The following is a 115,343-nucleotide window of genomic DNA, read 5'->3' on the forward strand; positions in this document are numbered from 1 at the left end:
ACTCCTGAAACTGCTGAAATGGCTGGACCTGAAGCTGGAGCAATACCGGCTGCGGTTGCTGCAGGTGACGAGGCTGTTGATAATGTAGCTTACGGTATATGGGCAAAACCTTTCTATACTGATGCACATCAAAGTAAGCAAGGTGGTTTAGCTGGTTATAAAGCTAAAACCACCGGTGTCGTAATCGGTTTAGATACGCTAGCTAACGATAACTTAATGATCGGTGCTGCTATTGGTATCACTAAAACTGATATAAAACACCAAGATTATAAGAAAGGTGATAAAACCGACGTTAACGGTTTCTCATTCTCTCTATATGGTGCCCAGCAGCTTGTTAAGAACTTCTTTGCTCAAGGTAGTGCAATATTTAGCTTAAACCAAGTGAAGAACAAAAGTCAGCGTTACTTCTTCGATGCTAACGGTAATATGAGCAAGCAAATTGCTGCCGGTCATTACGATAACATGACATTCGGTGGTAACTTAACAGTCGGTTATGATTACAATGCAATGCAAGGTGTGTTAGTAACTCCAATGGCAGGACTTAGCTACTTAAAGTCTTCTGACGAAAACTACAAAGAAACCGGTACAACAGTTGCAAACAAGCAAGTTAACAGCAAATTTAGCGATAGAACCGATTTAATAGTAGGTGCTAAAGTAGCCGGCAGTACTATGAACATAACTGATCTTGCGGTATATCCGGAAGTTCACGCTTTTGTGGTTCACAAAGTAACCGGTAGATTATCTAAAACTCAGTCTGTATTAGACGGACAAGTTACTCCGTGTATCAGCCAGCCTGACAGAACCGCTAAAACATCTTATAATTTAGGTTTAAGTGCAAGCATAAGATCTGATGCTAAGATGGAGTACGGAATTGGTTACGATGCTCAGATTTCAAGTAAATATACTGCACATCAAGGTACTCTAAAAGTCCGTGTAAACTTCTAATCGCTCCCGATTAGCTGGTTTATAAGTTCCTCAAGAAAAAAGCCCTCTTTGAAAAAAGGGGGGCTTTGTTTGTTCTCTCTTCCCGCCTACATGCCTTGTTGCATGGCTCAAAACCTATTACATTCCCGCGTAGGCAGGGATCCAGAAAAAAACGAGATAAATCAAGCTTTTAATTTTACAAACTTATTGTGTATAATCTTTAAATTACTGGAGTCCCGCTTTCGCGGGAAGGACATAAACGAGCCATACAACAACCCTCCGCCTATGCGAGAATGACATCACCTACTTTTCCACCCCGTGCAATACCTTCACTAACCTCAAATTTTATTGACTTCTAGTCGAAAAGATATAAATTTTTACAGCTAAGAATTTAAAATTAATAAATATTATGAAAAAAATATATATTAGTGATTATTATGCTTCTAATAAGCGGCAGTATATTTGCTCAAAGTCAAATATCCAATTTAGTTGTATCGGTTAGCTATTTTATAAATCATGTATCCCAATTGGAAAAACTAAAGGAAAATCTTAATAAATATAAGCAATCTAGTGTAGTAGGGGTAAGCGGTATGGGTAAAACGCAGCTTGCTAGAATGTACGCTTATGAAAATAAAGATAACTATAACATAATTTGGTTGATTGATTGTAATCTAAATATAGAGCCGCAATTACTCAAATTATCTAAAACTATTAATACCGAGGTAAAATCATCGGTGATTTCAGAAGATATGGCAGTGATGAAGAAAGATTTAATGGTTTATCTAGTAAGTAAGGATAAATGGTTATTGGTGTTTGATAATTTAGAAATAGGCGAGAATAAGAAAATAGAGGATTTTATTAATTGGGAGTATAAAGGTAATATTATATTTTGTATCCAAGACGATGAATTATTATCTAACATAATCAAAGCAAACGCTTTCACTAAGCCGGAAGCTGCATTACTTGCAACAAATATATTGGAAAATAAAAATCTGGAATTAATAAATTGTTTGACTCAAGCATTTGGAGGTTATCCGATTCTCATAGTTCAAGGAGCACAAATATTAAATCCAATACAAGGTTTTAACTTAGAGAAATACAAGAAAAAGATAAAAGCCTCTAAGGATAAAATTGAGCTAAATATAAAACTTGTTAGCAATGAATTAAAGCCTAGTGCCAAGAGATTACTAGATGGGATAGCATTGCTTAATAATCAAAGTGTTTCAAAAGAATTATTAAATTCTATGCCTAAAAGTTTAGTAAAGGGGCGTATTTTTAGAAATGCTAAAACTATATCGGATTAATTACAAAAAATGCAGAAAAATACGATATATCAATATATAAAATTTTAGAGTTATAAATTTATTAATACAATATGCTAATTCTTCCGATTTATATAACTCAAAAAAAGTAGTAAATTGGTTTGATAAAAACGATCAAAAAGGTAAATTTAAATTATGGACAATGAATAATGAAGAAAAATTTGCTTATGCTGCATATTTAGGACGCATAGGGTGGTATTATAGAACCTGGTCAGATCCTAAAAAGCAATTGAATAGATACGAAAGCTAAGCAGGTATTTGATGAAGTGAAAGTATATGATTCCATAAAATGTAATGTAGTTTTCGGGTCGGCTATATCCAATATTCAGCTAGGAAATCTAGAAGAAGCAGAAAAAAATATCCAAATGATGGAATTTATTTCTTACCGGTTCATATCTCATTAAATGAGATGTATTAAATAATCTTAAGAAACATCAGGAAGCTCTTTCTTTATTAGAATAAGTATATGATATGAATAAGTCGAGTAAAAAAAAAGAGGAAAATCAAGTATTTGGACGAATTTTTACCCAAAAATCAAGAGCAAAACTAGGTTTAGGTGATGTTACCGAAGCTCTAGAATAAAAAAGCTAAAGCAATTTTTCTTAATGATCCAACTAGACCTAACAAAGAGATTATTATATCACCGGATATAGATTTGGCAAAAACGTTTGTTGCTGAAGGGGATGCACTAGTGTTACTTAATCAAAATGAGGAGGCGGTAGATACTTATGCTACTGCTGAAAATATATATTGGAATAATTATAAAGAAAAATATGAAAAATGTGTATGAAATAAGTAATATGTATTTTGCAGCCGCTAAAGCTAGTTGTACTTTACCTAAGAAATTTTGGTATGAAAAATTCCGTAATAATCAGATAGAACAATTCGGTGCTGATCATCCGAATAGTATTAAAATTTTAAACCTTAAATGTGATGGTTCAAATTAGCTAGAATTTTTTCTGATTAGTGCAATAAAAAAACCGGACGCGGTAAGAATAATTCCAAGCCAAATAAAGCTTATCGTTGGCTTGTAATATATTTTAGCATGGATTATATCGCCGTCTATATTACTTAAAACTGCGTAAAGATCATATAATAAGTAAGAGTATATATCACTTTCTTGCGATAAACTCTTTTCAACTATATAAAGTCTATTTTCCGGCTTTAATATAGTTATATTACGGCTATTATCCTCAAGCCAAAATTCAGCGATTTGTCTATAATAATTTTTACCTTGAGCAAACTTAATATTTTGCAATGTTACTTTAAATTCGTTAAATGTTTTACTTGTTCCTACTCTGCCGGTAAAATCCATTTCACTTTGTAATAATGTATTCATAGTAATACTAAAACTAATTAGTGCAAAACCGAAATGCCCAAGGATCATACTAGCGTTACTTGCTTTAAGTCTATTTCTACAATAATTAGTTTTAACCAAAAGATAATGAATATTATGAAGCATAAGAAATATAGATGCGATTATAGTTAAAATCGATATAACACTAAATGTTACTTTTAATGATATTAAATAAGTAATTATTAGAGATAATATTAGAATTATAATATGTTTTTTAATAGAGCTTCTGGTAGTAAATAATCCTATGGTACCAAGAATAGGGATAACGAATATAATAAAATTATTAATAAAAAATGTTTCACTAATAATAATAGATTTATCGTCGAATAAAGAGTAAATTGGTGGATAAAGTGTGGCAGCTATTAGCACAATAAGGCTAAGAAGGAGGAATATATTACCGAGGAGTATGGAGTTTCCACAATGCGTCATTGCGAAGCCACGAAAGTGGCTGTGGCAATCTCGGTTAGCTTCCTGAGATTGCTTCGTCAATGTTAATGCATTTCCTCGCAATGATGTGGTAGTATACCACCCAATACTACCAATCCCCATAATCAAAAATATTCCAAGCAAGTATATTCCTCTCTCAGGTGAGAATGCAAAAGAGTGAATTGAGGTAATAAAACCGGAACGTACTAAAAAAGCACTAAATATTACTAATAAAAAAGTAATGATGGATAAAATTACTGTCCAGTTTTGCATACGTCTGGTTTTTGTTGTTACAATTATAGAATGATGGAGCATAATTCCGGATAACCAAGGAAATAGTGAAATATTTTCTACCGGATCAAAAAACCAAAATCCGCCCCAGCCGAGTTCTCTATATGCCCACCAAGAACCAAGGCTAATTCCTATGGTAGTAAATAAGATACCGATATTGGAAAATGTTTTGAGCAGTCTTATGTCATTAATGGATTCCCGCTTTCGCGGGAATGACATAAGTGGGTATGAGAATGACATAGAGGCACAAACAATAGTAAACGGTACTACATAGCTAACATAGCCTAAATAAAGCAGAGGAGGATGGATGCTCAAAGCAATATCTTGTAGCATCGGGTTTAAGCCTAACCCTTCTTTAGGAACGAAAGAAAACACGTTAAAAGGATTGGAGGTAAAGTAAATAAAGCTGCTAAAAAATAATTGTATGGCTGATAGAATAATAATAGATAAAAATTTAAGACGGTTATCTTCAAGTAAAAATATATAACAGCAACTAACGATTTGTAATAAACAAAACCATAATAACATTGAGCCTTCGTGGCTCGACCAACTACCGGCTATTTTATATATTAAAGGTTTTAAAGTACTGGAATTTAAGAAAACATTTTGTAGTGAAAAGTCAGAGATAATAAAAGCATAGACTAGGGTAAAAAAGGCAAGTATAGTACATGAGGCAGCTATGTAGAAGGGGCAAGTAATGAGGTAGTTGTCATTCCCGCGAAAGCGGCAATCCAGTCTATAAAGTAGAGATTTTTTATGGATTCCCGCTTTCGCAGGAATGACATAAAAGACAAAAGACAAACCGATAACCGACAAGTACATCGTTGTTAGTAGTAAAAAATTACCGATTTCACTCACTGCTTATTGTTGCCTCGGTAGTAGGTAATACGGTAATTTTTACGCTATCAATCTTATTGGCAATTTTCTTTAAAATAATTACCTTTAAATTAAATATTTCAATTACTTCCCCTTGATTTGGAATTCTAGCAATTTTATGGATTATTAATCCTGCTATAGTGTTTGCATCTTCATCCGATAAATTCCAATCAAGTTCTCGGTTAATATCTCTAATAGTCGTAGTTCCTTTTATAATGAACTCGGTATTAGACTTCTTGATAATTTCATTATTAAGTCTATCATGTTCATCAGTAATGGGTCCTACGATTTCTTCTATAACATCTTCAAGAGTAATAATACCTAGTAGAGTACCATACTCATCTACAACACAAGCAAAATGATTATTACGTTCTCTAAATGCATGTAGCTGGTCTACTACAAGTGCATTCTCAGGGATAAACCAAGGTGGGGTTAGAAGTTTATTAATATCAACTTTTTTTGCATCATTATTATTTTCGTATAATGCTTTAAGCAAATCTTTTAGATTGAGAATCCCTATTATATTATCTCTATTATCTTGCCACAAAGGTATACGTGTATGAGCACCCGATAATAAAGTTTTAATTATCACTTCATGAGGTAGGTCGATATTAAGGGCTATAATACTACTTCTGTGAGTCATAATTTCCGATACCGTCATATTACGTATATCTAATATCCCGCCGAGCATATTACGATCAGATTTATAAACTCCGCCTTCTTGATGGTAATGCTCAATCACGCCTCTTACTTCTTCCGTTCCTGATATTTGAGGATTTAAATTAATACGAAATATGAAGCAAAATATTTTTGTAATGTAATCAAGAGCAATATTAATAGGTTTGAAAAGCTTTAAAAATATTACAATAGTTGAAGCCATTTTTAATGCTAATTGTTCAGGTTTAGCAACGGCTATTGCTTTCGGTACTACTTCGGCAAAAACAATAATTATAAAAGCCATAACGCCGGAAGCAACAATGGGTCCATTATCTCCAAGAAAGCTAATAAAGAGAGTAGTAGCAATAGTGGTACAAACAGTATTGATTAAACTATTACCTATTAATAAAGTTCCTATGACCTTTTCTTTTTTTTTAAGAACCTCTAAAATTGTTTTAGCACGCTTATTACCGGCGATTTTAAGCTTATGAATCTTCCCTGGGGAAGAAGCGGTAATAGCAGTTTCGGTAGCGGCAAATAAAGCAGATAAGGCGATCATTATTATAATAACGATCACAAGTATGGTAGTCATTCTTTGTTAAAATATAAATTAACTATAAGTAATTATATTAGTAATTATAGATTTTGCCTAATGTTTTTTTGTTATCAACGACTCCTTTCAGTATCTTGTGTTTTTCGGCTGTTAATAAGATTGTGAAATTTGTTATTTGTAGATGATGTCTTGCGTGATTCGTGTCCAATCGCTATTGCTTGTTGCTGTATTAATAATGTATTAGCTTGAGCTTTCCTTAAATTTATACCTTGGTCTTTAGATTCTTCAGTAGTTAGAATTTTTTGCCCTTTAGAGAGTTTGATCGCACTATCGCATACGAACACTCCGCAATCATATACATTTTCTTGTTGCTTGGTATTTAGGTCTGTTATTTTTGCATCGGGATAAATTTCGGTAATATATTCTGTTACTTTTGGTCGAGATTCCAATGGCTCACCATAGGGATCATTATACATAAAGTTTATATTACCTTTATCATCTTTACTAGCCATTAAGAGTAACCAATGTTTATGTCCTGTATTTAGTGGTATAATTGCAGGCTTATTATCTAGTATTAAATCCTCTACTGTAACACGAAGAGTATCTTTTAGTATTTCCGGCTCTTCTAAAGAGGCATGATGAAATATAGAGAACATATTCTTATCTATATTTGCTTCCAATATATTTTTTATATCATCTTCAGTGTATAAATAAGTAGGTTGTTTTATATTTCCTGTATTATAAACACCAACTTGATCTTCAGTATTTATAACCAGTGATGATTTTTTTTCAGGTATCTGCTGTTTTGGCTCTATTACTGGTGTGGCTAATTGTTGTCCTGCTTTTAGAGATTCCTTATACATTTCCTGTGGAATTCCTAATTTTTCCCATGGTTTTTGATTATTAGCGGGAGCTTGCTGTTGCGGTGGATTTATAGAAGATGCAACAGTGGTTAGTGGTTCTTCTGTTATTGTCGGCTTTGCTTCCGTAGTTGGAGTTGTTGATTCGTGAGTTTTAGGTTCTTCTTTTTTGCCGAATATTGCTTCTTTAAAACTAGTGATTATATCTTTAAAATAGTTAAAAATTCTTTTAAAAAAACCTTGCGGTTGTGGTTGGTTTGCTTTTGGAGGTTCATATGATATTGTTTGTTCTACTTGTATATCCTTAGGTCTATCATTCATAACTTTCTTTGTATTAATAAACTTAAAGTCAATAGGATTTACCTCAGTTTTACTTAAATCTTTTTGAAATTGCCTAGATATTTGTGATACATATTTTTTTAAGTTTTCAGCAGCATTATTTGCATCTTTTAAGATTTCATTAATTTCGAGTTTCAATCCGTAAATTTGATCTTCAGAGGTAATACCGAATTTAGCAGTGATAAGATTTGTTGCTTCGTCTGCAGAAAGAGGCCAAGTTTCTATAATCACTCTACCGCCTTGATTTTTAGCGTTTTTTATTATTTTATCTAGCTTTTCTTTATCAGGTATTGTACCGGAAAGTAATTGATCAATTTTACGATCAGATACAAGATTGTTAAAAACAGATGTTACTAAACTTATATCCGTAATTGTAATGGCTTTATCTTTTGGTACTATACCATCGGCTATAGATAAATTTTGATCTGCTTCATTTGTAAAAAAAACATGATCAACTTTTTTCATAATTTGCTTCCAATAAGCTTCTAGTTCAGAATTTTGGGGTAATGAATTATATTGATCAAAAGTAATAGTAGTTTTTATATTTAAATTTTGTAAATTAATTAAATCTTGTACCGTAAAAATGGGTTGTATATTATTGTTATTAAGTTGAATATTAAAAATCGGTGTTTTGCCCTTTTTGTGGGATTCTTGTAAGATCTCCGAAAAAATACGTTCTTTATCGGATATATGTGATGCTTTATTAACTTCTAGCCGGATAATAGGCAGTTTATTTTGAGTTTCCTGCTTGTTTATTGTCTCTAATATCCGATCTTCATCTCCAAGTAAAAGAGTAAATATAATAGGCTCAGCCATTACTAACCTTTATTAAAAGAATATTGGGTTCTGTGAAAATTTCTAATTGATTTGCTATTTTAAGATATTTTTTAGCAAAAATTGTAAGGTTTTTGAAGGAATAGTTATTCATATTTCAAAAAAATCTTATAATTTGCAGCAAAAAAGAGCCAAAATTAAATCTTTTTAGAAATCTTCACAGAACCTACATATAATTATTAGAATTTTTGAGCTTTAAATCAAGCTATATTTAATAATCTGTGCTTTAGCTTATATAATTTATCCATTTTATGTGCTAATTCATGGTTATGTGTTACCATAATAATTGCGGTATTTTGTGCTCTTGCTACTTTTAAAAATAAATTAAATACTTCATTTGTAGTTTTGGGATCTAAATTACCTGTCGGTTCATCTGCTAAAATAATTTTCGGCTTATTAATTAAGCTCCGAGCTATAGCGACCCGTTGTTTTTCTCCTCCCGATAATTCTCCAGGCATATTATAGAGTTTTTTCCCAAGCCCTAAATCATCTAATATCTTTGTTGCATCTTCTATTGCTTCTTTTTGATCAAGACCACTAATAAGCCTTGGCATAATAACATTTTCAAGAGCGGTAAAATCTTTAAGTAAGTGATGTTGTTGATAGATAAAACCTAAATAATGAAGACGAATGAGATGATATTTTTGATACTTGCTATTTGGTATGATGACTTGACCTTTTGTAGGTTTATCAAGCAAGCCGGCAATATGTAGTAAAGTTGATTTGCCGCTACCTGAAGAACCTATTATAGCGATTAATTCACCTTCATTAACCGTTAGATTAAGATCATCTAGTACTCTAACAATAATTTTGCCTTGGCTGTAATGTTTTGAGATATTTTTTAAAATGAGGACTGTATTATTCATATCTTAGGGCATCCACGGGATTTAATTTTGAGGCTCTATAAGAAGGATAAATTGTCGCAAGAAAACACAATATTATAGATAAAGAGGTAATTAAAATAATATCCTCAGCTCTTACTTTTGAAGGTAAACTATAAAGAAAATAAATAGCTGCCTCGAAAATTTTAGTACCGGTTATACGCTCCAAATAATTCTTGATAGTTTGAATATTATAAGAAAAGGTAACACCAAGGATTACACCTAGTGTTGTGCCAAGTAATCCTATAAACATTCCGTTATAGATAAAAATAAGCATTATTTGCTTAGTGCTTGCTCCCATAGTTCTAAGAATTGCAATATCTGAAGTTTTATCTTTAACAAGCATAAATAAGCTTGAAATAATATTAAATGCGGCAACCGTAATAATTAAAGATAGAATAGTAAACATAGCTGTACGCTCAACAGCAAGAGCACTTAAAAATTGTGAATTTAAGGTTTGCCAATTAAATACATATAGGGTTGGACCTAAGAGTGATTGTATTTTATGTGAATATGTGAGAGCTTTATCGGGATCTAGACTATTAATTTCGATTAAATTAATATCGTTGCCGAGAGATAAGAAATTTTGTGCTGCGGTAAGCGGCATTAATATCGTTGTCAAATCATAATCATACATACCGCTATTGAAAATTGCTATAACTTTAAATTCTTTTGATCTTGGCATACTGCCAAAGGTGGTAGAAACTGAATTATTCGGTGAAATTAATCTAATCTTATCCCCAACGGTTACGCCTAAATTGCTTGCTAATTGTTCTCCGAGTGCTATTACGTTTTTGCCGTGAAAATTATCAAAACTACCAAAATTTACATTTTTAAAAATTTCATTTCTTACACTTAGATCCTTTAATTTCATACCTTTAACAAGCACACCGCTATTATTACTTTTACCAAGAGCCAAAGCTTGACCGTGAGCAATGAATGTTACATGTTTTACATAATCTTGTTTTAGGAGTTTGGCTTTAATCTCTTCATAGTTATCAATACTACCACCTTGCCGATTTATCACTATATCCCCATTTAAGCCGATAATATTTTTAGTAAGCTCTATATGAAAACCGTTCATAACGGACATGACTACTATCAATGCTGCAACGCCGATCATGACGCCCACTAAAGAAAAGGCAGAAATAATAGAAACAAACTTTTCGTTTTTCTTAGCTCTAAAATATCTGAAAGCTATCTTGAAGATAAAATTGTTATTGATCATTTGTTTATTTTTTCTTACATCCATTTCTAGGTTATTCCTGTGTGAATCAGCTTTTTTGTCATTGTGAACAGCCGTAGGCTGCGTGGCAGTCTTATGAAATAATAACAAATTCCTGAGATTGTTTCGTCAACACTTACAGTTTTTCCTCGCAATGACGACACAATTGATGACATAAAGACATCTACACGTTACTAGAAATCTCAAAGACTTTATCATACTTAAATAATTTAGGTAATGTTACTAACCCAAATAGTGTAACACTGGATATAGTAATGCCAAGAGGAGTAAAAGTACCATTATATAAAAATCCTACTAATTGCAGCCCAAATGCCGTTAAAATCAACCTAGCCACAGTGAAAATAGCCATCATACGAGCTTTACCGTCCGGAATAGCTTCTAAAAGCAATGGCCATAATATGTTAATCGGATATATCACGCCAAGAGATAATAATAAAGTAACTATTGTTATGGTTAAAGGATTATTAATATTATATACAACTAATATGCTATTGCCTAGTAGGAATAGTATTATAAATATAACTCCAAAATAGAAGCAATTTTTAATACCGAATTTTTTAAAGCAATAACCGCTTGAAAAGCTCATAATTGAGAATAGAGCTGCCATTGCTCCTTGATAAAGTCCAAAATATTCTAAAGTTACACCTAAATCTTGCATATATAAAATAGGAGCAATCCCAATAAATATCCAATATCCTTGTGCAAGAAATATCATTGTAAGTATATAATATATAGCTTTTGGCGATTTGAAGATAGGTATATATTCTTTTAAAGAAATACGTATTTTTTTATTAACTTCTCTTTTTGGAATAAATAATATACCAAGAATTAGGCTGATCAAACCTATTATAAGCAACAAAACAAAATTGCCACGCCAGCCCCAAAATAAATTGACGTAGCTACCTATAACCGGTGCTATTGCCATAGAAAGGGCAATAGTGCCGTTTAAAATGCCCATGAATCTTTGCTGTTCTTGTACCGAATAAATATCGGCAAGAACAATATATACTAGCACTGCAACCGATGATATCCCGCATCCTTGCAAAAATCTTCCAAATAATATAGTTGCATAATTATTTGCAAATACACAAAATAAACTACCAAGATTAAAAATCAGTAAACCGAGTATAATAATCGGTCTGCGTCCGTACCTATCTCCTAAATTACCGACTATAAGCGAAGTAATACAATAAGCAGTTAGATTAACACCAAGTAGTAACTCTGTCATAAAAGTTGAAAGGTTGAATGTATCTTGTATTTCAGGAAAACTTGGAATGAATAAATCTATTTCCGCTCCAGCGAGTATTTCCATGATGATTACGGTAATAATTAATTTCATAATTAATTGTTAGTTTGAGGTTATTTTAGCAAAGTATTATTGAAGCCGAAAGCCTTGCGCGATGTCATCCCTGCAAGGCATTGTTGCATAGATACCAAGTCGTCATTGCGAGCGAACGTTAGTGAGCATGGCAATCTCAGGAATTCTTCCCAAGATTGCTTCATCAATTTACTATTGTAAATTTTCTCGCAATGATGGAAAAACCGATCCACGCAACAACATTTTTGCGGGAATGACATAAATAAGGATGCAGGAATGGCAGCAAAGCCACACAACAAATTAGCCTTCTATATTCTTATAGCTTACAATAATTAGTGTATTGTTTTACTAAAGAAAGAATAAATGAATACTTATGCTCGTCTAGCAATTTTTATTTATCAGGAGTATATACATGACACGGTAACAGGAAGACTGAAAGGAAGTACAAGCAGAAACTTTTAGTAATATATGTTAATAATAATGATTCCTAACATTTGGGACTATTAACAGAATAAATTTTAAAGCTAATTAAATTTATTTTTACTGCAAATTATAATGCTTTTTTAAAATAGGATTCACACTATTCCTTCAAAACTCTTATTAATTTTCGCTAAAAATTCTTTTTAATTATCAATTAAAATTATTTTGTTAACAGTCCCCTATCAATTTTAAAAATTAGTTAAAATATTACTGATTAATTCCTAAAGCTTGTTTTTGAGTATCGGTAGTATTCTCCATTACCCACTTTTGGACATCAGGACTTAACATATTATACTGATCTGCTGTTAAACTAGCAACCCAAGCTTGTTGATCGTCAGTACTCATAGCTTGTATTTGGGTTGTTGTAACTGAAGCTGGGGCAGGCATTTGCATTGATGAAGCAAATACTGAGCTCGCGAAAGTTAGAATTAATAAAATCTTTAATAAATTTTTCATTTTGTAAACCTTTTTTGTTTTGTAATTGCGATTATAACAAAGCTACGGCAGCTTTCAAGCTAAATTATATTAAACATTTAAATTTTTTATACTAAGGAACTTTTATTGTAACAAATATATCAATTATATACTTTATTGTCATTCCCGCGAAAGCGGGAATCCAGTAAAAAGCGTTCAGTATCATACCGTGGCTTGACCACGGGATCTTGTGTCACAGATTATGCCCTAAGATACCACGCTCAAGTCGTGGTATGACATTAAGGTTGACTGGATTCCTGCTTTCGCAGGAATGACATACCCCTTTATATTGTTAACTGCTCTCTGCAAATATTTCGATAAATTTCTGAGTTTTTAGATAAATCATTATGTGATCCTTCAGCGACTACTCCTCCTTTATCTATGACTAAAATATAATCAGCTGATTCTATACTACTAATTCGATGGGCAATTGATATAATAATGTTCCCTCTCATTATTTTTTTTATAGATTCTAGTAATTTCTGTTCGCTCATCGTATCTAAAGCACTCATTGCCTCATCAAGAAGCAAAATTTGCGGCATGCGTAGTAATGCTCTAGCAATAGCTATTCTTTGTTTTTGTCCTCCTGATAATCTAACCCCTCTTTCACCGATTTTAGCATTTATACCGTCATGAAGTTTAGCAGCAAATTCTTCTATTCCTGTAATTTTTATTATCTCATTTATTTCGTCGTCGCTTGCTTCATTATTACCGAATATAATATTTGATTTTATAGTGCCGGAAAAAATGCTAGCCTCTTGAGGAACATAGGCAATTAATTTACGAATTTCAGCAGGATTTAAAAGAGTTATATCTTGATTGTTAATAAGGATAGTGCCGTTTTCTTGCCGGTAAAAACGCAGCAGTAACTGTATCACAGTACTTTTTCCTGCACCTGATCTACCTACAATACCAAGAAACTTATTGGCATTTATCTTCAAAGACATATTATTAATAATCCTTAAATTAGGTCTTGAATGATAGGTAAAATCAACATTTTTGAATTCTATCGAGATTGGATCGGAATTATTTAATTCTAAATAATTATTATGTGCTATAGGTGTCTTATCTATAATTGTAATTATTCTCTCAAGGGCTGTAACAGGTAAATGCATTTCGCTTAGTAGCTCAAAAATACCGCCACAGCTAACTCCGGCGATAATCGCATAATAAATAAACGAGATAATTTGTCCCGCAGATAAATGACCTTTCACTATATCTGAAGCTCCGATCCAAACGACTAAAGTAATCGCAAGAAATATAATGGCTATTGAAATCGCAAAGAATAAAGCACGAATTTTTAAACGGGTTTTGCAGTATATTAAATAGTTTTGTAATTTAGTGTCAAAATCGGCAATTTTGTTTATTTGATGGTTAAAAGCATAAATAGCTCTAATATTATTAAAAGTTTCATCAATATCCGATGCTAAAAGTGACTTAGATTCTAGAGCTTTTTTAGATAAAACCTTAACATACTTGCCGAATTTAATTAAAGGAATTAATAAGATAGGAATGGTAATAATTACTATAGAAGCGAGTTTAAAGCTTTCAAAAAACATTAATGTAATGCTGCCAATTAGCATCACCGAATTGCGAATAAAAAAAGATAAGAAATTAACGATGAGAGTAGATATTTGATCTATATCATTTGTTAGGCGTGAAATTATATCGCCGATTTTTAGTTCTTCAAACTCTTCAATTTCATAATTAATTAAATTACTATAAGCTTCTTTTCTTATTTGATTAACTGCCTTTTCAGCAACATTATTGATAAAATATGAACGAAAAAAACTAGCAATACTTAAGATGATAATTAATAAACAAATATATAATATAGATTTATCAACCGATGAAATATGGTCTTTGCTCAAGCCTTTATCAACTAAATTTCTAAAAACACTACCGATTAGTAATAATGAAGCTGATACGCTAAGTAAAGAGATCATAACGATGATCAAATCTTTTTTATAGAACCTTAGATATTTAGCTAGTCTATATAAAAGTTTGATATCCATAAGAAAAAAATGTCATTGCGAGCGACTCTAGGCGTTGTTGCATGGATGTCAAATCGTCATTGCAAGGAGCGAAGCGACGTGGCAATCCAGAAAAATAACAGAAAAGTACTAATTTTAGCATTTTTTACTGGATTGCTTCGTCAATTACTTTGTAATTTTCTTCGCAATGATGATTTGGTAACCACACAACAATTCCAAAATATGGGGCGAGTGACGGGATTCGAACCCGTGACCCTCAGAACCACAACCTGATGCTCTAACCAACTGAGCTACACCCGCCATAAATTAACAACATAAATTTAGATTATCAGAAGGAGTTAGTCAAGAATATTTATTGTATGAACATATATTATTTGACTTATATATTATAACTATATATAGTTACAACATGAATCAGTATATAAAACTTATAAATAAAGAAAGCTAAACAAAATCCTAAAGGATTCAGTTTCTCTGATTCATACTTTAATGACTAAGTGCGGTTGGGTTAAAGATAGACAAAAAGGTAGCCATCAGATTTGGTACTTGCCCAAAGGAAATAGGTTATCTATTCACACTTTTGGAAATATGGAAAAAGAATATCAAGTTCGACCATTTTTAAACTTTGCAAAAGGAAATGAAGATGAAAACAAATGATACATTTGATGGGTTTACTATAGAACTTTTTAAAGATACGGATGGAGATTGGCTAGCAAGGTTTGAAGAGCTACCGAATGTATCAGCTTTTGGCAATTCGCCTGAAAAAGCACTGCAAGAATTACAACAAGCTTGGACTTTAATGAAAGAACGTTATATAAGTCATAATCAATCTATCCCCTTAGCTCCGTCTAGGAAAGAGTATAGCGGACAGTTTAATGTTAGAGTAGATAAACGTGTGCATCGAGCTTTAGTACTTGAAGCACTTAGAGCAAAAATTAGTTTAAATGCTTTAGTATCTCAAAAATTAACTTTATCGGTAAAACAATGAAAAAAAAAGCAGTTATTTTATTAAGCGGTGGACCTGATTCTACTACGGTTCTTGAGATAGTGAGCAAAACAGATTATGAAATTTATGCTCTAAGTTTTAATTATCATAGACGCAATAGTCTGGAGGTCCAAAAAATCCAAGGATTAATTAAAGATTATAATGTAAAACAACATAGGGTTATTAATATTGATTTGCGGTCATTTATCGGTTCTGCATTGACTGATGATAATATAGATGTACCAAAATTTAAAAACACAGATCAATTACCAAGTGACATACCGGTTACTTATGTACCGGCACGTAATACAATATTTTTAAGCTACGCACTAGGAGTTGCTGAGGTTATAGGAGCTAGAGATATTTTTATTGGGGTACACACTAATGATTATACTAACTATCCTGATTGTCGTCCTGAATATATAAAATCTTTTGAAGCAATGGCAAATTTAGCAACTAGGGTAGGAGTAAATGGAGAAAAAATTACTATCCATGCTCCTTTAATAAATATGACCAAAGAGCAAATAATTAAAAAAGGGCTTGAGCTTGGAGTAGATTATAGTAAAACAATATCATGTTATGATCCAACAGAAGACGGTTTATCTTGTGGTCAATGTCTATCATGCATTGCACGACTTGATGCTTTTAAAAAGAATAATGTACAAGACCCGATTAAGTATGTATAATTATAGATATATACTCATAAAATTAATAATAAAATAATATGAAGTAAATTTGTATACAAGGTGGAAACCATTGTTCACCTTGTATACTCATTATTTAAAAATCTTCTGTATAATATGAATATGCAATATTTATATTATACAGAAAAATAGTTAGTATATATGATAAATAGAGGACATTTATATGCCCCTTTTCCTGTGCTTGATTTAAACGATATAGTTTTACGAGAGTTAGCCGCGGAGGATGCACAAGATTATTTTAATTATATGAGTAAGCCGGAAATGGCTATTTATATAACTGATAGCAATAGGCCTAAAGACTTAGAAGACGCTGGAGAGGAAATACGTTATTGGTCTAGTTTATATAAAAATCATAGAAGTTTTTATTGGGGAATTGCCATTAAAGACGATAATAAATTAATAGGTACTGCCGGTTTTAATATAATAAATCTAGAGCATCATAGAGCAGAAATAAGTTATGATCTAGATCCTAATTTTTGGGGTCAAGGTATGATGTTAAAATCTATAAAGAATATTTTAAAATTTGCTGATTATATTGGTATTATAAGAGTACAAGCAACAGTAATTACTGATAATTTTCGTTCAATTAATCTTCTTGAGAGGTGCGGTTTTGCTAGGGAAGGAATTCTTAAAAAATACGAAATAGTTGCAAATGAGCATAAAGATTATTATATATACGCAAGAGTACTATAGTAAGAATTGTTAAAATAAACATAAAAAAGAAAGTTAATGGTAGTAGAAGCTGATAAAAAAGCATTGATTTGTTCGTTTTGTAGTAAAAAACAACATGAAGTAAAAAAACTGATAGCAGGTCCTGCAGTATTTATTTGTGATGAATGTATAGATTTATGTACAGATATTATGAAAGAAGAAAATAAAGTTGCTTTAAAGCAAATTACTTCTTCAATTCCAACGCCGCAAAAAATATGTGGCATTCTAAATGATTATGTAGTTGGGCAAGATCAAGCGAAAAAGATTTTAGCAGTAGCTGTTTATAACCATTATAAGAGGCTTGAATATTTACAATCCGGCAATAATGACGTTGAGCTTAATAAGTCGAATATCTTACTGATCGGTCCTACCGGTTCAGGAAAAACTTTACTTGCTCAAACGCTTGCTAAAATTTTAGACGTACCTTTTACTATGGCGGATGCTACTTCTTTAACGGAAGCCGGGTATGTCGGTGAAGATGTTGAGAATATATTACTACGTTTATTGATAGCATCTGAGTTTAATATAGCAAAAGCACAAAAAGGTATAATTTATATTGACGAGGTTGATAAAATTGCCCGTAAATCGGAGAATCCTTCTATTACACGGGATGTATCGGGTGAAGGAGTACAGCAGGCATTACTTAAAATTATGGAAGGAACAGTTGCTTCCGTGCCTCCTCAAGGCGGTAGGAAACACCCACAACAAGATTTCGTACAGTTAGATACTTCAAATATCTTATTTATTTGTGGTGGTGCTTTTATGGGGATTGATAGCATTATAACCTCAAGAACTAATCATAGTTCTATAGGCTTTACAGCTAACGTAAATATAGATAAAGAGAAAAATAATAGTGAGATTCTTAAATCCCTAGAGATTGAGGATTTAACTAAATTCGGTTTAATTCCTGAATTTATCGGTAGATTACCTATCGTTACTACTTTAGATGAGTTAGACAAAGAAGCTTTAATTACAATTTTAACTAAGCCTAAGAACGCCATAGTAAAGCAATATCAGAAACAATTTGAGCTTGATGATGCTGAGCTTGTAATTGATTATTCAGCCTTAGAAACTATTGCCGAAAAAGCTCTAGCTAAAAAGACGGGAGCAAGAGGACTTCGTTCAATACTTGAGCATCTTTTGCTTGATAGTATGTATAAAGTTGCTGAGCTAAAAAAACAGCGTGTTACTATTACAAAAGAGGTAGTTAACGGCTTAGTCAAACCGATAATGACCTCTCTCATTTCTACAAAATCAAACAAAAAACAACCAATTATTGCAGATATACCGGCGTAAATATTATTGCTTCTCTATGTCATTCCCGCGTAGGCGGGAATCCAGAAAAATAACTTCAATATTGATGTAAGAAGTTACACATGTGATAAAGTAAACATATACAACACAAGTTTTTTATATGTTTACTGGATTCCCGCCTACGCGGGAATGACATAAACAAGCATGCAACAAGACCTACGACTGCTCGCAATGATGGGTGGGTATCCACACAACAACGCCGGCTTGACCACGGGACAATACTAATTTAGTATAAAATTTATCCTAAACTAGTATTATAGCGGTTTAAATACCATTAAGAAAAAAATAATACTCAAACTGATAAATACCGGCCAGCCTAGGTAGAATCATAATTTAAATAATTTATAATATTTTTCCGGTAGGGGAATTCGCGGTTTTAATGCTTCAAGTGCCATATTTCGTAGTGGAATTTGAATCCATACCACCAGAAGCCAACAACTACCGGCGATTATGTATCCGATATAAGTTAAAGTAAGCCATAAATCAAAATAATTATAGCCAAGCATATTTACTAATATTATGCCGCTAACCGGTTGAATTATCACAGTTGGAGTAGTAAAAAGAAGATCAGCTATTGTAGTGCGAGTTGCATATGCCGTTGCATTCAAATCACCGGTTTTATTTGCCCACCACATAAAAAAAAGCAGTACCAAATAAAGTGGTAGAGCTAATAATATGCATAGTTTTTATAAAAAGATAATCCATTATTTATCTCGTTCTATTGCCATGAATACTAAAGTAAGTAATATTACTGGAATATTTTTAAATATCGGACCAAGCGGATCTAGCCACAATATTGGCTTAAGATATGTTAATAGTAGAGTATAAGCTAGTATTAATAAAATTTGTAAACTACATATCCTATTTATTTTATTTTTGATAATTAGTAGAATTCTAAGAATAATATCTGTAAAGCAGCTTCCATATAATATGTAAGGTGCTATTTGTTTATCAAATCCTAGTGATATTATAATTTGCATACTAGCATCATAAACAAAAATGCTTGAAATAATTCCTATCATTATCCAAAATAGTCCTAAGACAATTTTTAGTATAGGTTTTAAAAAATAAAGCCTAGCGTGCCATATGGATTGTACGGTTAAAGGTTCGGTTGCAAAACCTTGTTGCAAGTTTCTAGGGATTATAGAAGTAAAATCGATAAAATCTTTTTTATCAGCAATATTAGGTTGAAGTAACATATTATACGCAGTAGAATTAATGGGTCCTATTTTTAGACAATCCCCTAATTTAGCTGCTATTTTAATGAATATTAAAGGAATTTTTATTAGTCTTCCATGACTCCAAGCCATCTTCTGAATCCAAGCAAGATATCCTTCATGTTCACTATGTCTGGTCCGACTATTTTTAATAATGTGTGGATTTTTCCTTCCCTTTCTATACAGTGAATAATTACTTTCGTTAAATCATCAATATGAATAGGTTGAAATTGTTGTAAACCATCACCTATTAAAGGAATAAAATACGGTAATGTTGCAAGAGCTTTAAATAGCGAGGTACCACCATAACAACCGCTTGCGTAAACAAGAGACGGTTGTAAAATTATCCAGTCTATATTCCTAATTTTTGTACATATTCTTCAGCTGCTTTTTTAGTTAAAGCATAAGCAGTGTTTTTTTCATTATCTATTCCAAGAGCTGAAATATGAATAATTCTTTGTACGTTAGTAAGGGTGCAAGCCTTAAATAGAGCCTTTGGATCATTGACATGAACATTGCCAATATTATTGCATGACTAGACGTTAACACACCTGATACATTAATAACTATATCTATGTTATTTAATCTATTTATCCAGCTTTGTGGTGTTAGGTCTATATTAAAATCACAGTATATCACTTCTGCAGTAGGGAATTTTTCCTGGTCGATTGTAATATATAATCCAATAAAGCCGTTAGCTCCTGTTACTAGTATTCTCATTATAATATAAACTATTCAGGTACTGATATTTTTTATATCATTAATCAGATCCTGTTGCCAATAGAAGATAAAAAAGGATATGTTATGTCCACAACTATTGTTTTTTTGGTTAAAAACTTTTATAACCCAATCCTCTTCTCTCTTATCATAAACTGGGGTTGCTCGTGTGTGACTTTAATGTTAAAATAATTAAAGATTATAAATGATTATATATAAAAGATTTGAATAAATATTAAGAGATGTTTATATTTTTAATATTTATTTAATTAAAATTATGAGTAATAAACTAGAAGTAATAATACAATATTATAATGATATATCAAATTTAGGCGTAAGATTATGGAAAACTACTACAGCACTTGCTAGTTTTAATTTAGGTGAGGTATGGAAAATATGGTTCTGTGATAAAAATTTTCAAGATCTACTGACACTAGATCAAAGTTTAATTTATACTCAATCTTTAGAAACAATGTTAAGTAAAGTAGCTGCTACCGGAAAGTATCAAGATAATAATATTGATCATTCTCAATGGAGCCATTGTTTTGAAGAGCTAAATAATTGAGATCATTTTTCTACAGAAGTTAATAGGAGTAGAAAACAAGAATATCATTGATGCTATGCTAGATGATATAGGGGATATAAATTCATTAGATTTTAGTACCCTAATTACTAAAGTCCAAGTGTTTTTAAAAAATAATTTAGATCAATCTGAACACTTGATTAAAGCAGCCAAAGAAATCGATGCTATGGCATATCCTCTGACGAGAGAATATTTTTTATATCGCTATATAGCTAAAGCAATATTACTTACAAATAATTTAAATGCGCCTTCCTCGTATGAAAACGAGTTTAATATAGTAAAAAAAGCTCATTTAAATTTTGCAAATTATCTTAATTCATTAGAGCAAAGTCTTACTAGAATAGAAAAAGCTAGTGATAAGTATAATGAAGATCACAAAATTGCTTTTTGGTTAACCGAAAAATTAGCTTTAGTTAGTAATCATTCAGGTAAAATAGCAATTACTTATGTTTCTCTTATAGTGGGTGTAATTGCTTTACGTTCATATGTAATTGACGAAAAGGATCCTTGGTATGAATTATGTGCTTTACCGACCACTAACCTTGCGATGTTACAAATTTTATTATCTTTCCCGGTACGGTCTTATCAAATAGACAAACTAAAGAGATGAATAATAATATGTTTCAAGCATTAGAAAATAACAATGACAATGCTGAAGATGTTAAATTTTTATTTGATCATACTCCAAGCTTTGCTAATGATGCCGTAAATACCACTGCGATTTGTTTTAGATATGCTGCTAATTTAGGGTTGCAGCCTATTGATTTATTAAATAATAATACTATTAATCGTATAATTGTATATACGGGCTTTACGATGGTATACAGTTGCAGGAGTAGTAGCAGAACAAAGTAAAGTTACAAATTTTATGCAAAATAAATTAATTAAATTTTTGCATGATAAAATTGTACCGGCTTTAATTGAGCATAAGCAATTTACAGCTGAAGAAATTAAACCATATTTTCAGTTACTATATAAACATTCCAAAACAGATAAGAATACGCAAATAAAACTTCAGGCAATATATAATAAACTTACCAATCAAGATATAGATTTTAACAATATTGAATCAGAAATTAGTATCTATCATGGATGGAAGAGTACTGCTATATGTTCGGCAATAGCCACACTGATTTTGGATTATATCTGTTTTTATTTTCGTAATCCAGCATTAGAATTTTATGAAGATCCAATGTTTTATGCATCAACTTCTGTTAAATTCATGCGTCTTGCTTCTTTATATTAGTATCAACATATTATGGCAATAAAGTTATAGAAAATATCACCAACAAAACATTAACTAATGATGTGTTTTTTCAAAAGTTTTACTATAATGATACGGCAAGATTGCCCCTAGCGATAGTACCTTTAATAATGTTTGAGTCTATTAAAGATTTAAAATTCTTAAGTCTTGCAACTTTAATAGATGTTTTAACAACTGTTATATCGGGTTTCAATGTCGGCAAGGCAATTAGTAGTGCAGGCAAGAATATTGCCAAGAAAACCGCTACTACCCTTACTTGGCTTAATAAGGTTACCTCAGGCACAAACGATGATACAGTTATTGATATTGATCCTACAGAAGAAGTACCATGCTTAGAGGTTGATTTGCTATTTTGCAGCAAAAAATAGCCAAAATTAAATCTTTTTAGAAATGTCCACAAAACCTCTATTAAGGTTGTAAAATTTACGTTATTTAATGTGCTCTTCCCATTTCAAATATAATTGAATCTTCAGAATTAAGTGTTGCATATATTAAAAAAGGCGAGGTGACATAGGACTGCACTTCGCTATGCATAAAAGCTTGGTACATTATCAATCTCTAAAGTAAAGTTTTTGCTATATTCAAGAAGTTTTTGAGCAGCTTTTAAGTGTATCAAATAACCTGTAGTTGTATTAAAGTAACCACCATGACCTATCTTCTTTAAATACGGATTATTGTAAATATTATAAAATATTTTGTTTTTAGAATGTGACAAGGACAAATAAATTAAATCCCAGTCGGTAGGTAAATGCTTAAGCATTGTTAAAAATTTATTACGGAAATCGTCATTTAGTATAGCATCATCTTCTATTATTAGGGCATAAGGTATATTGTCTTTAACCATTTTAAGCCAAATTTCTCTATGGTTACAATAACAACCGAGTTCACCTGCCGTTAAAGTATGATTTAATATTTTGCTATCGGAATAATAATTTATATTTTCCGAAGGACAAAGTACAGTATAACCGTTATTAAAGGATAAAAGAGCAGGGTTATTTTTTACATCTAATCCGGTAAATCTTTTTCCCCCTGAATCTGTTATAGATAAATTATAACCGTTTCTTCAAGTGGAGCAAGAACCTATTTGATAAGTTTTTAAAAATATAAAAAGCAATGATAAACAAATAATTATAATTGATATTATAAAAATAGTTTTTAATTTGTATTTAATAGAGGTAATTATTTTCTGAAGCCGGTACAATCTTATTATTATATATCTTATAATATTTTTCATCATCTTTATCAACAGAAATAATATAATTATATAAATCTTCTTCTGAATAATCTTTAGCAAATATTACTGAATTAGGGTTTACATCTTTTATATAACTTTTATCTGCATAATATATAATAGGTACTGCTCCTGCTAAATAAGCTTGAAAAGGTTTTGCAGTAACATACCCCTCAGATGTTTTATTTTCAAAAGCAATAACAAATTTACATTTAGATAACCATTCACGAGTTTTTTCTTTTGGTATAATTGTAGATTCAGTATTTAAATATTTACTGCCGCTTACTACTTTTTTATACAGCGACAATTTATGAAAAAATCGATTTCTTGCTATGCAGCTGTCGTTCTCAGGATCTTCTATACCGTTAGAGACTAAGAAACAAGCAAAATACGTTTTGTTCGGATTGTATTTTGAGCGTTTATATTCAAGTACTGATGTCATTAGTACAATACATATAATATAAAGGTATTCTTATATAATTTGGATGATCTATATAATCAAAACCTATAGATATATCATAATTTTCTAGCTTTGGTCTAACCGATTCACCGGTAAAAAATATCTTTATACTATCGTTATTACTAATAGTTCTTTGACCAAAAACACTATCAATAATAAGGTCATAATTGTTATGATCTATAACAATTGTTTGTCCGTTTTCTTCAATGATTTCTTTTATCATCGGTAGCTCGTCTATTGTAAAGCTCGGCCAAATATTAATAAAACTCACTCTTATAGCATGTTTGTTTTCTTTTTTAGGAGCTCTAATCTTATATGCTTACACATAGTAACAATATGGCTATACAGATTATGGAAAGTTTTTTTAACATTTAAATTACCTATTACGAGAAAAATTTATTTATAATTTTTCTGCTATTTGTGGTGGATTTTCTGCTTCCACTTCAATAATCTCAGATTTAGAGGAAACGATTTGATAACGCTCTAAGGTAGCCGGCATGGCTTTATTCCCTGAATCAATACCGAGTTTTTGAATATTCTTTACTCTTGACATAAAATTACGATTAAACGAGGCAGCAAATTTATCGTAATTAGTAACCATATTATGCAGGTTATTACCGATCTTTTGAGAATAATCTGCCATAGTACCGATGGAGTTTAATAGCTTTCTCACTTCTTCAATGATTACCTTATAATTTTCTGAGCGGCGATGATCGGTAATTTGAAATTTTGCAAATGATAGCATATTCATAAGGCCGCTAGGTCCTACCGGAAAGATATTACAGCCCCAAGCTTTTTGTAAAAATTCAGGGTCGGCTGCAATAACTTTCTCAACCGCTTGTTCAGTCGGCAAAAACATTAAAGTAATAACATTGTTAAAGCTCTGATCCTTTTTGTTTAGATTAGTTAAAATATTTGTGGCATATTCTTTATGCGCCAAAGATTTTAAATGGTAATTCATAGTTTTATTAAGACTCATGTTATTATCTTGCTCGTCTACAAGAAACTTTGAAGCTTTAGAATCAATAACCATTAAATTACCGGAAGGAAGAAAAATGAGCGCATCAGGTCTTAGCTTTCCGCTATCTAATGTAGTTAGACCGTATTGCATAATGAAATCTAAATTAGGACGTAAGCCCGAAGATTTTAAGATATTCTCAAGGGTAATCTCAGCAAGTAGCCCCGCCCCGATCGGAGAAAGCAGAGACTGTTTTATCAAATCAACCGTACCTTTTGATTGCTCTATATCTTTATTTAATGCTCCCACCATCGTAATTAACCGTTCAAACTCACTATTAAATTTTCCTGAAGCAGTAGCGATATTTTTCTCGGCTAGCTCTCTTGCCGCCGTGTTTTCCATTTTATGTATCTCTATTAATTGTTTAGACAAATCTTGACCTAAATCAAATAACGCAGCTTTAGCCGATGAAAATGACTCTTCTCTTATTTTTTCTGAATCCTTAATAGTCTGTGCTTGATATTCTATTTTACACTGCAATTGCTCAATTTTCTGTAAATATCCTATCTTTTCTTGATTTAATAATTGGTTGTTATTGCTAATTTCTAGATTCTGTTCTGATAAAAATTGTAGCTGTGTCCTTAAGGTTTGAGTTTTTACATAAAACCAAATTATTAGCGCTAATAAAATAAGTAGAGTAGTTATAATAGTGGGTAATAAATAAGGCATAGAATGAAGCAAAGTTTAATGTTAAATAATACTAAAGTACCGCATAATTTGCACTAATTATTTTGGCATTGCCTAGAAAAGGTTGATATAGTCATTGTGAGTTACTGCAGGTGTTGTTGCATGGCTCGTTTTATGTCATGCCTGTGCAGGTCTTGTTGTGTGGACCGAAAAACCCGTTCGGTGTTATGCAGTGGCTTGACCACGATATCCAAAAACACAACTTAAAATACTAAAATTTTAATGTTTTAAACTGGATCCCGCGATCAAGTCGCGGGATGACAATTAGGAAACTGGTCCACGCAACAAAGCATTCTCGCTTTCGTGGGAATGACATCGGAAGGCTAAACTATAAAACAACTTTTTCTAGGCAATGCTCAATTTCAAGACTACAAGTAAGACTATTTCGATATTAGCCTATAATATTTTTATAAACTTATAGAAATATTATAATGGATAGGTTATATAAAAAGCAAGTTGAAGAATATCTAACAAATTACGGTAAGCTTGTATTTATAAGCGGAGCAAGGCAAGTAGGAAAAACTACAATATCAAAACAAGTAATTAAGCCTAATCCTAATTCAATTTACCTAAATTGGGATTATCTAGAAGATAGAAATAAAATCTTAAACAAACACACCGAACTTTTTAAAAATCTACTTTCTACTATATCCGATAAGAAACTGTGCTTAATATTAGATGAAATTCATAAATATAAAGATTGGAAAAATCTTGTAAAAGGATTTTATGATAAATTCGGAGAAAATATTGAATTTATTATAACAGGTAGTGCCAAATTAAATATATATAAAAAAGGCGGTGATAGCCTAATGGGACGTTATATAAGTTTAACCGTGCATCCGTTATCGGTATCTGAAATAGCTAAAAATTTTGATAATGACATTGATTATATAAAAAGCCCCAAAAATATCACTATAGATGAATGTGAAGCTTTAATAAATTTTGGAGGATTTGCAGAAAGTTATTTAAAAGCAACTGCTAAATTGCATAGAATATGGAGTAATCAAAGATTCGAGCAATTATTTAGAGAAGATGTAAGAAATACTGAAGATATCAACAATATTTGTGCGTTAGAATTACTTGCTAGCATTATAAATGAGCAAGCAGGCTCATTTATAAGCTATACAAACCTTGCTAACAAAGTTAGAGTTTCAGACCAAACAATAAGAAGATGGCTCTCTTTGCTAGAAAAGCATTATTATTGTTTTGCTATCAAACCTTGGTCTAAAAATGTTGTAAAAAGTTTGATAAAAGAGCCCCAAATTTACCTTTGGGATTGATCGCAAATAAAAGATATAGGAACGATATTTGAAAATCTTGTAGCTTCTCACCTTTTAAAAGCCGTATATTTTTGGAACGAAACAGGGCTTGGTGCTTTTGGTTTATACTATCTGCGTGATAAACAAAAACGTGAAGTCGATTTAGTAATAACAAAAGATAACCAACCGTGGATTTTAGTGGAAGCAAAAGTAAGTGACTCAACCGTTTCTTCAAGCTTAAAATATTTTCATGAATTACTTAACCCTGAGTTTAGTGTTCAAGTAATTCAAAATAAACAAGCTATTTCGGACTCTTGCTTTGATAAACCGGGTTTATGGATAGTACCGGCTATTACTTTCTTATCTCAACTTGTTTGATATGAATTTTTGCAAAAAAGGTAATCTAGGCAAATGTAAATCATATGACTATTTCGTTGCTTATATCGAAATAGTAATTACCAATTCGACATTTAATGATAAGCTGTATCCTCGCACATACCACTAAATGTAGCTGAATTGACTATATTCACTTTATCTTCTAGCGGTCCGAGTGGCTGAGCCGGTTTTAACAATTCCGGCGTTAATATAAATTTAGTTTTTTTCTCGATATTCGATAAAAAAGGTAAATGTAAGCTATGAGGGCTGTATATTATTGCATATTTATCCCATTCTAGATATTGTCTATTCAAATTCTCTTTATATTCAGATGGCCCATATACTTCTATACTACCAAATTTATATTTTTTTAAAGGATATAGCTCATAATCATAAAAAAAATCATTTGGATATTTATTACGCATACTTTGATTAAAATGAACAAATTTATCATTTTCTTTATGAAATACGAAAATATCTAAGCATCTTTCTCCGCAAATTACATAAATTTTATTATGTTTAACACGATATCCTAATTGTTCAAATTGCGGTAATATTTGTTGCAAACGTATTTCGTCTTCATGCATAATGCCGATATCTAAATCATCGTCAAAAGGAATTATGCCTTGATGTCTAACGGCTCCAAGCAGAGTGCCGCCGTCTATCCAATAATTAATATTATTCTTACCAAGTAGCTCATGAGTGTCTTTCATTAACTGATAAAGGGCAATAGCTTTTTTCTCGCTAATCCTGTATTTTTTTACTTGTTCATCACTTAAGGTTACATATCGCCAATTATGTTCTAGTAGATAAGCATAACACAATATACCGACGAAAATAGTAAGGATTAAGCGTAAAATATTTTTAAAGAATAATATTGACTTTAATTTTATCATCTTGAATCTTAAATTACATTTCCCCTGCTGATATAATATTTTTTAATCTATATAAAACAACCGGTTATGACTTTTTTATCTCAATTTGTTTAAAAGTTTATTCTATCCTCTAAAGGACTAAAAGGCTGAGCCGGTTTTAACAATTCCGGCGTTAATGTAAATTTAGTTTTTTTCTCGATATTCGATAAAAAAGGTAAATGTAAGCTATGGGGCTGCTCTATCACTGCATACTTATCCCATTCTGGATATTGCCTATTTAGATTTCCTATAGGATCAGTGGGACCGTAAACCTCTATACTACCGAATTTATATTTTTTTAAAGGATATAATTCATTATCATAAAATGAACTCTTCGGATACTTATTTCGAACCGCTAAATTAGTATGTATAAATTTGTTTTGTTCTTTATGAAAAATGAAAATATCTAAACAAGCTTTTTTGCATATATTATAAGCTCTCTTATAGGAAACAGTATAACCGAGTTGCTCAAATTGTGGTAATATTTGTTGCAAACGTATTTCGTCCTCATGCATAATGCCGATATCTAAATCATCGTCAAAAGGAATTATGCCTTGATGTCTAACGGCTCCAAGCAGAGTGCCGCTGTCTATCCAATAATTAATATTATTCTTACCAAGTAGCTCATGAGTGTCTTTCATTAACTGATAAAGGGCAATAGCTTTTTTCTCGCTAATCCTGTATTTTTTTACTTGTTCATCACTTAAGGTTACATATCGCCAGTCATGTTCTAATATATAAGCATAAAAAAATATCCCGGCAAATATAATTAATATTAAACCTATAATATTTTTAAAGGATAATATTGACTTTAATTTTATCATCTTTCATCTCAAATTGTATTTCTTCTGCCGATGTGACGTTTTTTAAATCTTCTGCTAATTCTGCAGATAATACTATGCCGCTAACTTCAAGCAATTTTATTGGAGTTTTTATAGATAGATTCTTCTCAGCTTTGAATTTTCTGACGATATCTAGTATTTCAAGCAGCCCTTCTGCTCCTTTTGCATTGATTTCATAATTTAAGTCACTGTAATTAACCCAGCTACCTTTAACATGAATAGAATTTTCACTATATAATATTTGGTATAATTCTTCGGTAATATGCGGCATGAAAGGTGCAAATAGTTTCAGTAACGTTTGCATAACATGATATAAAGTTAATATGCTACTATATTGTCCTTGTGGATTTTTGTGTTCCTCATCATAGCTTCTTGTTTTGCTTATTTCTAAATAATTATCACACAATACCACCCAAAAGAATTTTTCCGTCAGATGCATAGCATTTGCATATTCGTAGTTTTGTAACTCATTTGTAGCTAGCTTAACTAATTCCACTAGCTTATTAACCATCCATTTATCAAACTCGTTAGTGATTTTTTCTTTAATATCGAGTAAACTCGCTTTTTTATCTTCACCTTTCAGTTTATCAAAATGTATAAAAACAAATTTAGCGGCATTCCATAGCTTGTTAACAAGCCTTTTGCCGTTTTTCATAACGTCTTCAGAATAGGCGGTATCAGCACCTAGCTTTGAATTTGCCGACCAATAACGTATCACGTCGGAACCATATTGTTCTAACAGTTTTTCAGGAACTAAAACATTGCCCTTAGATTTTGACATTTTACTTCGATCTTCAGCTAAACACCAACCGCTTACCATGATGTTTTTCCACGGCAAAGTATTTTGGTGTAAATGAGCTTTTAAAATAGTATAGAACGCCCAAGTTCTGATAATTTCATGTGCTTGAGGTCTTAAATCCATCGGAAATAATTTATCGTGTCTATCTTTATTAACAGCGAAATCGTCAGAAATCCCATGAGTAGAAAGTTGAGGCGAAACGGAACTTGTTGCCCAAGTATCCATTACGTCATAATCAGGTTCTACTTCTTCTTTACTATAACCCATAGGTAAATCTTTTAACGGATCGATAGGTAGCTGCGTAACATCGGCATATAAGATTTTTCCTTCCTCACCTACTCTTTTAGAGTACCAAACAGGGAAAGGCACACCAAAATAACGCTGCCTACTTATACACCAATCCCAACTAATGGCATTAATCCAATTCTCTAAACGAATCTTCATATTTTTAGGATGCCAATTTAACTCATTCGCTCTTTTAAGCAATTCTTCTTTATGTGATATAGTTTTAACGAACCATTGCGGTACAGTTAGTATCTCAAGAGGAGCACCTGACCTCTCGGCACATTTAACGGTATGAGTGATGTCTTCTTGTTTAATAAGCAACTCTTGTTCTTTTAAAATATCTATTATCTTTGTTCGAGCTTCTTTAATTTTCAACCCATCTATAGAAGTTTCATGTTGGAAGTCTATTGTACCTTTTTTAGTGATAATAGTTTTTAAAGGTAGATTATGCGTCTTCCACCAAGTAATATCCGTTTGATCACCAAACGTACAGCACATTACCAGTCCCGTGCCTTTAGCTTGTTGTACTAAAGGGTCAGCAAGCAGTGGAACTTGCTCATTAAAAAGTGGGGTTATAGCTGATTTACCTGCTAGATGCTTATAACGTCCATCGTCAGGGTGATAAAATACGGCTACGCAAGCCGGTAATAACTCAGGTCTGGTAGTGGCTATAGTAAGCGGGTCTCCTTGCTCGGTTTTAAACGTAATATAATTCATGAAAGAGGTCTTTTCCTTATCCTCAATATCGGCTTGAGCAAGAGCTGTACCATCTACTGGATCCCATAAAATCGGTTGATTAGTACGATAAATTTCTTCTTTTTGTACTAAATCAAGAAAAGACATTTGTGATATTTTTCGTGATAACGGACTAATAGTTTGGTACTCTAAACTCCAATCAACCGATAAAGCTATTTGGTTAAATAGACTTCTAAACTTTTCTTCTTCACTTTCTACTACCTCTTCGCAAATTTTTATAAATTCAGATCGATCCATATTATAAGCTTTGATCTGTTTCTGCTTTTCAACAAGTCTCTCGGTCGGTAGCCCGTTATCGTCAAAACCCATAGGATAAAAGATATTTTTACCCATCATACGCTGAAAACGTACAATAAAGTCGGTTTGCGTATAGCTATAAACATGACCGATATGTAACTGCCCTGAAACTGTCGGAGGCGGAGTATCGATTACATAGGTTTCTTCTTTTGCAACGTTTGGATTATAAGCATAAATTTGTTGCTCTTGCCAAATTTGCTGCCACTTTTTTTCATTTTCGGTAAAATTATAATTTCTTGGAAATTCTTTCATAGATTTTGTAGTTGATTCAAGAATATTATTATAAAGGTTATATGTGATTATGACAATAGATGCTTTTCTTTGGGAGGATATGGATATTTAGGATTTGTGCAAGTGGTGCTTGCATGATTAAGTACTTATTTACAATTGAGCGAACGAAAGTTTCTTGAAGACCTGTAATTTTGGCAATAACAGGAATTTTAAAGCCCTGACTGAACATTTCCTTCGCTATAATTACTGCCTTATTATGTTCGCCCTCAGCTTTACCTATCTCAATACCCTGCACCTTTCCTTCATCTCTATATGTATCAGCGATAGTTTTCATAATAGTATCCTTATCTTGCGGTAATAGATGTGTATCCAATACTTCTACTAATTCCGGTTGTTTTTGTGTTGATAATTTTGCGTTAGTATACCATAAGAACGATCTTAGGTAAATATAACCTTTTTCTTTATCCAATATTATAATATGCTTAAACTCTGTTCAAAACTTCTCTCATAGTTTTATCATATCCTGCATATTGGATATGCTGCATCATATATTCTAGCATACCTAAATGTTTTTTCTTGACGATTTCATCATCTGTCATAGCTTGCAAATCTACTAATTGATAATCTTCCGCCATTAATTTCTTTGCCATCACACTATCAGTAAATAAACTCCACAGATTTCTTGGAGCATTATAAATTTCTTTACCGTTGTAAATAACTAAATTATAGACTAGCGGTAATTTATCCTTTCCTTGCTTATGTCTTTCACATAATAATAGTGTATATTTCCATAACCGCAAAGCTGTCCAATAATCAATTGTTGATTGGGCCTCTACTAATACATAAACAAATGCTTCTTCTTTATTATTGGTGCTAATTTTATATGTTATATTACTATATTTCTTATTTAAAGATTTCTCAATGTAGCTTTCTTGTTCTACCGTTATTTTTGATAAATCTACTATTAAAATTATCGGGTAAATAATATTACAAAAATTCTTGTGCTGCTACCGGGTCGTTCATTATTATTTTTACTAATGAATCATGTTTTAATTTTTTAGCCATAAAAATCTAGTAGCTTTATTTCGTGGCGTATTGTATCTTAAATTATCTATAATATCCATATTTATTTAAAGTTTAATATGCTAATTCTAGATAAACTTTTGCTTACCTTAAAATTAATGCGTGCAGATAAGCTGGTAGCTTATTTGCTGGTTTTTTTTCCTGCTTTATTTGGGTTACTGCTTGCAAGCCCCTCAAGAACGGAGTTAATACATTTATTACCGTTATTTATTTTAGGTAGTATAACAGCTAGAAGTAGCGGGTGTATTATTAACGATATATTTGATAGAAAATTTGATAAGCATGTCGCAAGGACTAAAGAGCGACCTTTAGCTAGCAAGGCTTTATCTGTTTCTTATGCTATTTTGATACTCTTTATTCTTAGCGTTATCTCACTTTGTATTTTGCTACTTTTAAACAAAACAGCTATATATATAGGTTTTTTTGCGGTAATAATGATTAGCCTATACCCGTTAATGAAACGTATTACTTATTTCCCACAAATCTTTTTGGGATTTACATTTAAGCTAGGGGCCTTAATAGCTTATGCGGCAGTTCAGGATACACTTGATATAGCAGCGATTATTATGTATTTAGCATGCTGTTTTTGGGCCATCGGTTATGATACGATTTACGGATATATGGATATAAGAGATGATAAGAAAATAGGAGTGAAATCGTTAAGTATATATTTAGAGAGCAAGCATTCTAAGCTTTGGCTTTATATATGTTATATAGGTTTTATATTGTTATTTATTCTAGCAACAAAAATGGCTAACCATAATATCGACTATTTACCTATTTTAGCTGCTTTAATTTTACTGATATTACAAGTAGCAACTCTTGATATTGAAAATCCTGCCAATTGTATGACAAGATTCAGAGCTAATAATTATATCGGATTAGTTTTGAGTATGGTGTTTTATTAAATTCTTTTCCTAATAACAGTCTTGTTAGGGATTAGATAATGTTCTTGATGTCATTCCTGCGAAAGCAGGAATCCATAAAAATAACATTAATATTGCTGTAAGTATTACATTGCTAGTAAAAAACATATAAGAATTTAATTTTTATATGTTTTACTGGATTCCTGCTTTCGTAGGAATGACATTGACCCGTGCAACAACTCCTCTAACAGCCCATAAAGTGACCATCGATATTGCGGTTATATAAACTGCAATTGATAAAGAGTTGCTGGTTACATACCATAGCATTAGGCAGATTGACGGAGTAAGACGTCCGATTAATGAAGCACCTATACTACTGCCGATACCGACTAACATATATTTATCGGCAGTTTTAAATGAATTATTTAGCCAGCAATTCAAAGGTGCCAAGAACCCGACACCGAGTATTATAATCCAAATACGTACAAAATTAACATACCATATAGATGCATTATTCAAGCAGAGCCATAAAGGAATTATGCTTAAACTCATTAAAATAAGAGTACCGTTTAGTATTTTAAGGTAATGTAGCTTTTGTGTTAGATGCCCTATTATCGGAATCATAATCATATTAAAAATCAGAAACTCAGTATTAAATTTCATCATTATTTCGAGTGATATATCAGTGATAAGCGGAATAAAACTATTCAAAAAGACGAAAGGTACTATATAAGTCATATATGAGAAACCTATGGCAACACTAATGCGTAAGATACTTAGTTTACAGTTCCAAATTGTAGTTAAGTCTTGTAATAGTGATGATACTAAGTCATTGCGAGGAGAGGACCCAGGTGTCATCCCGTGGCTTGACCACAGTATCCAAAAATTACGTAAAGTAATTTTATCTTTTTTATTGGATCCCGTGGTCAAGCCGCGGGATGAAAATGAGGGCTTGACTACAATATCCTCGTGCTTTCTTAAAAAATAACCTATCAGTGCTGTAAGTCCGCCAAATATGAAACATAAACGCCAATATGTATTATACTCTACATTTAAAACTATAGTACTGATAAATGAAGCAAGAATAATACCGACCATAGTAGATGTTTGATAAAGGTAAGAAGCTTTAAACGCTTTTTTTTCTTCTTTATTCTCTAAAATAAATAATTTAGCAATGGCACATTCACCCTCGGAATATACTCCTTGCAACGTTCTAAGCAACACTAATAATAGCGGTGCAAGCCAGCCTATTTGAGCATGTGAAGGTATTAAACCGATTAGGCTAGTTGTTAAAGCAACGCCGATTAAAGAGTAAGATAAAGCAAAAACACCGCCGTATTTTTTAGCAATTACGCCAAAAAAATAAGAGCCTATGAGACGTGTAAATAAAGACGCAGCAAGAACACTATAGGTAAGTATTAAAGCAACGACTTTATCATGATTCGGAAAAAAAATACCAGCAAGTAGCGGAGCAAGAAACCCATAAAGTGCAGTATCGAAATGATCCATCGCATTACCGATTAGGATCGAAAAATCCCTTTTACTTAATGCATTATTCATATATTAATAATTTAAAATTTATAATGGATTATACTCGATGAATTTGGAACATTGGTGACAATGTCTTTGTAAGTCCTCGGATGCTGAACGTTTAATATACGCTCTGCTCCTCGGCTTACAGACCGATTACTCTTTCCCAAGTGGATCTTCGTATAACAGCGCTTCGTTTTGTAGGAGTATATAAGTATGTAATCTTCCTTGTAAATATTTTTTTAAGAGATATGATTATAAAGTTATAGCTTAAAGTAATTGTAATGAATGAATAATTTGAAACAAGGAAAGTTTATTACATTTGAGGGAGGGGAAGGGATAGGCAAATCTACTCAATCTCAAATGCTCTATGAATATTTACAATCTCAAAATACTCCCGTTATTTTAACTCGTGAAGTTGGTGGTACTATTGTAGCCGAAAAAATGCGTGAAATTCTAGTACATGAAGAATTACTACCCATGTCCGAGCTATTACAAGCTATGGCAGCACGTTATGATCATATGGTACGGAAAATTATACCAGCTCTACAAGAGGGACATATTGTAATATGTGATAGGTTTATTGACTCAACTGTATGTTATCAAGGATTAGAGCTAGAAAACGGCATAGATTTAGTTTATAATCTGCACAAAACTTTAATGCCTTCTCTTATGCCGGATATTACGTTTTTTATTGACATAGAGCCGGATACTGCTATTAAGAGAGTCAATTCACGAAATATGAACAATAAATTTGACATAAGAGGTATAGATTTTTATAAAAAAATCTATTATTGCTTTAAAGAATTAAGTAATAGATTTCCTGAGAGAATAAAAACAATTAAAGCTTCAGATTTAAGTCCACTTGAAGTACATGAGTTAATAAAAAAGCATTTATGAACAATACTTACTACATTACTACCCCTATATATTACGTTAACGATATTCCCCATATCGGTCATGCTTATACTAGCGTTGCAAGTGACGTAATCGCTCGTTTCATGCGACTTCGAGGTTTCGATGTAATGTTTTTAACAGGTACTGACGAACATGGGCAGAAAGTAGAAAAAGCAGCTATTAATAAAAATATTGACCCACAAAAATTTACCGATCAAACATCCGAGAGTTTTCGTCATCTGATGACTGCTATGCATATTTCCAATGATGATTTTATCAGAACAACGGAACACAGACATAAAGAAGCTGTAGCTGTTTTTTGGCAGAAATTACTAGATAACGGCACTATTTATGAAGGTTTTTATGAAGGGTGGTATGCAGTGCAAGATGAGGCTTTTTTTGATGAGTCGGAACTTACGAGGGACGGTTTAGCACCGACGGGTGCTCCAGTTGAATGGGTTAAAGAGCCTAGCTATTTCTTTAATCTTTCAAAATGGCAGGATAAATTGCTTGAGTTTTATGAAGCAAACCCTGATTTTATCAGACCTATATCAAGGCGTAACGAAGTAATTAGCTTTGTTAAATCGGGTTTAAAAGATTTATCGGTATCGCGTACTACTTTTAACTGGGGAATAAAAGTGCCAAATAATGAAAAACATGTAATTTATGTTTGGCTTGATGCACTGGCTAATTATATTTCAGCACTCGGTTATCTTGACGAACAAAGTAATTACAATAAGTTTTGGCCGGCTGATTTACATGTAGTCGGTAAAGATATCTTGCGTTTTCATGCCGTCTATTGGCCTGCTTTCTTAATGGCTGCAGAAGTTCCGCTGCCGAAAACAATTATGGCTCATGGCTGGTGGACGAATGAGGGGCAGAAAATCTCTAAATCTCTTGGTAATACCATTGATCCGATTAAGTTAATTGATGAATTCGGTGTTGATCAAGTTAGGTATTTTCTGATGCGTGAAGTAACTTTTGGTGCGGACGGCAATTTTGCTCGTAGTAATTTAATTACCCGTATTAATAGCGAGTTGTCAAACAAAATAGGTAATTTATTACAGCGTACTACATCTTTTGTTTATAAGAATAATGACGCCAAAGTGCCTTTGCTTACGCAAGGTGTTATAGATAAAATATATGAGCTACCGATTTTAAAAACCGCAAGTAAAGTTGTCGAGCAGAATATTTTATTGATGGACAAAACAGAGATTAATAAAATTCTTGAAAATATTATTAATTTGGCCGAAGAGGCAAATATCTATATTGATAGCGAAGCACCCTGGAATTTGAAAAAAATCGATCCAGATAAAACTTTAGAAGTGTTATACGCTTTACTAGAAGTTTTACGCTATATTGCGATAATGCTTCTGCCTTTTATACCGAGTTCAGCAAATAAAATGCTTGATCAGTTAGGGGTAAATAAAGAAGAACGTCTATTTAAGCATTTAATACGTGATTATACTTTAACAGCGGGTAGCAATATTTTAGAACCTACCATAATATTTCCAAAATTTGAATAGTGTGTCATACCGTGGCGAGACCGCAGTATGACACACCTACTAAGAGTATAATATGTTAATAGATTCACATTGTCATCTTAATTTATGTAGTAACTTGTCATCCCGCGACGTAGATACCGTAGTCAAACCATGGTATGACGCAGTGCTTTTAGATTCTGTCATTCAAAGAGCATTAGAAAATAATGTGCAGTATATGCAAACTATCTGCACTAAAATTGAAGATTTACCTATTATTTTAGAGATAGCTGAAAAATATGCAAATGTTTTTGCGAGTGTTGGGGTACATCCGTGTGAAGTGAATTCTTTTATTAGTCATTGCGAAGCACTGCAAGTGCTGTGGCAATCTCAGGAAGCTTGGACAAGATTGCTACGTCAAGACTACGTCTTTCCGAACTCAGATGCTGAGGCAATTATTATGCTAACCCAGCATCCGAAAATTATCGGAATCGGTGAAACGGGGCTTGATTATTATCATCAGCCTTACGATCAAAAATTACAAAAAGATTTGTTTGTAGCACATATACATGCGGCGTCTAGTACACGTCTGCCTGTTATTGTTCATACAAGAGAAGCAGACGAAGATACTATTGACATTTTAACCTCAGAAATGCGTAACAGCACATTTCCAGGTTTAATACATTGCTTTACCTCTTCAAAAAATCTAGCGGCAAAAATGCTAGATATCGGTTTATATATTTCAATGTCAGGGATTATAACTTTCAAGAATGCTACTGATTTACAAGAAATAGTCAAATATATACCGCTTGATAGGTTATTAATAGAAACCGACACTCCTTACTTAGCTCCTACGCCTATGCGAGGCAAACAAAACGAACCGGCATTTGTTAGGTATGTCGCTGAAAAAGTTGCCGAACTCAAAAATATAACATCAAAAGAAGTAGCAAATGTTACTACTCATAACTTCAAAACATTATTTTCTAAATTTGAAAAATATATAAATAATACTTTATAAAAACAGCAAGTTTGATAATTTAAAGTTGAAATTTTTTAAAATAATATGTATATTTTATAGTATTTCAATTATTAGTGTATTTGATATGGAATTTAATCGCAAAAATACCATCATTGGTTTTTTAAAAGCACATGAAGATCAGAAATTTACCTCTTATGGTATAGCTGAATGGTTTGTAGAAAATCACATTGACTAAGCAAGACTCAAGAAGAAAAAGATAAGGAGATTATAGGAATTGATGCAGGTGAAATTAGCAGTAGTAAGCTTTCTGCTGAACGAAGACAAGAACCTAATATTAGAATAAAACCTACGCTAAAGTTTTATTATTCGCAAAACCCTGATTACTATGTTAATAATGAACAAGCCACAGAACCTAAAATAAATGCAAATAAAGAAGATAAAATAATCGCAGTGCAAGTATGTGATGCACTGGCATTATATCTTCAAAACAAATTGAAGATTCATAATATGCCTATTAAGCATAATTTTTCTTCAAATAAACAAGGCACTAAAGGTAATAATAAATGGTTACCCCAGATTGGGTAGGTATGGAAGTTCTTAATGAAAAGTGGAGTTTACTAATTAAAGATTGTGCTAAATATTATGCATGAAAACAAGCAAGGTTTTGGTCTTTTGAAGCAAAAAAAATTATCAATCGTAGTAATTTACGAGAATCTTTTTTTCAGGCTTTATCAAATTCCTCATGTGCACATTATGGTTATTTAGTTGCTGCTGATTTAATTGAAAGTAGATAAAATGATACTGGGCATGGTATAGGATTTATTTTAGTAGATATAGAAAATCCTGAAGATAGTAAAATATCAATTCCTGCTAGAGAAAGACCGGAAATAGATTGGAATATGGCTAATAGGTTAGCAGAAGAGAATAAAGATTTTGAAAATTATATAAATAATATTGATACAGTCTATAAAAAACAGAAAGTAAATGATAGTACTTGGTTTAATATTAATGACCACGTAAATAAAATTCCTAAGCAAAATAAGAAGAAAAAATAAACATATTTATATATAGACCATTATTATCACGCATTTATAAAAATTTAAGCAGTGAGTCCTAAAATTAATGTACTGAGAATTTTTAGTGTTAAACTAAATTTATATTAATTATTTTTAAATTTGTGGATAAATTATGATTAACTGTGATTTAAGTACTAATTATACATATTATATGTTAGAGGGGCTTAAGAGCACAAATTGCTCCAATGCATTTAGGTATAAAAATTCTAAAAGAAGCATATTAACATGAGATAACGGTTTTGCAAGAATTATGCATGCTTATTTAACGCTTTGTGAACGCATGACTAGAAAATATGAAAAACCCGAATTTAATAATCCTTGAAACAATTATTGATGATAAAACCTATAACATTAATGAAAAAGTTATACTAAAAAAGTCTTTTTGTGAACTAAGGCATTTTCAGAAAATAGGTTTTAAAAAAGAATTACCTCAATTATTAATAGTAGCACCCATGGCCATGGCGGGACATCACGCTACTTTACTTAGAACAACAGTACAAGAATTATTACTGTATACCGGTATTTATATTACAGATTGGACGGAAGCCAGTTATGTGCCGCTTGAAGCAGGGCATTTTGATATGGATGATTATATTGATGACGTAATGGAGTTTATCAATTTTATAGGACCGAATGTTCATACTATGGCAGTTTGCCAACCTACTGTTCCATTGCGTGCCGCCATTAGCTTAATGTCGGAGAGTAATAGTCCAAATGTGCCGAGTTCGATGATTTTGATGGGCGGCCCTATAGATGCTAGAAAAAATCCCACGGCAGTTAATGAATTCGCTCAAAGTAAAAGTTTAGAATGGTTCTGCCAAATGGTTACAATGCAGGTGCCGCCAAACTATCCCGGTTTCCTCCAACTTGCCGTCTTTATAGGTTTAAACTTATGTTGTCATATAGATTCACATTTAGAATTATGGCAAAGTTTATTAAATTCTGACTATAAAAAAGCCGATCATACTATTAAATTTTATTATGAGTATTTAGAGTTTTACTTACAAACTATAGATGAAGTATTCTAACAATTTTCGTTAGCAACAGGTAAATTAGTTTCTGAGAAGCGCCCGATCGATTTAAAACATATTACTAAATGTGCTTTACTCGGTATTGAAGGGGAATTAGATGATATTGCAGTGGTAGGGCAAACAAAAGCTGCTTTAAAACTTTGTTCAAATATACCTGAATCAATGCAAAGATACCATTTACAAAAAGGGGCAGGGCATTACGGGGTATTTAGCGGAAGTAAATTTAAACATTGATAAAACTAATTTCAAGCAATCTAAACTTAAGGCAGCATAAAAATAGTCATTATGAGCGGGCATTGCCTGCGTGGATTGTTTTTTCCGTCATTGCGAGGAAATTACGTAAGTAATTGACGCAGCAATACAGTAAAAAATGCTGATTTACAGCATTTTTTTGTTATTTTTTCTGGATTGTCACGCTCCTTTCAGTCGCTCGCAATGACGGGGTGGTATCCACGCAACAATACCTTGCTGGAATTATATCGCAGCCATACAACAAGATCATAATTAAAGGAGAAGTGTGGTAATCTAATATTCAACTCTTATTAATCTTTTGAATTTCTTGTTGTTGCTGTTGTCTGTATTCTTCCGCTTTTTCTTCGATGTAATTAAAAAAGAAATAAGTAAAAGTTAAAAAACCGGTCAAAATAATACCAAATGTTATTAGTATTGCTTTAAGTTGCTTTCGTGAATCTTCTGATTTTAACCTTTTCTCTTCTTCATCTATGTCTTCATCATTTTTGACTGCAGATATTATTGTTTGTTCTTCTGTAGTATTTTCCATGTTGTAACTCAACTAAAATGAACCGCTTTATTACTAAGTTGTTCCTATAACTTACAGATTTTTGAAGTTTATAAGATTAGCTATATTTGAATGATGAGGTTTAAACTCATAAAAATAGGATATATAAGCAATAACGCTATGTCAATAGCCTTGAATATTAGCGGTGTTCAACCAAGGTGGTTATACATATTATTATAATTTGAGTCTCCTAACATTGAAGTATTTAAAGTATCGGAGTAAGCAGCTGATAATATAGCATCATCAAAAGTGATATTAAGCTGTCCTATATAGTCTTGAATAAAATTGTTAACAGTAGATTCAAAGTTTGTATATTTTTAGGATATGAATAAACAAGCTCTGTACATTCTGTATTTCCTAATTTACTTCCAATCAATGTTAATAACATAGAGTTATATTCATCTTGGGGGTGTTACGATTAATTATTTCGTAAGTTTTAGCAAGAATATAACAAGCTTCGTTATTTCCCTTCATAGTTTCTAATTTTATTTCTTCAGAAGATAAAATATTATTTAGAAAAGCTTTTTCATATATTTCATAATTCGGTGATGAATCAGATTTTCCGTTAAAAAGAGCAGTAAATAGGATTTTAGCTTTCTTCTAGATCATTCATTTTTGATTTATCGGCAACCAAAAGACCGTTTTCATAGTATCGATAATTATGAAATTGTCAAGACCTTAATGTTTTACCTGTAATAAGGAATGCCAAGTACCAAGATCGTTCCAAGCAAAATCGGCTTTTATCATGACCATTCCCGAAATATATTCCATTATGGTATTGTCTATAGAAATTGCTGCGATTTCATTATAAGCCTCATTGTCTATGGCCAAACTATTCTCATTTTTTACGGCAGTATTAAATGCTTTTTCTGCAATACAGAATAAATCAGGTTGAAGGTTCATTGCTAAGTTTAAAGAAGAAGTTAACATCGTATACACAAATTCCTGAATTCCAAAAATATTCATTACTTTGAAAATGTTTGTGTGCTTGCTCTAATATAGGTTGTTCAATTAAATGATCAACTAGATAAACATTTTCTGCAATTGATAATCCTGTGTAGCCATACTTGGCACTTATAACATTTATAGGAATATAGTGCAAATGCCGCATTCATTAACATAATGTAAAGCTTTATTTATAGTATTAAGATAATTTATATCATCCGCTATATGATGGTTTGAAGGTAGTAACACTACAATATCAAATCCTAGTGCTGTAGCCGATAATGCCGTAATAATGGCACAAACGGCAGTATTTTTTTGTAAAGGCTCGGTAATTAATGCTATTTCTACATCTATTTCTGCTGCTTGTTCTTTAGTGATTGATTCATATTTTTTGGAAGTAATAATAGTAGGTTGTCCTAAAAATTTATTGCGGTTTAATGTTTGCTGAAGTAAAGTTAGATCACTCAATATTTTTTTAAACTGTTTCGGTTTATCCTTAGATGCCAAAGGCCATAGTCTTTTACCGTTACCTCCTGCCATAATCACCGGTTTTATTAGACTCCTTGCATAACCTCCTTCTAAAGGTAATTTGTATACCTTTGATACTTCAAGATTTGGTATGTTAAATTTCAGGATTTGCCTGTGCTCAGGTATTTTTATATGCTGTACAGGCTCATCACTTATTTGACTCCCAACTTCTGAAGTATCTGCGATATACGTCGATCCAATACTCGCATCCTCACTTACCTTTTTGTATGCTGCGGTGCTGCGTTTCATGTCTCCTTCAAATTCCTCTTTATAAGATAGGTTATGTAAGGAGTCTACTTTCATATATTTTACAACTATTAATTGAATTAAATAATAAAGAGCTTTATAAATAGTTTTAAAAAATATGTCAAGTGAATTAACTATATTGGCAAGTTTTACAATAAAAAGTACTTCTGCCTGAATGCTTTATCTTGATAATAGTGCTAGAGCAGCTTAAACAACTTTGTCCCTCTCTACCGTAAACCTTAAGTTGCTTAGTAAAATAACCAGGTTTGTTATCGCCGTTTACAAAATCTTTAAGAGTAGTACCGCCGGCAGTTATAGCTTTAGTTAACACATCTCTAATCGCCTTAATTAAATTTTCTATTTCATCATCCCTTAAATCGTTACCTGATTTATCCGGATGAATTCTAGCTAAATGCAGACTTTCGGAAGCATAGATATTACCGATTCCGACTATAACTCTATTATCCATAATCAAGTTTTTTATTGGTATTTTTTTAGTTTGTAGCTTATCTTTTAGATATTCTAAGGTCAATAAATCAGAAAAAGGCTCTATGCCTAAATCATTAAAAAATTCTTTTTCTAAGAGATCAGTCTTAAAACTATAAATCATACCGAATCGTCTAGTATCGTTGAAAATTAACTTTTCGCCGTTACTTAAATCAAAAATCACATGATCGTGTTTTTGAGTTTTATAATTAGCAGATTGCAGAGTAAATCTGCCGCTCATGCCTAGATGAACTATTAAAGAATAATCATTATTAAAATCTATAATTAAATATTTTGCACGACGCCTAACATCCAGTATATTAGTATTTAAGATTTCTGTAGCTAAAAGCGGGGATAGCTTATAACGTAAATTATCTCTTTTTAACTCTACATTTTCTATAATAAGCCCGATTAGCTTATCTTTTAGAGAGTGTTTAAGAGTTTCTACTTCAGGAAGTTCCGGCATTTGATACTAATATTTATAATAAAAAACTATGAACCAAACAAATTTTGGCTTTAAAAAAGTAGACTACACTAAAAAACAAGGCTTAGTAAATAACGTTTTTTCTAATGTCGCTGATAAGTATGATTTAATGAATGACTTAATGAGTTTGGGATTACATCGCTTATGGAAAGATGAATTTATTAGGCAAATTCCAAATCTTAACTCTCATATATTAGATGTTGCTAGCGGTAGCGGTGATATTGCTTTAAAACTTGCTAAAAAAGCAAGAGATAGAGTTAATAATATCTCTTTAACTTTAAGTGATATTAATGAAGAAATGTTAAAGCAAGCTAAGAAAAAAGCAATAGATCTGAATTTATTTCAAAATCTTAAATTTACTGTAGCAAGTGCTGAAGAACTACCGTTTCCGGATGATAGTTTTGATTATTATACTATAGCATTCGGTATTAGAAACGTACCTGATATAAATAAGGCTTTAAAGGAAGCATGTAGGGTTTTAAAGCCAATGGGTAAGTTTATATGTCTTGAGTTTTCAAAAGTAAAGGAAGGGTACATAAAAGATTTCTATAAATTCTACTCATTTAATATTATACCGAGTATTGGTCAAATGATAGCAGGTAATAAAGAGGCATATGAATATTTGGTCGAAAGTATAGATTTATTCCCCTCACAAGACGAGTTTAGAATAATGATTAAAGACGCCGGTTTTGAGGAAGTCGGTTATAAAAATCTAAGTGGCGGAATAGTTGCTATCCACAGTGCGTATACTCAATGAACTTCAAAAATTGGCTACGTCGTTCTACAAGATCTGCGGTACTTACGTATTAAGTATACGCTCCGCTCCTCGACTTGTGAACTCCTTGCTCTTTTTGAAGTTGATCTTCGTATACTATTCTTTATTTTACTTCGGAGTATATAATAGATGATAAGTAATTTTTTTAATTTAATACGTATTTTTCGTATCATCAGTAAAAAGCAAATCTTAATTGATTCAAGAAGCCCTAAATATTGCAGGTTTATCGGTTATATATTAGCCTTATTTTTTGCTCCGGTCTCGTTAATAAAAAAATCACGGGAAGATTACGGCAAACGCTTAATAGATTGTTTAAGTGATCTTGGACCTATTTATATAAAATTTGGACAAACTCTTTCGACAAGAGCCGATTTAGTAGGAACAGAGATAGCAGGTTATTTAAGGTTACTGCAAGATAATCTACCTCCGTTTGATGGTGGGGTGGCGAGAAGGTTGATAACGTCATTGCGAGGAGACATTTATGTCGACGAAGCAATCTCGGCAAGTAAACAAAAGATTGCCACGCAGTCTATGACTGTGAGCCATGACGCCCTCCCTTTCTTACACCTCGACGATACCCCCATCGCTGCCGCATCAATTTCGCAGGTACATAAAGCACAACTTATAACCGGTGAATATGTTGCGGTAAAAATTTTGCGTCCGGGTATTCATAAAAAATATAACAGAGATATTAAGCTGCTATATTTTCTTGCAAAAATTATCTCAAAATTTTCTAAAGCAAAAAGGCTCAAACCGATTAAAGTAGTCGATAAATTTCATGAAACTATGAAATTTGAGCTTGATTTACGTTTAGAGGCGGCAGCAGCTTCTGAGCTTACGGATAATATGCGAAATGATATTAACGTGATAATCCCTAAAATATATTGGGATTTAACATCAGAAAATATACTAACCACCGAGTGGTTAGACGGCACTTCTATATATGATACTTTGCTACTAAAGGAAATGGGGTTAGAGCCTGCAAAAATATCTCAGGATTTTGCCGTAATGTTTTTCAATCAAGCCTATAGAGACGGATTTTTTCATGCTGATTTACATGCAGGGAATATTTTAGTGAATAAGCAAGGTAAAATAATTTTACTTGATTTCGGTATTATGGGCAGACTTAAAGAAAAAGATCGTTTAGCCGTTGCCGAAAGTCTATTTGGCTTTTTAAGGCGTGATTATAAATTAGTTGCTAAAGTACATTTAAGAGCCGGCTATATCCCATCAAATACCGATTTAGCTTTATTCGCTCAAAGTTGTAGAGCAGTTACCGAGCCTATAGTAGGGACGCCCATAAAAAATATTTCCATAGGTAAGCTGCTTGCACATTTATTTAAAATCACGGAAGATTTCGGCATGGAAGTACAACCGGAGTTGTTGTTATTGCAAAAGACTTTAATAATGGTGGAAGGGATAGGCAGACAGTTAGACGGTAATGTTAATATGTGGCAGCTCGCTGAACCTTGGATTAAAAAATGGGCCGTGAAAAATCTAAGCCCTGAAGCGAAGTTGTTACGATTGGTAAAGCATGACCTAGATAGTCTAGAGGATATTATTTGACATATAAAAAATTAGCCTTATATATTAAGAAATTTTTTATTATGAAACTAAAAGATTTATTTATTAAATATCCTATTACTACTCCTTTTTTGGTTGATTGTAAAAATGATAAATTAGTATTTCCTTCAGATAAAGAACAAAAATATAAAAGAGACCTAAAAGAAAAAATAGGAGAGGAAGAGTGTGAAAAATTAACGGCTTTAGATAAAATTGTTTAATACCCCGAAAACTTAGAAAATATAGCTGTAGTAAGTATAGAAAGACATCTCGATAAACCATTTATAGTAGCGAAATTGTTTAATGATGTACAACGTGAATATTATAAATCCATATAGATCCCGATAATAATATTAAATCGATTTTGCATTTCTCAGAAATATATTTTATCGTTGATGTAGGGTGAATGCCGGCTGAAGTTTTAAAACGCGAGTATAATGTCGGTACTATACAGCAAAAATCTTTACCGAAAATCATGGAATTATGGCCTGACCCTTACTATTACAACTGGATTCAGAAAAATAAAGAGTATAACAACCCGGATATAGATCCTCAGGTAATGGAGAGTATTGTTTTATTGTGTGGAGAGGGTAGTATGGATTTACCGGTAAATGAAAAATTATAGTAAAAAACCAGTGCAAGATAACCATGACTTTTAAAATTAACAAAAATTAAAAAGTAAAATTTTATAAACCTTTAAATTATATAAAGGTATTTAAATGTCTAAAAGCCAAGAGCAGGAATCCATTGATAATATAAGGCAACAGTTTGATGAAGAATATAAAAATCTTTCGTGGGTTCAAGTTGGATATTTAGCTCTTGGAGCTGACACAGGTAACAAAAAATATGATGAGTTAAATAAACGATATCTAGATCTTAATAAAGATAATTTAGGTATAATACAAAGTGTTATCCAAGCAGTCGGGAATGTTCCTAGTGCATTGCAGTTTACCTGGGATGCTTCTCAAGTTTTACCTGATCTTGCATTGGAGCTTAATAACCTCAGAAAAGTGAGAAGTGCTACCACTAGTGTAGGTTCTATTGACGCTGGTTGCAAGATGATAGCAGATGCAGCATCGCTTATAAAAAAATGTGCTTCTGTTTTACATTCCGCAACTATATCCAATAGTTCAAAAGAAACTCTTTTACAGTCTAAAGTTATCCCATATCTCTTCTCACGCCTATTTTAAATAAGAGGCTTAGCAAAATAACAAAAAACTTTCAAACTTCCGAAACAGAAAAAATAAATGTATTAGACAAAATAAGTCCTAAATTTATCAGAGAATTATCTACACTAGGAGTAGATTTAATATCTAAAGCACTAGAAAGCGATTTAAACCCAAAAATCTTATTAATTTTCGCTTAAAAAGATCTAATAATTATAATCATTAATCAAAAGTGCACAGGACCTAGAAACATCTTGCTATTATTTGATTAAAATTATATTGTAAATTCAAAGTGTCATTATGAAATTACAAGGATGATAGAAATTATTATTTAACACATATCACAAGTGCCCTTGAGATATTCCCTATTTGTGCCATGCTCGGTCCAAGGCAATGTGGTAAAACTACTTTAGCTCACGCTTATATTAAACAGCTTAAAGAAGATGAAAAGAGCTACTTTTTTGACCTTGAGGATCCAGCTCACTTAGATCAATTTAAGAATCTTAAAACAACTCTTGAGCCTTTAAACGGTTTAATAGTAATTGATGAAATTCAAAGACAACCTGAAATGTTTCCTTATTTAAGAATTCTTGCTGACTATTCAAACAAAAAATTTTTAATATTAGGTAGTGCTTCTGGAGAATTATTGCGACAATCTTCAGAATCATTAGCCAGCCGTATTGAATATATGGAGCTTACTCCGTTCAATTTAATAGAGATAAATGATTTTAGGGAGTTATGGTTAAGAGGTGGTTTTCCTAAATCATATTTAGCAAAAAATTATGTCCAAAGTCTTAGATGGCGTAATAGCTACATCACTAGTTTTATCGAGCGTGATTTGCCTAGTTTAGGAATATCTCTTAATGCACATGTAATGAGGCAGTTATGGATGATGCTTGCTCATAATCATGGGCAATTATTAAATTATAGCGAGCTTGGAAGGTCGCTCGGTTTAACGGATATGACTATAAAACGTTATACTGAAATATTAGAGCAAACTTTTATGATTCGGCTATTAAAACCTTGGTATGAAAATATCTCAAAACGTCAAGTGAAAGCACCAAAAGTCTATATACGAGATAGCGGAATACTACATGCATTATTAGGGATTCACGAACATGATTGGTATGTTCATCCAAAACGCGGTCTTTCATTTGAAGGGTTTGTAATAGAGGAGTTAATACGTAAATTTAAAATGGATGCAGAGTATTTTTTTTGGCGAACGCAAACAGGAGCAGAATTAGATTTATTGATTATTAAGAATGGTAAGAAATACGGCTTTGAAGTAAAAAATGCTGATGCTCCTAGTATTACTAAATCAATGCATACCGTTCTTGCCGATTTGCAGTTAGAACATTTATATATTGTTACCGCCGGGAATAATACATATAAAAAAACAGAAAAAATAAGTGTAGTTGGAATAGCGAACTTATCTAATTTACAGCTTGGTTAAAGTATATAAGTTACCATAGTTCATTACCTTTAGTCTTATCATTACTTAATAAATTCATGATGACAATTAGAATCAGTAATATTATCTAGTAATATATCTAATTCAGATTTTTCGGTGCTAATAACTAAACTGTTATTAATTAATTTTAAACTACACATACGGGTTTTTAGTTTTTACGTAAATGAATCTAATAGGAACGCCCGGCATGTCAAAAGCCTCACGCATATTGTTTACTAAATACCTAGTATAGCTATCGGTAATTTTTTCTGGATTATTGGAGAATAGTTTGAAAGTAGGGGGGCGGGTTTTTGTTTGAGTCATATATTTTACACGCACTCTTCTGCCTCCTTTTTGTAAAGGCAGCAGATGTGCTTCCGTAGTAAAATTAAGCCATTCATTTAATTTGCTAGTAGTTATTTTCTTATTCCAAATTTTATAAATTTTAAGACAAGCATCTAGCACTTGTTCAATATTTTGTTTATTTATTGCTGAAATGAATAGAACGGGGATACCTTTAACTTGAGGCAGATGAGTATTTATCTGATAATAAAATTCTTCCTGAAATGCTTCTTTTTCGGATTCTTTAACTAAATCCCATTTATTCACTACTATAACTATACTTCTTCCTTCATTTACCACATAGCTTGCAATATTTAAATCTTGTTGTTTTAAAGGAGCTAAAGCATCAATCATTAAGATTACGGTATTAGCAAATTTAATACTGTTAATAGTATCCGATGCCGATAATTTTTCTAAAGACTCTGTAATAGTAGATTTCTTGCGGAGTCCTGCCGTATCAATCAATTTAATATGATTATTTTTATATTGCCAATCAATTTCAATTGATTCACGAGTAATGCCGGCTTCAGGACCGGTTAATAATCTTTCATCATTAATAAGAGCGTTTATAAAAGTAGATTTTCCGGCGTTAGGTCTGCCACTAACTACTATTTGCAAACAATCTCCTTTAATTGGATCGGCTATATTTGTCTTGATTGATTCTTCTTCAGGTAACTTGGCAATAATTTCGTCATATAAATCAATTAAGCCTGTGCCATGCTCGGCAGAGATAGCTATCATACTATCAAACCCTAATTTGTAGTACTCTTTATCAAAATCAAAAGCTTTCTCGCATTTATTAACTACCAATATAGCAGGCTTATTATATTTTCTAACAAAACTACTAAGTAGCTTATCATCAGGTAATATTCCGCTTCTACCGTCAACCATAAAGCAAATTAAATCTGCCTCTAAAATTGCTTTAGTAGTCTGCTCAATTAACCTCTCTCCCATACTATTAGGATGCTCGTCAAGTCCTGGGGTATCAATTAACAAAAATTCAAAAGAGCCGATTTTGCCGTCTGTATATTTTCTATCTCTAGTGACGCCTGGCAAATCGTGAACGATAGCTTTTTTACGTATGCTTAATCTATTGAAAAGCGTTGATTTGCCTACATTCGGACGGCCAACTAAAGTAATGATTTGCTTAGTCATTATTTAATATATTATTATGGTTAAGAGAACTAATAATGCCCCGATAAAACCTACTATATTTGCTATTATAATAGGTGTATTTTTTATTAATATGCCGTATATAAGCCAACTACAAAGAGCAATAGCACTTATAGTAAAGGCGGGCATAGAAACAGAAGCCGAAGATTGGCAGGTGAAAATCTTATGAGCCTGTACATAGAACATAAAATTGCCGATTGTACCGACAATCGTCATATATTTTTCGTAAAATGTCATGAATTTTAGAGACATATATTTATTTTTAAAAAGTGGTCTATGTCATTCCTGCGTAGGCGGGAATCCATTAAAATCATATAAAAACTTGTTTTTATATGGTTATTTTATCAAATTATGTAACTCCTATATCCAATATTAAAGCTATTTTTTTGGACTCCCGCCTACGCGGGAATGACATACGGCATCCTAAGATAGCAAAATTCCACATTGACTATCCCTTAAAACTCGCAATTACCGGTATATGATCTGAAGGTTTTTCTTGAGCCCTTAAATTATAATCCATATAGCAATTTTCTAAATAGTCAATAGTATTATTACAACCAAGAATCATATCAATCCTCATACCTTTATTTTGTTCAAAACATCCGGCTCTATAATCCCACCATGAAAATTCTTGTTTACTCGGATGCATTAATCTGTATAAATCCTCAAATCCGGAATTTAGAATAGTGCGTAATTTTTTTTGTTCAACCTCAGTAAAACAAGTAGTTTCAGCCAGTAGCTTAGGTGAATATACGTCTATATCGAACGGTGCAATATTGAAATCACCGCCTATGATAGTTTTTTCGTCAAAAGATTTTTTAGTTGATAGATAATTGATAAAATTATCATAAAATGCTAGTTTTGCTACAAATTTATCGCTACCGACAAATGAACCGTTAGGAGCATAGAGCGAGATTATATTACAAAACCCTATAGGTAATGATAATTTTATTTCTAAGAATCTTGCTTGATCACTGCAGTAATTATTCGGAAAATCCTTAATTATTTCATCGGCAGGAAATTTTGAAATTATAGCAACGCCGTTATATGATTTTTGTCCGTGAACATAAGAATTATAAGGTAGATCGGATAATGCATCAAAAGGAAATTTTGCGGTTTCGCATTTTATTTCTTGCAATAATAAAATATCCGGATTTTCTTTAGATAAAAAATTACGCAATAAATTAAGTCTTGTTTTTATGGAATTAATATTCCAAGTAGCTATCTTCATGTTTGTTTTGCTATATCTTCTAATTTTGTATTACGGAATCGCCACTCAAGAAAACCAAAATGATAAACTAAGAGACTAGTAATAAATGCTCTGGCAATTACTATACTCATTGAATATTTTATTGTATGATAATTTGGATTACCACTGTACATATCTAATAATATGCTAAAAGCTATACCCCATAAATACAGTGATTGCAATACTAACTCCTCTTGGTGTCCTCTTAATTGAATTTTCTTTTATAATAAAATTTCGTAATATTGTATCGCAATTAGCTGTAATGAAAGCAAAAAACGGTCTCCAAAAACTTAGAGGCTCAATTTTGTGAATAATAACCATTGCAACTCCTCTCAGTAGTATAAGTAGCTCCTGCTGTCATGTCGGCATTGCCGCTTTGAATATCTAACTTGATACCAGCTATCTTGATTGTACTCAATATTGATACCTATTTTTGCAGCAATAGCGTTCATTAATTCTATATCCATACCGGAAACGGTAGTATGACCGTTTGAAGCAGCAATTAAGTATTGATAAGGCTCATTTACATACCATGCATTTATCAAAGTTTTTTTATCAGCTTGTCCCTTCGCATTCTAAAATTGCTTGTTGTTCGTTCGTGCCTATGCTTAAAGCATACAAATTTTTAGAAATGAGAAGTATAAAAACCAAAGCCTTTAAGCACGAACTACTTTAATTTCACCGTCAGAAAATTTAATATTAAAAATTTTTTCATTCGCAGCAGTAATTTTAGAAGATAAAAAATTACCCGTTTCTCCTTTAACTATAGCAAAGCCTCGTTTTAATACGTTGTGATAATCAAGGCTTGCAAGTAACGTACTATTTAATTCTAATTTATACTCAAAGTTTTTCAAAGTATTATTTGCCGATTTTGATAGATAAGCTGTTTGATGTGTTAATTCTAATGTTTTGTAATTGATTATTTTAGCAGGGTTAACTCTTTCTTTAGAAAAAGATTTTATCTTTGTTTCTTGTAGTTCAATAAAGCACGGTAAAGCATCTAGTAAATTAAAACCGGTTTCGTCCAGTAACTGCTGCCTATTATTTATATAGTGAGAGAGATATCTGTGTATTTTATTGTAATTTACTATATTTTGTTCGTGATATTTAATTAACCGGCTAGTATTATTCAATAATATTTTTTCATAAGATTGTAGCGTATTATTTAAAATAGAGCGTACCGGTACAGCAAATTCTGCGGCAGCAGTCGGTGTTGGAGCTCTTTTATCGGCTGCTAAATCTATTAAAGTATAATCCACTTCATGACCTACTGCGGAAATAATAGGAATTTTTGAGTTATAAGCAGCACGTACTAATATCTCATCGTTAAATGACCAAAGATCTTCTATAGAACCGCCACCTCTAGCAACGATTATAACACGTGGTTTATTTACCTCTTCTAAATTGTTAAATCCTTCAATTGCTTCAGCAATTTCATTGCCAGAATTTTCGCCTTGTACGCTAACCGGCCATATTATTATCCGAGTCGGAAAACGTTCGCGAATACGATGAATAATATCTTTAATAACAGCACCGGTTATTGAAGTGATAACGCCTATTTTATCAGGTAAAAAGGGTATAGGAATACGTATTTTATTAAATAAGCCTTCTTTCTCGAGCCTTGCTTTACGCTCATTTAGAATTTGCAGCATAGCTCCAAGTCCTGTGGGTTGCAAATTATCTACCGATAATTGATAACGTGAATTACCTGCATAACTTGAGAGTTTACCGCTAATTACTACTTCCATGCCGTCATTTAAAGGAAATTTGATTTTAGCAAGAATAGGACGCCAGCAAGTACAGGCTAAAATGGCGGTATTTTCTTTTAAGTTAAAATAAGCATGACCTGAGTTTGCTATTTTTAAGCCTGAAATTTCGCCTTTTACCTTAATATAGCCAAAATTATTTTCTAATAGCTCTTTGATTTTATTAGAAATCTCACTAACTGAAAACTCTTTGGTTGCTTGATGCGCAATGAAATTGTCTAGCATTTTATTAGTACTTGGTTTTTTGCGCTGAGGGTAACACATTATTCGTCATTACGAGGAGAAACTATAAGTTTTGACGAAGCAATCTCAGGAGTTTATCCTACTTCATGAGATGGCCACGTCGATGCTATGCATCTCCTCGCAATGATGATTATCATCTCCATAGAATAACCTTGTACTACAAAAGAGCAAGCAAAATTTTTTATTATTTGATATATTGCTAATAGCTTGCTATTATTTTTTACTATTAAAATATATTTATTAATATAAATGCTACTGCGAATAATATGTTTGCTTATTATCATAATATTTTCTTTGGTAAGTTTTGCCGCTCTTTCTAAGAATGGTCAAAATATTAAAATAAGCAATATTATAGCTGACTTTGTAGAGTATAATGAAAATCAGGATTTGATATATGCTAAAGGTAATATAAGAATTATCACGGATGAGTATTTATTAACAGCAGATAATTTACTTTATGATATAGCACACGATATTTTAAGGGCAGAAGGTAATATCCGAATTAAGGATAAACAAAATCGGATAATAGAGGGAGACAAAGCGGTTTTAAAAGATGAATTTAAGAAAGGTATCATATCGGAATTTATTTTGCTTTCCGGTGATAATAATCTTTTAATTGCTAAACTTGCCGAAAGAATAGATGAAAATAATCTTAAGCTGCATCATGCCAAGTTTACCCCTTGTGATGTTGCTTGTAATAGAAATCCTATTTGGCAAATTGCTGCTAAGGATACTTATATTCATTCCGCAGAGCATAGAGTAGTTTATAAAAACGTGTTTTTTGAAGTGTACGGTGTACCGATTTGTTACTTACCGTATTTTTTCCATCCGACTCATACGGCCCCTGCAACTTCTGGATTATTGGTACCTGACGTCAAAAATAAAGGGTTTGGCATCCCCCTATATCTACGTGCAAAACCTAATATCGATTTTACTCTCACTCCAAGAATTTTTAGTAAATATCAAACTTATGAGCTAGAAGCACGTTATCGCCTGAATGATACCGATAATATGAATTTTCAAGTTAGTTACGGTAAATTACCTTATTTTCTAGAAAAAGATGGAAGTGTAGTGAAAAATAAAAAAGTTTCTTCTTATCATTATACAGCAAGCGGTAATTTTATTAGTACCGATAAAGTTTATGATTACGGTTTCAGGGTGGAGCGTACATCGGATAAAGCTTATTTAAAAAATTATTATAATAACTACGCTTCATATTTAACTTCTAAAATATTCTTAAATAAAATTCATGAGGCTAATTATTTTTCGGCGGAAGGATTAAGTTTTCAAGACTTAGGTAGTAATGATCGTAAATATACCGATCCTCTAGTATTACCAAAAATCAATACAAAAAACGTGATAAATTTGAATGATAATGACAACAGCCATATCGTTGTTGAAAATAATACGTTAATGTACAAAGAAAGAATAGGAAAACAAGTTGCTAGAACCTCTTTGCAACTATCCTTTATGCATAATGTGCTGACTGCTTCAGGACAAATTTTTGATTTTGCTGCTAAAGATAGAGGCGATTTTTATCTTGTTAGGCGGGCTTATGTAGATAAGCCGAGAGAAAGTAAAGCATTTCAAAGGAATATACCGGAATTGCAAACTTTATGGCGTTATCCGTTAGTAGGCAATATAACAAAAACGATAAATTTACTTATTGAGCCGGTAGTTTCTTTTACGATGGGACGTAAACTATCTAAGAAAGATAAAAATTTTGTTATAATTGATCCTGCTAAATATGAATTATCCGAAAAAAATATCTTTTTATCCAACCGTTATAGTGGTATTGATTGCCATGATTTCGGTAATAGATTAAGTTACGGCTTAAATACTAGTATTGCTAAAGAAGAAAATTATTTAAAATTATTTTTAGGACACTCCCGTAATACAAGATATAGTATAAATTTGCCAGCTGCTGATAAGGAAAATGTAGGGCAGATACTAGGTAATCTTTCTAATAATTTAGAAGTGTTTTATAGCTTTCGGAAAGATAGATATTTCAGACCTATTAGGGATGAAGTGGGAGGAAATTTTAACTATGATAAGATTAACTTTCTAGGTAGTTTTATTCAGCTTACCAATCTTAACAAAGATTATTCCGTAGAAAGTATAAAGGTTTCAAATAATAGAGTACGACAATTTTATGGAGACATAAATTATCAGCTAGCGGAAAATTGGACTATAGGCTTTGGTGCACGAATTGATCTCTCTAGATGGTCTCCAAATTTACTTACGCGAACTATTAGGATGACATATGCTAAAGATTGTGTTAGAATTACTGCAAAGATTTATTCCGATTATCTAGCCGATGGAAGTAGAGGAATCAAAAAGACTACCTCTTCGCCGACTATTTCTATCGGTTTAAAAGTTTTAAACATGTGAGTATACTCGTTTTATTTGAAAAATTGGCTATGTCGTCTTATAAGTTCTGCGGTGCTCACGTACTAAATGTACGCTCCGCTCCTTGACTTATAGACTCCTTGCTCTTTTCCAAATAAAACTTTGTCTACTTACTGGTCACTTATTCAGAGTATCACATGAGAAAATTATTATTAATCATTACCGTTTTTTTTACTTTTAATGTAGCACAAGCATCATTACCGAATATAGTAGCATCCGTAAATGATGAACCTATTACTCTTAATGAGTTTCGTGCTAGAAAAAAAATGATTATGGCACTAAATAATGTTGAAAGTCTAACTCCTGCTCAAGATAAGCAGCTAAGTGACTTAGCACTTAAGAGCTTAATTGACGAATCTTTGCTTTTTCAATATGCAGGAGATAGAGAAATTCCGCAAGAAGAGATAGAGAACGCTATTAAGTCTATTGAAGATCGTAATAAAATGCCTCACGGTTCTCTTCTTCAGTATCTAAAAAGCAGATCGGTTAATCCTGATAGTTTTATTTCCCAAATTAAATCCGAGTTGATTAAAATGAATATTTTATCAAGTCTATCAAGATCGGTACAAGTAAGTAATAAAGAAATAGATGTTGCAATTTTATCTAGCGATCAAAAAGACGTAGAAATTTCAATGCAAGTATTTACATCTAAAGATGGTGGCAATAAAGCGTTTACGCAGATGAATAATTTGAAAAATCGACTAAAAAAATGTGCGGATGTTAAAAAATCGCTTTATGATAATTTTGCTACTATGCAAATTATTACCGATAAGCTTAGCAAGATAGAAGGTGTAAAACAAACTATTGTAAAGGACTTAACTCCTGATAAAGCAAGTAATGTTTTTGAAGTAAATAACAAATTTGAAATAACATTAGTGTGCAGCAAAAAAATATTAAATGTTAATGAAGATGAAAATAATTATGTAGTAAATTTCCTAACCAATAAAAAGATTTCGCAAAAAGCACAAAAAATGTTTGAAAATATGCGTAAGAAAGCAGCTATAAAAATAATGCTGCCGTCTTAGTGTGTGTTATTCTATGTCATTCCCGCGTAGGCGGGAATTCAGACAAATAACCTTGATTATTAATACAGAATTATATTTGATAAAAACAAACATATAAAAACAAGTTTTTATATGTTTTACTGGATTCCCGCTTTCACGGGAATGACATACCCTATGCTCCCTTCAATTGCAAAACACGCAGCTTTACATCAAGTTAATCCTCTTAAAAAGCACGGACAAAATTTTATTTTTGACAGTAGTCTATGTGATAAAATCGTACGTGCAAGTAACCTGGCAGAAAATAGCCGAGTATTAGAAATAGGGCCCGGCACAGGAGGGTTAACTAGGTCAATATTGCAGAAAAATCCTGAATCCTTAACTGTTATAGAAACAGATGAGCGATGCCTCCCGCTCCTTAATGAGATTAAAGAATATTATCCTAATCTAAATATTATTAAACAAGATGCTCTTAAAATAAATTTAACCGATTTAAGCTGTGATATAGTCAATTCAGTTGGATTTGCATACAAGAAGCGAGAAGCGAAGCCTATAACTAATAGGAGAGCGAACGATATAGGCGAGTCTAAATCAATTGACTATAAAGTAACTATAATCTCTAATTTACCGTACCATATAGGTACTGAGTTAGTGATTAGATGGCTGAAAGAAGCACGGCTAATTACTAGTATGACGCTAATGTTACAAAAGGAAGTAGTAGAACGTATTTGTGCTATACCCTCAACTAAAGCATATGGCAGGTTATCGGTAATATGTCAGTTAATAGCTAAAGTGGAAAAGTGCTTTGACGTAGCGCCAACTGCTTTCTATCCACCTCCTAAAGTATATTCTGCGATAGTTAAACTAATACCTTTAGAAAATTCGCCGTCTATTGCTCTGATAAATAAAGTTGAGCAAATAACAAAGCTTGCTTTTGCAGGACGACGGAAAATGATCAAATCATCACTGAAAAATCTTGTACCTAATATACATGAAGTATTAACTCAGTTGAAAATCAATGATAATTATCGCGCTGAAAATCTTGCCCCTCAAGATTATTTGAGAATTGCTGAAATATTATAGCTTGCATCATTCAGCTTTATCTAACTTTTTTGCTTCTGCTTCTTGCTGTAGTTTATATTCTGCTGCTTTTTCGTCTATATAGTTAAAAAAGAAATAACAGAAAGTTAAAAAACTAGTCAAAACTATGCATTTTGAACTTTTAATTTCTTTTCTTCCTCTTCATCAATATAAGACTCAGAGGTTAAAATTTCTTCTTTATATTTTAACTCTTTAAAATTAGCTTATATATTAATGATAGAGTTTAATTATCATGTGAGAGAAGTAATTTATAGGGGGGAATAAGTTAATAATTATATATTTAATAAATCTATCTTACTCAAAAATACGGCTTTTTCTATTTACTAGGTAAATACAATTTAGTTCTTGAGTCTTATAATAAAGCAATTGAACTTGATCCTACAAATTCTAAAGCACAATATAATAAACAACATTTATTAAAGCGTATGTGTTATTAAGTAAAAAACGCTGCAAAGCTTTTACTTATTGCCTTTTCAATCTATTCTGTTTGCTAGATTTCTTTAGTCTAAAATAAGCGAAGCAGTGATGCTATTCGCTTATTGTAATTTGCTTGATTTCGACAATTGTCTTATACAAATGTTCAGCTAAAGTAAACATATTAAACAGCATTGGCTTGGTGGTTAGTGTTTTGTGGCAATCTCTAAATCAGTTTCACTCATAATATCTAGTTGTGATGTGAATTAATACATTAGGGTCACAGCTACGCATTAATTTTGGTTATCGCTACAGGTTTCCTTGATATCAACAGCCTCAAGTGCCTATAAGATATTTAAAAGTTCCAGCGTGAGCGAAAAAAGATGTTGAGTACATTTAATATTTGGGAACTTAATATTGAAACCTGAAAAGCTTGATTTTATGCTACGTTCGCTGTTTGATACATGGGTGAATTTGCCTAAAAATGGCGAATGGTACCCGCGGCCGGACTTGAACCGGCAAGAGCTTACGCTCCACGGATTTTAAGTCCGTTATGTCTACCATTCCATCACGCGGGCAGCTGTGGATATTAAGGTTGCATTTGCTAAGTGGACAGATTAATAAAAAAAATACGAAAAAGCAAGTACTTTTATCGTTAATATATTAGTCTAATATGAAAAAGTTATTAAACACATTTAAAATCGTTAGTTTACTCATTAATTTAAATTAGATAATTAACTTAAATAGTGACAAAATAGTAATAATATGATAGATTAGTTTCAGGAAGTAATACTTTCTCGTGCATGTTATTGACATGTTTATTGACAAATGCCGCAAGGTAAGGTAGTTTTGCATAATGAATTTTTATCGGCTCTTATATTTAAGTAAGGCTTAAAGTAAAATTTAAGTTTTAGTTATTATAAGTGTGTGTTAAGTTCAAATAAGTAATTTCTATCTAATAAAGGTTTTTATGGCTACAAATATAGTAGGTAAAGTTAAGTGGTATAATTCTACAAAGAATTTTGGATTTATTGAACAGGACAATGGCGGCAAAGATGTGTTTGTACACAAATCAGCCGTAGACGCAGCAGGTTTACATAGCCTTGAAGAAGGACAAGATGTAATTTTTGATCTTGAAGAAAAGCAAGGAAAAGCCTATGCTGTTAACCTCAGAATTAAATAAATTTATAATACCAAAAGCAGCTATCCAAAATTGTTTATAATTTAGGGTAGCCTAGTCATCTTTATCAAAATAGTAAATATTTTGTTTTTGTCTTATAATAACCTATATAATTTTAAGTATAATAAATTATTTTTACTAAAGGGCATGAAAATGCCCTAAATCTAATAATATTATTCTGGCTTGAATAAGATTCTAAAATAGTTTCATTATTCATTATCGTTTTATATATTTTAGTGGGTGTTTTGTAATCTAGCTTAAGCATATTTTTTGATTCAGGATAATTATATAAGTCGTTATTTTAATTTACTATAACTTATTTTTTATACAATAGACCTCTTGCATCACTTATCTTATAAAGGGAATAAGAACTTCTACTCTACGCAGCGTACATAGTTAAGTATGTAAGGATGAGAGAGCAGTGTCGATGTCTCATATATCTTTAAGAAATGAGTTATGTTAAGAGGTCTAATCAATAATGTGCATATTTTGATTTAAAACTATATTGGATTATATAATGAAAAATTTTAATTTATCTGAAGAATTAATTATTGCTCTCGAGACAATGAATATAACTGAGCCGACTGAAATACAAAAGCAATCGATTCCGGTTGCAATGGCGGGATCGGACATACTCGCTTCTAGCCAAACAGGTTCAGGCAAAACTCTTGCTTATTTATTGCCGTTAATTGATTCATTTATTAAAAATAAAACTACTGCTTTAATTCTTGTTCCGACTAGAGAATTAGCAACGCAAATACACAGTACTTTAAATAAAGTAACTACATCCTATAAAATTAATAGTGCAGTTTTGATAGGCGGTGAACCGATGCCTAAACAATTTATGCAATTAAAAAAGAATCCAAAAGTGATTATCGGTACGCCGGGGCGTATTATCGATCACTTAAATAGGGGAAGTCTAAAAATTGATCGTATAGGCATAACCGTACTTGACGAAATGGATAGAATGCTTGATATGGGGATGAAAGAACAATTAGAAGAAATCAATAAATTTTTACCGGAAAAAAGACAAGTTTTAATGTTTTCCGCTACTATGCCAAAACATATTATTGCTGTTTCTCAAAAATATCTAAACAATCCGGTACGTATTACGGTAGGTGCTACTAATAAAGCAGCTGCAGAAATAAAACAGGAATCAATGCATGTTTCTGATAAAGAAAAATTTAGTGCATTAACTAAACAACTTGGTAATAGGGAAGGATCGGTCATTATTTTTGTGAAGACTAAACGTTCTGCCGATCAATTAGCTAAAATGTTGAAATATGAAAATCATACCGCAGAAGCTATACACGGTGATTTAAGTCAGCGTCAACGTGAAAGAGTAATTTTATCATTTCGTAAGTCAAACCATAGAATAATGGTAGCAACTGATGTAGCGGCTCGTGGGCTTGATATTCCTCATACACAGCATGTTATTAATTATGATTTACCTATGTGTCCTGAAGATTATTTACATAGGATAGGTAGAACGGGTAGAGCAGGGGCTACCGGACATGCGTTGTCTTTTATTTCCCCTGATGATGTTATTAGATGGCGTGCAATCGATCGTTTAGTAAATAAAGGAGAATCTACGCCACGTAGTGAGTTTAGAAGTGATAAAAATAATCGTAAAAGATCATTCGGTAAAAGAGCCGGCGGTGACGGTAAAAAGTTTAATGCTTTTGATAGTAGCCGTAAAAGAACCTTTGATGGTAACAGCTACGGTAATAAAAGAAAGAAAGTATCGTAGTTTAGATTTACGTCATTTATATCATTGCGAGGAAATTACGTAAGTAATTGACGAAGCAATCTCAAGAGTTTATTATTATTTCATGAGATTGTCACGTAGCCTTATGGCTGCTCGCAATGACAATTAGATATCCATGCGGGCGATGATGCCTTTGCAGGAATGACAACCGTATATTTTAAAGGAGGATAAATTCATAAGTTTAAATTTTTCACGATTTCAATATATATCTAATATTTTCTTTATATTAATAATTTCTTTTCCTGGAGGTTTAATTTATTTACTTACCGGTTCAACTCTTTCTTTTTGGCTTCGAGAATCCGGTTTTGATAAAATCACTATCGGGCTTTTTAGTTTAGTGAATTTTATTCATATATTTAAATTTTTATGGGGTCCTTTGCTTGAAAAAGTAAGTTTTGCTCCTTTAAGTAAGTGGGGATATAAATATTGTTTAATTATTGCTTTGGTTAGTTGTATTTTTTGTGTATATGTTCTAACAAATTTTAACCCTAACACTCATTTTATACCATTTGCTTTATGCTTAGTAGCTGTGGCATTTTTTTTGTCCATTTATAATATGTTACTTCAATCATCACAGATGTTACTGATTACAAATAAAAATTGGGGCATAAGTGAGGCAGCTTGTACTACAGGCTTTAGAATAGGTATACTTATAGCAGGTTCAGGAGCGTTATATTTATCTACTATCATATCCTGGCAAGATGTTTATCGTGCTATGGCAATTTTATGTATACCGTCATTACTATTAATTATAATCTATCCGCTTAAATTTAAAGATAAGATAATTATTAATGATTTTGATAGATTTTGGCATGCTTTTTATGATTTTGTCAAGAAACCTAAATGTCTAATAATTGTTAGTGTTATGTTTCTATATCGTCTTCAAGATAATTTTCTGTCAATTATGCCGAATATGTTTTATCTCGATATTGGGTATACGAAGAAAGATTTAGCTCTTGGATATAAAGCTTTCGGTATGTGTGCTACAATCCTTGGAGGTTTTATAGGTGGGTTTTTGTGCCGAAAATATGAATATTCTTATTTGCTTAAAAGAGTATTAATATATCATGCTTTATCTAGCCTATCTTTTTTATTTCTCTATTTTTATAATCGAGATATTACAAGTTTGTATATAGCGGTCTTCTTTCAAGAATTTACCAAGGGCTTAACTATGTCGCCGTTTTTTTCTTACCAATTAAGATGCTGTAGTGCTAAATATTGTATAACCCAAATTGCTTTAATTACTTCTATTGCTTATATTAGTACCATATTGTTTGGTAGTATTTCAGGCTATGCAGCTACTTATTTAGGCTGGACTTATTTCTTTATTGTAGCAGGATTTTGTTTTATACCGGCTTATATATTAATTAGATATTTGCCGCCTTATGTTATTTCTAGCTAAAGTGGGAATCTAGCAAAATATTTATAATTGTCATTGCGAGGAGGTGTTGTTGTGTGGATCAATTTTACCTCTGTCATCCCGTGGCTTGACACCGAGTGCTTTACCGGTCCCTGCAACAATGCCTTGCGAGGAGCGTAGCGACGTGGCAATCTCTCTTAAATTGCATGAGATTGTTTCGTCGGCATAAATGCCTTCTCGCAATGACGTGGATAGGTAGTATTGGATTCCTGCTGCCGCAGGAATGACATAATTGTGAGCGCCATGTAAAAATGCCTAAATACAAATATATTGTAAAAGTAGTACTATCAATTTATAATAATCAACAAATTTATTAGTGTGCTTTAATTATGTTTATTCAAACTGAAGATACTCCAAATCCGGATGCAATAACATTTTTCCCAGGGCAGGAAATAAGTAGTGATCAGCCGGTATTTTTTAGTGAGCTTGCTGAAGTAAAAGGAAGAAGCAAACTTGCAGAATCATTATTTTATATTAATAATGTAAAATCGGTGTTTTTCGGTAGTGATTTTATAACAGTAACTAAGCAAGCTGAAGGTAATTGGCAAGTTATAAAGCCTGAAATTTTAATGGTTATTATGGATCATTTTGTTTCAGGCTTTCCTGTATTTGAAGAAAACACCAAAGCAGATAATGTAAATCATAACCTTGATGGGCTTTCGGAAATAGAGAAGCAAATCGTAGAGATTATTGAAACTAGGGTGCGTCCATCTGTTGCACAAGACGGCGGCGACATAATATATAAAGGCTTTGAAAACGGTGTAGTTAAATTAGCACTTCGTGGTGCATGCCTTGGATGTCCTAGTTCCACCATCACCTTAAAAAACGGCATTGAGTCCATGCTTAAACATTTTGTACCGGAAGTGCAAGAAGTTGAAGCTGTAGAGGAAGATTTTGAGTAATTTAGTATGCTAACTGTGTTAGTCTTCGTCATTGCAAGAAGAAACTGCAAGTTTCGACTAAGCAATCTAGTAAAAATTTCTGATTTACAGAATTTTTGATTATTTTTTCTGGTTCTTCCTTTGCAGAATTGATTGTATCATTTTGATGCCAAATAACGTAATGTAGTTCAACATCTTTTGGAGCATATACTACGATAGGTAGTTTGCTATTATATCTTCAAAATGTTTCATCACCTAAAAATACACTAACCGTTTGTATGGTTGCTTTTACGTTTGGGCATGCCATCATTGTACTAGCAGGGTGATCGCTAACTTGATCGATTATATAATAATTATATCCCCATCCTTCTAAAGTTTTTGTTTCCAGCTTACCACCAAACCAAACACGATTACAATCTTGCATTGCATTTTTTGTTGCTTGCAATTCTACTTTTAGCTTTTCTTCATTGGACTCTGTAGGTAAATGAATTACATAACACTTTTGATTTTCAAGTGGTGTAGGATAGGGTGCAATATCTTTTAACTGCTTATCGGTATCGGCTAATAAATCAGTATTTAAAAAACATGATAAAATAGTATAATTTTATTTGGCATATGATTATTTTTTTAATTAGAATCCATTATCTCGCCTAGAGGAGTTATATAAGAAGCATTTATTTTACCATTGGCTATAATATCAGTACTAAAGCCTTCACTATAGTCAACATCACCATTTTCGTTTATTTTTGTACTTAAAAATAATATAGAATTTTCAAATTTATTTTCTTTTAATATAGGCTGATTATTTAAACTAAAAACTTTCATGGTAAGCCTTTCATTATTAGGTAATCTAAAATATATTTCTGATCCGTTATTGGATTCACAAAAATTACATTTATTATAAGCACCTAATAATAATAAATTATTTAATATATCTATGGTAACTTGTTCTTCAAGGTTTATAATCTTAGGAAATAATATGTAATTATTGTGATTATTTTGTATATTTGAAATAAGAATACTTTGAGAGTTATATTGTTGTTTTTCCAAATATATTTTTGCAAAATTATTTTGTTTTAATTCTGTAAAGGTTAGTTCAGCCTTATATTTTTGTTTGTCACTAGAAAAGTTAGGTAGTGTTTCTATTAAATGAAAATCAAGGGAGGTTGCGCTAAATCTTGTATTCAGCATATTATTTTGATTTAATTCGGTAAAATCTAATGCGGCATAGTATGTTGCTCCGTCAATGTCTAAACTATATACAGGCTTATCTTCCAATATCTCTTCAAATAAATCTTCCCATAGCTCGTGTAACTCTTGTAAAAAATTTTGAACATGTTCTTTAGTTTTACAAACATCAATTTGATTTGCAAAGCTTTTTGCTATCAAAAACTTTAAATCTTTTTGATCCGATAAAGATAAATCATGAATGTGACATTTAAATGTTTTATCTACATAATTTATTAGTGATGCAGTATCTGCAGGAAAATTTTTAGTTATTTCTAATAATTCTTTTTTTATGCTGTTCTGAAATTATATTCATTTTCTAATCTAATCCCGTTTCTTTCTTAAAAAAGCCGGTATGTCATGAATATCAGACTCTTTATTATCTTGATCTAGAGTACTAACAACAACGTTTTTGCGTTCTAAAGTTTGATTATTTGAAGCACGCAGAGAACCCCATATTTTTCCTAAAAATGATGGTTTGGGTGAGTCATCTTCAGATTTGTTGAAAGTATTGGCATGTAACCCTAGCTCTTTTTCATTTCCGATAAAATTTTGATTTATTGGAGAGTCGGTAATTTCAATATTTTCGGTACTGTAGCTGTTAAAATCAGGCATTTCTTCTATTTGTGTAGGTTGTGCTATAGCTTTATTATAAGTTTCCTCAGGAACTATATTGGTAGTTTCAGCTATTGCGGGTTTATATGTCGGTACTTTATCGGCATCAATACCGGTAGCAACAACTGATACTCTGATCATTCCTTTTAATTCCGGATTAAATGTTGAACCGAAAATAATATTAGCATCAAGGTTGTCTACTTCTTCTCTAATTCTATTAGCAGCGTTGTCAACTTCAAATAAGGTCATGTCGGAACCGCCGGTAATATTGATTAATACACCTCTTGCACCGCACATTGAGCTATGATCTAGCAGTGGATTTGCAATTGCAGATTCTGCCGCTTTAATAGCTCTATCTTCGCCACTAGCTTCACCTGTACCCATCATTGCTTTACCCATTTCACTCATTACTGCTTTAATATCGGCAAAATCAAGATTAATAAGTCCCGGCATAATCATTAAATCCGTTACTCCTCTAACGCCTGCATGTAATACGTCATCTGCCATTTTGAAAGCATCGGCAAACGTCGTTTGTTCATTAGCAATACGGAATAGATTTTGGTTCGGTATTACAATTAAAGTATCAACGAATTGCTGTAATTCAATAAGTCCTTTATCGGCAGTTTTCATACGATGACCGCCTTCAAAATGGAAAGGTTTAGTTACTACCCCAACCGTAAGGATGCCTAGTTCTTTAGCAATGCGTGCAATAACCGGTGCAGAACCGGTACCTGTACCACCGCCCATACCTGCCGTAATAAATACCATATTGCTATTTTCTAGGTAATTACGAATTTCGCTTTCTGATTCTTGAGCAGCAAGTGCTCCAACCTCAGGAGAAGCTCCTGCCCCAAGACCTCTAGTCGTAGAAACACCGAGTTGTATTTTGTTAGTGCATAAAGAATGTTCAAGCGATTGTGCATCAGTATTAGCTACTACAAAATTAGCACCTTGCAGATTAGCACTAATCATATTATTTACTGCATTACTACCTGCACCCCCAACGCCAAAAACTGTAATGGTTGGTTTTAATACTATATTTTCAGGAGCTTTGATATTTAAAACCATGATACTCTTTTATTTTATATAATTAATGTTTAAGTATAATAAAAGATTTAGAAATTTCCATAAACTTTTTATGAAAAATATGGATTATTGTATTATAAAATAGTGGGATGCCGTTATTATGACATGCTTTGATTAATGCTTTATCGTTAGTGGCCATAGGAAGTACTTCATGCATGGCAGTTAATAAATAAGTTGTATCATATGTAGTAAGATTGTTGGCTCTTGCAGTTTAATTTCATGTATGGAAAAATTTAAATTTGATATATTAAGGGGGAGAGAGTTTAAAAAATCTATAACTTTAATAACCTCTACTGATTTTATTCTAGCACGTTTTTCTGCTATTAATATTACATTAGTTACTTCAAGTCTCCAAAGAGGCGGTACTATCACTCTAAACTTATAACAATAATCTAATGTAAAATCTGAATATTTATCACGTTCATCATAAAAGAACCATGAGACAGTTATGGAGCAATCGGCTATAAACGGTTTAGAATTCACCATTGTCTACCTTCATCTCTAAGCTCTTTAAAGTATAAGGAGCTCTAATGTTTTGCCTTTGCGGAATTCTCTTATTTGCTCTACTATATTATCCATTTTAGGTTTTTGAGTTATAATTTTTGCAACCGGCGTATTGTATTATGCTTACAAATGGTAATTTGCTCTCCGTCTTGTACACGCTGTATTAGATCAGAAAAATGAGTTTTTGCTTCGAGTAGGTTAATTTGATTAGATAAATTTTGTTTCACATAGGTAATATAATAATAGACTAATTTAATATTATCCTATTTATAAGATTTTATACAGTAATATTAATAGTTTAAATTAATATCTTTGTATAAAACCTAAGATTGACTAACCATTTTTTCAGGTACTACTATTTTATCAAATTTTGCTTCCGATAGAAGATTGAGTTTTTTAGCTGCTTCTTTTAAAGTGATCCCGTGCTTATGTGCTTCTTTAGCAATTTTTGCAGCATTATCATAGCCTATATGCGGATTAAGAGCTGTAACAAGCATTAGAGATTTATCACGTAAATCATTAATGCGTGCTATATTGGGTTCTAATCCTTTAACACAGTGAGTAACAAAGCTATTTACGCTATCGGATAACAGCTCTATAGATTGTAGGATATTGTATATTATTACGGGTTTAAATACGTTAAGTTCAAGATGTCCGTTTGAGCCGGCAATAGTAACCGTAACATGATTCCCCATCACCTGACTGCACACCATTGTTAAAGCTTCGACTTGTGTAGGGTTTACTTTACCGGGCATAATAGAAGAACCAGGTTCATTTTCAGGTAAATGTAGCTCACCAAGACCGCATCTTGGACCGGAGCCGAGCAGTCTTATATCATTTGCTATTTTCATTAAGCTAACTGCTATAGTATTAAGAGTTCCTGAAAATTCTACTAGTGCGTCGTGAGCAGCTAGACTTTCAAATTTATTAGGAGCCGTCTTAAAGGGTTGGTTAGTAAACTCTGCCACTTTCTCGGCAAATTTTATATCAAAGCCTATTTTTGAGTTAATACCTGTACCGACTGCTGTGCCTCCTTGGGCAAGTAGATAAACTTTTTCTAGTGCATTTTCTATGCGTTCTAAAGCATACTCTATTTGTGTAATATATCCGGAGAATTCCTGTTTAAGAGTTAAAGGAGTTGCATCCTGCAAGTGGGTACGTCCTATTTTTATGATTTTGTCCCAATCTTTTGACTTATCCTGCAAAGAGGTGAGTATATTATTCAAAGCTGGTATCAGTTGCTGTTTAGTTGCAAGTACGGTTGCTATATGCATAGCGGTTGGAAAAGAGTCGTTGGATGATTGTCCTTTATTAACATGATCGTTAGGATGTACCGGAGATTTGCCGCCTTTCTTGCCTGTTAATTCTTCGTTGGCAATAGAGGCAATAACCTCGTTCATATTCATGTTTGTTTGCGTTCCTGAACCTGTTTGCCAAACTACTAAAGGAAAATTATCCTCAAATTCGCCTTCTAAGATTCTATCCGTGGCTTTATCTATACTTATAGCGATTTTAGCTTCTAAATCACCAAACTCATGATTAACCTGTGCTGCACATTTTTTTAAAATAGCAAGAGCACGAATTAAAATTTCAGGCATTTTTTGCTTGCCTATTTTAAAATTTTCTAAAGATCTTTGAGTTTGAGCCCCCCAATAAAATTTTTCTTCTATTTGAATTTCTCCAAAAGAATCACTTTCGGTTCTGTAATTTTTCATAAATTGTTAAATGTTATATAATTATCTATTTTTTTCATAAAATGATCACTTACTGCATTCAAGTCTAATTGCTGGGCTAATTTAGCAAAGCTATAATATAATTTGTCTGTTAAAGAAGCTTTTTTTAGATTCTTAGCAATAAATATTAATGTGCTTTCTATCATAAGATTACGATTAAAACTATAAAATTTTTGCCAATGTTCGTTATATTTAGGTTCGGAAGATGTTATATAATCGGAATATATAGGTTTAGTAATTACTGTTTTACCTTGATATATATCAAATATAATATCATTAATTAATCTTTCATTCTTGAGGTTATTGATCACTTTATCAAAAAAATTGTTTAATATAGCTGTTGTTATCTCTTGTTCTGTAAGTGCATTTATAAATATGTCTAATTGTTTTTCAAAACTCTCGATAATTTGTTCATTTGGTTCCCTTTGCATTACTTTTCTCTCAAATTAATTGATATAATAAAAGTTTATGACTTTAATTTTAGTAGACTAAATATTTATATCGAAGTAAATAAAAAACAATATTTGATTTATTAAAAATATTATTTATGTAATGAATGAAAAATTATAGAAGCGGCATTTGATACATTAAGACTTTCTACTCTTTGAGAAATAGGGATTTTGGCTAAATAATCACATGTTTCTGCAACTAATCTTCGTATGCCTTTATCTTCTGAGCCAAATACCAATACTATTTTGTCGGAAATTAATTTATCGGTAAAGTAGTCATTTGCAGAACCTGTTAGACCTATAATCCAAAAGCCGTGTTTTTTAAGATAATTCATACATGAGCGTAAGTTAGTAACTTTAATTATAGGTATTAATTCTAAAGTACCGCAAGCCGCTTTAGCAATGCTGCCGCTTTCATTTGGAGAATTATCTTGAGGTAATATTATAGCATTTATATCAAAAGCAGCGGCACTACGAATAATTGTGCCAATATTTTGTGTATCTGTTATTTGATCAAGAATCGCAATTTTACATTTTGGATTTGTTATATCTATGTCCTCTAAATTGTAAGAAAAAATTGGTCTAATTTTTGCAGCTATTCCTTGATGTGTTTGGTTTTCCAGTAATTTAGATAAAATATCGTTATTAACAATTTCATAAGCTCTAGTACCTATTAATTTTTTATTTGTCTCAAAAATTTTCCTAGTGCATAAAATATTGTCAATTTGACGTTTTGGATTATTTAGAGCAGAAAATACAGGATGTTTCCCATACATATAATAACAATGTTTAGAATCAAGTTTTTTATTTTGCATCTTATTGAAAACCGTCAGTAATTTGTTCTTGACAGAAACTACTATTTATTATAGAAAGTTACAACTAAATAAATGTGCAAGCTGCTATTTGTTTATTTGATGATTCGGCAAGAAGTTTTATAAGTCCTAATACTAATTATATATTGTATTTTACAGTGAATTAGTCTATTTAATACAGTAAAGTTCTTTAGGAGGGGTGGCCGAGTGGTCAATGGCAGCAGACTGTAAATCTGCCCGCGTAAGCGTTCGAAGGTTCGAATCCTTCTCCCTCCACCACTTAAATGGTTCAGGGAAGCATATCATTTTATTTAAAAATAAAACATAATTGTGTATATTTATAAATCTGAATAAAATTGATATAGCACTGTTAACAAAATAACTTTGAAATTATTTTATTAATAGTGCCACAATGCGGGTGTAGCTCAATGGTAGAGTTCCAGCCTTCCAAGCTGGCTGTGTGGGTTCGATTCCCATCACCCGCTCCAGAGATAGTGGTAACAAATAAATTTAGCAAAAAAATGCACTTATAAAAAAATAACTTGTATTAAACCTAAAAAATTGTAGAGAGTAATAATATGGCAAAAGCAAAATTTGAACGAACTAAACCGCACGTTAATATAGGTACGATCGGTCACGTAGATCACGGTAAAACTTCCTTAACGGCAGCAATAACTATAGTACTTGCTAAGACAGGTGGAGCACAAGCTACAGCGTATGATCAAATTGATGCTGCGCCTGAAGAAAAAGAAAGAGGTATAACTATTTCTACTGCACACGTAGAATATGAGACTAAAAATAGACACTATGCACACGTAGATTGTCCGGGACACGCTGACTATGTAAAGAACATGATAACCGGTGCCGCTCAGATGGACGGTGCAATATTAGTAGTTTCTGCTGCTGATGGTCCTATGCCGCAAACTAGAGAGCATATATTACTAGCAAAACAGGTAGGTGTGCCTGCTATGGTAGTATTCTTAAATAAAATAGATATGGTGGATGATCCTGATCTATTAGAACTAGTAGAGATGGAAGTAAGGGAATTATTATCAAAATATGGTTTCCCGGGTGATGAAATACCTATTATTAAAGGTTCTGCACTTCAAGCTTTAGAAGGAAAGCCTGAAGGTGAAAAAGCTATTAATGAGCTAATGGATGCAGTAGATAGCTATATACCGCAGCCTGTAAGAGCTACGGATAAACCTTTCTTAATGCCAATAGAAGATGTATTCTCTATTTCAGGAAGAGGTACTGTTGTAACTGGTAGAGTAGAGTCAGGAATAATTAAGGTAGGTGAGGAAATTGAAATAGTCGGTCTAAAAGATACGCAAAAAACTACCTGTACCGGTGTAGAAATGTTCAGGAAATTACTTGATGAAGGACAAGCCGGAGATAATGTTGGCATATTACTACGCGGTACAAAAAGAGAAGAAGTTGAAAGAGGACAAGTTCTCGCAAAACCTGGTAGCATAAAACCGCATGATAAGTTTGAAGCTGAAGTATATGTGCTTAGTAAAGAAGAAGGTGGACGTCATACCCCATTTACTAATGACTATCGTCCGCAGTTCTATTTTAGAACAACAGATGTTACCGGTACAATAAAATTGCCTGCTGATAAGCAGATGGTTATGCCTGGAGATAATGCTACTTTTACAGTGGAATTAATTAAACCGATTGCGATGCAGGAAGGGTTGAAATTCTCTATACGTGAAGGTGGTAGAACAGTGGGTGCCGGCGTAGTAACTAAAATAAATAATTAATTGATTTTATAAATACCTATTATTTTTTAATAATAGGTATTTATATTTTAAGATGTAATAGACATTTTTCTGAACCGGCTTATAGAGAAGAATTTGAAGGAGGTACGGAATGCAGAACCGTAGCGTATATAACGGATGTGAGGATTCGAGTGCCGGATCGACGTACAAATTACCTCTAGAAGTACAGTTTGGAAAAATGTCTAAAAAAATATCTTGCTGTTTAAATATTAGGTTTACTGAATGAAAAATAAAATCAAAATTCGTTTAAAATCATTTGATCACCGTAGTCTTGATCAAGCTACAAAAGAGATAGTTAGTGCTGTTAAAAGAACGTTTGCTAACATTAATGGCCCTATTCCTTTACCTAAAAAAATTGAAAGATTTACCGTAAATAGGTCTCCTCATGTACATAAGAAGTCAAGAGAGCAATTTGAAATTAGAAAGCATAAAAGATTATTAGTTATAGGTGATCCGAATCCGGCGGTTGTCGATGCTTTAAGTAAAGTTGATTTAGCAGCAGGTGTTGATGTAGTGATTGAATTAGAGAGTGGGGAATAAATGAGAACCGGTATAATTGCTCAAAAAATTGGGATGACTAGTGTTTTTAATGATAAAGGCGAAAGAATTTCTTTAACATTAGTAAAAGTTGATGATTGTCAAGTAGTAGGACATAAAACTCTAGAAAAACATGGATATAATGCTTTGGTTATAGGTGTAAAAGATAAAAAAATATCTAGAGTAACCAAACCTATGAGACAAGTTTTTGCTAATGCTAAAATATCTCCTAAAACTAAATTAAAAGAATTTAGAATTTCTGCAGAGAATTTTATTGATATAGCAGCAAGTCTAGAAGTAGACCATTTTACGGCAGGACAATTTGTGGATATAACGGCAACTACTATAGGTAAAGGATTTGCCGGTAGTATGAAAAGACATAATTTTAGAGGTCTTGAAGCTTCTCACGGTGTTTCGATATCCCATCGTTCGCATGGTTCTACAGGACAAAGACAAGATCCAGGAAAGGTTTTCAAAGGCAAAAAAATGGCCGGTCATATGGGATGTAACCAAGTTACTATTCAAAATTTGAAAATATTTGCCGTTGATAAAGAGCGTAAGCTTATTATGATTCAGGGTAGTATACCCGGTCACAAAAATTCGTATCTTTCAGTAAAAGATGCAATAAAAAAGATTTCAATAACTGTATAATAGATATTTAGACATGTTTGTTGAGGTTAAAGATTATCACGTTAACAAAACGCCATGCAATATTATTTATATAAAAGTTTTATATAAGACTGTATAAGGTTAAAATAAAGATGAAAACTAAAATATTAAGTCTTGCTAATGAAGAAGTTGGTGAGATTAGCTTAAATGAAGATATATTTGCTGTTGAATTTATCAGAGATGATATAATAAAGCAGGTTATTGATTGGCAGAGAGCTAAGGCAATGTCCGGTAACCACAAAACTAAAACAGTATCAGAAGTATTAGGAACCACAAAAAAACCGTTTAAGCAAAAAGGTACAGGTAATGCAAGACAAGGCTCCCTTAGATCGGTACAGATGCGTGGTGGTGGTGTAGCTCATGGACCTAGAGTACGTAGTCATGCAACGAAATTACCTAAAAAAGTACGAAAACTTGGTTTAATTCATGCTTTATCCGAGAAATGCGCTGAAGGAAAATTATTAGTAATAGATTCTTTAAAGCTAGATAAGCCTAAAACTTCTGCTCTTGTAAATATATTAAACAAATTTCAAGGGAAAAGTTTCTTTGTAATAGATGGAAATGAAGTAGATATTAATTTTTCTTTAGCTGCAAAAAATATTTATAATACTGTGATTGTTCCACAAATAGGAGCCAATGTTTATGATATAATACGACATGAATATGTCCTATTATCACAAGAAGCAGTGAGTGTTTTAGAAGAGAGGTTAAGATGAGTTCTTATAAATACTACGATTTAATTAGAAAACCTATTATTACAGAAAAAACTACAACCCTTTCGGAACAAAATAAATACGCTTTTTATGTAGATAAATTTGCTAAAAAACTTACCCTTAAAAAGGCTATAGAAGAAATATTTAAAGTAAAAGTAAAAAAAGTGAATATTTTATACGTTAAAGGTAAGAAGAAAAGATTTAAAGGAATTATAGGGACTCAAATCAATAGAAAGAAAGCTATTGTTACATTAGAAAAAGACCATAATATCGATTTTGCCGGAGGAATTAAATAAATGGCTTTAAAAAACTTTAATCCAATTACTCCTTCTCTTAGAGAGTTAGTTCAAGTTGATAAAACTAGTTTATGGAAAGGCAGACCTTTAAAATCTTTGACCAAAGGTATATCTAAAACCGGTGGACGAAATAATCAAGGTAGAATTACTTCTTGGCACAGAGGTGGAGGACACAAAAAATTATATCGTATTATTGATTTTAAAAGAAATAAAATTGATATTTCTGCTATTGTTGAAAGAATAGAGTATGACCCTAATAGAACTGCTTTTATTGCTTTAATAAAATATGAAGATGGGGAATATTCTTATATTCTAGCACCACAAAAATTATCTGTAGGTGATAGAGTAATATCAAGTCAAGATGCTGATATAAAAATAGGAAATTGTTTACCTTTAAAATGCATTCCTATCGGTACTACTTTACATAATGTTGAAATGAAAGTCGGTAAGGGCGGTCAAATTGCAAGGTCTGCAGGTACTTCAGTAGATCTAGTGGGTAAAGATTCAGGATATGCTCAGATTAAATTAAGATCAGGTGAATTTAGGTTAGTACCTTTAGATTGTAAAGCTACTATAGGTAGTATATCTAACCCGGATCAAAAAAATATTAATTTAGGCAAAGCCGGTAGAAATAGATGGCTAGGTTGGAGACCGCATGTTAGAGGTGTAGCAATGAATCCTGTAGATCACCCTCATGGTGGTGGTGAAGGTAAAACTTCAGGAGGTCGCCATCCTGTTACCCCTTGGGGATTCCCAACAAAGGGTAAGAAGACACGTAAAAATAAACGTACTTCAAAATTTATCGTAAAGAAAAGAAAATAGATTTTAAATTAATTAGGTATTAGTATGGCACGTTCAATATGGAAAGGGCCTTTTGTAGACGGTTATTTAATAAAGAAAGTTCAAAAATTAATGGAATCAGGTAAATCTGAAATGATTAAAACTTGGTCTAGAAGATCAACGATTTTACCTATTTTTGTAGGGTTTACCTTTTCTGTGCATAATGGAAATAAGTTTATTCCGGTTTCTGTAAATGAAGAAATGGTTGGAAGAAAATTAGGTGAGTTTGCTCCTACTAGAACATTTCACGGTCATGGAGCAGATAAAAAAATCAAAAGAAAATAAAGATTTATATGGTACAGGAAAATAAAAATTTTGCTACGGCACAAGCTAAATCTATTAGAGTAAGTTCAAGGAAGCTCAATTTAGTTGCAGCCTTTATTAGAAATATGAAAGTATCTGAAGCATTGGTACAATTAACTTTTTCTCCTAAAAGAATTGCAAAAGTTGTAAAAGATTGTTTACAATCTGCTGTTGCAAATGCTGAAAATAATTTAGGTCTAGATATAGATAGATTGGTTATTACTAAAGCGACTGTAGGTAAGGCTTTAGTAATGAAAAGAGTTATGCCAAGAGCAAAAGGAAGAGCAACTAGAATAAATAAGTTTTTTAGTAATCTTTATATAACTGTTACAGAAAAAGAGGATAATTAAAATGGGGCAGAAAGTTTGTGCACATGGTTTTAGAGTTGGACCGACTTTAATTAAAGGTTGGGATTCCATATTATATGCAGAAAAACATTATAAAACTCTTTTTATACAAGATTTAAAAATTAGGGATTTAATAAATAAGGGTTTTAATCAAGCCCAAATTAGTAGAGTTTTAATTGAGCGCCCTTCTAATAAAAGTATTATAATTAATATTAATGCCAAAAAACCAAATATCATTATCGGTAGAAACGGTAGTGAAATTGATAAGCTAAAAAAAGCTATCGAGAAAATGACTTCTTTAAAAGAAGTTTATATAAATATTCACGAAGTTCGAAAATTTAATATAGATGCTGCTATAGTAGCTCAAACTATAGCACTACAGCTTGAAAAAAGAGTTTCTTTTAGAAAAGCCATGAAAACAGCAATTCAGGCGTCATTTAAACAAGGTGGACAAGGTATCAGGGTTAGTTGTTCAGGACGACTTGGAGGTGCTGAAATTGCTAGAACCGAATGGTATATAGAAGGAAGAATGCCGTTACATACTTTAAGAGCTGATATTGATTATTCAACAGCTGAGGCTATAACTACTTATGGAGTTATAGGGGTTAAAGTGTGGATTTATAAAGGTGAATATACAGACAATAAAAGATATAATTAATTTTAAGTATTAAAATGTTAGCTCCGAAAAAACAAAAATTTAGAAAAGCTCATAAGGGTAGGGTTGCTTCAACAGCAAAAGCAGGTACGACGCTTGCTTTTGGATCATTTGGTCTAAAATCTATAGATGGTTGGCGTGTTACTGCAAGACAAATAGAAGCAGGCAGAAAAGCTGCTACTAGATGTATGAAAAGGCAAGGAAGATTATGGATTCGCATTTTTCCGGATGTTCCCGTTTCTAAAAAGCCTGCCGAAGTAAGAATGGGTAAAGGTAAAGGTTCTCCTGAATTTTTTGCAGTTAGAGTTTCCCCTGGAAGAATTATGTTTGAAATTGAAGGTGTAGAAGAAAATGTTGCACTTAGAGCTTTGGAGCTTGCAAGTGCAAAATTACCTGTTAGAACAAGGATAGTGAGACGTTATGAATGATTTAAAATTATTAAGAAGTAAGTTATCTACTGAAACAATAGAAGAGCTTTATAAAAACCTTAATCTTTTAAAAAAAGAATTGTTTAATTTAAGATTTCAACAAGCTTTAGGTGATTTAAAAAATACTAGTAGGTTTTCGTTAGTCAAAAAGTCTATAGCACGTATTAAAACTGAATTAACAAAAAGAGCTAATAGTGAGGAATATTAAAATGCCGAAAAGAGTGTTACAAGGCGTGGTTATAAGTTCAAAAGCTGATAAGACGGTTACAGTAAAAGTAGAAAGAAAGTTTAAGCATCCTATTTATAAAAAATTTGTGAAAGTATCTAAAAAATATGCTGCTCATGATTCAGAAAATAAATATCAAGAAGGAGATAAAGTTAGTATAATTGAAAGTCGGCCTATCTCAAAAACCAAAACATGGGTAGTGGTAAATGGGGAATAAAGTTTTTTAATCTTTGACTTTATAAGGTAGATTGTTTATTTTATTTCTCGTGTATAAAAAATTGGAAGTAGTTTATGATTCAAATGCAGAGCATCTTGGAAGTTGCAGATAATTCCGGTGCTAAAAAAGTTATGTGTATTAAAGTTTTAGGTGGCTCTCACCATATGGTGGCAAAGCTGGGTGATGTTATAGTTGTATCTGTTAAAGACGCTATACCCGGCGGTAAGGTTAAAAAGGGTGATGTTTATAAAGGCGTGATTGTTCGTACAAAGACTGGAGTAGTAAGACCTGACGGTAGTACAATAAAATTTGATCAAAACGCATTAGTGCTTTTGAATAAACAAGATGAACCTATCGGTACTAGAGTTTTTGGTCCTGTTACAAGAGAACTTAGAGCGAAAAAATATGTTAGAATAATGTCGCTTGCAGAGGAAGTGTTATAAATGATTAAATTAAAAGTAAAAAAAGGTGATGAAGTTGTTGTTATTACCGGAAAGCACAAAGGAAAAAAAGGTAAAATATTAAAAGTTTTCCCGGAGGACAGTAAAGTAATTGTTTCTGGAGTAAATGTAGTAAAAAAGCATACTAAATCTAATCAAATGAGTGAAGGCGGGATAATAACTAAAGAATTACCTATACATATCTCAAATATTGCACACATCGATCCAAAAACCGGTAACCCTACCAAGGTAGCTTTTAAATTCTTAGAAGACGGTTCTAAGGTTAGAGTAGCAAAGAAATCAGGGGAAATTATTGGTAAGGAAGGTAAATAATGTTAAGATTTAAAGAATTATATCAGCAAAAAATTATTGAAAACTTACAAAAAAAATTTTCTTATAAAAATAAACACGAAATACCGCAAATTAAGAAAATTGTGATAAATATGGGAGTAGGGGAAGCAACAGCCGATTCCAAAGTAATTAATAATGCAGTAAATGATCTTACTTTGATTTCCGGTCAGAAGCCGGTTGTAACGTTAGCAAGAAAATCTATTGCAACTTTTAAGTTACGCGAAAATATGAAAATAGGTTGCAAGGTTACATTACGTAAAGATAGAATGTATGATTTTTTAGAGAGGTTAGTAATTGTTGCATTACCCCGTGTTAAAGAATTTCGCGGTTTTTCTTATAAAAGTTTTGATGGTAAAGGGAATTTTACTTTTGGGTTAAAAGAGCAGATAGTTTTTCCTGAAATTAATTACGATAAAACCGATACAATAAGAGGTATGGATATTACAATCGTTACATCTGCTAAAACAGATCAAGAAAGTAAATTTTTGTTATCAGGGTTTAATTTACCTTTTTATAATTAATTTTTAGGATATATATAATGGCAAAAGTAAGTTCTATAAAAAAGAACGAAAGTAGGAAAAAAAAATCACAAAGTTTACATAATAAACGTTTAGCACTAAAAAGTAAAATTTATGATAAAAATATTTCATTAGAAGAGCGTTTTTCTTTGGTAATGTCACTTGCACAATTACCTAGAAATTCATCATCTACTAGAATAAGAAATAGATGTGAGCTTACAGGTAGACCAAGAGGTGTTATAAGAAAGTTTGGTATATCGAGGAATAAGCTTAGAGAATTAATAGGCAGAGGCTTAGTTCCCGGTGTAGTTAAGTCAAGTTGGTAAAAGTCGATAGGTAAATCATATGTCAATGACGGATAATGTAGCAGATATGTTAACTAGAATTAGAAATGCTTATAAAAGCAAATTGATAAATGTTTCTTTTCCTAGTTCTAAAATTAAAACTTCAATTTTAGATGTTTTGCAAAAAGAAGGTTATATAAAAGATTATATAACTACTCAAAAAAATAATATTAGTTATACTGAGGTAGCTTTAAAATACTCTGTTAATGGCGATGCTTCTATATGCGAAATTCATAGAGTATCAAAGCCTGGAAAAAGAGTATATTCTGCTATTAAAGATTTGAAAGGATATTATAATAATATGGGTATATATATTCTTTCTACTCCTTACGGTGTTATGTCTGATAGAGAAGCTCATATTAAAAATGTCGGCGGCGAAGTAATTTGTAAAGTATTTTAAGGTAAAAAATGTCACGTGTTGGAAAATTGCCAATTACTATACCTGAAGGTATAAAAATTGGTTTAAATGATTTAGAAGTAAAAATATCCGGACCTAAAGGCGAATTATCAAAAACTTTTAAAGGTAATATAGCAATTTCATTGGCAGAAAATAAGCTTTTAGTAAAACCTTTAGCCGCAAATAAAAATGCACGTGCTATGTGGGGTACTGCAAGAAGCATAATATCAAATATGGTTACCGGCGTTAAAGAAGGTTTTAAGCTTAAACTCGAAATTAACGGAGTCGGTTACAGGGCGATGGTAAAAGGTAAATATTTAAATTTAATGCTTGCTAAAAGCCATAATACAAAAATTGAAATACCTTCAGATATTAAAATAGAGATGCCTAAGCAAAATATTATTATTCTTGAGGGAACAGATAAAGAAAAATTAGGACAATTTGCTTCAATTATTATAAAACAGAGACCACCTGAGCCTTATAAAGGAAAAGGAATTAAATTTGAAAATCAATTTATACCGCGTAAAGAAGGTAAGAAAAATTAAATTTAAGAGTTAAATATGCGTAGTGCTAAGCTAAAATTTGAAAAAAGAAGAAGTAGAATAAGACATAAAATATCTAAAACATCTAATAGAGTTAGATTATCAATATTTAAGTCAGGTAGACATATATATGCACAAATTATTGATGATTCTAAGTCTATAACGATTGCTGCTGCTTCAACTTTAGATGAGAAAATAAAAAAATTAAAAAAATCTCATTGTAATATTGAAAATGCTATCAAAGTAGGCGAAGAAATAGCAAAAAAAGCTGATTCTGCAGGGATAAAAGACGTAGTGTTTGATAGAGGCGGATATAAGTATCACGGTGTTGTAAAAGCGCTAGCTGATGCAGCTAGAGAGAAAATAAAATTTTAGGTTATAAGGTTGTAGTAATGTCTAAAGTTAAAAAAAATGACGAGACTTTAAGTGAAGTTTTAGTTGATGTAAATAGAGTTACAAAAGTAGTAAAAGGCGGTAGAAGCTTTGCTTTTTCTGCTTATGTAGTGGTCGGTGATAAAGCCGGCAGAGTCGGAGCGGGACACGGAAAAGCTAAAGAAGTAAATGAAGCTCGAGGAAAGGCAAAACAAGCCGCTAAAAAGAGAATGATGAAAGTACCGTTATATCAAAATAGGACTATTCACCATGACGTTGTCGGTAAAAGTGGAGCTGCTAAAGTGATTTTAAGAAGAGCTAAAGCAGGTACAGGCATTATAGCCGGAGGATCTATGAGAGCAATTTTTGACTCTTTAGGCGTTCATGATATTGTTGCTAAATCAATAGGTTCAACGAATGTTTACGCAATGATTTCTGCAACATTTGATGCATTAAATAAACTTGCATCACCAAAATCTATTGCTATGAGAAGAGATAAAAAAGTAAATGAAATATCTGTAAAATCTGCTGACATTCAAGTTAATGAATAATGTTGTATAAGTAAGGTGAAGTTATGAATAATAAGATCAATAATATAAAAATTACTCAAGTTCACAGTGCTATAGGTCGTAAGTATGATCAAAGGTTGATATTAGTTGGGCTTGGTTTAAACAAAATTAATAAGAGCGTTATTCTTGCAAATACTAATTCAATCAAAGGGATGGTTAACAAAGTAAAGCATTTGTTAAAAATAGAAAATATGTAATTAGAGTTTTTAAATGAAATTAAATGAATTATATAATAATATAGGTGCTAAAAAAAATAAGAAAAGAATAGCACGCGGTATTGGTAGTGGTAAAGGAAAAACCGGCGGTAGAGGAATTAAAGGTCAAAAATCTAGATCTGGCGTTGCAATAAAAGGTTTTGAAGGTGGTCAAACACCTATTATCAAAAGACTACCTAAAAGAGGGTTTAATTGTATTTCAACTAAAAAATACAATATAATAAATATTTATAATATTGAAGAAGCATTAGCCGATGGGCGTTTAAGTGCTGATGATAATATTACGAAAGAAAAATTGGTAGAAGCCAGAGTAGTTAATAATAAAAATAATAAGAAATTAGTGAAATTATTATCTATTTGTAGTGATGATTTTGCTGCTCCTCTATCATTAAAATTAGATGCTTATTCTTCTAAAGCTAAGGATTTAATCGAGAAAGCAGGTGGAAAATTATTATAGTATATGGGGCAGAATTTTTCTAAAAAATCCGGTAATGATTTAGTTAGTCGCATTGTTTTTACTATTCTCATTCTTATAGTATGTAGATTTGGGTCTTTTATACCTATACCTGGTATAGATTCAATTGCTTTAAGTAGTGTGGCTGCAAAGAATCAATCCGGAATACTCGGAATGTTTAATATGCTATCCGGAGGATCGCTAGGTAGAATGTCCATTTTTGCTTTAGCAATTATGCCGTATATTACTGCCTCAATTATTATCCAATTAATGTCAGTTGCATATAAACCTTTGGAAAATTTAAAAAAAGAAGGGGAAGTCGGCAAAAGAAAAGTAAATCAGCTATCGAGATATTTAACGGTTCTGCTTGCTTCTTTTCAGGCTTATGGAGTTGCTATAAGTTTAGAGTCGATTGTAACAAATACTGGTCCTGTAGTAATCTTAGCGGGTTTTTTCTTTAGAGTTACAACCGTAATTACTTTAGTTGTAGGCACGATGCTATTAATGTGGTTAGGAGAACAAATTACACAACGTGGCATAGGTAATGGTACGTCTTTAATTATATTTATAGGTATAATTTCAGGAGTACCTAGTGCTATTATTAGTATGTTTGAATTATCAAGAAAAGGAGCATTATCGCCTTTAATAGCGATAGCTGTTTGTATTGGAGTAGTTGTATTAATAGCTATAATTATATTTTTTGAAAGAGCCCAAAGAAAATTATTGGTGCAGTATCCTAAAAGACAAGTAGGAAATAAAATTTATGGAGGCGAGGCAACCCATATGCCTCTCAAGTTAAATACTTCTGGTGTAATACCTCCAATATTTGCTAGTTCAATTTTACTATTTCCTGCTACGCTTGCTAATTTTTCTAATAGTAATTCAGAAACTATGGGCATGCTTACTTATTACTTAGGGCATGGAAAACCTGTATATATTTTATTATATGTAGCATTAATTATGTTTTTTAGTTTTTTTTATACTGCAGTAGTATTTAATTCTGAAGAAACTGCTAATAATTTAAGAAAATACGGTGCTTATATTCCAGGTAAAAGACCAGGAAAAAATACGTCTGATTATTTTGATTATATACTTACAAGGCTTACGGTTATAGGTGGGATATATTTAAGTGTAATATGTGTAATTCCGGAGCTATTAATGAATAAATATGTAATCTCTCTTTCTTTAGGAGGTACGAGTTTTTTAATTGTAGTGAACGTGGTACTTGATACTATGACTCAGATTCAAACTTACTTATTTAGTAGTAAGTATGAAGGTTTAATGAAGAAAGTAAAATTAAAAAATTAAAAATGAGCTTAAATAGTGATAGTAATTTTTTTAGGTCCTCCAGGAGCGGGAAAGGGCACACAAGGAAAAAAGATAGCTAAAAAAATTGATTTACTACATATAGCAATCGGTGATATATTTAGAACAATTATTAAAACATCAACTAGTGAAGCAGAGTTAATTAATAATTATGTTAAGCAAGGGGAGCTTATCCCTAATGAAATAGTTAATCAAGTAATCAAAAATTTTTTATTATCCTCTGAATATAAAAACGGCTACATATTAGATGGATATCCGCGTAATTTAGAGCAAGCGAAATTTTTTGAATCATTTATTAAAGAAAAAATTAAAATAATATATTTTGATGTTTCAGATGAATTATTAATTAAAAGAATTTTAGGAAGATATAGTTGTAAAAATTGCGGTAAAATATATAATAGATACTTCTTGCAGCCTAAAACTGATAATGTATGTGATGTTTGCGGTTCAAGTACATTTGATTATAGAAAAGACGATAATGAAGAAGTAATAAAAAAAAGAATTGAAGTATATAAAACAGAAACATATCCGTTAATAGATTATTATAAAAATAGTGGTAATTTTTATATAGTTAATGGAAGTAAAAATGAACAAGAAATAGAAATTGATATACAGAAAATACTAAAAATAAATTGACTTTATCAAAGATTTTTATATGATTTTTTAGTTACCAGTAAAATTTTGGAGATTATTTGTGGCAAGAATTGCAAGTGTTAATATTCCTGATAATAAACGTTTAGTTGTGAGTTTAACTTACATTTACGGTCTTGGGCCTACTATGGCAGCAGAGATCTGTAATAAAGCAAAAATATCGAAAGATAAAAAAGTGAAAGAACTGACAGATCAAGAGTTAATAGGCTTACGTAATATTATTGAAAGTGAGTATAAAGTTGAGGGTGATTTAAGACGAGAAGTTACGCTTAATATTAAGAAAAAGAAAGATATAAGATGTTATCAAGGACTTAGACATATACGTAAGTTGCCGGTGAGAGGACAGAACACGCATTCTAATGCTCGAACTAGAAAAGGTAAAGCTATTGCGATAGCCGGAAAGAAAAAAGCTGTAAAATAATAGTTTAAGTATAGAGTATAAATAATGAATCAGACGGTTAAAGTTAAGAAAAAGAAAAAAACTATCACTCTTGGTGTTGTGCATATCCGAGCATCATTTAATAATACTATAGTAACATTTACTGATATCCAAGGTAATACTATTGCTTCTGCATCGGCAGGAGGTAATGGGTTTAAAGGGGCAAGAAAAGCAACACCTTATGCAGCTCAAGTAACAATTGATAGAGCATCGGAAAAAGCAAAAGAATATGGTCTAAAAACTATTTCTATTAGGATTGGAGGACCGGGGGCTCAGCGTGAATCAGCAATGAGAGCTTTATTCGGACAAAATTTTGTGGTTACATCAATTTTAGATGTATCGTCAATTGCTCATAATGGAGTAAGACCGCCAAAAAGAAGAAGAGTATAAGAGAATCATAGGTATTGAATGTTATCGTTAAGTAAAAATTGGAATACTTTAATAAAGCCGAATAAAGTTGCTTATGAAAATGTTCCAGAAACCAATAATAAAGCTAAAATTGTAGTTGAACCTTTAGAAAGAGGTTTTGGTTTAACACTCGGTAATGCTATGAGAAGAGTATTACTTTCTTCTTTACAAGGAGCAGCTATCACGTCTATAAAGATCCCTGCTATAGAACATGAATTTTCTTCTATACCCGGTGTAAAAGAAGATGTATCTGAAGTGATTTTAAACATTAAAGGTATTGAAGTAAAAATGTATGTTGCAGAAAAACGTATCATGAAATTAAAAGCAACAGGACCTTGTGTTGTAACGGCCGGTATGATTGAAACAGGTCATGATGTAGAAATACTGAATCCGGATCATGTAATTTGTGATCTAGCTAAGGACAAGCAGCTTGAAATGGAATTAACTTGCAAGGTTGGTAAAGGATATGTACTTAGCACAAATAGTTATGAGGATAATTTACCTATTGGTGAAATAGCTATAGATGCTTTATTTAATCCAGTAAAGAGTGTTACTTATAAGGTAGAAAATACTAGGGTAGGTCAGGTTACCGATTATGATAAATTAATTATGTTTGTAGAAACTAACGGTGATGTATTACCTGAAATGGCTGTAGGTTTAGCTGCACGTATTTTACAGGAGCAATTACAATTATTTATTTCTTTTGAAGAACAGGAAGAAGATAAGCAAGTTAAAACTGATGCTTTACCATTTTCACCTTATTTACTTAAGAGAGTTGATGAATTGGAATTATCGGTTAGATCGGCAAACTGTTTGAAAAATGATAATATAATATATATAGGGGATCTAGTAAAAAGAACGGAATCCGATATGCTAAGAACTCCAAATTTTGGTAGAAAATCTTTAAATGAGATTAAAGAAATATTGGCAAAATTTAATTTAAGATTCGGTATGGATGTACCGGATTGGCCACCGGAAAATATTCAGGAATTATCTAAACGTTATGAAGATTCTTATAATTAAGGACTAAAAAATGCGACATAAAATTAAAGGCAGAAAGTTAAATGTAACAAGTAGTCATCGGCAAGCAATGCTCGCTAATATGGCTGTAGCACTTGTAACCCATGAACAAATTAAAACTACTTTACCAAAAGCTAAGGAATTAAGACCTTATATTGAAACTCTAATTACTAAAGCTAAAAAAGCTGATTTAATGGTAAGAAGAAGCGTTTTATCAAAAATAAAAGATAAAACAGCAGTAGAAAAGCTTATAAATATTTTAGGTACCAGATATAAAGATAGACCTGGCGGTTATACTAGAATAATAAAAGCCGGATTCCGTTATGGTGATTTAGCACCGATAGCATATATTGAATTTGTAGATAGAGATATTAATGCTAAAGGAAATATACAGCAAGATGCTAATGAAGAAATTAAAAATTAAAATATAAGGGACTCGGTGATGGCTAATCATTCTTCAGCAAAAAAAGCTGCTAGACAAACAGTAAAAAGAACTCTAATCAATAAAAAACGATCTAGTGCAATAAAAACTTTTATAAAGAAAGTTGTACATGAAATCAGTCTTGGTAATAAAGAAAATGCTAACATAGCTTTATCTGTTGCTCAGTCTAAGATAATGCAAGGTGTGAAAAAAAATATAATTAAATTAAATACCGCCTCAAGAAAAATCAGCAGATTATCAAGGCAAATAAAAAGTTTGAAAGTAAATAACACTTTATAGTAATTTAAAAGCAAAAACTAATAAAATTGTGCTAAATTATTTATATACTTCTTATGAATTATAAATGATGTTATTTTACTAATTAATAAAAAATATGGGCGATTAGCTCAGCTGGTAGAGTATCTCGTTTACACCGAGAGTGTCGGCGGTTCAAGTCCGTCATCGCCCACCAATCAAAAGTTTTTAGTATTTCAACGATCAAACAATGAATGAAGCTTAAACTCAAGTTTTTCAGTTTTAAATGTTACAATAGTTAAACCTATCAAGAAAAACAGTATCTTTGTGAAAGGGCATTTCTAACTAAGTATATATTAGTTAATAATTTAATGCCATTGCTAGAAAATTACAAAGTAAGTGAAGAAATAATCCAGTATAAAAATGCTAAAATTTAGTATTTTTATACTGGATTATTTCTTCACTAAAGCCGATTAAATCGCTGTTGTTTTTCTTGATCGGTAAATCTAAAGTAATTCTTATCTTGTAGTAATGCGTTTAATGCTACAGTTTGAATAGTGTGTTTATATCCTATCTCTGCTAATGCTTGTATATTTTTATAATTACCTATATCTGCTTTTTGTGTTTCTTGATTAATATTATGGTTTAGCTCCTTAATTAACTTTATCCTATCTTGGATCTGATTGACCGAATCTTTAGAACCTTTTAATGATTGTAATCCTATATTTATTGATGAAATTATTTGTGCTACATTATTACCGACTATAGCTGCTGATATCCCCGCCACGTTTACTATATTATTTATTACATTTGTTATAACCGATGCTATAAATAATGATTTAGTACCTTTATTACTTTTGTCTTTCGTTTGTTGCTGCTCATTATGTATATATAAATCATCTTTTAAAATATCTTTTTACTTTGGATCAATTTTTAGAAGAGCTTGTTGTTTACTCAAATCATCACGATGTTTTTCTAATAATTTATTTTCTTGTGTAAGAAGACGTATCTTGCGAGTATGTACTACATCTATTATGGCTTTACCTACTATAGATGTTGCCATGGCAGCAGCTGATACAAACATAAATAGAGCTGTGGCAGGTGCTATAAGTTGCCAGCATAATACTACTTGCTATTAATCCGAGTACGCTAGCTGTGGTTTTATTAAAAAGAATCTTTCCTGTTACGTTGCTTATTTTCTTTATATTACCCCATTTTTGAGGTCTTAATACTATTTATAATACTGGATATTCTTGAGTTATTTTGTGCTTTATACTCACTTTTATAAATTAGTATTGGGGTGTTGTTCATGGGTTGTTAAGGCGTGTGTGCCTCTACTCATTCATTGCTGTATCCGTTCTTGCTCTATTATATATAAATCATCTTTACTTTTTACTGTTTCTTGAGAAATTATACGCTCCAAGTTACGCCTTTGTATAACTTCTATATCATCCATACTTCTAAATATTGGAGGCTGCTTTTTAGGTACTGTGTCTATATTATTGGATGATGCCTTTACAATATCTAAATCCTTTTCTAGTGAGTGTGGCATATTTCTTTTCTTCTTTTATAGGTCTTGCCATTCTATTCGCTCCATTTGTATGCCTTTAATCTGTTTTAGGGTGCATTATAGATAATTATTAAAATTTTATGTCAAATACACCTAAGTTAGAAAATCACTATAATAAATTGTTACAAGATATTATGCTTAAAACATTAGAGCAGAATCAAATTGTAGAAACCTATTTAATACAAGAAGATTTTAGTAGTACTTTAGATGAGTTGCAAAAAATAAACGCAAAGCTTGAAGAATATTGTAAGGTTTTTGCTCTGCTTGAAAGAATTAAAACCGAATTAGCTGAAGAAGATAAAGTATATAACTAATTTAATTGATATAAAAGGTGCAAGCTGCATTTCGCCTTTTATATTCAATAATAATTTCCTGCTTCAACTTCTAGTTTTTTAAAAGGTGATATACCGAGGCTATACCCTATAATAATAGGAATTACTATCATCAACAATCCTAAATTATTAAAACGTTCTGTTAAATAAACAAGCCCAAAAGAACTAATTACATAACATAGCGGTTCTTGAATAAGCATATATAAAGCTAGCATAGGTAAATCGTTTTAAAACCGGAAAACTTTTATAAAATATTGGAATTGCCGGGGATTCACTTGGAGAAAAAGTCACTACAATTAGTGGAATTAAGAGAATTTGCTAACCTTGCGTTATATTATCTAATATTAATGGACTAGATAGAAGAAAAGTTAAAAATATTACTAATTGCATTTATAGCATAAACACGTAAGTGCTAGTGCTACAAAAAATTCTACTATAGAAATTTGTATTAAAAAATAATAAATTGCAGTCTTCTTATTAACTTTTTCCTGCCATACAAGATTATTTTTTATCTTTGCTACATCAATTATATTACTATCTTTTATCGTTTTCTTGCATTCTACGCTTAGCATCAACAAAATCCGGTGTTTCTCGCAAAGTAGTCCTAGCAGCACTACCTATTAATGCAATTTCTGTACCTACCCAAAATGCGATACGCTAATTAAAGTCATAGGATGTAACTAAGGTTTCTACGCCAAAGGCCACAGTTAATCCTAAGCACACACCCCTACAAATGCTACGGCAGGAAAGCGTTTAGGAACTCCAACAGATTCCGTTAAATATAATTCTGCTCCTACTCTTGCTCCCATGGATGACATACCTTGCACTATACGGCATATTGTTACTATGCAGGCGGCACTAGCACCTACTTGGGCATAAGTAGGAAGATTAACCATAACGATGCAAGAAAATGACATTAAAATAGTGGTAATAATAATGACTGTGGATTTCCGACCTATATTATCAGCCAAATAATAAAGCTCCTAAGGGTCTAAAAATAAAAGTAGAACAAAAAGAAAAAACTGCAAGAAGTCGATTAACGTGAGTATCATATTGCGAAAAGAAAAGCTCATCAATTAGTACTGCCATATGAACATATAGCATAAGATCAAAATATTCTCAAAAAGTACCTATAGATAGTAAGCCTATGCCTATAGCCCGTTTTTGTTCTCTGTTTAAACTTTTTTGTTTTTTTTTCGTATTCCAACACAATTTTTTCTAAAAAGTTAATTTATAGCAATGTTATATTGAGAAGATTTCAAGTCTATAAATTCAAGGTAAAAGTTACAATGTTTTATGATTATACTTATTTAAAACTTCTTTGACTAATGAAGTTGTTATTTTTCTTTTGGAAATTAAAGCAAAATAGTTAATATTGTCTAATATTTCTATAATTTTTGAATATTCCCTAGGCAAATTTACTAAAAGAAAATCTATGATTTGTCGGGATATTGTTACCGAAGAAATAGCAAAATGCTTAAATATTAGAATTTTGATTAATTCATCGTCAGGTGAGTTTAATAGAATACTAAGTACTGATTTAATACGTGAAGATAAATCGGGTAAAGTAAAATTTCTGCTTTTATCAGATGCGGTAAGTAAAAGATATTTTTGTTTTTCGTTAATAATATTAAATATATGAAGTAATGTCGGCTCTTGCCAGTTTTCAATATCTTCAATGATGAAAGCATTATATTTTTCTGAAATTTCTTCATTAAAAAAAATATCTTTAATAATATAGGCATTGCTTAAATTTTGCCATATTTTGGTTAAATAAGTTTTGCCTGACGAAGAAGGTCCTTTAATTAATAAAGTAAATTTATAAGGGTTAACGCCAAAGCCGCACTGCCAATTTTTTATAATATTATAAGCTTGATTGTTAGAACTAGAAACAATAAATTCATCAGGATGATATTTACTAGAAGTAGTAAAACGAAATATATATTGCTGCACTGTTATAAGAATTTTTTAGTCGTCTATTCGATAGAATTTGCTAGATTTATAAAATTTAATTAGATTCAAAAGTAAAATTTTTGTAATCCCTGCAATCGGTATAGCAAAAAATATTCCAATAATTCCAAATAAACTGCCGCAGGCAAAAATTGAGAATATAATCCAAAGAGGATGCAACCCTATTTTATCACCGATAATTTTAGGGGTGAAAATATAAGACTCGCAAATATTTCCAACTAGATAAATTATCATTATATATAGTAATTTAGTAGTTACACCAAAAGTTAAATAGCCGATCATTAGAGTTAAAAGAAACGATATAAAAGTACCAAGGAAAGGAATAATAACTAAAAATCCTGTTAAAATGCCAAGTAAAAGAGCGAGATCAATACCTATTACGGTAAATGCAATACTATAATAAGTAGATAATAATAAGCAAATATTTAGCTGTCCTCTTATGTAAGCAGATAACAGATTATTAATTGCCGATAATATTTCAAGGATTTTCGGTCGGGTTTTTATAGGTAATAATGATTTCATGTTTGCAATAATTTTAGCCCAATCACGTAGGAAATAGAATAATATTATAGGTATAAGTAAAAATAAAACAAATATGTTAATAGTTATAATAGTATAACGCCAAAAATTATTAGCAATACTGCCAAGTATAGTAAATATACTATTTATAAAATTGCTTAAAGAATTCTTGATTTTATCGGCAATATCAGGTTCTATCGAATAAATTTTTACCATTATAGGCGGTAATATTTCTGCCTGTAAATAATTGTTATATTTTGGAATATTATTTATAAAAGTAAAAATTTGTCCATAAATTATCGGCACTAAAATAGTTAAGCTTAAGAAAAATATGCTCAAAAATATCAGATAAATTATGCTTGATGCAAATTTATTTGATATTTTAAATTTTGATGCGATAAAACCTATAGCAGGTTGTAGTAAGTAAGATATTATAAATGCGATAAAAAATGGTTTTACTGCGTCTGAAATTAGCATAAAACCGCTGATAAAAAACCCTAAAAAAACTAGCCAAAATATAACGGTTCTATTCATTATTATTTTCCTCATTTTCTATACGAAGATCAACTTCAAAAAGAGCTAGGAGTTCACAAGGCGAAGATCACAGCATATACTTAATACGTGAGAATTGAAGTTCTTGTAAACGACGACGCCATTTTTTGAAGTTGATCGAGTATTAAGGTTTTTTAACTACTTGTACGGTAGCAGGACGAAGTAGTCTATCTCTAATTTTATATCCTGATTGCATTAAAGTAATAATACTATTCGGTGCATGATCAGGATGTTCTACCTGCGCAATTGCATTATGTAAATTATAGTCGAACATTGATCCTATTTCCGGCTTTATTTCTTCAATATGATGTTTATGAAAGACTTTGTCTAGCTCGTCTTTAGTCATCTGAACGCCTGCAATAATATTTGTGACTTCTACATCAGAATTTGCCGGTTTATGTGCTAATGCTCTTGAAAGATTATCACTAACATTTAGTAGTTCTTTAGCAAATGTAGCAATTGCATAATCTTTTGCTTCGTCACGTGCTTTTTCTAAACGCTTTCTTGTATTGTCTATTTCAGCAGTAGTTCTTATTAGCTTATCTTTTAGCTCTTCAATCTCGGCTTTTAACGCTGTTACCTCCGGATTTGCTGTTTCCACTATCTCTTCAGTAATATCATTTATTGTTTGTTCATTATTTTCTATATTATCGTCTATCATATTATTTACTTTATATTTATGTTCTTTTTTGAGGTATATATAGATATAATAAAAATTTTTTCAATGGTATACTCGTTTAATTTGAAAAATTGGCGTCGTTGTTTCGTATTTTTTTATCCTCACGTACTAGTATGTATGCTGCGGTCAAAAAATATGAAACGCCTTACTCTTTTCCAAATTAAACTTTACTATTTATTTTTACTTATGGAGTACAAATTGTATTATGAGACAGTCAGGAAGAAAAAGCAACCAATTACGTCCTATTTCATTAGAATTATCCCCGCTTATTAATGCGGAAGGTTCATGTCTTATTAAAATCGGTAATACACATGTCATGTGTAGTGCTACTTGTGAAACTACCGTACCGCCATTCTTGAGGGGACAAAATCAAGGCTGGATTACTGCTGAGTACGGTATGCTTCCCGGTTCTACATCACAGCGTATTAAAAGAGAAGCGACACTTGGGAAACAAGGCGGAAGAACGCAAGAGATACAGCGTTTAATAGGTAGGGCGATGCGATGTGTAATTGACGTGAGGAAACTCGGCGAGAGGCAAATTATCATAGATTGTGATGTTATTAATGCTGACGGCGGTACTAGAACTGCAGCAATAACAGGGAGCTACGTAGCATTGCACCTAGCTATTAGGTCCTTGATGAAAAAGAGAGTTTTAAAGGTGAACCCGTTAATTAGTCAAATTGCAGCTATTTCTTGCGGTATATATAAAGGTGAGGCGATACTAGATTTGGATTATTTAGAAGATAGTGATGCGGACGTGGATAGTAATTTTGTGTTTGCAGGTAACGGTAATTTAATCGAAGTACAAGGCACGGCAGAGAAAAATCCTTTTTCCGAAGAGCAGTTTTTAGCAATGTTAAAACTTGCTAAAGGCGGAGCTGCGGAATTATTTAAACTACAAAATCAGGTACTGCTTGGGTCTTAGAAAGTTGCTAAGTGGATCAGTTTTCCCGTTATTGCAAAAAATGCTAATTTATAGCATTTTTTTATTATTGCTCTGGATTGCCGCATCGCTTTGCTCCTCGCAATGACGGTGCATGTATCCACGCAACCAATCTTCCACGAGAAGAACGTATTTATTAAGCGTATGGATTATCATCAAAAGCAATATGTTCACCTGATAATATAATTATCTTATCTCGATTGGTATTATTTATAAATACCTTATGATTAAGATCTGTTACTTTAACACTACTATGTGGTCCTAAGATTAATTCCGCAACATTGCCTAGGCTTTCAAACGTAACACGCTGATTAGCTCCAATTGTTATTTTATTGGGCGATATATTAATATTTGCTGTTCTACTTTCTTCGGTAAAAGTAATAGTTCTATATTTTGGATCGTTCATATTTTCCTCTTTGAATGAATTTTAAGTTATAAAATCATTACTACAATATGCTATATACTACTTCAATTAAAAATTTTTTAACCTAGCTCCTTACTCAATTTATAATTGCTATTATAGTGTATTTTTTAAATTTAAGCGGCTATGGTATTAAGATTATATTATTGTCGTCTATTATGCCTTATTAGTAGAATTATCCTCTGATCAATATGAGCAATTTGTAAGTAGTACTGTAGAATACGGTATTACCGATAATCAAAATATTGGAGTACATTTTTTGTACAAAGAAGATAAATTTTTGAATGAAAAAAACATAAGCACGGATGCTTCTATTTACTATATAATTGAAGCTATTTGAAGATAAAGATTTTGTTATTGCGGCTCAGCCTAAAATTTTAATGAGTAAGAGTAAAAAGCGTAAAGAAGATTTTTTAGGCGAGATATCTTTACTAATGGGAATGTCTAAAAATATCCACCCTGTTATTATTTTTAATCAAAATATATTTAGCTTTGGACATTCAATTAATATTGGTTCTAAGAAGATGTATTATATTTCTACTTGTGAAGGGATTAAATTTAAAAACGGCATAATGCTTACAAGTTTTACAAAATACCATACTCGGCAAAATTACGGCTATGTATATGATAGTTCAGTTTATGAGCAGTTAGGAATTGCAAAGATAATTAATTTTGGTAAAGAGAATAGAAACTTGTTAACTGCTCAAAGCAGTCTTTCAAATTAAGAAATATAAAATATCAGGTATAAATTTTCAGCATGGTTAGATGTATAAATGAAGATATAATATTACAGATAATCAGAGATAAAAACTTATTAGGTAAAAAACAAGCTAGTAGTTTAAAAGCTATGATCGAAGAAGCAATTATCGATAATGAGATAATGATTGATATATTATATGAAAATAGAATATTGCTGCTAATAAGCAATATTTCTTATATTAAAATTTATAATTATTCTTATATACAAGCCTATGTAGTGAATGGTTATTGTATATATGACGATGTTCATGGTAATACAATAACTGCTATAAATGATCTAAAAATATTGTTTAGTAATAATAATATTTTTAGATCTATAATGCTGATCAAGAAATATTATTTTTATAAATTATTAGAAAAAAATTTTGCCTATTTAACTAGTATCAAAGCAAAATATGCTCTTGAATTTACAGTCGGACTGATTATTGCTAAGAATATTAAGTATACCAATAAAATAATAATATTTTTCATCGTGTTTATAGTCACATTGATTTATCTGCCGGTTTTATTTCATGTTGCTAATAATATAAGCTATTGTGTGCAAAATATTTTAAAATCTCTGTTATGTATAAGGGCAGTAAGAGAATCGCCTGCGGTAAGGGTTGTATGGATTGAAAAGTGTATTCGGTGTCATACTGTGGTTTGACCACGGTATCCCGAAAATAATTAAAAATACTAATATTAGTATTTTTAACTGGATCCCGCGATCAAGTCGCGGGATGACAGAGGTGGAATCGCTTCACAAAACAAGTAGTACTAAAAATCATTCGGTGGAATCACAAATGTTTCAAAATGAAGAGAAAGCTTTACCGGTTTATACAGTTTTAGTACCGTTATATAAAGAATTCAGTAAGTTAAGGTCAATAATTAAAAATATTTCATTAATTAATTATCCAAAAGATAAGCTAGGCGTTAAAATTATTATCGAAGATGACGATTATCTAATGATTAAAGAAATAGTGTTATATAATTTACCGTCTTATTTTCATGTTATATCTGTTCCGAAAAGTCTACCAAGAACTAAAAGCCGAAAGCCCTTAATTATGCTCTAGAATATTCACATGGCGAGTATCTAGTAGTATATGATGCTGAAGATAAACCTGAACAGCTACTTAAAGCTCTAGCAATGTTTAAAAACTTACCTCTAGAATATGCTTGTCTTCAAGTTAAGCTTAATTTTTATAATAAAAATGAGAATATTTTAACCTATTCTCAAAAATGTTTAATATAGAATATAGTTTATGGTTTGAATATATCTTGAAAGGATTAAGTTTGCTAAAACTTCCTACACCTCGGGGGTACTAGTAATCATTTTAAAACGGATTATTAAATAAGCTTGGCGGATGGGATTCTTATAATGTAACAGAAGATGCCGAGCTTGGTATAAGAATTTACTCACAGAACTATAAAGTAGCTATTCGTGATTCCTATACTCTAGAAGAGGCTCCGAATAGTTTAGGTAATTGGCTAAATCAAAGATCACATTGGATTCAAGGCTTTTTGCAAACATTTTTGGTATTTAAAGCACAAAAAGATAAATGCCAAAAGTTTACTTTATTGCAAGTAATAACAATTTATATTTTCATCGGCTTATCTACTTATAATTTTTGGAGTTTACCCTTTATAATATTTTCTATTGTTATAAATAAAAATTCTATAATTAATTATTTATGGCTTATTAATAGTATTTTTTCGCTTTTATATCTATATGGTACAGCTCTGTATATAATTAAAAAATTCTTTAAAAAGCGGAAAAGTAAAATTTCAGGATATAGTAGCTTTGAGCTGATGGGCTAGTTATTTTATATTACATACTGTAACTTCATATAAAGCAGTATTTGAAATAATTTTCTGTCCTTTGAATTTGAAATGGAGTAAAACTAAACACGGCACTAGTTTAGAGGATTTTGAGAAAGAATAGACCTCTAATAAAAAAAATTTTATTTTTGCCCCTTGAACTAACAAAAATAAAATATATATAGTATGTACATTTAAAGATTTAATAATTGGAGGTTAAAATGTCTTTTAAACCATTACATGATAGAATTGCAATAAAGCCTATCGAACAAGAAGAAAAAACTAAAGGTGGAATTATTATTCCGGATACTGTAAAAGAAAAGCCGATGCAAGGTGAAATAGTAGCCGTAGGTAATGGTATTCGTAATGAAAAAGGCGAAATTCATCCTTTAGAGCTAAAAGTAGGCGATAAAGTTTTATACGGTAAATGGGCAGGCACCGAAATTGAAATTAAAGGCACAAAACTGATCGTTATGAAAGAAAGCGACGTATTTGGTATTATTAATTAATTATTTATTTTTAAGGAGAAATTAAATATGGCAACAAAACTTATTAAACACGGCTCAAAAGCTCGTGAGCAAATGTTAGAAGGCATTGATATACTTGCAGATGCAGTAAAAGTTACTTTAGGTCCAAAAGGCAGAAATGTACTTATAGAGCAATCATTCGGTTCACCTAAAATTACAAAAGATGGTGTGACGGTTGCAAAATCGATCGAGTTAAAAGATAAAATTAGAAATGCGGGAGCTCAGCTATTAAAATCAGCTGCTACAAAAGCTGCAGAAGTAGCCGGTGATGGTACTACTACAGCTACGGTACTTGCTAGAGCTTTGGCTCGTGAGGGTAATAAGCTAGTAGCTGCCGGTTATAATCCTATGGATTTAAAGCGTGGTATGGATTTAGCGGTAAACGCAGTAGTAGAAGAAATTAAAAAATCCAGTAAAAAAATCAATAGCCAAGAGGAAATCGCACAAGTCGGTACTATCTCTTCAAACGGTGATAAGGAAATCGGTGAGAAAATTGCTAAGGCAATGGAGGAAGTCGGTAAAGAAGGCGTGATAACCGTTGAAGAAGCAAAGAATTTTAGCTTCGATGTTGAAGTAGTTAAAGGTATGATGTTTGATAGAGGTTATCTATCACCGTATTTTGTAACGAATTCTGAGAAAATGGTTGCTGAGCTTGAAAATCCTTTCATCTTAATATTTGAGAAAAAATTATCAAATTTACAACCGATGTTACCTATACTTGAGGCTGTAGTACAATCACAACGCCCTCTATTAATTATTGCTGAGGATGTTGAGGGCGAAGCTCTTGCAACGCTTGTAGTCAATAGATTACGTGGTGGTTTAAAAGTTGCGGCAGTAAAAGCTCCCGGTTTTGGCGATAGAAGAAAAGCAATGATGGAAGATATTGCTATCCTAACTAAAGGTGAGCTTATTACTGAAGATTTAGGTATGAAGCTTGAAAATGTGAGTATTAAGAGTCTAGGGACAGCAAAAAGAGTAACAATTTCTAAAGAAAATACCGTAATTGTTGACGGTAACGGTGATAAGAAAAATATTGAAGATAGAGTATTACAAATTAAATCTCAAATAGCTGAAACTACTTCTGATTATGATAAAGAAAAACTGCAAGAGCGTTTAGCTAAACTTTCCGGTGGTGTTGCCGTATTAAAGGTTGGCGGTGCTACGGAAGTTGAAGTGAAAGAGCGTAAAGATCGTGTTGAAGATGCACTTGCTGCTACAAGAGCGGCAGTTGAGGAAGGTGTTGTTGCCGGTGGCGGTGTAACATTACTTCATGCATCACAACCTTTAACAAAGCTTAAAGTAGAGAATAAGGATCAACAAGCAGGTATTGAAATAGTAATAGAAGCTTTAAAGGATCCGTTAAAACAGATTGTTGAAAATGCTGGTGAAAACGGTGGCGTAGTAGTTGGTAAATTACTAGAACATAAGGATAAAAATTATGGCTTTAATGCTCAAGATATGCAATATGTCGATATGATTAAAGCAGGAATTATTGATCCAGCTAAAGTAGTGCGTACTGCACTTCAAGATGCTGCTTCCGTTGCTTCGTTAATTATTACCACGGAAACTTTAATTGTTGACGAACCTTCTGATAAGGCAGAGCCAATGCCAATGCGTGGCGGTATGGGAGGCATGGGCGGTATGGATTTCTAAGTCTATATCTCTATAAGATAGGTTATGCAATAGATCTAATAAACCCGTTTTGTTGTATTGCTCGTTCCCCTCATTGTAAGGAGGTATTGTTGCATGGACCGCAAAACCTGCTCAATGTCATATCGTGGCTTAACCATGGTATCCAGAAAACAATACTAATAATATTAGCATTTTAAACTGGATCCTGCTACAAGCTCGCAGGATGACAATTGAGAAACTAGTCCACGCAGGCAATGCCTGCTCCGCAATGACGATTTTAACAACGTGCTGTACAACACATTATTAAAAGTCGCAGTAGGACACAACTGATTTATGCAACAAATGGGTTTTAAAGCGATTCTTTGCTTAATTTGAAAATAAACTCTTTAAGAAAACTCTTCCTCAAAAAATAAAATATAGAATTTCTTGTAATTATTTCAATAAATGACTGCAAATATTTTTTAATTAATTATAATAGCTCAACCTTTGGTATTTATCCTATGAGACTGTTAACAAAATAATTTTAAAGCTCATTAAATTCTTTTTAACTGCAAATTATAAGATTTTTTTGAAATAGGGATATTTATTACTGTAAAAATCTCTTTAATTATCAATTAAAGTTATTTTGTTAACAGCCTTATATAGGATGATCAAAAGGTTTTAAGCGGTTTTACGCTTTAATTATTAAGAATAGATTTCTTGTTGCAGTTATAGGCAAGGTTAATCTATAATGTATATATTCGTTTAATTTAAAAAATTAGTAATAACAGTTTCTAGCTTTTGGTTGGTTAAAAACTATGCTAACTAAAATTAGTAAGGTTTTAGAAAAATTACTATTCTTATTTTAAAAAAATCTTATAATTTATACAGTTAAGAAAGACTAAAATAAGATAATTTAAATTTTATATATAAAATTTAAAAAATTGGGTTCTAAAAGCTTTAAGTAGATAGTAACGCAACAATGCTTAAATTCTTGCGTTACTATCTACTTAAAGCTTTTAGGCCTTCCTTTAAGCCGTCTTTTATAAATGAAATTTTAGCTTGTTTGCCGTCTGCGGTAATTAGTTCTATATAATTATCGTTTGATAAAATCATGTCTAGATCGTCTTTTGTAATAATAGCTAAAGCCTGACAGCCGTTTACTGTACAATTTACATATTTTCCGGCTGCTATTCGTTTGTCACCACTATTAATAACTGTACCTGCCGGAATTTGAACATTTGACGGGACTATTTCTATTATTTTTAATTCCTGTTTTTCTTGTTCCCCATTGAAATAACCTATGTGATAAATGGCTAATATTTCCTTTTCTTTATCTTTCTCTAGATTATTAATTTGTTGTGATAAGAAGCAAAGTTGTTTTTTCTCATTATTAAGAGTACAATTTAAAGTCCAAGCTCCGTACTTTTTGGGTGCTGTTGATGCGTTGACGTTTTCTATGCTATACAAAACAAAAGTGCCGGTTATTATAAATAATCCACTAAAAATAAAAGCAATTTTTTTTATACAATCTTTCATATAATTTTTAACCTTTTTAAAATATTTTCTTTTCCTAAAATTTCTGCAATCTCAAATACGCTAGGTGATGCAGTCATACCTGTTATTAAAGCTCTTACCGGTTTCATAATGTCATTCAGCTTTAAGTCGTTTGCTGCTGCTATTTCTTTAAATTTATTCTGTACGGATTCCTTATCAAACTGCTCAAGTTCGCTTAAGTTTTCTATAATTTGTTTGATTAAATTCTTATCGCAATTTTCTATAATTTCTTTTGAATCTTGGCTGTAGATGATAGGCGAATCTACTAGATAAATTTGAGCAAGGCGTGTTAGTTCTAGTAATGTTTCACTTCTAACTAACAAGCTTGGCATTGCTTGTTTGATATAGCCTATTTCCTGCTCACTAATCTTAAACTTCTTCGGCAACTCTACTGCTGGGGGTAATTTGTACGTCAATCCGGTACTCGCATCCTCACTTATGTCTATATACGCTGCGGTGCTGTGTTCCGTGTTTCCTCCAAATTCCTCCCTATAAGGGAGCTGCCGAAGAAGTGTATTATAATTTTGTTCCAATATCTCTACAGTCTTTGAAGTTAAGCTATCATTGTCAAGCATTCTTAAGTAATGAGCGTTAAGGCTATTCATCTTAGCAAAATCAAGCTTAGAAGGTGATTTACCGAGTGAATCAAGATTAAACCAGTCTATAGCCTGAGTCATTGAGATAATTTCATCATCGCCGTGACTCCATCCAAGACGTAGTAAATAATTGCACAAACTTTCCGGTAAATACCCCATATCCTTATAAGCTTCAATGCCTAATGCTCCATGCCTTTTGGATAATTTTGCTCCGTCTGCTCCATGAATTAACGGTATATGAGTCATGCTCGGTACTGCATATCCGAAAGCCTGATAAATAGCGAGTTGTCTTGCTGCATTGGTTAAATGATCGTCACCTCTAATAATATGAGTTATACCCATATCATGATCGTCTACTACAACGGCTAGCATGTAAGTAGCAGTGCCGTCTGCTCTTAATAGTACCATATCGTCTATATGAGAGTTTTCAATTACTACCTCACCTTGTAAAGTATCATGAATTGTTATGCTACCCTCTCTTGGAGTTTTTAGACGTATTACTGGCTTAATATCAGTAGGATAGATAGATGGATCTTTGTCACGCCACTCGCTATTAAAAATAAAATGCTGTTTATTTTCTAAAGCTTGTTGTCGCTGTCTTTCTATTTCTTCTTGGCGAGTAAAACAATAATATGCTTTACCGTTTTGCAGTAATTTTAGTGCAGCTTCTTTGTACAGATTATTACGTTTAGATTGGAATATAACCTCACCGTTCCAATCAAGCCCTAGCCATTTTAGACCTGAGAATATAGCTTCTACCGCTTCTTTAGTTGACCTTTCTTTATCAGTGTCTTCAATGCGAAGCAAGAACTTACCGTTATGATGCCTTGCGAACAAATAATTAAAAAGGGCGGTTCTTGCCGAACCTATATGTAAAAACCCCGTCGGTGACGGAGCAAATCTAGTAATTACGTTATTATTCATTTATTATCTTTTTTAAATATATACTAAGAACTGTGTCATACCGTGGCTTGCCACGGAACACAACTAAACATACTAATAATATTAGTATGTTTAACTGGATCCCGCGATCAAGTTGGCTGTGTTGCATGGATCAGTTTTTGCGTCATTGCAAGGACAGTGCATAGCAATTGACAAAGCAATCCAGTAAAAAATGCTAAAAATTAGCATTTTTTTATTATTTTTCTGAATTGCCACGCTCCTTACAGTTGCTCGCAATGACGATTCGGTATTCATGCAACAAGGCTGATCAAGTTAGCTAGGATAACACATACTCTTTCTCCCCAAACACATAAAATAATTTACGTCTATATCATCGCTTAATTTCCACTCATTTTTAGCCGGATCATATACCAAGCCTTTCAGCTCTTTAATTTCAATTTTGGTATCCGTAAGCATTTCGTAAATTTCCAACGGTTTTAGGAATTTGCTATAATCATGAGTGTTTTTTGGTACCCAACCTAAAATATATTCGGCAACTATTATTCCAAGTATATAAGCTTTTTTAGTACGGTTAATCGTAGAAATTATTGCCATACCGTTTGGCTTAATATGCTTCACCAAATTTAGTATAAATTGCTGTACGTTTTCTACGTGTTCAATAACCTCAAGACAAATTACCACATCATATAGCTTGTCACTTTCTAATTCTTCTATAGTAGATTGTAAATAAGTTATTTTTACGCCGTTTTCCTTAGCATAAGCAGTTGCCGTTTCAATATTACTTTGCAGTGCATCAATGGCTGTAACGTTAAAACCTTGAGCCGCTAAAGGCGTTGCAATTAACCCTCCACCGCAACCGACGTCTAATATTTCTAATTTAGAAATATCGTTAGACATCTTTTCAAACTCTACTTCTAGAGGTAATTTGTGCGTCAATCTGCTGCTCGCATCCTCACGTACCAAAGCGTACGCTGCGGTGCTGTGCTGCATGTTTCCTACCAATTCCTCTCTATAAGCGAGTTTGGAAAGGTGTCTATTGTAATGCGTAGTTATTTTCTCTATTATATATTCAAGGCGAATAGGGTTTATTCGGTGTAAGATACCGAATTCTCCGTCCTTATTCCACCAATTATGAGAAATTTTCTCAAATTTTTCTAATTCTTTTTTATCGATTGAAGACATAGTCTATGATTCTTTCTAATGTCATCCCGTGGCTTGACCACGGGCTCTATAAGTACAGCCTAAGAACTTTAGTGGATCCCGTGGTCAAGCCACGGGATAACAAGAGGCCATACAACAAACATATATAATATACTCAGATGACTTTAATAATACTAGCCTTAATTTTAATTAGCTGCATATTTGCCCCGCTTGGCTGCATTGCCCTATGGAAGAGATATATTTATTTCGGTGACGGGCTTGCTCATAGTAGTTTTTTAGTGGCTAGTATAAGTATTATAGCACATGTTCCATTAATATATTCAGGCATAATAGTTGCAATTCTTTTTTCGTTTTTTGTGTTTATTTTTAAAAATAATTCTGAAAAAAACGCAGTTATTAATTTGATTTCTAGCTTTATGCTAGCTGTTGCTTTAGTTATTAATTATTTTACTTCTTTGCAGAATAATATAGTGAATTTGTTGTTTGGGGATATTTTATCCGTATCTTTTAATGATTTGATGATACTTGCAATAGTGCTAATAACTATTATAGGCTTTATAGTATATTTTTATAATCAAATTCTTCTTATTATTATCAATAGAGATATTGCCGTCATAAAAGGCTTAAAGGTTAATATTATTGAGCTAATATTTTTACTTCTTCTCTCATTATCGGTATTTTCTGCTATAAAGATTGTCGGAGTACTTATGGTAACTGCTATTTTACTTATTCCTGCAATGATTGCACGGTTTGTAGCATATAGCCCCTCCCAGATGATTATAATATCAATTCTTATATCTTTATTTATTAATTTTTGTGCTGCATTTAGCTCTTTCTACTTTGATTTACCTTTAACTCCATTGTTTATTATATTAGGTACGTTTATTTATGGTTTGTTGTATTTAAAGCGGTTATTATGAACCAAAATGCATTTACTGAATATGTCAAAGAATTGTTAGAACCATATGGTTCAGTAGTCGTTTGTGTAATGTTTGGTGGATATGGTATATATAAGAGTGGTGTTATGATAGGAATTATTAAGAGCAATGAATTATATTTTAAGTCAGACCTAAGCACTTATGAATATTTTCAATCTTTCGGTTCTGAGTCATTTGTATATCAAAGTAAAGGTAAACTTGTAACTCTATCATATTGGAAGGTGTTACCTGAAATTATGGAGGATTAAGAGTTATTAGGTAAGTGGTTTAAATTAGTGTTGAATGCTGCTATTAATAGTCAAAAGAAAAAATCAATGTCGTCCCGTGGTTTGACAGCGTTGTTATGTGTGGCGTTTTTTTCCGTCATTGCGAGAAGACGCCATAGGCGTCGACAAAGAAATCTCAGGCACGATTCCTGAGATTTCCACGCTTCTTGCAGTCGCAATGACGTTAAAATCTATCCACGTTTTTCATAATCTCAAGATAATCAATTTTGCCGTTTGTAAGTAGAGGTATTTCTGAATCGGTAATAATTACTTTCGGTAAATGTAGTAAAGGAATTTGAGCTTTAGATACAGCATCTGCAAAGTTCTCTCTATTTATATTGGAACCGGTAGTAAGTAAAATAATCTTGTCTTCGTGCGTTTTATCGGGAATAGAAATAGCAGCGTGCAAGGAATCAGGATCAATTTCGCTTGCAAGTTCTTCAATTTTTGTAAGAGATATCATTTCCCCTGCTATTTTAGCAAAGTGTTTTAAACGTCCTAGAGTTGTTATATATCCTTCAGAATCGATTTTGACTATATCGCCTGTGTCGTACCATTCTTTATAAGTACGGTGACCTCCTAAGTCCAAGTAACCAAGCATGATGTTAGGACCCTTAATGAATAAACGTCCCCCTTCATTTATTCCCTCTACTTTCTCAAGCTTATAATCAATTTTCGGTAATAATCTTCCTACCGTGCCTGCTTTATTATGCATAGGGGTATTGCAAGCTATAATAGGTGAGGCTTCTGTAATCCCATATCCTTCAAAAATACGTATGCCATACTTATTAAGCCAAAATTGTCGTGTAGATTCTTTTAATTTCTCGCTACCGGCAAATATATAGCGTAATGAGTAAAAATCATATGGGTGAGCGTAATTAGCATAACCGTTTAAAAAAGTATCGGTAGAAATTAATATAGTTGCTCCAATATCGTATATAACTTCAGGAATGCTACGATAATTTAGTGGAGAAGGATATAGAAACAGCTTAATACCGTTTAAAGTTGTAATAATTGCACCACTAAAACCAAAACAATGAAATAGCGGTAGCGCATTAAATACTATATCTTCAGGGCTAAAAGGTACTTTAGCAGTTATTTGATATCTATTAGTTTGTAAATTTCTGTGAGATAATAATACGGCTTTAGGTTCACCTTCAGTACCCGAAGTAAAAATTATCACTGCCGGTTTTTCGTCATCACGATTACGACAAAAATAATTGTAATAAGTTTGGGCACAATAACTTCCTATTTTTGCTTTTAGTTTTAGGGCTGTACCAATCTGATTTTTAAAATCTTCTAAATATATTATTTTAATACCGAAATCTAATAAGTGAGTTATTAATGCATGTAAATTTGCTTTCTCAATAAATTGTTTTGAAGTGTAAACTACTTTAATTTGTGCAAGTTTACAGGAGTTAATAATAGTACTTATGCCGCTGCTCCAGTTAATTATAGCAGGAACATAACCGCTAGATTGCATAGCGTAAAAAGTAATTAACGTATTCGTGGTATTAGGCAACATTAAGCCTAAATTTCTGCCAAAGATATTATTCTTTTTGATTAAATCACCTAGGATAAAAGATTTTAATATTAAATCTCGATAAGTAACCGCATTATTTTCAAAATCATCAACTATTTTTTTCTTAAATCCATGAATTTTAGCAGCTTCTATAAGAGATGAGAATACAGTATTTTGATAGTCTGAACTTTCAAACATCATGTCAGCCATGATATCATAAAGAGTCCTAGATATATAATTGCGTCGTTCTTGATTGCTTGTAGCATCCATATTAGCGAATTTTACCGGCGGTAAAACGGTTATAGTAATTTTAGGAAATATTTTTCTTTTTAATATGTTTTTTAATTTTGATAAATGAGTAAATTGAGTACCGTCTATTCTAACCGGTAAGACGGTAGCACCGGCTTTATCGGCGATCATTCCCGGTCCTTCGTATATTTTCATTAAAGAGCCGGTAACGCTTATTCTACCTTCAGGGAAAATTGCTACTTTCTGATCCTTTTGTACTTCTTTTACTAAAGTCTTTATTGCCATTGGGTTACTTGGATCAACCGGCAAAGTTCTTGCCATACGTAAAAACGGTTTAATCCACCATATTTTTTGTATATCGGGACTAATTGCAAAAGTCATTTCTTCTCGTAAGTAAGTAGCAATTAGCGGCGGATCTAGATATGAAATATGGTTAGCGACCACTACTACTTTTTTACCTGCTTTTTGAAAATTTTCAAATCCTTTAACTTCAACATTATACATAAGATCAAAACAGATTTGGAATATTCTTCGCAATAGCTTAAATGGAATAATTTTAACTTCAGGTATTAAACGGTAAATATGTATAGTAACGATTATATTAGCTAGGCTAATAAATAATATAATCCAGGGTATAGTGAAATTTAGGTAAAATAATAAAGATAGAATTATTGTGGATCCCACCATGAAAATGGAATTGATAAGATTGTTAACGGCAATAATTCGACTACGATGAGCAGGGTTTGCGTAATGCTGTAATATCGCAAAAAGCGGAACGATATATAATCCGCCTATTGCCGCTAAGAACAATAAATCTATAACTATGCGCCAATTATGTCTTTTTGATAAAAATACTAAAATACTTTTTAGCTGAGTAGGTTCGTAGTTAACTGAGCTAATTCTACTTGCAAAGAATAAATCAATACCGAAAATACTAATGCCTAGGGCTGAAATAAATAGATATTTAACGGTAATCTCATCTTCAAATATTTTGCTACATAAAAACGAACCGACCCCAACACCAAGCGAGAAAACCGCTAAAAATAAATTAGCAACATTCTCATCAGCTTTAAAAGTTATCTTAGCAAGTAAAGGTATTTGAGAAATTATAGCAGCTCCGATAAACCAAAACCATGAAATACCAAGTATAGCTAAATATATCTGTTTTTTTGCTTTGGCATATTTAATCATATTTATGCTTTCATCTATAATATTAAAATTTAGTTTAATATCACGATTTACGTTTTTAGATTTTGGGGAAAAAAGGCTTGTAATAAAGCCAAGAAAAGCGATGGTAATTAAGGAATAAATTATAAAATTATTGCTGATTGTATAATAGCTGCCGATTATAGTACCGATAAAAATACCGATAAAAGTTCCGGCTTCAACAAAGCCGTTAGCTCCAAGTAGTTCGTCTTTATTTAGGTGATCAGGTAATACGCTATATTTGATTGGACCGAAAAAAGTAGAATGTATACCCATTAAGCAAATAGAACAAAACAGGATTAACAGATTATTATGATGAAATCCGTAAATTGCAAAGGCAATTATACCGATTTCACAAATCTTAATAATTTTAATAAGATTTGCACGCTCGTATTTATCAGCAATTTGTCCTGCTATGCTTGCGAATATTATAAAAGGTAATACAAAAGTAGCATTAGCAATTAAAACAAGTAGATTATTATATTTACTTAAAGCTCCTGAAATACCATAAGTTATAAGGATTACCAGAGCATTTTTTAATATATTATCATTAAGACAACCGCATAACTGCACTATAAAATTCGGTAAAAATCGTCTATCTTTGAAAAGATATAATTTGTTTGTGTCCATGATATAAAATATTTTAAATGCTAATTTTATTGGGTGACTCTTATGTCATTCCCGTGAAAACAGGAATCCGGTAATTAAAAAATATAAATACAGTAAGTTTTTAAAAGTAAAAACTCGATTTATCTCGCTTTACCCTGGATTCCCGCCTATGCGGGAATGACATAAGCGAGCTATGCAACAAAACCTAAACTCCCCAAATATTAACAATTTATATTAATATGTCAAATGTGGTGCTTATTTACTTTCTGTTTCTAAGCATCTTGATTTTATTAATTCATCTACAAGAGAAATGTTTTCGTCCGTAGAATCAGTGTAATTTTTGACTATTGTTTGTAATGCAGATAAAGCTTGGCTTGTAGTATCTTTCGTTTTAACTTTCTTTCTTCTTTGTAAATTCTTTTTTAAGGCAGTTGATAAATTATCAAATTTAGCCGGTGATTTGGCTTTTTTCGGTGCTTCTTTGATATAGTTGGTAGATGACATAAATAATTATCTTTTCACATTAGTATTATTATATTATATTATGGATATTTGGAAAATAAAACTATAAATAATCTATGAATCAAAGTAATATAATCTCTCCTGAGTTATTGGATGAGAGAAGAAATATTGCAAGGCAAGGGGGCGGTGAAGCTAGGATCAACGCACAACATCAAAAAGGTAAGTTAACTGCACGAGAACGCATAGAAGTATTATTAGATCCGAATAGCTTTACCGAAACAGGTATGTTTGTATCCCATAGATGCGATAATTTTGGGATGCAGGATAAAAAGTTTTTAGGTGACGGCGTTGTAACGGGACACGGTACGATAAACGGTAGGTTGGTATTTATTTATAGCCAAGATTTTACCGTACTTGGTGGCTCTCTCGGCGAATATCATGCTAAGAAAATCTGTGATATTATCGATCAAGCTATAGAAACCGGTGCTCCCGTAATCGGTATTAACGACTCAGGGGGAGCAAGAATTCAAGAAGGGGTTGATGCTCTGGCCGGATACGGTGAATTATTTCAGCGTAATGTTTTAGCGTCGGGTGTCATCCCTCAAATTACCCTAATTATGGGCCCTTGTGCCGGTGGTGCGGTATATTCTCCTGCCTTAACCGATTTTATATTTATGGTTAAGAATAGTTCTTATATGTTCGTAACTGGTCCCGATGTAGTAAAAACCGTTACGGGTGAAGAAGTAAGCCAAGAAAAGCTCGGTGGTGCTAGGATGCATACCACTAAAAGCGGCGTTGCCGATCTTGCATTTAACAATGATATAGAAGCATTGCTTGAAATTCGTAAATTCTTTAATTTCCTTCCGTCATCCAATCGTAGTCCTCTTCCTGTTCGTTCGACTGTTGATCCTGCCGATAGAGTTGATATGTCTCTTAGCACGTTAATACCTAACACTCCTAATAAGCCTTATGATATGAAAGAGCTTGTTGAGCGTATCGTTGATGAGGGAGAATTTTTTGAACTACAACCTGATTTTGCTAAGAATATCATTATTGGCTTTGGTTATATGGAAGGTTATCCGGTAGGATTTGTGGCTAATCAGCCTTTGCATTTAGCAGGATGTTTAGATATAAACGCCTCAAGAAAAGCAGCAAGATTTGTTAGATTTTGTGATGCTTTCAATATTCCTATAGTAAGTCTTGTTGATGTGCCTGGATTTCTGCCTGGTACATCCCAAGAGCATGACGGTATTATTAAACACGGGGCTAAGCTGTTATACGCTTATGCGGAAGCTACAGTGCCGAAGATTACTGTAATTACCCGTAAGGCTTATGGAGGTGCTTATATAGTTATGAACTCCAAGCATCTTAGAGGCGATATAAACTATGCTTGGTTTAATTCGGAAATCGCTGTTATGGGGGCAGAGGGAGCAGCCGAGATAATATTTAAGGAAGAATGTAAAAACCCTGAAGCTAAAAAACAAAAAATCGATGAATATAGGAAAGTAGTAACTTCGCCTTTTGTTGCAGCATCTAGGGGATATTTGGATGATATTATAAGACCGCAAAATACCAGATGGCGAATATGTAAGGCGTTAAATTTCCTGCGTACTAAAAAAGTAGAACTGCCTTGGAAGAAGCATGATAATTTGCCGCTTTAGCTGTCATCCCGTGGCGTGACCATGGGATCTCAGAATACAGCCTGTGACACAAGACCCCGTGGTCAAGCCACGGGGTGACATTAGGATATAAAAAACTATGAATAAACCATTATTTGATAAAATTTTAATTGCTAATCGTAGCGAGATCGCCGTTAGGATAATACGTACCTTAAAAAAGATGGGGATAAAGTCGGTTGCAGTATATTCTGAAGCAGATACAAACTCAATGTATGTGCAGCATGCAGATGAGGCTTATTATATAGGTGATTCCCCTGCAACGGAAAGTTATTTATCTATTAAAAATATTATTTCGGCGATTCGTGAAAGTGGCGCAAGTGCAGTACATCCAGGTTACGGTTTTTTATCAGAAAATCCAAATTTTGCCAATATTCTTAAAAGAGAAGGTGTTGTTTTAATAGGACCGAGTGCCGGAACTATTAAAAAAATGGGCGATAAAATCGAAGCAAAAAAGATAGCGATAGAAGCCGGAGTTAGCACCGTGCCAGGTTATATGGGAACTATAAACGATGTTAAACAAGCTATAGATATTGCTAAAGAGATTGGTTTTCCGGTAATAGTAAAAGCGGCTGCCGGCGGCGGTGGACGTGGTATGAGAGTAGTGAATAATCCCGCTGAAATGGCCAATGCTTTTGAGTCGGCAAAGCTTGAAGCAGCCAATAGTTTTAGTGACGATAGATTATTTATTGAGAAGTTAATTCAAACTCCCCGTCATATCGAAATTCAGCTAATTGCCGATCAATACGGCAATAGTGTATGTCTCGGAGAGCGGGAATGTTCAATACAGCGTCACCATCAAAAAGTAATCGAAGAAGCACCAAGTTCTTTTATTACTGAAGATATAAGGCAAGAAATGTATCGGCAGGTAATATCCTTATCTCAAAAAGTGGGATATTATTCGGCCGGTACCGTTGAGTTTATAGTAGATAGCAATAAAAATTTCTATTTTTTAGAGATGAATACTAGGTTGCAAGTCGAGCATCCTGTTACTGAGCTAATTACCGGTATAGATATCGTTGAAGAGATGATACAAATCGCAGCCGGCGAGAAATTATCATTTACACAAGATGACGTAAAATTAAAAGGTTGGGCATTTGAATCACGAATTTGTGCCGAAAACCCAAGCCGAGGTTTCTTACCTTCTAGCGGTAGAATTATAGCTTATTCCGAACCTGCAAAGAGTCCTAATATCCGTATAGATACAGGGATTGGGCTTGGCGGCGAAGTAAGTATGTTTTATGACTCAATGATTGCAAAATTATGTACTTACGGTGAAACAAGAGAGCAGGCAATTGAGCTAATGCATTCTGCTTTGAGTTCTTATATAATTAACGGTATTGCTCATAATATCAGTTTCTTAGAAGCGGTAATGCTACATCCACGCTTTGTTAGCGGCGATATTTCTACTGCCTTTATTCAAGAAGAATATCCTGACGGTTTTTCCGGAGCTAGTCTAACTTCAGAAGTAACTACCGTATTTTTAGCAACGGCTATTTTTATTTATATATCGGAGCAAAGACGTGCTTCTTTAATTTCCGGCAATATTAACAATCAGGCTAACAAAATAGGTACAAGGTGGGTAGTAACTATCGATGATAAGCTATTTCCTGTATTAATTACACCTGTTGAAAACGGCTATAATATACGTCACGAAAGCGATAGAATATATATTCGTAGTAACTGGAATTTAGGTAATGAACTTTTTACGGCTATAATTAACGGTAAAAAGACAAATGTGAAAATTGAGAATATCAAAACCGGTTATTTATTATCGCATGCCGGTATTAGCGTAAAAGCCTTTGTACGCTCTCCTCGTATCTCAGAACTTGAAGCGTTGATGGTCTCAAAAGTAGTGGTGGAAGAAAGCTCCGAACTACAAGCTCCTCTAAGCGGTCAGATTGCTGCGATAAAGGTGAAAGAAGGGCAGGAAGTGACGGTAGGACAAGAAATTATGATTTTAACTGCTATGAAAATGGAAAACCTGATTCTTGCCGAAAGAGATGGAAAAATAGCTAAAATTTTTGTTAATGAAAAGGATAATGTTATAAGAGGGCAGGTATTATTAGAATTTGCTTGATATATTAGATTCTGTAAAGGATAATTCCATTATTTATATTTTCAGATATTTTTTAGCGCAAATTAATAAGATGTTTGCAGTAATAGTTGTTCCTATTTCAAAACAATCTTATAATTTGCAGCAAAGAAGAGCAAAAATAGATTAATTTAATTTTCCTTCACAGAACCTAATATATTGTCTTTTGCTTATAATTCGCTACTATAGTAAACTCAGCTCCATTTTATGACAAGTGTAAGGGTAGAGCCTATATATTAATAGGCAAGACAACGAACAACGAAGTACAATTGTTTACCTTATTATATGCCTCTACAGCTTCTGTAAATTCTTCTTGATTAAGGTAACACTCTCCTAAATAATATTGTGCTTCTTGATAATAATTAGAGCTTTTGTGTATTTTACATACATGTCTATAGCTTCTTTATAATTTCTCATTCCTAAAATAATTATTTCCTTCCGTAAGATTTGGATGAGCCATGGTTCCTGCGTATTTTAATTAGATTTTTTTATAAAAAAGTATATATTACCATGAAATATGATTCTCATGTTTTGTGGTAATATATATGTATCTAATAAATGTGTAAGAGGTTTTGTCGTCATTGTGAGGCAAATTGTAAGTTTTGATTAAGCAATATAGTTAAAAATACTAATATTATTAGTATTTTTAACTAGACCCCATGGACAAGCCACAGGGTAACAATTAGGAAACTGGTCCACGCAACAACGTCTATGCAGGAATGACATAAGAGCAGGCAATGAAGCAATCTTATCGTAGGAATGACATTATTAAAGCTCAGAATCAAATATTTTTATATCACCGCCTAAAGACGTTTCTTCATCAAGTCTCTCAAGGGCAAAAGTGCGAAATATACCTGATTTAGCAGGAGTATGTTCTAACCTAGAGCCTGTGTTAGGTTTTTCAGTTTCAACCTTAAAATCAGAAACATAGCCCTCGTCTTCTACTACAGTATCTGTATTTATTGGAATTTTCTTCCCGCTAGAATAATCTTCTAACAGTGCTTTAATTTCTGCGAAATTTTGTAAATCTTTAGATAGTTGTTTTTTGAATTTAGAAAATTTTTGCTTGATTTGTTCTGATGATAAATTCTTATATCCGTCATAATGTGATGATATACGTGTTTTTCATATCGTCTCTAATATGTATTGGTGGTTAGGATTATTAGCTTTTTCACACAATGTAGAAATCTCAGTGATTTGAGTGAGTTGACACGATACATCGCTATGTAAGTTATCTTTTTCCCATCCTTTAACATTATAGTTACCGTGTTTAAGTAAATATTTTACTATTGTGACCTGCCCATACTCTGATGCAAGCATTAAAGGTGATACATCTGTATTGCCGTTAATCGTTTGCATCTAATAATGTTTTTACCGCATTTAAATTACCGTATATTATTGCTATTTCTAGAGCTACATCTAAATTAGCATTTTTAGATAAAAGATACTTTGCAATTTCTTTTCTATTTTTTAAATTTGCGGTACTTAATGGTGTGTTAAACGATATTCAGTATTAACATCAAAACCGTATATTTCAACAAATTTTTTAATTACTTCAAGCTTATTTTCGTTTATTGTTTTAAAAAAGATTTGCTTATGAAGATCGTTTACATTTTGACCACCTTGTGCTGCTTCTTCTAAGGTTGTATTTAAATAAGTTGCTCCTTTTATTAAAAGATCACATGTAATGTCTATTTTGTAAGGTTCTTCCAAACCGGCAGTAACATTTAGTGTATTAGAACCATAATGACTAAAATTTACATTCACTCCTTTTTCTTCTACAAAATACTTTACTAAAATTAAACTTTTATTGTGTATTGCTTGTATTAGACTGGGATTAGGTTTAAACGTAAGATGATTAAGTAAATATTCAGCTTGTGCATTATTGTTTTTAAGTGCAAATTCTAATGCTTTGTATTTATTTTACACCTTGCGATATAAGGTCTTCCATGAGATTTATTTTATTTAAATTCGGATCATCTAAGCTAGCTATAATATTTAATGCTGTCTCGTCTTTAGGATGAAACGCATCAAAATATTGTTTTAAATACCCTAGAGTTATTACATTTTCTGTTTTAGTAGTTTCCGGCTTAGTAGTTCTTTTAATTTGAGAACCCCCTGGAGCTGTGGAGGAGTTGTGCATGATAATTTACCTTAAATTAATTTATAGCGTGCGTACTATAGATTAATCTAAGTAAATTATCAACATCTTAATTGATAGTAAAATAATTTACGATTTCTTAACTTTAAGTTGTATTTGATGGTTCTCTAATTCTACTTTACTTACATAATCAGGCGTGAAATTTTTAGCAAACTCGCCTAAAGTTTGTTCTTTAATAAAGTCTCCATAATTATCAATTATCTTAGATAAATTAAACTCGCTTATTATCTCAATTAAAATCCTGTCAGTGATAGAGAAATTGGCATCTTTTCGAGCCTGTTGTATAAAGCGTACAATGTCTCTTGCGTATCCTTCTTCTATTAACTCAGGTGTTAGCTCTAAATCAAGTATTAACAAGCTACTATTATTCTCAAAACTTGCTGCTCCTTTGATATGTGAATACGGCTCTAAAACTAGCTTATATTCGTCACTATTTAAGGTTTCACCGCATATAGCTAAACCGCCTGCGATAGCTTCCCACTCACCTTTTTTAGAAGCGGCTATAATCTCTTTCATTTTATGTGGCAAACGTTTACCAAGCATTGGGAAATTAATCGATAGTTTTTTGCTTGCGTAATTCTCTAGATCGTCACGATAAATTACTGCCTTAACATTAATTTCATCTTTAATTAAATCTTCAAAATCTTTGAGGTTGTTATTATGTTTACTGATAATAGCTATGCTAGCAAGTGGTTGCCTTACCCTGATATTTTCAGTGCTTCGGATAAATAGGCTATTACTGCAAATATCAAGCACGTTATCCATAGTAGCAACCAGCTCGTGATTTATTTCAAAGTCTGAGAGAGTAGGGTAGTTGCAGAGATGTACGCTAATCGCGTCATTGCGAGGCACTGAAAGTGCCGTGGCAATCTTATGAGATACTCCTGAAATTGCTTTGTCAAGACTTGTGTCTTTCCTCGCAATGACGTTTGATTTTCCTGAGAGTGCCGTGTCGTTACGCTCCTCACAATGACGTAATCCCTTATATATCGCTTCCGAAATCATAGGCACTAGTGCCGACATCGCAATAGCCATGGTGTCTAAACATGAATATAGAGTATTATAAGCATTTTGCTTATCTGTATCTTTTTCGCTTTTCCAAAATCTAGCTCGGCTTCGTCTTATATACCAGTTATTCAAAACTTCAAAAAATTCTGAAACTGCATGATAAGCTGTTTGCGTATCGAAATTATCTAAGCTCTCTTCAATTTTTTGTACGGCTATTTTAAGCTTAGATAATATATAAACATCAAGTACGTTTTTAGAGCTAAAATTAAGCTTGCCTTTAAGCGAATCGGCATTAGCATACATCGTAAAGAAATGGTAAGCATTCCATATAGGTTTGATAAATAGACGAAGCGTATCAAATACCATTTTGCCGTCTTTATCAATTAATAGCTCCTGACCTTTAACAACGTTTGAAGATAACATCGTAACTCTTAAAGCGTCAGAGCCGTATTTATCAAATAGCTCCAGCGGATCGGCGTAGTTATTAAGACGCTTTGAAAGTTTTTGACCTGTAGAGTCTAAAATTATGCCGTGGCATATACAATTTAAAAACGGTGGGCGATCAAATAAAGCGGTAGATAGCACCATTAAAGTATAAAACCATCCGCGTGTTTGAGCTGAATACTCAACTATAAAATCAGCCGGAAAATGATCCTCAAACCACTCTTTATTTTCAAAAGGGTAATGGGCTTGCCCATATGGCATTGAACCGCTTTCAAACCAGCAATCAAACACGTCTTCTATTCTACGCATTGTTGATTTACCGGTTGGATCGTCGGGATTTGGTCTTGTCAGTTCATCGATAAACGGACGATGTAAATCAGTAACTTTAACACCAAAATCTTTCTCTAATTCCTCTATAGAGCCGTAAACGTCTATGCGTGGATATTTTGGATCATCGGACTTCCATACAGGCAGCGGTGTTCCCCAGAATCTATTACGGCTTATCGACCAATCACGGGCATTTTCAAGCCACTTACCAAATAAATTATCTTTAACATGGAAAGGTATCCAGTTAATTTGCTGATTTAACTCTACCATTCTATCTTTAAATTGCGTAACCTTTACGTACCATGACGGAACAGCCTTATATATAAGAGGCGTATCTGTTCGCCAGCAATGAGGATAATTATGAATATATTGCTCGGTTTTTAGCCAATTTCCTTGCTCTTTCAGTTTGATTATTATTTTGTCATTTGCATCAAATACTTGTAAGCCCTCTAAATCAGGAATTTCTTTAGTGAATTTACCGCTATTATCAACAGGACAAACAAGCTCAA

The 115,343-nt window shown here is 32.2% G+C and carries 134 protein-coding genes, 5 tRNA genes and 4 pseudogenes (2 of these 143 only partly in view); 81 read left to right on the forward strand and 62 right to left on the reverse strand.

Features of this window, described 5'->3' with window-relative positions:
• The 5 genes from ompB to RSIB_RS09205 all read left to right on the forward strand — a co-directional run.
• On the forward strand, positions 1 to 945 hold the end of the coding sequence (ompB, locus tag RSIB_RS01505) for an outer membrane protein OmpB (protein ID WP_004997611.1). 4,020 nt of this gene lie to the left of the window's left edge; the window shows 945 of its 4,965 coding nt (coding positions 4,021-4,965); its start codon lies off the left edge, out of view; the stop codon is at positions 943 to 945.
• Positions 946 to 1,361: 416 nt separating this feature from the next.
• Entirely contained in the window at positions 1,362 to 2,228 is an 867-nt protein-coding gene (locus tag RSIB_RS01500; RefSeq protein WP_032850881.1) for a hypothetical protein, read from the forward strand.
• Between the two features lie 284 nt (positions 2,229 to 2,512).
• Complete coding sequence (locus RSIB_RS09200) at positions 2,513 to 2,650, forward strand: hypothetical protein (RefSeq protein WP_167316970.1); 138 nt, start codon at positions 2,513 to 2,515, stop codon at positions 2,648 to 2,650.
• Positions 2,651 to 2,901: 251 nt separating this feature from the next.
• The gene (locus tag RSIB_RS10255) at positions 2,902 to 3,036 is read left to right on the forward strand and encodes a hypothetical protein (protein ID WP_004997620.1); all 135 of its coding nucleotides are present in this window, start codon (positions 2,902 to 2,904) and stop codon (positions 3,034 to 3,036) included.
• The gene (locus tag RSIB_RS09205; RefSeq protein ID WP_016728323.1) at positions 3,020 to 3,193 is read left to right on the forward strand and encodes a hypothetical protein; all 174 of its coding nucleotides are present in this window, start codon (positions 3,020 to 3,022) and stop codon (positions 3,191 to 3,193) included. Before RSIB_RS10255 ends, RSIB_RS09205 begins: the two co-directional genes overlap by 17 nt.
• Here the strand turns inward: RSIB_RS09205 and RSIB_RS01495 are convergent.
• From RSIB_RS01495 to RSIB_RS06380, 9 genes are all read right to left on the reverse strand, one after another.
• Entirely contained in the window at positions 3,190 to 5,178 is a 1,989-nt protein-coding gene (locus RSIB_RS01495) for a heme lyase CcmF/NrfE family subunit (protein WP_081440483.1), read from the reverse strand. The genes RSIB_RS09205 and RSIB_RS01495 overlap by 4 nt on opposite strands.
• On the reverse strand, positions 5,171 to 6,445 hold the full coding sequence (locus tag RSIB_RS01490) for an HlyC/CorC family transporter (RefSeq protein ID WP_004997632.1): 1,275 nt from the start codon (positions 6,443 to 6,445) through the stop codon (positions 5,171 to 5,173). Before RSIB_RS01490 ends, RSIB_RS01495 begins: the two co-directional genes overlap by 8 nt.
• Before the next feature lie 74 nt (positions 6,446 to 6,519).
• On the reverse strand, positions 6,520 to 8,421 hold the full coding sequence (locus RSIB_RS01485) for a Ulp1 family isopeptidase (RefSeq protein ID WP_004997633.1): 1,902 nt from the start codon (positions 8,419 to 8,421) through the stop codon (positions 6,520 to 6,522).
• Positions 8,422 to 8,639: 218 nt separating this feature from the next.
• A complete protein-coding gene (locus RSIB_RS01480; RefSeq protein ID WP_004997636.1) occupies positions 8,640 to 9,305 on the reverse strand; it encodes an ABC transporter ATP-binding protein in 666 nt (221 codons plus the stop codon).
• A complete protein-coding gene (locus tag RSIB_RS01475; protein ID WP_014419919.1) occupies positions 9,298 to 10,548 on the reverse strand; it encodes a lipoprotein-releasing ABC transporter permease subunit in 1,251 nt (416 codons plus the stop codon). Before RSIB_RS01475 ends, RSIB_RS01480 begins: the two co-directional genes overlap by 8 nt.
• 181 nt (positions 10,549 to 10,729) lie before the next feature.
• A complete protein-coding gene (locus tag RSIB_RS01470; RefSeq protein ID WP_004997641.1) occupies positions 10,730 to 11,905 on the reverse strand; it encodes a multidrug effflux MFS transporter in 1,176 nt (391 codons plus the stop codon).
• Positions 11,906 to 12,571: 666 nt separating this feature from the next.
• A complete protein-coding gene (locus RSIB_RS01465; RefSeq protein ID WP_004997643.1) occupies positions 12,572 to 12,820 on the reverse strand; it encodes a DUF2673 domain-containing protein in 249 nt (82 codons plus the stop codon).
• Between the two features lie 302 nt (positions 12,821 to 13,122).
• Entirely contained in the window at positions 13,123 to 14,853 is a 1,731-nt protein-coding gene (locus RSIB_RS01460; RefSeq protein ID WP_004997645.1) for an ABC transporter ATP-binding protein, read from the reverse strand.
• Between the two features lie 202 nt (positions 14,854 to 15,055).
• Positions 15,056 to 15,132: transfer RNA gene (locus RSIB_RS06380), tRNA-His, on the reverse strand.
• Between the two features lie 189 nt (positions 15,133 to 15,321).
• Between RSIB_RS06380 and RSIB_RS08115 the strand changes: the two genes are divergently transcribed.
• From RSIB_RS08115 to clpX, 5 genes are all read left to right on the forward strand, one after another.
• A complete protein-coding gene (locus RSIB_RS08115; protein ID WP_004997648.1) occupies positions 15,322 to 15,489 on the forward strand; it encodes a type II toxin-antitoxin system HicA family toxin in 168 nt (55 codons plus the stop codon).
• On the forward strand, positions 15,476 to 15,820 hold the full coding sequence (locus tag RSIB_RS01455; protein ID WP_004997651.1) for a type II toxin-antitoxin system HicB family antitoxin: 345 nt from the start codon (positions 15,476 to 15,478) through the stop codon (positions 15,818 to 15,820). Before RSIB_RS08115 ends, RSIB_RS01455 begins: the two co-directional genes overlap by 14 nt.
• Entirely contained in the window at positions 15,817 to 16,503 is a 687-nt protein-coding gene (gene queC / locus RSIB_RS01450) for a 7-cyano-7-deazaguanine synthase QueC (protein ID WP_004997661.1), read from the forward strand. Before RSIB_RS01455 ends, queC begins: the two co-directional genes overlap by 4 nt.
• A 159-nt stretch (positions 16,504 to 16,662) precedes the next feature.
• Positions 16,663 to 17,214 carry a GNAT family N-acetyltransferase gene (locus tag RSIB_RS01445; RefSeq protein WP_004997670.1) on the forward strand — a complete coding sequence of 184 codons (552 nt, stop codon included), beginning with the start codon at positions 16,663 to 16,665 and terminating at the stop codon, positions 17,212 to 17,214.
• A gap of 36 nt (positions 17,215 to 17,250) precedes the next feature.
• Positions 17,251 to 18,528, forward strand: coding sequence for an ATP-dependent Clp protease ATP-binding subunit ClpX (gene clpX, locus RSIB_RS01440; protein ID WP_004997674.1), 1,278 nt, complete (start codon positions 17,251 to 17,253; stop codon positions 18,526 to 18,528).
• A 344-nt stretch (positions 18,529 to 18,872) separates the two neighbouring features.
• Here clpX and RSIB_RS01435 read toward each other — a convergent pair whose 3' ends face one another.
• The 3 genes from RSIB_RS01435 to RSIB_RS09000 form a co-directional block, all read right to left on the reverse strand.
• Complete coding sequence (locus RSIB_RS01435) at positions 18,873 to 19,199, reverse strand: DUF2269 domain-containing protein (protein WP_231287690.1); 327 nt, start codon at positions 19,197 to 19,199, stop codon at positions 18,873 to 18,875.
• Positions 19,200 to 19,250: 51 nt separating this feature from the next.
• A complete protein-coding gene (locus RSIB_RS08995; RefSeq protein ID WP_004997676.1) occupies positions 19,251 to 19,856 on the reverse strand; it encodes an oxidoreductase in 606 nt (201 codons plus the stop codon).
• Between the two features lie 333 nt (positions 19,857 to 20,189).
• The gene (locus tag RSIB_RS09000; RefSeq protein ID WP_004997677.1) at positions 20,190 to 20,483 is read right to left on the reverse strand and encodes a Rossmann-fold NAD(P)-binding domain-containing protein; all 294 of its coding nucleotides are present in this window, start codon (positions 20,481 to 20,483) and stop codon (positions 20,190 to 20,192) included.
• 274 nt (positions 20,484 to 20,757) lie between these two features.
• Here RSIB_RS09000 and RSIB_RS07025 point away from each other — a divergent pair, with 274 nt between their 5' ends.
• From RSIB_RS07025 to RSIB_RS01415, 5 genes are all read left to right on the forward strand, one after another.
• A complete protein-coding gene (locus tag RSIB_RS07025) occupies positions 20,758 to 21,045 on the forward strand; it encodes a hypothetical protein (protein WP_016728319.1) in 288 nt (95 codons plus the stop codon).
• A gap of 55 nt (positions 21,046 to 21,100) precedes the next feature.
• Positions 21,101 to 21,673, forward strand: a complete 573-nt coding sequence (locus RSIB_RS01425; protein WP_004997679.1) for a hypothetical protein — start codon at positions 21,101 to 21,103, stop codon at positions 21,671 to 21,673.
• A gap of 8 nt (positions 21,674 to 21,681) precedes the next feature.
• Positions 21,682 to 21,918 (forward strand): hypothetical protein, encoded by a 237-nt coding sequence (locus RSIB_RS09005; protein WP_162009632.1) that lies wholly within the window; start codon positions 21,682 to 21,684, stop codon positions 21,916 to 21,918.
• A gap of 13 nt (positions 21,919 to 21,931) precedes the next feature.
• On the forward strand, positions 21,932 to 22,309 hold the full coding sequence (locus tag RSIB_RS01420; protein ID WP_004997680.1) for a hypothetical protein: 378 nt from the start codon (positions 21,932 to 21,934) through the stop codon (positions 22,307 to 22,309).
• A 62-nt stretch (positions 22,310 to 22,371) separates the two neighbouring features.
• Positions 22,372 to 22,695 (forward strand): hypothetical protein, encoded by a 324-nt coding sequence (locus tag RSIB_RS01415; RefSeq protein ID WP_237737635.1) that lies wholly within the window; start codon positions 22,372 to 22,374, stop codon positions 22,693 to 22,695.
• A gap of 158 nt (positions 22,696 to 22,853) precedes the next feature.
• Here the strand turns inward: RSIB_RS01415 and RSIB_RS09915 are convergent, their stop codons facing one another.
• The 4 genes from RSIB_RS09915 to RSIB_RS01395 form a co-directional block, all read right to left on the reverse strand.
• Positions 22,854 to 23,369, reverse strand: coding sequence for a glycosyltransferase family 25 protein (locus tag RSIB_RS09915; RefSeq protein WP_340139618.1), 516 nt, complete (start codon positions 23,367 to 23,369; stop codon positions 22,854 to 22,856).
• Between the two features lie 124 nt (positions 23,370 to 23,493).
• The gene (locus RSIB_RS09010; protein WP_004997683.1) at positions 23,494 to 24,000 is read right to left on the reverse strand and encodes a glycosyltransferase family 10 domain-containing protein; all 507 of its coding nucleotides are present in this window, start codon (positions 23,998 to 24,000) and stop codon (positions 23,494 to 23,496) included.
• Positions 23,984 to 24,274, reverse strand: a complete 291-nt coding sequence (locus RSIB_RS09015) for a hypothetical protein (protein ID WP_026053117.1) — start codon at positions 24,272 to 24,274, stop codon at positions 23,984 to 23,986. Before RSIB_RS09015 ends, RSIB_RS09010 begins: the two co-directional genes overlap by 17 nt.
• A 144-nt stretch (positions 24,275 to 24,418) precedes the next feature.
• The gene (locus tag RSIB_RS01395; RefSeq protein ID WP_004997685.1) at positions 24,419 to 25,705 is read right to left on the reverse strand and encodes a DNA recombination protein RmuC; all 1,287 of its coding nucleotides are present in this window, start codon (positions 25,703 to 25,705) and stop codon (positions 24,419 to 24,421) included.
• Positions 25,706 to 26,154: 449 nt separating this feature from the next.
• Between RSIB_RS01395 and RSIB_RS01390 the strand changes: the two are divergent.
• Positions 26,155 to 27,360 (forward strand): annotated as a pseudogene (locus tag RSIB_RS01390) (ATP-binding protein).
• 92 nt (positions 27,361 to 27,452) lie between these two features.
• Here the strand turns inward: RSIB_RS01390 and RSIB_RS01380 are convergent.
• The 5 genes from RSIB_RS01380 to RSIB_RS10620 all read right to left on the reverse strand — a co-directional run bounded on the left by RSIB_RS01380 (position 27,453) and on the right by RSIB_RS10620 (position 32,467).
• Entirely contained in the window at positions 27,453 to 28,253 is an 801-nt protein-coding gene (locus RSIB_RS01380; protein WP_004997690.1) for a LicD family protein, read from the reverse strand.
• 89 nt (positions 28,254 to 28,342) lie between these two features.
• Entirely contained in the window at positions 28,343 to 29,095 is a 753-nt protein-coding gene (locus tag RSIB_RS01375) for a LicD family protein (RefSeq protein WP_004997692.1), read from the reverse strand.
• Positions 29,064 to 31,502 (reverse strand): valine--tRNA ligase, encoded by a 2,439-nt coding sequence (locus RSIB_RS01370; RefSeq protein WP_004997693.1) that lies wholly within the window; start codon positions 31,500 to 31,502, stop codon positions 29,064 to 29,066. Before RSIB_RS01370 ends, RSIB_RS01375 begins: the two co-directional genes overlap by 32 nt.
• A 37-nt stretch (positions 31,503 to 31,539) precedes the next feature.
• Positions 31,540 to 31,950, reverse strand: a complete 411-nt coding sequence (locus RSIB_RS10615) for an RpnC/YadD family protein (protein WP_004997702.1) — start codon at positions 31,948 to 31,950, stop codon at positions 31,540 to 31,542.
• 13 nt (positions 31,951 to 31,963) lie between these two features.
• Entirely contained in the window at positions 31,964 to 32,467 is a 504-nt protein-coding gene (locus RSIB_RS10620) for an Rpn family recombination-promoting nuclease/putative transposase (RefSeq protein WP_410527974.1), read from the reverse strand.
• Between the two features lie 156 nt (positions 32,468 to 32,623).
• On the opposite strand from RSIB_RS10620, the gene ubiA reads away from it, so the two are divergent.
• A complete protein-coding gene (gene ubiA, locus RSIB_RS01365) occupies positions 32,624 to 33,472 on the forward strand; it encodes a 4-hydroxybenzoate octaprenyltransferase (RefSeq protein ID WP_004997711.1) in 849 nt (282 codons plus the stop codon).
• 150 nt (positions 33,473 to 33,622) lie between these two features.
• Here the strand turns inward: ubiA and RSIB_RS01360 are convergent, their stop codons facing one another.
• A complete protein-coding gene (locus tag RSIB_RS01360; protein ID WP_004997712.1) occupies positions 33,623 to 34,990 on the reverse strand; it encodes an MFS transporter in 1,368 nt (455 codons plus the stop codon).
• A gap of 258 nt (positions 34,991 to 35,248) precedes the next feature.
• Here RSIB_RS01360 and tmk point away from each other — a divergent pair, with 258 nt between their 5' ends.
• The 5 genes and pseudogenes from tmk (at position 35,249) to phaZ (ending at position 40,658) form a co-directional block, all read left to right on the forward strand.
• Positions 35,249 to 35,860, forward strand: coding sequence for a dTMP kinase (gene tmk / locus RSIB_RS01355; RefSeq protein ID WP_004997714.1), 612 nt, complete (start codon positions 35,249 to 35,251; stop codon positions 35,858 to 35,860).
• Positions 35,857 to 37,383, forward strand: coding sequence for a methionine--tRNA ligase (metG, locus tag RSIB_RS01350; RefSeq protein WP_004997715.1), 1,527 nt, complete (start codon positions 35,857 to 35,859; stop codon positions 37,381 to 37,383). Before tmk ends, metG begins: the two co-directional genes overlap by 4 nt.
• 52 nt (positions 37,384 to 37,435) lie before the next feature.
• Entirely contained in the window at positions 37,436 to 38,356 is a 921-nt protein-coding gene (locus RSIB_RS01345; RefSeq protein ID WP_004997722.1) for a TatD family hydrolase, read from the forward strand.
• 860 nt (positions 38,357 to 39,216) lie between these two features.
• A complete protein-coding gene (locus tag RSIB_RS09215; RefSeq protein WP_004997723.1) occupies positions 39,217 to 39,372 on the forward strand; it encodes a hypothetical protein in 156 nt (51 codons plus the stop codon).
• A 133-nt stretch (positions 39,373 to 39,505) separates the two neighbouring features.
• Positions 39,506 to 40,658: pseudogene (phaZ, locus tag RSIB_RS07035) on the forward strand (polyhydroxyalkanoate depolymerase).
• Positions 40,659 to 40,956: 298 nt separating this feature from the next.
• On the opposite strand, the gene RSIB_RS01340 reads toward phaZ, so the two are convergent.
• From RSIB_RS01340 to mutM, 5 genes are all read right to left on the reverse strand, one after another.
• Positions 40,957 to 41,205 carry an RP671a family tick cell line-upregulated protein gene (locus RSIB_RS01340; RefSeq protein ID WP_004997732.1) on the reverse strand — a complete coding sequence of 83 codons (249 nt, stop codon included), beginning with the start codon at positions 41,203 to 41,205 and terminating at the stop codon, positions 40,957 to 40,959.
• Between the two features lie 696 nt (positions 41,206 to 41,901).
• Positions 41,902 to 42,126: a glycosyltransferase family protein gene (locus RSIB_RS09430; RefSeq protein WP_041472299.1), complete on the reverse strand. Its 225-nt coding sequence runs from the start codon at positions 42,124 to 42,126 to the stop codon at positions 41,902 to 41,904.
• A complete protein-coding gene (locus tag RSIB_RS09435) occupies positions 42,110 to 42,325 on the reverse strand; it encodes a hypothetical protein (protein WP_192810439.1) in 216 nt (71 codons plus the stop codon). The genes RSIB_RS09430 and RSIB_RS09435 overlap by 17 nt, the downstream gene beginning before the upstream one ends.
• On the reverse strand, positions 42,307 to 42,999 hold the full coding sequence (locus RSIB_RS09440; protein WP_004997735.1) for a sugar phosphate nucleotidyltransferase: 693 nt from the start codon (positions 42,997 to 42,999) through the stop codon (positions 42,307 to 42,309). The genes RSIB_RS09435 and RSIB_RS09440 overlap by 19 nt, the downstream gene beginning before the upstream one ends.
• A 73-nt stretch (positions 43,000 to 43,072) precedes the next feature.
• The gene (gene mutM / locus RSIB_RS01325) at positions 43,073 to 43,894 is read right to left on the reverse strand and encodes a bifunctional DNA-formamidopyrimidine glycosylase/DNA-(apurinic or apyrimidinic site) lyase (protein WP_004997738.1); all 822 of its coding nucleotides are present in this window, start codon (positions 43,892 to 43,894) and stop codon (positions 43,073 to 43,075) included.
• A gap of 28 nt (positions 43,895 to 43,922) precedes the next feature.
• Here mutM and ubiE point away from each other — a divergent pair, with 28 nt between their 5' ends.
• The 6 genes from ubiE (at position 43,923) to RSIB_RS01300 (ending at position 48,869) form a co-directional block, all read left to right on the forward strand.
• Positions 43,923 to 44,669: a bifunctional demethylmenaquinone methyltransferase/2-methoxy-6-polyprenyl-1,4-benzoquinol methylase UbiE gene (gene ubiE / locus RSIB_RS01320; protein WP_004997739.1), complete on the forward strand. Its 747-nt coding sequence runs from the start codon at positions 43,923 to 43,925 to the stop codon at positions 44,667 to 44,669.
• Positions 44,670 to 44,816: 147 nt separating this feature from the next.
• Positions 44,817 to 46,253, forward strand: coding sequence for a 2-polyprenylphenol 6-hydroxylase (gene ubiB / locus RSIB_RS01315; RefSeq protein ID WP_004997743.1), 1,437 nt, complete (start codon positions 44,817 to 44,819; stop codon positions 46,251 to 46,253).
• A complete protein-coding gene (locus tag RSIB_RS01310; protein WP_004997744.1) occupies positions 46,250 to 46,471 on the forward strand; it encodes a hypothetical protein in 222 nt (73 codons plus the stop codon). Before ubiB ends, RSIB_RS01310 begins: the two co-directional genes overlap by 4 nt.
• Before the next feature lie 185 nt (positions 46,472 to 46,656).
• On the forward strand, positions 46,657 to 46,875 hold the full coding sequence (locus RSIB_RS06410) for a hypothetical protein (protein WP_016728310.1): 219 nt from the start codon (positions 46,657 to 46,659) through the stop codon (positions 46,873 to 46,875).
• 94 nt (positions 46,876 to 46,969) lie between these two features.
• Positions 46,970 to 47,440 (forward strand): hypothetical protein, encoded by a 471-nt coding sequence (locus tag RSIB_RS01305; protein WP_004997747.1) that lies wholly within the window; start codon positions 46,970 to 46,972, stop codon positions 47,438 to 47,440.
• Between the two features lie 343 nt (positions 47,441 to 47,783).
• Positions 47,784 to 48,869, forward strand: a complete 1,086-nt coding sequence (locus tag RSIB_RS01300) for an ATP-binding protein (protein ID WP_337459661.1) — start codon at positions 47,784 to 47,786, stop codon at positions 48,867 to 48,869.
• A 150-nt stretch (positions 48,870 to 49,019) separates the two neighbouring features.
• Here RSIB_RS01300 and der read toward each other — a convergent pair whose 3' ends face one another.
• The 7 genes from der to RSIB_RS10510 form a co-directional block, all read right to left on the reverse strand.
• Entirely contained in the window at positions 49,020 to 50,363 is a 1,344-nt protein-coding gene (gene der / locus RSIB_RS01295; RefSeq protein ID WP_004997751.1) for a ribosome biogenesis GTPase Der, read from the reverse strand.
• A gap of 3 nt (positions 50,364 to 50,366) precedes the next feature.
• The gene (locus RSIB_RS09445; RefSeq protein WP_016728309.1) at positions 50,367 to 50,633 is read right to left on the reverse strand and encodes a SemiSWEET family sugar transporter; all 267 of its coding nucleotides are present in this window, start codon (positions 50,631 to 50,633) and stop codon (positions 50,367 to 50,369) included.
• Positions 50,634 to 50,829: 196 nt separating this feature from the next.
• Positions 50,830 to 51,612, reverse strand: a complete 783-nt coding sequence (gene xth, locus RSIB_RS01290) for an exodeoxyribonuclease III (protein WP_004997752.1) — start codon at positions 51,610 to 51,612, stop codon at positions 50,830 to 50,832.
• Positions 51,609 to 51,812, reverse strand: coding sequence for a hypothetical protein (locus tag RSIB_RS08785; protein WP_014410961.1), 204 nt, complete (start codon positions 51,810 to 51,812; stop codon positions 51,609 to 51,611). The genes xth and RSIB_RS08785 overlap by 4 nt, the downstream gene beginning before the upstream one ends.
• A 150-nt stretch (positions 51,813 to 51,962) precedes the next feature.
• Positions 51,963 to 52,175 (reverse strand): hypothetical protein, encoded by a 213-nt coding sequence (locus RSIB_RS06425; protein ID WP_032850884.1) that lies wholly within the window; start codon positions 52,173 to 52,175, stop codon positions 51,963 to 51,965.
• 111 nt (positions 52,176 to 52,286) lie between these two features.
• Positions 52,287 to 53,621 carry an exodeoxyribonuclease VII large subunit gene (xseA, locus tag RSIB_RS01285; RefSeq protein ID WP_014273705.1) on the reverse strand — a complete coding sequence of 445 codons (1,335 nt, stop codon included), beginning with the start codon at positions 53,619 to 53,621 and terminating at the stop codon, positions 52,287 to 52,289.
• A gap of 92 nt (positions 53,622 to 53,713) precedes the next feature.
• Positions 53,714 to 53,923 (reverse strand): hypothetical protein, encoded by a 210-nt coding sequence (locus tag RSIB_RS10510; protein WP_014273704.1) that lies wholly within the window; start codon positions 53,921 to 53,923, stop codon positions 53,714 to 53,716.
• Between RSIB_RS10510 and RSIB_RS01280 the strand changes: the two genes are divergently transcribed.
• The 4 genes from RSIB_RS01280 (at position 53,889) to RSIB_RS08790 (ending at position 58,587) form a co-directional block, all read left to right on the forward strand.
• Positions 53,889 to 56,030 carry an LPS-assembly protein LptD gene (locus RSIB_RS01280; RefSeq protein ID WP_032850886.1) on the forward strand — a complete coding sequence of 714 codons (2,142 nt, stop codon included), beginning with the start codon at positions 53,889 to 53,891 and terminating at the stop codon, positions 56,028 to 56,030. The two genes, RSIB_RS10510 and RSIB_RS01280, sit on opposite strands and share 35 nt — an antisense overlap.
• A gap of 155 nt (positions 56,031 to 56,185) precedes the next feature.
• Positions 56,186 to 57,073 carry a SurA N-terminal domain-containing protein gene (locus tag RSIB_RS01275; RefSeq protein ID WP_004997756.1) on the forward strand — a complete coding sequence of 296 codons (888 nt, stop codon included), beginning with the start codon at positions 56,186 to 56,188 and terminating at the stop codon, positions 57,071 to 57,073.
• A 153-nt stretch (positions 57,074 to 57,226) separates the two neighbouring features.
• The gene (rsmA, locus tag RSIB_RS01270; RefSeq protein ID WP_004997757.1) at positions 57,227 to 58,132 is read left to right on the forward strand and encodes a 16S rRNA (adenine(1518)-N(6)/adenine(1519)-N(6))-dimethyltransferase RsmA; all 906 of its coding nucleotides are present in this window, start codon (positions 57,227 to 57,229) and stop codon (positions 58,130 to 58,132) included.
• Between the two features lie 305 nt (positions 58,133 to 58,437).
• Complete coding sequence (locus RSIB_RS08790) at positions 58,438 to 58,587, forward strand: tetratricopeptide repeat protein (RefSeq protein WP_146610389.1); 150 nt, start codon at positions 58,438 to 58,440, stop codon at positions 58,585 to 58,587.
• Between the two features lie 469 nt (positions 58,588 to 59,056).
• Here the strand turns inward: RSIB_RS08790 and RSIB_RS06435 are convergent.
• A tRNA-Leu gene (locus RSIB_RS06435) sits at positions 59,057 to 59,142 on the reverse strand.
• A 392-nt stretch (positions 59,143 to 59,534) separates the two neighbouring features.
• Here RSIB_RS06435 and RSIB_RS01265 point away from each other — a divergent pair.
• The 4 genes from RSIB_RS01265 to RSIB_RS01255 all read left to right on the forward strand — a co-directional run bounded on the left by RSIB_RS01265 (position 59,535) and on the right by RSIB_RS01255 (position 63,834).
• Positions 59,535 to 59,747 (forward strand): cold-shock protein, encoded by a 213-nt coding sequence (locus RSIB_RS01265; RefSeq protein ID WP_004997759.1) that lies wholly within the window; start codon positions 59,535 to 59,537, stop codon positions 59,745 to 59,747.
• A gap of 514 nt (positions 59,748 to 60,261) precedes the next feature.
• Positions 60,262 to 61,494, forward strand: a complete 1,233-nt coding sequence (locus tag RSIB_RS01260; protein ID WP_004997760.1) for a DEAD/DEAH box helicase — start codon at positions 60,262 to 60,264, stop codon at positions 61,492 to 61,494.
• 193 nt (positions 61,495 to 61,687) lie between these two features.
• On the forward strand, positions 61,688 to 62,914 hold the full coding sequence (locus tag RSIB_RS06440) for an MFS transporter (RefSeq protein ID WP_081440489.1): 1,227 nt from the start codon (positions 61,688 to 61,690) through the stop codon (positions 62,912 to 62,914).
• A gap of 347 nt (positions 62,915 to 63,261) precedes the next feature.
• Positions 63,262 to 63,834 (forward strand): NifU family protein, encoded by a 573-nt coding sequence (locus tag RSIB_RS01255; RefSeq protein WP_004997765.1) that lies wholly within the window; start codon positions 63,262 to 63,264, stop codon positions 63,832 to 63,834.
• A gap of 28 nt (positions 63,835 to 63,862) precedes the next feature.
• Here RSIB_RS01255 and eco read toward each other — a convergent pair.
• The 8 genes and pseudogenes from eco to rlmB all read right to left on the reverse strand — a co-directional run bounded on the left by eco (position 63,863) and on the right by rlmB (position 70,242).
• Positions 63,863 to 64,408 (reverse strand): annotated as a pseudogene (gene eco, locus RSIB_RS08170) (serine protease inhibitor ecotin).
• Between the two features lie 32 nt (positions 64,409 to 64,440).
• Entirely contained in the window at positions 64,441 to 64,863 is a 423-nt protein-coding gene (locus RSIB_RS10625) for a hypothetical protein (RefSeq protein WP_026053115.1), read from the reverse strand.
• 501 nt (positions 64,864 to 65,364) lie between these two features.
• Positions 65,365 to 66,723: a cell division protein FtsZ gene (gene ftsZ / locus RSIB_RS01245; RefSeq protein WP_004997772.1), complete on the reverse strand. Its 1,359-nt coding sequence runs from the start codon at positions 66,721 to 66,723 to the stop codon at positions 65,365 to 65,367.
• A 180-nt stretch (positions 66,724 to 66,903) separates the two neighbouring features.
• Positions 66,904 to 67,227, reverse strand: a complete 324-nt coding sequence (locus RSIB_RS01240) for a type II toxin-antitoxin system VapC family toxin (RefSeq protein ID WP_004997775.1) — start codon at positions 67,225 to 67,227, stop codon at positions 66,904 to 66,906.
• Positions 67,221 to 67,472 (reverse strand): annotated as a pseudogene (locus RSIB_RS08185) (type II toxin-antitoxin system Phd/YefM family antitoxin). The gene RSIB_RS01240 and the pseudogene RSIB_RS08185 overlap by 7 nt, the downstream one beginning before the upstream one ends.
• 96 nt (positions 67,473 to 67,568) lie before the next feature.
• Positions 67,569 to 68,960, reverse strand: a complete 1,392-nt coding sequence (gene fumC / locus RSIB_RS01235; protein ID WP_004997776.1) for a class II fumarate hydratase — start codon at positions 68,958 to 68,960, stop codon at positions 67,569 to 67,571.
• On the reverse strand, positions 68,957 to 69,409 hold the full coding sequence (locus RSIB_RS01230) for a hypothetical protein (RefSeq protein ID WP_004997777.1): 453 nt from the start codon (positions 69,407 to 69,409) through the stop codon (positions 68,957 to 68,959). Before RSIB_RS01230 ends, fumC begins: the two co-directional genes overlap by 4 nt.
• 110 nt (positions 69,410 to 69,519) lie before the next feature.
• Positions 69,520 to 70,242, reverse strand: a complete 723-nt coding sequence (gene rlmB, locus RSIB_RS01225; RefSeq protein ID WP_004997778.1) for a 23S rRNA (guanosine(2251)-2'-O)-methyltransferase RlmB — start codon at positions 70,240 to 70,242, stop codon at positions 69,520 to 69,522.
• Positions 70,243 to 70,432: 190 nt separating this feature from the next.
• Between rlmB and RSIB_RS06450 the strand changes: the two genes are divergently transcribed.
• From RSIB_RS06450 to RSIB_RS06460, 33 genes are all read left to right on the forward strand, one after another.
• Positions 70,433 to 70,518: transfer RNA gene (locus tag RSIB_RS06450), tRNA-Tyr, on the forward strand.
• A gap of 135 nt (positions 70,519 to 70,653) precedes the next feature.
• Positions 70,654 to 70,727 (forward strand) — tRNA-Gly (locus RSIB_RS06455).
• Between the two features lie 90 nt (positions 70,728 to 70,817).
• Entirely contained in the window at positions 70,818 to 72,002 is a 1,185-nt protein-coding gene (tuf, locus tag RSIB_RS01220; RefSeq protein ID WP_004997779.1) for an elongation factor Tu, read from the forward strand.
• A gap of 109 nt (positions 72,003 to 72,111) precedes the next feature.
• Positions 72,112 to 72,246, forward strand: a complete 135-nt coding sequence (locus RSIB_RS10630; RefSeq protein ID WP_081440490.1) for a palindromic element RPE1 domain-containing protein — start codon at positions 72,112 to 72,114, stop codon at positions 72,244 to 72,246.
• A complete protein-coding gene (rpsJ, locus tag RSIB_RS01215) occupies positions 72,243 to 72,560 on the forward strand; it encodes a 30S ribosomal protein S10 (RefSeq protein ID WP_004997781.1) in 318 nt (105 codons plus the stop codon). The genes RSIB_RS10630 and rpsJ overlap by 4 nt, the downstream gene beginning before the upstream one ends.
• Entirely contained in the window at positions 72,561 to 73,208 is a 648-nt protein-coding gene (rplC, locus tag RSIB_RS01210) for a 50S ribosomal protein L3 (protein ID WP_004997782.1), read from the forward strand. It begins immediately after the preceding gene.
• A gap of 110 nt (positions 73,209 to 73,318) precedes the next feature.
• Positions 73,319 to 73,942 (forward strand): 50S ribosomal protein L4, encoded by a 624-nt coding sequence (gene rplD, locus RSIB_RS01205; RefSeq protein ID WP_004997785.1) that lies wholly within the window; start codon positions 73,319 to 73,321, stop codon positions 73,940 to 73,942.
• On the forward strand, positions 73,939 to 74,235 hold the full coding sequence (gene rplW, locus RSIB_RS01200; protein ID WP_004997788.1) for a 50S ribosomal protein L23: 297 nt from the start codon (positions 73,939 to 73,941) through the stop codon (positions 74,233 to 74,235). Before rplD ends, rplW begins: the two co-directional genes overlap by 4 nt.
• A complete protein-coding gene (gene rplB, locus RSIB_RS01195) occupies positions 74,236 to 75,057 on the forward strand; it encodes a 50S ribosomal protein L2 (protein WP_004997791.1) in 822 nt (273 codons plus the stop codon).
• A gap of 24 nt (positions 75,058 to 75,081) precedes the next feature.
• Complete coding sequence (gene rpsS, locus RSIB_RS01190) at positions 75,082 to 75,360, forward strand: 30S ribosomal protein S19 (RefSeq protein ID WP_004997794.1); 279 nt, start codon at positions 75,082 to 75,084, stop codon at positions 75,358 to 75,360.
• 8 nt (positions 75,361 to 75,368) lie between these two features.
• Entirely contained in the window at positions 75,369 to 75,728 is a 360-nt protein-coding gene (gene rplV / locus RSIB_RS01185) for a 50S ribosomal protein L22 (RefSeq protein ID WP_004997796.1), read from the forward strand.
• Position 75,729: 1 nt separating this feature from the next.
• Positions 75,730 to 76,383 carry a 30S ribosomal protein S3 gene (gene rpsC / locus RSIB_RS01180; protein ID WP_004997803.1) on the forward strand — a complete coding sequence of 218 codons (654 nt, stop codon included), beginning with the start codon at positions 75,730 to 75,732 and terminating at the stop codon, positions 76,381 to 76,383.
• 14 nt (positions 76,384 to 76,397) lie between these two features.
• Positions 76,398 to 76,808 carry a 50S ribosomal protein L16 gene (rplP, locus tag RSIB_RS01175; RefSeq protein WP_004997806.1) on the forward strand — a complete coding sequence of 137 codons (411 nt, stop codon included), beginning with the start codon at positions 76,398 to 76,400 and terminating at the stop codon, positions 76,806 to 76,808.
• Positions 76,801 to 77,016 carry a 50S ribosomal protein L29 gene (rpmC, locus tag RSIB_RS01170; RefSeq protein ID WP_004997809.1) on the forward strand — a complete coding sequence of 72 codons (216 nt, stop codon included), beginning with the start codon at positions 76,801 to 76,803 and terminating at the stop codon, positions 77,014 to 77,016. Before rplP ends, rpmC begins: the two co-directional genes overlap by 8 nt.
• A gap of 1 nt (position 77,017) precedes the next feature.
• Positions 77,018 to 77,251: a 30S ribosomal protein S17 gene (gene rpsQ / locus RSIB_RS01165; protein ID WP_004997812.1), complete on the forward strand. Its 234-nt coding sequence runs from the start codon at positions 77,018 to 77,020 to the stop codon at positions 77,249 to 77,251.
• Between the two features lie 74 nt (positions 77,252 to 77,325).
• A complete protein-coding gene (gene rplN / locus RSIB_RS01160; RefSeq protein WP_004997813.1) occupies positions 77,326 to 77,694 on the forward strand; it encodes a 50S ribosomal protein L14 in 369 nt (122 codons plus the stop codon).
• On the forward strand, positions 77,695 to 78,024 hold the full coding sequence (gene rplX, locus RSIB_RS01155; protein ID WP_004997814.1) for a 50S ribosomal protein L24: 330 nt from the start codon (positions 77,695 to 77,697) through the stop codon (positions 78,022 to 78,024).
• Positions 78,024 to 78,563: a 50S ribosomal protein L5 gene (gene rplE, locus RSIB_RS01150; protein WP_004997815.1), complete on the forward strand. Its 540-nt coding sequence runs from the start codon at positions 78,024 to 78,026 to the stop codon at positions 78,561 to 78,563. Before rplX ends, rplE begins: the two co-directional genes overlap by 1 nt.
• Before the next feature lie 17 nt (positions 78,564 to 78,580).
• Positions 78,581 to 78,886 carry a 30S ribosomal protein S14 gene (gene rpsN, locus RSIB_RS01145; RefSeq protein ID WP_004997817.1) on the forward strand — a complete coding sequence of 102 codons (306 nt, stop codon included), beginning with the start codon at positions 78,581 to 78,583 and terminating at the stop codon, positions 78,884 to 78,886.
• A gap of 19 nt (positions 78,887 to 78,905) precedes the next feature.
• Positions 78,906 to 79,304: a 30S ribosomal protein S8 gene (gene rpsH, locus RSIB_RS01140; protein ID WP_010977581.1), complete on the forward strand. Its 399-nt coding sequence runs from the start codon at positions 78,906 to 78,908 to the stop codon at positions 79,302 to 79,304.
• Between the two features lie 8 nt (positions 79,305 to 79,312).
• A complete protein-coding gene (rplF, locus tag RSIB_RS01135) occupies positions 79,313 to 79,846 on the forward strand; it encodes a 50S ribosomal protein L6 (protein ID WP_004997822.1) in 534 nt (177 codons plus the stop codon).
• Positions 79,847 to 79,861: 15 nt separating this feature from the next.
• Entirely contained in the window at positions 79,862 to 80,218 is a 357-nt protein-coding gene (gene rplR, locus RSIB_RS01130; RefSeq protein WP_004997824.1) for a 50S ribosomal protein L18, read from the forward strand.
• A gap of 17 nt (positions 80,219 to 80,235) precedes the next feature.
• Complete coding sequence (gene rpsE, locus RSIB_RS01125) at positions 80,236 to 80,766, forward strand: 30S ribosomal protein S5 (protein ID WP_004997826.1); 531 nt, start codon at positions 80,236 to 80,238, stop codon at positions 80,764 to 80,766.
• 23 nt (positions 80,767 to 80,789) lie between these two features.
• Positions 80,790 to 80,981 carry a 50S ribosomal protein L30 gene (gene rpmD / locus RSIB_RS01120; RefSeq protein WP_004997827.1) on the forward strand — a complete coding sequence of 64 codons (192 nt, stop codon included), beginning with the start codon at positions 80,790 to 80,792 and terminating at the stop codon, positions 80,979 to 80,981.
• Between the two features lie 13 nt (positions 80,982 to 80,994).
• Entirely contained in the window at positions 80,995 to 81,456 is a 462-nt protein-coding gene (gene rplO, locus RSIB_RS01115; RefSeq protein ID WP_004997829.1) for a 50S ribosomal protein L15, read from the forward strand.
• A gap of 3 nt (positions 81,457 to 81,459) precedes the next feature.
• Positions 81,460 to 82,761: a preprotein translocase subunit SecY gene (secY, locus tag RSIB_RS01110; RefSeq protein ID WP_004997832.1), complete on the forward strand. Its 1,302-nt coding sequence runs from the start codon at positions 81,460 to 81,462 to the stop codon at positions 82,759 to 82,761.
• A gap of 15 nt (positions 82,762 to 82,776) precedes the next feature.
• Positions 82,777 to 83,415, forward strand: a complete 639-nt coding sequence (locus tag RSIB_RS01105; RefSeq protein ID WP_004997834.1) for an adenylate kinase — start codon at positions 82,777 to 82,779, stop codon at positions 83,413 to 83,415.
• Positions 83,416 to 83,473: 58 nt separating this feature from the next.
• Entirely contained in the window at positions 83,474 to 83,851 is a 378-nt protein-coding gene (gene rpsM / locus RSIB_RS01100; protein WP_004997837.1) for a 30S ribosomal protein S13, read from the forward strand.
• A gap of 24 nt (positions 83,852 to 83,875) precedes the next feature.
• Positions 83,876 to 84,259: a 30S ribosomal protein S11 gene (rpsK, locus tag RSIB_RS01095; RefSeq protein ID WP_004997839.1), complete on the forward strand. Its 384-nt coding sequence runs from the start codon at positions 83,876 to 83,878 to the stop codon at positions 84,257 to 84,259.
• A gap of 18 nt (positions 84,260 to 84,277) precedes the next feature.
• Positions 84,278 to 85,300, forward strand: coding sequence for a DNA-directed RNA polymerase subunit alpha (locus RSIB_RS01090; protein ID WP_004997840.1), 1,023 nt, complete (start codon positions 84,278 to 84,280; stop codon positions 85,298 to 85,300).
• Between the two features lie 10 nt (positions 85,301 to 85,310).
• A complete protein-coding gene (gene rplQ / locus RSIB_RS01085; RefSeq protein WP_004997844.1) occupies positions 85,311 to 85,721 on the forward strand; it encodes a 50S ribosomal protein L17 in 411 nt (136 codons plus the stop codon).
• 18 nt (positions 85,722 to 85,739) lie between these two features.
• Positions 85,740 to 86,018 carry a 30S ribosomal protein S20 gene (gene rpsT / locus RSIB_RS01080; RefSeq protein ID WP_004997845.1) on the forward strand — a complete coding sequence of 93 codons (279 nt, stop codon included), beginning with the start codon at positions 85,740 to 85,742 and terminating at the stop codon, positions 86,016 to 86,018.
• A gap of 96 nt (positions 86,019 to 86,114) precedes the next feature.
• Positions 86,115 to 86,190: transfer RNA gene (locus RSIB_RS06460), tRNA-Val, on the forward strand.
• Between the two features lie 246 nt (positions 86,191 to 86,436).
• Here RSIB_RS06460 and RSIB_RS07040 read toward each other — a convergent pair.
• The 3 genes from RSIB_RS07040 to RSIB_RS06470 form a co-directional block, all read right to left on the reverse strand.
• Complete coding sequence (locus RSIB_RS07040) at positions 86,437 to 86,760, reverse strand: hypothetical protein (RefSeq protein ID WP_244261509.1); 324 nt, start codon at positions 86,758 to 86,760, stop codon at positions 86,437 to 86,439.
• Positions 86,761 to 86,889: 129 nt separating this feature from the next.
• Positions 86,890 to 87,057 (reverse strand): hypothetical protein, encoded by a 168-nt coding sequence (locus RSIB_RS09220; RefSeq protein ID WP_016728299.1) that lies wholly within the window; start codon positions 87,055 to 87,057, stop codon positions 86,890 to 86,892.
• A gap of 258 nt (positions 87,058 to 87,315) precedes the next feature.
• Positions 87,316 to 87,525, reverse strand: coding sequence for a hypothetical protein (locus tag RSIB_RS06470; protein ID WP_016728298.1), 210 nt, complete (start codon positions 87,523 to 87,525; stop codon positions 87,316 to 87,318).
• 98 nt (positions 87,526 to 87,623) lie between these two features.
• Here RSIB_RS06470 and RSIB_RS01075 point away from each other — a divergent pair, with 98 nt between their 5' ends.
• A complete protein-coding gene (locus tag RSIB_RS01075) occupies positions 87,624 to 87,857 on the forward strand; it encodes a hypothetical protein (RefSeq protein WP_004997847.1) in 234 nt (77 codons plus the stop codon).
• Between the two features lie 44 nt (positions 87,858 to 87,901).
• On the opposite strand, the gene RSIB_RS06475 is transcribed toward RSIB_RS01075, so the two are convergent.
• The 5 genes from RSIB_RS06475 to grpE all read right to left on the reverse strand — a co-directional run bounded on the left by RSIB_RS06475 (position 87,902) and on the right by grpE (position 91,578).
• A complete protein-coding gene (locus RSIB_RS06475) occupies positions 87,902 to 88,090 on the reverse strand; it encodes a proline/betaine transporter (RefSeq protein WP_172632695.1) in 189 nt (62 codons plus the stop codon).
• 498 nt (positions 88,091 to 88,588) lie between these two features.
• Positions 88,589 to 88,846: a hypothetical protein gene (locus tag RSIB_RS07045; protein WP_004997849.1), complete on the reverse strand. Its 258-nt coding sequence runs from the start codon at positions 88,844 to 88,846 to the stop codon at positions 88,589 to 88,591.
• A gap of 313 nt (positions 88,847 to 89,159) precedes the next feature.
• Entirely contained in the window at positions 89,160 to 89,828 is a 669-nt protein-coding gene (locus RSIB_RS01065) for an HdaA/DnaA family protein (protein WP_004997851.1), read from the reverse strand.
• 15 nt (positions 89,829 to 89,843) lie between these two features.
• Entirely contained in the window at positions 89,844 to 90,899 is a 1,056-nt protein-coding gene (locus RSIB_RS01060; protein ID WP_004997853.1) for an AI-2E family transporter, read from the reverse strand.
• A gap of 142 nt (positions 90,900 to 91,041) precedes the next feature.
• Positions 91,042 to 91,578: a nucleotide exchange factor GrpE gene (gene grpE, locus RSIB_RS01055; RefSeq protein WP_004997855.1), complete on the reverse strand. Its 537-nt coding sequence runs from the start codon at positions 91,576 to 91,578 to the stop codon at positions 91,042 to 91,044.
• 223 nt (positions 91,579 to 91,801) lie between these two features.
• On the opposite strand from grpE, the gene rph reads away from it, so the two are divergent.
• Positions 91,802 to 92,521, forward strand: coding sequence for a ribonuclease PH (gene rph / locus RSIB_RS01050; RefSeq protein WP_004997858.1), 720 nt, complete (start codon positions 91,802 to 91,804; stop codon positions 92,519 to 92,521).
• A 154-nt stretch (positions 92,522 to 92,675) separates the two neighbouring features.
• On the opposite strand, the gene RSIB_RS01045 is transcribed toward rph, so the two are convergent.
• Positions 92,676 to 92,945 (reverse strand): hypothetical protein, encoded by a 270-nt coding sequence (locus RSIB_RS01045; RefSeq protein ID WP_004997861.1) that lies wholly within the window; start codon positions 92,943 to 92,945, stop codon positions 92,676 to 92,678.
• Positions 92,946 to 93,286: 341 nt separating this feature from the next.
• On the opposite strand from RSIB_RS01045, the gene RSIB_RS01040 reads away from it, so the two are divergent.
• The 6 genes from RSIB_RS01040 to groL all read left to right on the forward strand — a co-directional run bounded on the left by RSIB_RS01040 (position 93,287) and on the right by groL (position 97,696).
• Positions 93,287 to 93,685, forward strand: a complete 399-nt coding sequence (locus RSIB_RS01040) for a hypothetical protein (protein ID WP_004997864.1) — start codon at positions 93,287 to 93,289, stop codon at positions 93,683 to 93,685.
• 32 nt (positions 93,686 to 93,717) lie between these two features.
• Complete coding sequence (locus RSIB_RS01035) at positions 93,718 to 94,365, forward strand: hypothetical protein (protein WP_004997867.1); 648 nt, start codon at positions 93,718 to 93,720, stop codon at positions 94,363 to 94,365.
• Positions 94,366 to 94,438: 73 nt separating this feature from the next.
• Entirely contained in the window at positions 94,439 to 94,771 is a 333-nt protein-coding gene (locus RSIB_RS09935) for a glycosyltransferase family protein (RefSeq protein WP_004997869.1), read from the forward strand.
• Positions 94,772 to 95,102: 331 nt separating this feature from the next.
• Complete coding sequence (locus tag RSIB_RS09940) at positions 95,103 to 95,516, forward strand: glycosyltransferase family 2 protein (RefSeq protein ID WP_234943944.1); 414 nt, start codon at positions 95,103 to 95,105, stop codon at positions 95,514 to 95,516.
• 221 nt (positions 95,517 to 95,737) lie between these two features.
• Complete coding sequence (locus RSIB_RS01025) at positions 95,738 to 96,025, forward strand: co-chaperone GroES (protein WP_004997871.1); 288 nt, start codon at positions 95,738 to 95,740, stop codon at positions 96,023 to 96,025.
• A gap of 27 nt (positions 96,026 to 96,052) precedes the next feature.
• Positions 96,053 to 97,696 carry a chaperonin GroEL gene (gene groL / locus RSIB_RS01020; RefSeq protein WP_004997872.1) on the forward strand — a complete coding sequence of 548 codons (1,644 nt, stop codon included), beginning with the start codon at positions 96,053 to 96,055 and terminating at the stop codon, positions 97,694 to 97,696.
• Positions 97,697 to 98,656: 960 nt separating this feature from the next.
• On the opposite strand, the gene RSIB_RS01015 is transcribed toward groL, so the two are convergent.
• From RSIB_RS01015 to ubiG, 3 genes are all read right to left on the reverse strand, one after another.
• Positions 98,657 to 99,193: an invasion associated locus B family protein gene (locus RSIB_RS01015; RefSeq protein WP_004997873.1), complete on the reverse strand. Its 537-nt coding sequence runs from the start codon at positions 99,191 to 99,193 to the stop codon at positions 98,657 to 98,659.
• Positions 99,190 to 100,731, reverse strand: a complete 1,542-nt coding sequence (gene gltX / locus RSIB_RS01010; protein ID WP_004997880.1) for a glutamate--tRNA ligase — start codon at positions 100,729 to 100,731, stop codon at positions 99,190 to 99,192. Before gltX ends, RSIB_RS01015 begins: the two co-directional genes overlap by 4 nt.
• A 291-nt stretch (positions 100,732 to 101,022) precedes the next feature.
• On the reverse strand, positions 101,023 to 101,892 hold the full coding sequence (gene ubiG / locus RSIB_RS01005) for a bifunctional 2-polyprenyl-6-hydroxyphenol methylase/3-demethylubiquinol 3-O-methyltransferase UbiG (RefSeq protein ID WP_004997881.1): 870 nt from the start codon (positions 101,890 to 101,892) through the stop codon (positions 101,023 to 101,025).
• Positions 101,893 to 102,029: 137 nt separating this feature from the next.
• Here ubiG and RSIB_RS01000 point away from each other — a divergent pair, with 137 nt between their 5' ends.
• Positions 102,030 to 102,791 (forward strand): metal ABC transporter permease, encoded by a 762-nt coding sequence (locus tag RSIB_RS01000; protein WP_004997884.1) that lies wholly within the window; start codon positions 102,030 to 102,032, stop codon positions 102,789 to 102,791.
• A gap of 32 nt (positions 102,792 to 102,823) precedes the next feature.
• Positions 102,824 to 103,057, forward strand: coding sequence for a TfoX/Sxy family protein (locus tag RSIB_RS00995; RefSeq protein WP_244261510.1), 234 nt, complete (start codon positions 102,824 to 102,826; stop codon positions 103,055 to 103,057).
• A gap of 202 nt (positions 103,058 to 103,259) precedes the next feature.
• Here RSIB_RS00995 and RSIB_RS00990 read toward each other — a convergent pair whose 3' ends face one another.
• Positions 103,260 to 106,682: an acyl-[ACP]--phospholipid O-acyltransferase gene (locus tag RSIB_RS00990; protein WP_004997886.1), complete on the reverse strand. Its 3,423-nt coding sequence runs from the start codon at positions 106,680 to 106,682 to the stop codon at positions 103,260 to 103,262.
• A gap of 234 nt (positions 106,683 to 106,916) precedes the next feature.
• The gene (locus tag RSIB_RS00985; RefSeq protein ID WP_004997887.1) at positions 106,917 to 107,165 is read right to left on the reverse strand and encodes a hypothetical protein; all 249 of its coding nucleotides are present in this window, start codon (positions 107,163 to 107,165) and stop codon (positions 106,917 to 106,919) included.
• A gap of 74 nt (positions 107,166 to 107,239) precedes the next feature.
• On the opposite strand from RSIB_RS00985, the gene RSIB_RS00980 reads away from it, so the two are divergent.
• Entirely contained in the window at positions 107,240 to 108,784 is a 1,545-nt protein-coding gene (locus RSIB_RS00980; protein WP_004997890.1) for an acyl-CoA carboxylase subunit beta, read from the forward strand.
• A 97-nt stretch (positions 108,785 to 108,881) separates the two neighbouring features.
• Positions 108,882 to 110,879, forward strand: coding sequence for an acetyl-CoA carboxylase biotin carboxylase subunit (locus RSIB_RS00975; RefSeq protein ID WP_004997891.1), 1,998 nt, complete (start codon positions 108,882 to 108,884; stop codon positions 110,877 to 110,879).
• Positions 110,880 to 112,019: 1,140 nt separating this feature from the next.
• Here the strand turns inward: RSIB_RS00975 and RSIB_RS00970 are convergent.
• The 5 genes from RSIB_RS00970 to ileS form a co-directional block, all read right to left on the reverse strand.
• Positions 112,020 to 112,253 carry an ankyrin repeat domain-containing protein gene (locus RSIB_RS00970; RefSeq protein ID WP_004997892.1) on the reverse strand — a complete coding sequence of 78 codons (234 nt, stop codon included), beginning with the start codon at positions 112,251 to 112,253 and terminating at the stop codon, positions 112,020 to 112,022.
• Complete coding sequence (locus RSIB_RS08805; RefSeq protein ID WP_146610392.1) at positions 112,240 to 112,401, reverse strand: ankyrin repeat domain-containing protein; 162 nt, start codon at positions 112,399 to 112,401, stop codon at positions 112,240 to 112,242. Before RSIB_RS08805 ends, RSIB_RS00970 begins: the two co-directional genes overlap by 14 nt.
• A complete protein-coding gene (locus tag RSIB_RS08810; RefSeq protein ID WP_004997894.1) occupies positions 112,380 to 112,661 on the reverse strand; it encodes a hypothetical protein in 282 nt (93 codons plus the stop codon). The genes RSIB_RS08805 and RSIB_RS08810 overlap by 22 nt, the downstream gene beginning before the upstream one ends.
• 151 nt (positions 112,662 to 112,812) lie before the next feature.
• Positions 112,813 to 113,037, reverse strand: a complete 225-nt coding sequence (locus RSIB_RS00960) for a hypothetical protein (protein WP_004997896.1) — start codon at positions 113,035 to 113,037, stop codon at positions 112,813 to 112,815.
• 87 nt (positions 113,038 to 113,124) lie between these two features.
• A protein-coding gene (gene ileS, locus RSIB_RS00955) for an isoleucine--tRNA ligase (protein ID WP_032850907.1) crosses the window boundary here: on the reverse strand, positions 113,125 to 115,343 show its 3' portion. It continues 1,060 nt past the right edge of the window; 2,219 of the gene's 3,279 nt are visible here — the last part of the coding sequence; its start codon lies off the right edge, out of view; the stop codon is at positions 113,125 to 113,127.

Source organism: Rickettsia sibirica 246 (assembly GCF_000166935.1).
GTDB classification, from domain to species: domain Bacteria; phylum Pseudomonadota; class Alphaproteobacteria; order Rickettsiales; family Rickettsiaceae; genus Rickettsia; species Rickettsia rickettsii.

Coding starts and splice junctions, on each gene's coding strand:
- xth (WP_004997752.1), bottom strand. CDS start 51,612: ATGAAGATAGCTACTTGGAATATTAATTCCATAAAAACAAGACTTAAT.
- mutM (WP_004997738.1), bottom strand. CDS start 43,894: ATGCCGGAACTTCCTGAAGTAGAAACTCTTAAACACTCTCTAAAAGAT.
- RSIB_RS01230 (WP_004997777.1), bottom strand. CDS start 69,409: ATGCAAAGGGAACCAAATGAACAAATTATCGAGAGTTTTGAAAAACAA.
- rplB (WP_004997791.1), top strand. CDS start 74,236: ATGGCTTTAAAAAACTTTAATCCAATTACTCCTTCTCTTAGAGAGTTA.
- tuf (WP_004997779.1), top strand. CDS start 70,818: ATGGCAAAAGCAAAATTTGAACGAACTAAACCGCACGTTAATATAGGT.
- RSIB_RS00970 (WP_004997892.1), bottom strand. CDS start 112,253: ATGCAAACGATTAACGGCAATACAGATGTATCACCTTTAATGCTTGCA.
- gltX (WP_004997880.1), bottom strand. CDS start 100,731: ATGAATAATAACGTAATTACTAGATTTGCTCCGTCACCGACGGGGTTT.
- groL (WP_004997872.1), top strand. CDS start 96,053: ATGGCAACAAAACTTATTAAACACGGCTCAAAAGCTCGTGAGCAAATG.
- RSIB_RS01490 (WP_004997632.1), bottom strand. CDS start 6,445: ATGACTACCATACTTGTGATCGTTATTATAATAATGATCGCCTTATCT.
- RSIB_RS01380 (WP_004997690.1), bottom strand. CDS start 28,253: ATGATAAAATTAAAGTCAATATTATTCTTTAAAAATATTTTACGCTTA.
- rplO (WP_004997829.1), top strand. CDS start 80,995: ATGAAATTAAATGAATTATATAATAATATAGGTGCTAAAAAAAATAAG.
- ubiG (WP_004997881.1), bottom strand. CDS start 101,892: ATGTCTTCAATCGATAAAAAAGAATTAGAAAAATTTGAGAAAATTTCT.
- rph (WP_004997858.1), top strand. CDS start 91,802: ATGAGACAGTCAGGAAGAAAAAGCAACCAATTACGTCCTATTTCATTA.
- rplV (WP_004997796.1), top strand. CDS start 75,369: ATGGTACAGGAAAATAAAAATTTTGCTACGGCACAAGCTAAATCTATT.
- RSIB_RS07025 (WP_016728319.1), top strand. CDS start 20,758: ATGAGTAATAAACTAGAAGTAATAATACAATATTATAATGATATATCA.
- rpsK (WP_004997839.1), top strand. CDS start 83,876: ATGAATCAGACGGTTAAAGTTAAGAAAAAGAAAAAAACTATCACTCTT.
- rplX (WP_004997814.1), top strand. CDS start 77,695: ATGATTAAATTAAAAGTAAAAAAAGGTGATGAAGTTGTTGTTATTACC.
- RSIB_RS09205 (WP_016728323.1), top strand. CDS start 3,020: ATGAAAAATGTGTATGAAATAAGTAATATGTATTTTGCAGCCGCTAAA.
- rpsS (WP_004997794.1), top strand. CDS start 75,082: ATGGCACGTTCAATATGGAAAGGGCCTTTTGTAGACGGTTATTTAATA.
- RSIB_RS09445 (WP_016728309.1), bottom strand. CDS start 50,633: ATGTCTCTAAAATTCATGACATTTTACGAAAAATATATGACGATTGTC.
- RSIB_RS09000 (WP_004997677.1), bottom strand. CDS start 20,483: ATGAGAATACTAGTAACAGGAGCTAACGGCTTTATTGGATTATATATT.
- RSIB_RS01045 (WP_004997861.1), bottom strand. CDS start 92,945: ATGAACGATCCAAAATATAGAACTATTACTTTTACCGAAGAAAGTAGA.
- rpsE (WP_004997826.1), top strand. CDS start 80,236: ATGTCTAAAGTTAAAAAAAATGACGAGACTTTAAGTGAAGTTTTAGTT.
- fumC (WP_004997776.1), bottom strand. CDS start 68,960: ATGAAAAATTACAGAACCGAAAGTGATTCTTTTGGAGAAATTCAAATA.
- RSIB_RS01375 (WP_004997692.1), bottom strand. CDS start 29,095: ATGATAAAATTAAAGTCAATATTATCCTTTAAAAATATTATAGGTTTA.
- RSIB_RS10510 (WP_014273704.1), bottom strand. CDS start 53,923: ATGATAATAAGCAAACATATTATTCGCAGTAGCATTTATATTAATAAA.
- rplE (WP_004997815.1), top strand. CDS start 78,024: ATGTTAAGATTTAAAGAATTATATCAGCAAAAAATTATTGAAAACTTA.
- RSIB_RS01345 (WP_004997722.1), top strand. CDS start 37,436: ATGTTAATAGATTCACATTGTCATCTTAATTTATGTAGTAACTTGTCA.
- rpsH (WP_010977581.1), top strand. CDS start 78,906: ATGTCAATGACGGATAATGTAGCAGATATGTTAACTAGAATTAGAAAT.
- RSIB_RS01275 (WP_004997756.1), top strand. CDS start 56,186: ATGAGAAAATTATTATTAATCATTACCGTTTTTTTTACTTTTAATGTA.
- RSIB_RS01485 (WP_004997633.1), bottom strand. CDS start 8,421: ATGGCTGAGCCTATTATATTTACTCTTTTACTTGGAGATGAAGATCGG.
- RSIB_RS01445 (WP_004997670.1), top strand. CDS start 16,663: ATGATAAATAGAGGACATTTATATGCCCCTTTTCCTGTGCTTGATTTA.
- RSIB_RS01360 (WP_004997712.1), bottom strand. CDS start 34,990: ATGAATAATGCATTAAGTAAAAGGGATTTTTCGATCCTAATCGGTAAT.
- RSIB_RS06470 (WP_016728298.1), bottom strand. CDS start 87,525: ATGCCACACTCACTAGAAAAGGATTTAGATATTGTAAAGGCATCATCC.
- metG (WP_004997715.1), top strand. CDS start 35,857: ATGAACAATACTTACTACATTACTACCCCTATATATTACGTTAACGAT.
- ftsZ (WP_004997772.1), bottom strand. CDS start 66,723: ATGGTTTTAAATATCAAAGCTCCTGAAAATATAGTATTAAAACCAACC.
- RSIB_RS01340 (WP_004997732.1), bottom strand. CDS start 41,205: ATGGAAAATACTACAGAAGAACAAACAATAATATCTGCAGTCAAAAAT.
- rplF (WP_004997822.1), top strand. CDS start 79,313: ATGTCACGTGTTGGAAAATTGCCAATTACTATACCTGAAGGTATAAAA.
- RSIB_RS01305 (WP_004997747.1), top strand. CDS start 46,970: ATGTCTAAAAGCCAAGAGCAGGAATCCATTGATAATATAAGGCAACAG.
- RSIB_RS01255 (WP_004997765.1), top strand. CDS start 63,262: ATGTTTATTCAAACTGAAGATACTCCAAATCCGGATGCAATAACATTT.
- RSIB_RS09005 (WP_162009632.1), top strand. CDS start 21,682: ATGTTTCAAGCATTAGAAAATAACAATGACAATGCTGAAGATGTTAAA.
- RSIB_RS01090 (WP_004997840.1), top strand. CDS start 84,278: ATGTTATCGTTAAGTAAAAATTGGAATACTTTAATAAAGCCGAATAAA.
- ubiA (WP_004997711.1), top strand. CDS start 32,624: ATGCTAATTCTAGATAAACTTTTGCTTACCTTAAAATTAATGCGTGCA.
- RSIB_RS01025 (WP_004997871.1), top strand. CDS start 95,738: ATGTCTTTTAAACCATTACATGATAGAATTGCAATAAAGCCTATCGAA.
- grpE (WP_004997855.1), bottom strand. CDS start 91,578: ATGATAGACGATAATATAGAAAATAATGAACAAACAATAAATGATATT.
- RSIB_RS01240 (WP_004997775.1), bottom strand. CDS start 67,227: ATGGTGAATTCTAAACCGTTTATAGCCGATTGCTCCATAACTGTCTCA.
- RSIB_RS01470 (WP_004997641.1), bottom strand. CDS start 11,905: ATGAAATTAATTATTACCGTAATCATCATGGAAATACTCGCTGGAGCG.
- ubiE (WP_004997739.1), top strand. CDS start 43,923: ATGAACCAAACAAATTTTGGCTTTAAAAAAGTAGACTACACTAAAAAA.
- RSIB_RS01480 (WP_004997636.1), bottom strand. CDS start 9,305: ATGAATAATACAGTCCTCATTTTAAAAAATATCTCAAAACATTACAGC.
- rpsQ (WP_004997812.1), top strand. CDS start 77,018: ATGCCGAAAAGAGTGTTACAAGGCGTGGTTATAAGTTCAAAAGCTGAT.
- tmk (WP_004997714.1), top strand. CDS start 35,249: ATGAATAATTTGAAACAAGGAAAGTTTATTACATTTGAGGGAGGGGAA.
- RSIB_RS09010 (WP_004997683.1), bottom strand. CDS start 24,000: ATGACATCAGTACTTGAATATAAACGCTCAAAATACAATCCGAACAAA.
- RSIB_RS06410 (WP_016728310.1), top strand. CDS start 46,657: ATGCCGGCTGAAGTTTTAAAACGCGAGTATAATGTCGGTACTATACAG.
- RSIB_RS00980 (WP_004997890.1), top strand. CDS start 107,240: ATGAATCAAAGTAATATAATCTCTCCTGAGTTATTGGATGAGAGAAGA.
- RSIB_RS01260 (WP_004997760.1), top strand. CDS start 60,262: ATGAAAAATTTTAATTTATCTGAAGAATTAATTATTGCTCTCGAGACA.
- RSIB_RS09220 (WP_016728299.1), bottom strand. CDS start 87,057: ATGTTTGTATCAGCTGCTGCCATGGCAACATCTATAGTAGGTAAAGCC.
- RSIB_RS01420 (WP_004997680.1), top strand. CDS start 21,932: ATGCAAAATAAATTAATTAAATTTTTGCATGATAAAATTGTACCGGCT.
- rpsC (WP_004997803.1), top strand. CDS start 75,730: ATGGGGCAGAAAGTTTGTGCACATGGTTTTAGAGTTGGACCGACTTTA.
- rplQ (WP_004997844.1), top strand. CDS start 85,311: ATGCGACATAAAATTAAAGGCAGAAAGTTAAATGTAACAAGTAGTCAT.
- RSIB_RS09935 (WP_004997869.1), top strand. CDS start 94,439: ATGACAGAGGTGGAATCGCTTCACAAAACAAGTAGTACTAAAAATCAT.
- clpX (WP_004997674.1), top strand. CDS start 17,251: ATGGTAGTAGAAGCTGATAAAAAAGCATTGATTTGTTCGTTTTGTAGT.
- RSIB_RS01425 (WP_004997679.1), top strand. CDS start 21,101: ATGCTAGATGATATAGGGGATATAAATTCATTAGATTTTAGTACCCTA.
- RSIB_RS01280 (WP_032850886.1), top strand. CDS start 53,889: ATGCTACTGCGAATAATATGTTTGCTTATTATCATAATATTTTCTTTG.
- rpsT (WP_004997845.1), top strand. CDS start 85,740: ATGGCTAATCATTCTTCAGCAAAAAAAGCTGCTAGACAAACAGTAAAA.
- RSIB_RS00960 (WP_004997896.1), bottom strand. CDS start 113,037: ATGCACAACTCCTCCACAGCTCCAGGGGGTTCTCAAATTAAAAGAACT.
- rplD (WP_004997785.1), top strand. CDS start 73,319: ATGAAAACTAAAATATTAAGTCTTGCTAATGAAGAAGTTGGTGAGATT.
- RSIB_RS01000 (WP_004997884.1), top strand. CDS start 102,030: ATGACTTTAATAATACTAGCCTTAATTTTAATTAGCTGCATATTTGCC.
- RSIB_RS01075 (WP_004997847.1), top strand. CDS start 87,624: ATGTCAAATACACCTAAGTTAGAAAATCACTATAATAAATTGTTACAA.
- RSIB_RS01035 (WP_004997867.1), top strand. CDS start 93,718: ATGGTTAGATGTATAAATGAAGATATAATATTACAGATAATCAGAGAT.
- RSIB_RS00975 (WP_004997891.1), top strand. CDS start 108,882: ATGAATAAACCATTATTTGATAAAATTTTAATTGCTAATCGTAGCGAG.
- der (WP_004997751.1), bottom strand. CDS start 50,363: ATGACTAAGCAAATCATTACTTTAGTTGGCCGTCCGAATGTAGGCAAA.
- RSIB_RS01460 (WP_004997645.1), bottom strand. CDS start 14,853: ATGGATATCAAACTTTTATATAGACTAGCTAAATATCTAAGGTTCTAT.
- RSIB_RS00985 (WP_004997887.1), bottom strand. CDS start 107,165: ATGTCATCTACCAACTATATCAAAGAAGCACCGAAAAAAGCCAAATCA.
- rpmC (WP_004997809.1), top strand. CDS start 76,801: ATGAATGATTTAAAATTATTAAGAAGTAAGTTATCTACTGAAACAATA.
- rplR (WP_004997824.1), top strand. CDS start 79,862: ATGCGTAGTGCTAAGCTAAAATTTGAAAAAAGAAGAAGTAGAATAAGA.
- rlmB (WP_004997778.1), bottom strand. CDS start 70,242: ATGCAAAATAAAAAACTTGATTCTAAACATTGTTATTATATGTATGGG.
- RSIB_RS01265 (WP_004997759.1), top strand. CDS start 59,535: ATGGCTACAAATATAGTAGGTAAAGTTAAGTGGTATAATTCTACAAAG.
- xseA (WP_014273705.1), bottom strand. CDS start 53,621: ATGCTAGACAATTTCATTGCGCATCAAGCAACCAAAGAGTTTTCAGTT.
- RSIB_RS09440 (WP_004997735.1), bottom strand. CDS start 42,999: ATGAAAGTAGACTCCTTACATAACCTATCTTATAAAGAGGAATTTGAA.
- RSIB_RS08115 (WP_004997648.1), top strand. CDS start 15,322: ATGACTAAGTGCGGTTGGGTTAAAGATAGACAAAAAGGTAGCCATCAG.
- RSIB_RS01060 (WP_004997853.1), bottom strand. CDS start 90,899: ATGAATAGAACCGTTATATTTTGGCTAGTTTTTTTAGGGTTTTTTATC.
- rplN (WP_004997813.1), top strand. CDS start 77,326: ATGATTCAAATGCAGAGCATCTTGGAAGTTGCAGATAATTCCGGTGCT.
- queC (WP_004997661.1), top strand. CDS start 15,817: ATGAAAAAAAAAGCAGTTATTTTATTAAGCGGTGGACCTGATTCTACT.
- rpsN (WP_004997817.1), top strand. CDS start 78,581: ATGGCAAAAGTAAGTTCTATAAAAAAGAACGAAAGTAGGAAAAAAAAA.
- RSIB_RS01395 (WP_004997685.1), bottom strand. CDS start 25,705: ATGCCTTATTTATTACCCACTATTATAACTACTCTACTTATTTTATTA.
- ubiB (WP_004997743.1), top strand. CDS start 44,817: ATGATAAGTAATTTTTTTAATTTAATACGTATTTTTCGTATCATCAGT.
- rplC (WP_004997782.1), top strand. CDS start 72,561: ATGAGAACCGGTATAATTGCTCAAAAAATTGGGATGACTAGTGTTTTT.
- rpmD (WP_004997827.1), top strand. CDS start 80,790: ATGAATAATAAGATCAATAATATAAAAATTACTCAAGTTCACAGTGCT.
- RSIB_RS01455 (WP_004997651.1), top strand. CDS start 15,476: ATGAAAACAAATGATACATTTGATGGGTTTACTATAGAACTTTTTAAA.
- RSIB_RS01500 (WP_032850881.1), top strand. CDS start 1,362: ATGCTTCTAATAAGCGGCAGTATATTTGCTCAAAGTCAAATATCCAAT.
- RSIB_RS01370 (WP_004997693.1), bottom strand. CDS start 31,502: ATGAAAGAATTTCCAAGAAATTATAATTTTACCGAAAATGAAAAAAAG.
- RSIB_RS06475 (WP_172632695.1), bottom strand. CDS start 88,090: ATGCTAGCTTTATATATGCTTATTCAAGAACCGCTATGTTATGTAATT.
- RSIB_RS01465 (WP_004997643.1), bottom strand. CDS start 12,820: ATGAAAAATTTATTAAAGATTTTATTAATTCTAACTTTCGCGAGCTCA.
- RSIB_RS01475 (WP_014419919.1), bottom strand. CDS start 10,548: ATGATCAATAACAATTTTATCTTCAAGATAGCTTTCAGATATTTTAGA.
- RSIB_RS01015 (WP_004997873.1), bottom strand. CDS start 99,193: ATGAAAGATTGTATAAAAAAAATTGCTTTTATTTTTAGTGGATTATTT.
- secY (WP_004997832.1), top strand. CDS start 81,460: ATGGGGCAGAATTTTTCTAAAAAATCCGGTAATGATTTAGTTAGTCGC.
- RSIB_RS09215 (WP_004997723.1), top strand. CDS start 39,217: ATGGCTAATAGGTTAGCAGAAGAGAATAAAGATTTTGAAAATTATATA.
- rsmA (WP_004997757.1), top strand. CDS start 57,227: ATGCTCCCTTCAATTGCAAAACACGCAGCTTTACATCAAGTTAATCCT.
- RSIB_RS00990 (WP_004997886.1), bottom strand. CDS start 106,682: ATGGACACAAACAAATTATATCTTTTCAAAGATAGACGATTTTTACCG.
- RSIB_RS09430 (WP_041472299.1), bottom strand. CDS start 42,126: ATGAACCTTCAACCTGATTTATTCTGTATTGCAGAAAAAGCATTTAAT.
- RSIB_RS08995 (WP_004997676.1), bottom strand. CDS start 19,856: ATGGCTTGGAGTCATGGAAGACTAATAAAAATTCCTTTAATATTCATT.
- rplW (WP_004997788.1), top strand. CDS start 73,939: ATGAGTTCTTATAAATACTACGATTTAATTAGAAAACCTATTATTACA.
- rpsJ (WP_004997781.1), top strand. CDS start 72,243: ATGAAAAATAAAATCAAAATTCGTTTAAAATCATTTGATCACCGTAGT.
- rplP (WP_004997806.1), top strand. CDS start 76,398: ATGTTAGCTCCGAAAAAACAAAAATTTAGAAAAGCTCATAAGGGTAGG.
- RSIB_RS10630 (WP_081440490.1), top strand. CDS start 72,112: ATGCAGAACCGTAGCGTATATAACGGATGTGAGGATTCGAGTGCCGGA.